104 protein-coding genes (1 of these 104 running past the window's edge) are annotated in these 114074 nt (G+C 73.3%); 55 read left to right on the plus strand and 49 right to left on the minus strand.

Annotated elements, in window-relative coordinates:
* Nucleotides 1-185: 185 nt before the first annotated feature.
* Both ACFZCF_RS25815 and ACFZCF_RS25820 read right to left on the minus strand, forming a co-directional pair.
* A complete protein-coding gene (locus ACFZCF_RS25815) occupies nt 186-359 on the minus strand; it encodes a CsbD family protein (RefSeq protein WP_388448276.1) in 174 nt (57 codons plus the stop codon).
* Between the two features lie 93 nt (nt 360-452).
* A complete protein-coding gene (locus ACFZCF_RS25820) occupies nt 453-2183 on the minus strand; it encodes a thiamine pyrophosphate-dependent enzyme (protein ID WP_388448278.1) in 1731 nt (576 codons plus the stop codon).
* 228 nt (nt 2184-2411) lie between these two features.
* On the opposite strand from ACFZCF_RS25820, the gene ACFZCF_RS25825 reads away from it, so the two are divergent.
* Together ACFZCF_RS25825 and ACFZCF_RS25830 are read left to right on the plus strand one after the other, a co-directional pair.
* A complete protein-coding gene (locus ACFZCF_RS25825) occupies nt 2412-2783 on the plus strand; it encodes a hypothetical protein (RefSeq protein ID WP_388448280.1) in 372 nt (123 codons plus the stop codon).
* A gap of 105 nt (nt 2784-2888) precedes the next feature.
* Entirely contained in the window at nt 2889-3050 is a 162-nt protein-coding gene (locus ACFZCF_RS25830) for a DUF5670 family protein (RefSeq protein ID WP_189945305.1), read from the plus strand.
* A gap of 169 nt (nt 3051-3219) precedes the next feature.
* Here ACFZCF_RS25830 and ACFZCF_RS25835 read toward each other — a convergent pair whose 3' ends face one another.
* Nucleotides 3220-3447: a DUF5133 domain-containing protein gene (locus ACFZCF_RS25835; protein ID WP_388448282.1), complete on the minus strand. Its 228-nt coding sequence runs from the start codon at nt 3445-3447 to the stop codon at nt 3220-3222.
* Between the two features lie 281 nt (nt 3448-3728).
* On the opposite strand from ACFZCF_RS25835, the gene ACFZCF_RS25840 reads away from it, so the two are divergent.
* From ACFZCF_RS25840 to ACFZCF_RS25855, 4 genes are all read left to right on the plus strand, one after another.
* Nucleotides 3729-7754, plus strand: a complete 4026-nt coding sequence (locus ACFZCF_RS25840; RefSeq protein WP_391289089.1) for a HAMP domain-containing protein — start codon at nt 3729-3731, stop codon at nt 7752-7754.
* Nucleotides 7755-7854: 100 nt separating this feature from the next.
* Nucleotides 7855-10305, plus strand: coding sequence for a SpoIIE family protein phosphatase (locus ACFZCF_RS25845; RefSeq protein ID WP_391289092.1), 2451 nt, complete (start codon nt 7855-7857; stop codon nt 10303-10305).
* A gap of 55 nt (nt 10306-10360) precedes the next feature.
* Nucleotides 10361-10729 carry an STAS domain-containing protein gene (locus tag ACFZCF_RS25850; protein ID WP_388448288.1) on the plus strand — a complete coding sequence of 123 codons (369 nt, stop codon included), beginning with the start codon at nt 10361-10363 and terminating at the stop codon, nt 10727-10729.
* Between the two features lie 61 nt (nt 10730-10790).
* Entirely contained in the window at nt 10791-11951 is a 1161-nt protein-coding gene (locus ACFZCF_RS25855; protein WP_388448289.1) for a PP2C family protein-serine/threonine phosphatase, read from the plus strand.
* A gap of 133 nt (nt 11952-12084) precedes the next feature.
* Here ACFZCF_RS25855 and ACFZCF_RS25860 read toward each other — a convergent pair whose 3' ends face one another.
* The gene (locus tag ACFZCF_RS25860; protein WP_388448291.1) at nt 12085-12597 is read right to left on the minus strand and encodes a MarR family winged helix-turn-helix transcriptional regulator; all 513 of its coding nucleotides are present in this window, start codon (nt 12595-12597) and stop codon (nt 12085-12087) included.
* Nucleotides 12598-12704: 107 nt separating this feature from the next.
* Here ACFZCF_RS25860 and ACFZCF_RS25865 point away from each other — a divergent pair, with 107 nt between their 5' ends.
* From ACFZCF_RS25865 to ACFZCF_RS25885, 5 genes are all read left to right on the plus strand, one after another.
* Complete coding sequence (locus tag ACFZCF_RS25865) at nt 12705-13916, plus strand: SpoIIE family protein phosphatase (protein ID WP_391289095.1); 1212 nt, start codon at nt 12705-12707, stop codon at nt 13914-13916.
* A 113-nt stretch (nt 13917-14029) separates the two neighbouring features.
* Nucleotides 14030-14482, plus strand: a complete 453-nt coding sequence (locus tag ACFZCF_RS25870; RefSeq protein ID WP_388448295.1) for an ATP-binding protein — start codon at nt 14030-14032, stop codon at nt 14480-14482.
* A 453-nt stretch (nt 14483-14935) separates the two neighbouring features.
* A complete protein-coding gene (locus ACFZCF_RS25875) occupies nt 14936-16630 on the plus strand; it encodes a SpoIIE family protein phosphatase (protein WP_391289098.1) in 1695 nt (564 codons plus the stop codon).
* 67 nt (nt 16631-16697) lie between these two features.
* Nucleotides 16698-17099: an STAS domain-containing protein gene (locus ACFZCF_RS25880; RefSeq protein WP_388448299.1), complete on the plus strand. Its 402-nt coding sequence runs from the start codon at nt 16698-16700 to the stop codon at nt 17097-17099.
* Between the two features lie 142 nt (nt 17100-17241).
* Nucleotides 17242-17667, plus strand: a complete 426-nt coding sequence (locus tag ACFZCF_RS25885; RefSeq protein ID WP_388448301.1) for an SsgA family sporulation/cell division regulator — start codon at nt 17242-17244, stop codon at nt 17665-17667.
* 68 nt (nt 17668-17735) lie between these two features.
* Here ACFZCF_RS25885 and ACFZCF_RS25890 read toward each other — a convergent pair whose 3' ends face one another.
* A complete protein-coding gene (locus tag ACFZCF_RS25890) occupies nt 17736-18158 on the minus strand; it encodes an ATP-binding protein (protein ID WP_388448303.1) in 423 nt (140 codons plus the stop codon).
* 170 nt (nt 18159-18328) lie between these two features.
* Here ACFZCF_RS25890 and ACFZCF_RS25895 point away from each other — a divergent pair, with 170 nt between their 5' ends.
* Nucleotides 18329-19180, plus strand: a complete 852-nt coding sequence (locus tag ACFZCF_RS25895; RefSeq protein ID WP_388448305.1) for an RNA polymerase sigma factor SigF — start codon at nt 18329-18331, stop codon at nt 19178-19180.
* Between the two features lie 72 nt (nt 19181-19252).
* Here the strand turns inward: ACFZCF_RS25895 and ppk2 are convergent, their stop codons facing one another.
* From ppk2 to ACFZCF_RS25910, 3 genes are all read right to left on the minus strand, one after another.
* Nucleotides 19253-20236, minus strand: coding sequence for a polyphosphate kinase 2 (gene ppk2 / locus ACFZCF_RS25900; protein WP_388448307.1), 984 nt, complete (start codon nt 20234-20236; stop codon nt 19253-19255).
* Nucleotides 20233-20676, minus strand: coding sequence for a hypothetical protein (locus ACFZCF_RS25905; RefSeq protein ID WP_388448309.1), 444 nt, complete (start codon nt 20674-20676; stop codon nt 20233-20235). Before ACFZCF_RS25905 ends, ppk2 begins: the two co-directional genes overlap by 4 nt.
* A gap of 135 nt (nt 20677-20811) precedes the next feature.
* The gene (locus ACFZCF_RS25910) at nt 20812-21492 is read right to left on the minus strand and encodes a DUF4230 domain-containing protein (protein ID WP_391289100.1); all 681 of its coding nucleotides are present in this window, start codon (nt 21490-21492) and stop codon (nt 20812-20814) included.
* Between the two features lie 184 nt (nt 21493-21676).
* Here ACFZCF_RS25910 and ACFZCF_RS25915 point away from each other — a divergent pair, with 184 nt between their 5' ends.
* The 4 genes from ACFZCF_RS25915 (at nt 21677) to ACFZCF_RS25930 (ending at nt 24958) form a co-directional block, all read left to right on the plus strand.
* Nucleotides 21677-22363: a VanZ family protein gene (locus ACFZCF_RS25915; protein ID WP_391289102.1), complete on the plus strand. Its 687-nt coding sequence runs from the start codon at nt 21677-21679 to the stop codon at nt 22361-22363.
* 29 nt (nt 22364-22392) lie between these two features.
* A complete protein-coding gene (locus tag ACFZCF_RS25920; RefSeq protein WP_391289103.1) occupies nt 22393-23475 on the plus strand; it encodes a YhjD/YihY/BrkB family envelope integrity protein in 1083 nt (360 codons plus the stop codon).
* Nucleotides 23476-23594: 119 nt separating this feature from the next.
* Nucleotides 23595-24428, plus strand: coding sequence for a class II glutamine amidotransferase (locus ACFZCF_RS25925; RefSeq protein WP_391289105.1), 834 nt, complete (start codon nt 23595-23597; stop codon nt 24426-24428).
* 176 nt (nt 24429-24604) lie between these two features.
* Nucleotides 24605-24958: a PRC-barrel domain containing protein gene (locus tag ACFZCF_RS25930; protein ID WP_388448318.1), complete on the plus strand. Its 354-nt coding sequence runs from the start codon at nt 24605-24607 to the stop codon at nt 24956-24958.
* A 384-nt stretch (nt 24959-25342) separates the two neighbouring features.
* Here the strand turns inward: ACFZCF_RS25930 and ACFZCF_RS25935 are convergent, their stop codons facing one another.
* From ACFZCF_RS25935 to ACFZCF_RS25985, 11 genes are all read right to left on the minus strand, one after another.
* Nucleotides 25343-25777: a hypothetical protein gene (locus ACFZCF_RS25935; protein ID WP_388448320.1), complete on the minus strand. Its 435-nt coding sequence runs from the start codon at nt 25775-25777 to the stop codon at nt 25343-25345.
* Nucleotides 25778-25878: 101 nt separating this feature from the next.
* Nucleotides 25879-26232 (minus strand): gas vesicle protein K, encoded by a 354-nt coding sequence (locus tag ACFZCF_RS25940; RefSeq protein ID WP_388448322.1) that lies wholly within the window; start codon nt 26230-26232, stop codon nt 25879-25881.
* A complete protein-coding gene (locus ACFZCF_RS25945) occupies nt 26229-26498 on the minus strand; it encodes a gas vesicle protein GvpJ (protein ID WP_391289108.1) in 270 nt (89 codons plus the stop codon). Before ACFZCF_RS25945 ends, ACFZCF_RS25940 begins: the two co-directional genes overlap by 4 nt.
* Nucleotides 26495-27529 carry a GvpL/GvpF family gas vesicle protein gene (locus ACFZCF_RS25950; protein WP_391289110.1) on the minus strand — a complete coding sequence of 345 codons (1035 nt, stop codon included), beginning with the start codon at nt 27527-27529 and terminating at the stop codon, nt 26495-26497. Before ACFZCF_RS25950 ends, ACFZCF_RS25945 begins: the two co-directional genes overlap by 4 nt.
* The gene (locus ACFZCF_RS25955) at nt 27526-27933 is read right to left on the minus strand and encodes a gas vesicle protein (RefSeq protein WP_388448327.1); all 408 of its coding nucleotides are present in this window, start codon (nt 27931-27933) and stop codon (nt 27526-27528) included. Before ACFZCF_RS25955 ends, ACFZCF_RS25950 begins: the two co-directional genes overlap by 4 nt.
* 44 nt (nt 27934-27977) lie before the next feature.
* A complete protein-coding gene (locus ACFZCF_RS25960) occupies nt 27978-28925 on the minus strand; it encodes a cyclase (protein ID WP_391289112.1) in 948 nt (315 codons plus the stop codon).
* Nucleotides 28918-29397: a hypothetical protein gene (locus tag ACFZCF_RS25965; protein WP_391289114.1), complete on the minus strand. Its 480-nt coding sequence runs from the start codon at nt 29395-29397 to the stop codon at nt 28918-28920. The genes ACFZCF_RS25960 and ACFZCF_RS25965 overlap by 8 nt, the downstream gene beginning before the upstream one ends.
* A 43-nt stretch (nt 29398-29440) precedes the next feature.
* On the minus strand, nt 29441-29695 hold the full coding sequence (locus ACFZCF_RS25970) for a gas vesicle protein GvpG (protein ID WP_388448333.1): 255 nt from the start codon (nt 29693-29695) through the stop codon (nt 29441-29443).
* A 49-nt stretch (nt 29696-29744) separates the two neighbouring features.
* Entirely contained in the window at nt 29745-30458 is a 714-nt protein-coding gene (locus ACFZCF_RS25975) for a GvpL/GvpF family gas vesicle protein (RefSeq protein ID WP_388448335.1), read from the minus strand.
* Nucleotides 30459-30460: 2 nt separating this feature from the next.
* The gene (locus ACFZCF_RS25980) at nt 30461-30898 is read right to left on the minus strand and encodes a gas vesicle structural protein GvpA (protein WP_388448337.1); all 438 of its coding nucleotides are present in this window, start codon (nt 30896-30898) and stop codon (nt 30461-30463) included.
* Between the two features lie 76 nt (nt 30899-30974).
* A complete protein-coding gene (locus ACFZCF_RS25985) occupies nt 30975-31271 on the minus strand; it encodes a gas vesicle protein (protein ID WP_388448339.1) in 297 nt (98 codons plus the stop codon).
* Nucleotides 31272-31955: 684 nt separating this feature from the next.
* Here ACFZCF_RS25985 and ACFZCF_RS25990 point away from each other — a divergent pair.
* The 7 genes from ACFZCF_RS25990 to ACFZCF_RS26020 all read left to right on the plus strand — a co-directional run bounded on the left by ACFZCF_RS25990 (nt 31956) and on the right by ACFZCF_RS26020 (nt 38478).
* Complete coding sequence (locus ACFZCF_RS25990; RefSeq protein WP_391289118.1) at nt 31956-32639, plus strand: HemK2/MTQ2 family protein methyltransferase; 684 nt, start codon at nt 31956-31958, stop codon at nt 32637-32639.
* Between the two features lie 43 nt (nt 32640-32682).
* Entirely contained in the window at nt 32683-32883 is a 201-nt protein-coding gene (locus ACFZCF_RS25995; protein WP_388448692.1) for a CDGSH iron-sulfur domain-containing protein, read from the plus strand.
* Nucleotides 32880-33908: an iron-containing redox enzyme family protein gene (locus ACFZCF_RS26000; RefSeq protein WP_391289120.1), complete on the plus strand. Its 1029-nt coding sequence runs from the start codon at nt 32880-32882 to the stop codon at nt 33906-33908. The genes ACFZCF_RS25995 and ACFZCF_RS26000 overlap by 4 nt, the downstream gene beginning before the upstream one ends.
* Before the next feature lie 170 nt (nt 33909-34078).
* Nucleotides 34079-35017 carry a short-chain dehydrogenase/reductase gene (locus ACFZCF_RS26005; protein WP_391289122.1) on the plus strand — a complete coding sequence of 313 codons (939 nt, stop codon included), beginning with the start codon at nt 34079-34081 and terminating at the stop codon, nt 35015-35017.
* 2 nt (nt 35018-35019) lie between these two features.
* The gene (locus ACFZCF_RS26010; protein WP_388448346.1) at nt 35020-35478 is read left to right on the plus strand and encodes an SRPBCC family protein; all 459 of its coding nucleotides are present in this window, start codon (nt 35020-35022) and stop codon (nt 35476-35478) included.
* Nucleotides 35479-35494: 16 nt separating this feature from the next.
* Entirely contained in the window at nt 35495-37096 is a 1602-nt protein-coding gene (locus ACFZCF_RS26015) for an FAD-dependent oxidoreductase (protein ID WP_391289124.1), read from the plus strand.
* Nucleotides 37097-37200: 104 nt separating this feature from the next.
* Nucleotides 37201-38478 (plus strand): peptide ligase PGM1-related protein, encoded by a 1278-nt coding sequence (locus tag ACFZCF_RS26020; protein WP_391289126.1) that lies wholly within the window; start codon nt 37201-37203, stop codon nt 38476-38478.
* 275 nt (nt 38479-38753) lie between these two features.
* Here ACFZCF_RS26020 and ACFZCF_RS26025 read toward each other — a convergent pair whose 3' ends face one another.
* Nucleotides 38754-39665: a UbiA family prenyltransferase gene (locus tag ACFZCF_RS26025; protein WP_391289127.1), complete on the minus strand. Its 912-nt coding sequence runs from the start codon at nt 39663-39665 to the stop codon at nt 38754-38756.
* A 78-nt stretch (nt 39666-39743) separates the two neighbouring features.
* Here ACFZCF_RS26025 and ACFZCF_RS26030 point away from each other — a divergent pair, with 78 nt between their 5' ends.
* Genes ACFZCF_RS26030 through ACFZCF_RS26040 form a run of 3 tightly spaced genes read left to right on the plus strand, consistent with a single transcriptional unit; the run spans nt 39744 to nt 42470 of the window.
* A complete protein-coding gene (locus tag ACFZCF_RS26030; protein WP_391289129.1) occupies nt 39744-40886 on the plus strand; it encodes a 3-oxoacyl-[acyl-carrier-protein] synthase III C-terminal domain-containing protein in 1143 nt (380 codons plus the stop codon).
* Nucleotides 40887-40905: 19 nt separating this feature from the next.
* Nucleotides 40906-41442, plus strand: a complete 537-nt coding sequence (locus ACFZCF_RS26035) for an isoprenylcysteine carboxylmethyltransferase family protein (RefSeq protein WP_391289375.1) — start codon at nt 40906-40908, stop codon at nt 41440-41442.
* Nucleotides 41439-42470 (plus strand): FAD-dependent monooxygenase, encoded by a 1032-nt coding sequence (locus ACFZCF_RS26040; protein ID WP_391289131.1) that lies wholly within the window; start codon nt 41439-41441, stop codon nt 42468-42470. Before ACFZCF_RS26035 ends, ACFZCF_RS26040 begins: the two co-directional genes overlap by 4 nt.
* Nucleotides 42471-42475: 5 nt before the next feature.
* On the opposite strand, the gene ACFZCF_RS26045 is transcribed toward ACFZCF_RS26040, so the two are convergent.
* Together ACFZCF_RS26045 and ACFZCF_RS26050 are read right to left on the minus strand one after the other, a co-directional pair.
* On the minus strand, nt 42476-43996 hold the full coding sequence (locus ACFZCF_RS26045) for an alpha/beta fold hydrolase (protein ID WP_391289132.1): 1521 nt from the start codon (nt 43994-43996) through the stop codon (nt 42476-42478).
* 16 nt (nt 43997-44012) lie between these two features.
* Complete coding sequence (locus ACFZCF_RS26050; protein ID WP_391289134.1) at nt 44013-44714, minus strand: hypothetical protein; 702 nt, start codon at nt 44712-44714, stop codon at nt 44013-44015.
* Between the two features lie 383 nt (nt 44715-45097).
* Between ACFZCF_RS26050 and ACFZCF_RS26055 the strand changes: the two genes are divergently transcribed.
* From ACFZCF_RS26055 to ACFZCF_RS26070, 4 genes are all read left to right on the plus strand, one after another.
* Nucleotides 45098-45904, plus strand: coding sequence for a BTAD domain-containing putative transcriptional regulator (locus ACFZCF_RS26055; protein WP_391289136.1), 807 nt, complete (start codon nt 45098-45100; stop codon nt 45902-45904).
* Nucleotides 45891-46643 carry a peptidoglycan-binding protein gene (locus ACFZCF_RS26060; protein WP_391289138.1) on the plus strand — a complete coding sequence of 251 codons (753 nt, stop codon included), beginning with the start codon at nt 45891-45893 and terminating at the stop codon, nt 46641-46643. Before ACFZCF_RS26055 ends, ACFZCF_RS26060 begins: the two co-directional genes overlap by 14 nt.
* 56 nt (nt 46644-46699) lie before the next feature.
* Nucleotides 46700-46924, plus strand: coding sequence for a hypothetical protein (locus ACFZCF_RS26065; RefSeq protein ID WP_391289140.1), 225 nt, complete (start codon nt 46700-46702; stop codon nt 46922-46924).
* 306 nt (nt 46925-47230) lie between these two features.
* Nucleotides 47231-47566, plus strand: a complete 336-nt coding sequence (locus ACFZCF_RS26070; protein WP_388448368.1) for a hypothetical protein — start codon at nt 47231-47233, stop codon at nt 47564-47566.
* 17 nt (nt 47567-47583) lie between these two features.
* On the opposite strand, the gene ACFZCF_RS26075 is transcribed toward ACFZCF_RS26070, so the two are convergent.
* The 22 genes from ACFZCF_RS26075 to ACFZCF_RS26180 form a co-directional block, all read right to left on the minus strand.
* Entirely contained in the window at nt 47584-48948 is a 1365-nt protein-coding gene (locus ACFZCF_RS26075) for a DUF6519 domain-containing protein (RefSeq protein ID WP_391289142.1), read from the minus strand.
* 74 nt (nt 48949-49022) lie between these two features.
* Complete coding sequence (locus ACFZCF_RS26080; protein WP_391289144.1) at nt 49023-51155, minus strand: hypothetical protein; 2133 nt, start codon at nt 51153-51155, stop codon at nt 49023-49025.
* Nucleotides 51152-54361 (minus strand): putative baseplate assembly protein, encoded by a 3210-nt coding sequence (locus tag ACFZCF_RS26085; protein WP_391289146.1) that lies wholly within the window; start codon nt 54359-54361, stop codon nt 51152-51154. Before ACFZCF_RS26085 ends, ACFZCF_RS26080 begins: the two co-directional genes overlap by 4 nt.
* Nucleotides 54358-57141 carry a putative baseplate assembly protein gene (locus ACFZCF_RS26090; RefSeq protein WP_391289148.1) on the minus strand — a complete coding sequence of 928 codons (2784 nt, stop codon included), beginning with the start codon at nt 57139-57141 and terminating at the stop codon, nt 54358-54360. Before ACFZCF_RS26090 ends, ACFZCF_RS26085 begins: the two co-directional genes overlap by 4 nt.
* Entirely contained in the window at nt 57138-57500 is a 363-nt protein-coding gene (locus ACFZCF_RS26095; protein ID WP_388448377.1) for a GPW/gp25 family protein, read from the minus strand. The genes ACFZCF_RS26090 and ACFZCF_RS26095 overlap by 4 nt, the downstream gene beginning before the upstream one ends.
* A gap of 5 nt (nt 57501-57505) precedes the next feature.
* Nucleotides 57506-57859, minus strand: a complete 354-nt coding sequence (locus ACFZCF_RS26100; protein ID WP_391289149.1) for a hypothetical protein — start codon at nt 57857-57859, stop codon at nt 57506-57508.
* Between the two features lie 7 nt (nt 57860-57866).
* Complete coding sequence (locus tag ACFZCF_RS26105) at nt 57867-58412, minus strand: phage baseplate assembly protein V (RefSeq protein ID WP_391289151.1); 546 nt, start codon at nt 58410-58412, stop codon at nt 57867-57869.
* Entirely contained in the window at nt 58409-59530 is a 1122-nt protein-coding gene (locus ACFZCF_RS26110; RefSeq protein WP_391289153.1) for a hypothetical protein, read from the minus strand. Before ACFZCF_RS26110 ends, ACFZCF_RS26105 begins: the two co-directional genes overlap by 4 nt.
* Nucleotides 59527-59853 carry a LysM domain-containing protein gene (locus ACFZCF_RS26115; protein ID WP_388448385.1) on the minus strand — a complete coding sequence of 109 codons (327 nt, stop codon included), beginning with the start codon at nt 59851-59853 and terminating at the stop codon, nt 59527-59529. Before ACFZCF_RS26115 ends, ACFZCF_RS26110 begins: the two co-directional genes overlap by 4 nt.
* Nucleotides 59854-59885: 32 nt before the next feature.
* Nucleotides 59886-60527, minus strand: a complete 642-nt coding sequence (locus tag ACFZCF_RS26120) for a hypothetical protein (RefSeq protein ID WP_391289156.1) — start codon at nt 60525-60527, stop codon at nt 59886-59888.
* Nucleotides 60524-60799 carry a hypothetical protein gene (locus tag ACFZCF_RS26125; RefSeq protein ID WP_391289158.1) on the minus strand — a complete coding sequence of 92 codons (276 nt, stop codon included), beginning with the start codon at nt 60797-60799 and terminating at the stop codon, nt 60524-60526. The genes ACFZCF_RS26120 and ACFZCF_RS26125 overlap by 4 nt, the downstream gene beginning before the upstream one ends.
* The gene (locus tag ACFZCF_RS26130) at nt 60796-61977 is read right to left on the minus strand and encodes a Pvc16 family protein (protein ID WP_391289160.1); all 1182 of its coding nucleotides are present in this window, start codon (nt 61975-61977) and stop codon (nt 60796-60798) included. Before ACFZCF_RS26130 ends, ACFZCF_RS26125 begins: the two co-directional genes overlap by 4 nt.
* On the minus strand, nt 61974-62150 hold the full coding sequence (locus tag ACFZCF_RS26135) for a hypothetical protein (RefSeq protein WP_391289161.1): 177 nt from the start codon (nt 62148-62150) through the stop codon (nt 61974-61976). The genes ACFZCF_RS26130 and ACFZCF_RS26135 overlap by 4 nt, the downstream gene beginning before the upstream one ends.
* A 1427-nt stretch (nt 62151-63577) precedes the next feature.
* The gene (locus ACFZCF_RS26140) at nt 63578-64315 is read right to left on the minus strand and encodes a hypothetical protein (RefSeq protein ID WP_391289163.1); all 738 of its coding nucleotides are present in this window, start codon (nt 64313-64315) and stop codon (nt 63578-63580) included.
* A gap of 4 nt (nt 64316-64319) precedes the next feature.
* On the minus strand, nt 64320-64841 hold the full coding sequence (locus ACFZCF_RS26145; RefSeq protein ID WP_388448396.1) for a phage tail protein: 522 nt from the start codon (nt 64839-64841) through the stop codon (nt 64320-64322).
* Between the two features lie 11 nt (nt 64842-64852).
* Nucleotides 64853-66685, minus strand: coding sequence for a phage tail sheath C-terminal domain-containing protein (locus tag ACFZCF_RS26150; protein WP_391289164.1), 1833 nt, complete (start codon nt 66683-66685; stop codon nt 64853-64855).
* Between the two features lie 342 nt (nt 66686-67027).
* A complete protein-coding gene (locus ACFZCF_RS26155) occupies nt 67028-67474 on the minus strand; it encodes a transcriptional repressor (protein ID WP_391289166.1) in 447 nt (148 codons plus the stop codon).
* Between the two features lie 75 nt (nt 67475-67549).
* Nucleotides 67550-68860 (minus strand): MFS transporter, encoded by a 1311-nt coding sequence (locus ACFZCF_RS26160; RefSeq protein ID WP_391289168.1) that lies wholly within the window; start codon nt 68858-68860, stop codon nt 67550-67552.
* The gene (locus ACFZCF_RS26165; protein ID WP_391289171.1) at nt 68857-69678 is read right to left on the minus strand and encodes a Rossmann-like domain-containing protein; all 822 of its coding nucleotides are present in this window, start codon (nt 69676-69678) and stop codon (nt 68857-68859) included. The genes ACFZCF_RS26160 and ACFZCF_RS26165 overlap by 4 nt, the downstream gene beginning before the upstream one ends.
* Before the next feature lie 135 nt (nt 69679-69813).
* Nucleotides 69814-70110: a phytanoyl-CoA dioxygenase family protein gene (locus tag ACFZCF_RS26170; RefSeq protein WP_391289173.1), complete on the minus strand. Its 297-nt coding sequence runs from the start codon at nt 70108-70110 to the stop codon at nt 69814-69816.
* Nucleotides 70111-70367: 257 nt separating this feature from the next.
* Nucleotides 70368-71402 carry a pyridoxal-phosphate dependent enzyme gene (locus ACFZCF_RS26175; RefSeq protein ID WP_391289175.1) on the minus strand — a complete coding sequence of 345 codons (1035 nt, stop codon included), beginning with the start codon at nt 71400-71402 and terminating at the stop codon, nt 70368-70370.
* Between the two features lie 13 nt (nt 71403-71415).
* The gene (locus ACFZCF_RS26180) at nt 71416-72186 is read right to left on the minus strand and encodes a methyltransferase (protein ID WP_391289176.1); all 771 of its coding nucleotides are present in this window, start codon (nt 72184-72186) and stop codon (nt 71416-71418) included.
* A 796-nt stretch (nt 72187-72982) separates the two neighbouring features.
* Here ACFZCF_RS26180 and ACFZCF_RS26185 point away from each other — a divergent pair.
* The 16 genes from ACFZCF_RS26185 (at nt 72983) to ACFZCF_RS26260 (ending at nt 95923) form a co-directional block, all read left to right on the plus strand.
* Complete coding sequence (locus ACFZCF_RS26185; protein WP_391289178.1) at nt 72983-73939, plus strand: methyltransferase domain-containing protein; 957 nt, start codon at nt 72983-72985, stop codon at nt 73937-73939.
* Nucleotides 73940-74068: 129 nt separating this feature from the next.
* Nucleotides 74069-75208 carry an iron chelate uptake ABC transporter family permease subunit gene (locus tag ACFZCF_RS26190; RefSeq protein ID WP_391289180.1) on the plus strand — a complete coding sequence of 380 codons (1140 nt, stop codon included), beginning with the start codon at nt 74069-74071 and terminating at the stop codon, nt 75206-75208.
* A gap of 1 nt (nt 75209) precedes the next feature.
* A complete protein-coding gene (locus tag ACFZCF_RS26195; protein ID WP_391289182.1) occupies nt 75210-75983 on the plus strand; it encodes an ATP-binding cassette domain-containing protein in 774 nt (257 codons plus the stop codon).
* A 14-nt stretch (nt 75984-75997) separates the two neighbouring features.
* Nucleotides 75998-77008 (plus strand): ABC transporter substrate-binding protein, encoded by a 1011-nt coding sequence (locus tag ACFZCF_RS26200; protein WP_391289184.1) that lies wholly within the window; start codon nt 75998-76000, stop codon nt 77006-77008.
* 720 nt (nt 77009-77728) lie between these two features.
* Nucleotides 77729-77887 carry a hypothetical protein gene (locus ACFZCF_RS26205; protein WP_391289186.1) on the plus strand — a complete coding sequence of 53 codons (159 nt, stop codon included), beginning with the start codon at nt 77729-77731 and terminating at the stop codon, nt 77885-77887.
* Nucleotides 77888-78110: 223 nt separating this feature from the next.
* Nucleotides 78111-78473 carry a hypothetical protein gene (locus ACFZCF_RS26210; protein WP_391289188.1) on the plus strand — a complete coding sequence of 121 codons (363 nt, stop codon included), beginning with the start codon at nt 78111-78113 and terminating at the stop codon, nt 78471-78473.
* Nucleotides 78470-79129, plus strand: coding sequence for a nucleotidyl transferase AbiEii/AbiGii toxin family protein (locus ACFZCF_RS26215; RefSeq protein ID WP_073759566.1), 660 nt, complete (start codon nt 78470-78472; stop codon nt 79127-79129). The genes ACFZCF_RS26210 and ACFZCF_RS26215 overlap by 4 nt, the downstream gene beginning before the upstream one ends.
* A 430-nt stretch (nt 79130-79559) precedes the next feature.
* A complete protein-coding gene (locus ACFZCF_RS26220; protein ID WP_391289190.1) occupies nt 79560-84035 on the plus strand; it encodes an NACHT domain-containing protein in 4476 nt (1491 codons plus the stop codon).
* A gap of 158 nt (nt 84036-84193) precedes the next feature.
* Nucleotides 84194-84889: a helix-turn-helix domain-containing protein gene (locus ACFZCF_RS26225; RefSeq protein ID WP_391289192.1), complete on the plus strand. Its 696-nt coding sequence runs from the start codon at nt 84194-84196 to the stop codon at nt 84887-84889.
* Between the two features lie 87 nt (nt 84890-84976).
* The gene (locus ACFZCF_RS26230; RefSeq protein ID WP_391289194.1) at nt 84977-85768 is read left to right on the plus strand and encodes a hypothetical protein; all 792 of its coding nucleotides are present in this window, start codon (nt 84977-84979) and stop codon (nt 85766-85768) included.
* 62 nt (nt 85769-85830) lie between these two features.
* The gene (locus ACFZCF_RS26235) at nt 85831-86058 is read left to right on the plus strand and encodes a hypothetical protein (RefSeq protein ID WP_391289195.1); all 228 of its coding nucleotides are present in this window, start codon (nt 85831-85833) and stop codon (nt 86056-86058) included.
* A gap of 70 nt (nt 86059-86128) precedes the next feature.
* Nucleotides 86129-86800, plus strand: a complete 672-nt coding sequence (locus tag ACFZCF_RS26240) for a hypothetical protein (RefSeq protein ID WP_391289197.1) — start codon at nt 86129-86131, stop codon at nt 86798-86800.
* The gene (locus ACFZCF_RS26245; protein ID WP_391289199.1) at nt 86797-87105 is read left to right on the plus strand and encodes a helix-turn-helix domain-containing protein; all 309 of its coding nucleotides are present in this window, start codon (nt 86797-86799) and stop codon (nt 87103-87105) included. The genes ACFZCF_RS26240 and ACFZCF_RS26245 overlap by 4 nt, the downstream gene beginning before the upstream one ends.
* Nucleotides 87102-88238 carry a hypothetical protein gene (locus tag ACFZCF_RS26250; protein ID WP_391289201.1) on the plus strand — a complete coding sequence of 379 codons (1137 nt, stop codon included), beginning with the start codon at nt 87102-87104 and terminating at the stop codon, nt 88236-88238. The genes ACFZCF_RS26245 and ACFZCF_RS26250 overlap by 4 nt, the downstream gene beginning before the upstream one ends.
* 926 nt (nt 88239-89164) lie before the next feature.
* Complete coding sequence (locus ACFZCF_RS26255) at nt 89165-90127, plus strand: Shedu anti-phage system protein SduA domain-containing protein (RefSeq protein WP_391289202.1); 963 nt, start codon at nt 89165-89167, stop codon at nt 90125-90127.
* Nucleotides 90128-90682: 555 nt separating this feature from the next.
* Complete coding sequence (locus ACFZCF_RS26260; RefSeq protein WP_391289203.1) at nt 90683-95923, plus strand: sacsin N-terminal ATP-binding-like domain-containing protein; 5241 nt, start codon at nt 90683-90685, stop codon at nt 95921-95923.
* A 557-nt stretch (nt 95924-96480) separates the two neighbouring features.
* Here the strand turns inward: ACFZCF_RS26260 and ACFZCF_RS26265 are convergent.
* A complete protein-coding gene (locus ACFZCF_RS26265; protein ID WP_391289204.1) occupies nt 96481-98160 on the minus strand; it encodes a hypothetical protein in 1680 nt (559 codons plus the stop codon).
* A gap of 1278 nt (nt 98161-99438) precedes the next feature.
* Between ACFZCF_RS26265 and panD the strand changes: the two genes are divergently transcribed.
* Nucleotides 99439-99864: an aspartate 1-decarboxylase gene (gene panD, locus ACFZCF_RS26270; RefSeq protein WP_391289206.1), complete on the plus strand. Its 426-nt coding sequence runs from the start codon at nt 99439-99441 to the stop codon at nt 99862-99864.
* A gap of 457 nt (nt 99865-100321) precedes the next feature.
* A complete protein-coding gene (locus ACFZCF_RS26275) occupies nt 100322-101878 on the plus strand; it encodes a transglycosylase family protein (RefSeq protein ID WP_391289208.1) in 1557 nt (518 codons plus the stop codon).
* Here the strand turns inward: ACFZCF_RS26275 and ACFZCF_RS26280 are convergent.
* Entirely contained in the window at nt 101759-102727 is a 969-nt protein-coding gene (locus ACFZCF_RS26280) for a DMT family transporter (protein ID WP_391289210.1), read from the minus strand. The two genes, ACFZCF_RS26275 and ACFZCF_RS26280, sit on opposite strands and share 120 nt — an antisense overlap.
* 352 nt (nt 102728-103079) lie before the next feature.
* Between ACFZCF_RS26280 and ACFZCF_RS26285 the strand changes: the two genes are divergently transcribed.
* From ACFZCF_RS26285 to ACFZCF_RS26295, 3 genes are all read left to right on the plus strand, one after another.
* A complete protein-coding gene (locus tag ACFZCF_RS26285) occupies nt 103080-103805 on the plus strand; it encodes a (2Fe-2S)-binding protein (RefSeq protein ID WP_388448458.1) in 726 nt (241 codons plus the stop codon).
* A 63-nt stretch (nt 103806-103868) separates the two neighbouring features.
* Nucleotides 103869-105344 carry an SDR family NAD(P)-dependent oxidoreductase gene (locus ACFZCF_RS26290; protein WP_391289212.1) on the plus strand — a complete coding sequence of 492 codons (1476 nt, stop codon included), beginning with the start codon at nt 103869-103871 and terminating at the stop codon, nt 105342-105344.
* Between the two features lie 283 nt (nt 105345-105627).
* The gene (locus ACFZCF_RS26295) at nt 105628-105798 is read left to right on the plus strand and encodes a hypothetical protein (RefSeq protein ID WP_388448460.1); all 171 of its coding nucleotides are present in this window, start codon (nt 105628-105630) and stop codon (nt 105796-105798) included.
* A 118-nt stretch (nt 105799-105916) separates the two neighbouring features.
* On the opposite strand, the gene ACFZCF_RS26300 is transcribed toward ACFZCF_RS26295, so the two are convergent.
* The 3 genes from ACFZCF_RS26300 to ACFZCF_RS26310 are packed head-to-tail and all read right to left on the minus strand — an operon-like array spanning nt 105917 to nt 108911.
* Nucleotides 105917-107452, minus strand: a complete 1536-nt coding sequence (locus ACFZCF_RS26300) for a lipase maturation factor family protein (protein WP_391289215.1) — start codon at nt 107450-107452, stop codon at nt 105917-105919.
* 11 nt (nt 107453-107463) lie between these two features.
* Nucleotides 107464-108006, minus strand: a complete 543-nt coding sequence (locus ACFZCF_RS26305) for a DUF1990 family protein (protein ID WP_391289217.1) — start codon at nt 108004-108006, stop codon at nt 107464-107466.
* Nucleotides 108003-108911 carry a YndJ family transporter gene (locus ACFZCF_RS26310; protein WP_391289377.1) on the minus strand — a complete coding sequence of 303 codons (909 nt, stop codon included), beginning with the start codon at nt 108909-108911 and terminating at the stop codon, nt 108003-108005. The genes ACFZCF_RS26305 and ACFZCF_RS26310 overlap by 4 nt, the downstream gene beginning before the upstream one ends.
* Nucleotides 108912-109085: 174 nt before the next feature.
* Here ACFZCF_RS26310 and ACFZCF_RS26315 point away from each other — a divergent pair, with 174 nt between their 5' ends.
* The 4 genes from ACFZCF_RS26315 to ACFZCF_RS26330 all read left to right on the plus strand — a co-directional run.
* Nucleotides 109086-110384, plus strand: coding sequence for a DUF6777 domain-containing protein (locus tag ACFZCF_RS26315; protein WP_391289219.1), 1299 nt, complete (start codon nt 109086-109088; stop codon nt 110382-110384).
* Between the two features lie 48 nt (nt 110385-110432).
* Entirely contained in the window at nt 110433-112532 is a 2100-nt protein-coding gene (locus tag ACFZCF_RS26320; RefSeq protein ID WP_391289221.1) for a SpoIIE family protein phosphatase, read from the plus strand.
* Nucleotides 112533-112604: 72 nt separating this feature from the next.
* Complete coding sequence (locus ACFZCF_RS26325; RefSeq protein ID WP_388448467.1) at nt 112605-113477, plus strand: Fpg/Nei family DNA glycosylase; 873 nt, start codon at nt 112605-112607, stop codon at nt 113475-113477.
* 10 nt (nt 113478-113487) lie between these two features.
* Nucleotides 113488-114074, plus strand: the 5' portion of a protein-coding gene (locus ACFZCF_RS26330) for a LytR/AlgR family response regulator transcription factor (protein ID WP_388448469.1). 166 nt of this gene lie beyond the right edge of the window; 587 of the gene's 753 nt are visible here — the first part of the coding sequence; its start codon is at nt 113488-113490; the stop codon falls past the right edge of the window.

Raw genomic sequence — 114074 nt, forward strand, 5'->3', positions numbered from 1 at the left:
GGGGGGGGCCCGTGCGGGGGGGGGGCGCCGGGCGGGGGGGGGCCCCCCCCCCCCCCCCCGCCCCCCCGGGCCCCCCGCCCCCCCCGGGGCCCCGGGGGGGGGGGGGGGCCCCGCGGGTGGGGGGCCCGCCCCTCTTCCGTACCGGACGACGTTCCTCGTCCGCCGGATCACTGCGTGAGGACGGATCAGTGCTTGAAGACGTCCTTCGCCTTCTCCTTCGCGCCGCGCGCGTCGCCCTTGGCCTGCTCGGCCCGGCCTTCCGCCTCGAGGCGCTCGTCGTCGGTCATCCGGCCGACCGCCTCCTTGGCCTTGCCCTTGGCCTGCTCGGTCTTGGCCTTCATCTTCTGCTCACCGGACACGAGAACTCACTCCTTCTCCGTGCGACACGTCTGACGAGAGAGCGCCTCACCGGAATCGGCGGGAACAAACCCATGGAAATCCGGCGGGACCGCTCAGCGCGCTCCGGAGGGGAGGTTCTCCTTGATCTTGGCGATGGCGAAGCCCCATCCCTGCGACACCGTCGGCTTGCCCGGCACGGCGACCTCCGCCGGATTGGTCAGCACGTCGAGGAGGACGGGGCCGGGGAGCGCGAGCGCCTCGCGCACCGCCTCGTCCAGCTCGCCCGGCGCGGTGACGCGGATGCCGGTCAGGCCGAGCGCCCGGGCCACCGCGGCGAAGTCGGGGTTGTCGAGCTCCGTACCGAATTCGGGCAGCCCGGCCTGTTCCTGCTCCAGTTTGACCATGCCGAGGCGGCGGTTGTCGAAGACGACGAGCTTCACCGGCAGCCGCTCCGAGCGGATGGTCATCAGGTCGCCGAGCAGCATGCCGAGGCCGCCGTCGCCGCAGAAGGCCACGACCTGCCGGTCCGGCGCCCACAGCTGTGCCCCGATGGCCTGGGGCATGGCGTTGGCCATGGAGCCGAGGTTGTAGGAGCCGATCAGCCGGCGGCCGCCCCGCATCCGCACGAACCGGGAGAGCCACACGGTGGCCATCCCGGTGTCCGAGGTGAAGATCGCGTCGTCGGCGGCGTGGCGGTCGACGGCCGCGGCGAGGGCCTCGGGCCGGATGTCCGCCTCCCGGTTGTCGAACATGGCCCGCACCCGCCCGAGGAGACGCCGGTCGTGGGCGGGGTCGGCGAGCCCCGCTTGGCCCTCCTGCCAGTCGGCGTACCGCTCGCGGGCCTCGTCGAGGTGGGAGCGCGAGGGGACCGGGGTCAGCAGCGGCAGCAGGGCCCGCAGCGTCGCGCCCACGTCCCCGGCGAGCCCGACGTCCACCGGGACGCGGCGGCCGAGGTGCTCCTCGCGGGTGTCGATCTGCACGACCCGGCACCCCTCCGGGTACCAGTCCCGGTAGGGGAAGTCCGTGCCGAGCATGAGCAGCGTGTCGCAGGAGTCCATGGCGTGGGCCGCGGCCGGATTGCCGATGAGGCCGGTCTGCCCGACCTCGTACGGGTTGTCGTCCTCGAAGCCCTCCTTGCCCTTCAGCGTCAGCACCATCGGCGCCGACAGCAGCTCGGCGGCGCGCAGCACCTCCTGGCGGGCGTCCCGGGCGCCGTGCCCGACCAGGAGGGTGACCCGCGAGCCGCGGGCGATCGCCTCGGCCGCCTCGGCGAGCGCCGGGTCGTCGGGACGCGTGACGGCCGGGCGCGGCAGCGCGAACCTCGTCGGCCGGTCCTCCTCGACCTCCTGGTCGCCGAGGTCGCCGGGGACGGTCAGCACCGCCACGCCCCGCCGGGTCACGGCCGCCCGCACCGCGGACTCCAGCAGCCGCGGCATCTGGGAGGGCGAGGTCACGGTGGCCCGGTAGACGGCCACGTCCCGGAAGAGGAGGTCGTTGTCCACCTCCTGGAAGTAGTCGCCGCCCATCTCCGACAGCGGCACCTGGCCGCAGATGGCCAGGACCGGCGCCCCGCTCTTGGCCGCGTCGTACAGCCCGTTCAGCAGGTGCACCGAGCCCGGCCCCACCGTGCCCATGCAGACGGCCGGTTCCCCGGAGAGCTGGGCGCGCGCGGAGGCGGCGAAGGCCGCCGCCTCCTCGTGGCGGAAGCCGGTCCAGTCGATGCCGTCCGTGGTCCGGATGGCGTCGGTCAGCGGGTTGAGCGCGTCGCCGACCACGCCGAAGACACGGTCCACTCCGAGGTCCGCGAGTCCGTCGACGATCACCTGCGCGACGGTCCGATTCATGGGGTCTCCCTTCCCTGTGTCGTCGGCCGGCGCGCCTGAGGGCGGACCGGTCCGAACGAGGTGCCTCCCCGTCGCGCCTGCCCACGGGGCCCGGACCGATGCGGCGGCGCTCCGCGAGGCGCCGAGAGCGGTGCGGGACGGCCGGGGGCGCGGCCCACCGGTCCGGAGAGGCGAGTCCGGCGCGGGGCCGCCAGGTTTAGCGTCCGGGAGTCCGGCGAGACGGAGCCCATGAGTGCTTCGGAGAACAGCGAACGCGACCAGTTCCCCTGGACCGGCCCCTACGTCGTCCCGGACTACCCCGACCTGACGCGGGTGGACGACCCCGACGTGGACGCGAGCTACGAACCGGCCGCTCTCGGGGAGCCGCGCGTCCTGCCGGCACCGTTCGCCGAGAAGGCCCGCGCGGCCGCCCTCGTGGCCCGCGGCACCGGGAGCGACCTGTGGGCCGCCGCCCGGGCCCACCGGGCCGTGGCGGCCGGGGCCGCCGTCGGCGCCGCCGCCGCACTCGCCCTCGCGTACCGGTGGGGGCGCCGCTCGGGGCGCCTGGCCGCGCGGCGCGACCTCGGCCCGATCGCCCTGTTCTTCGAGCGCCGCGGCTGAGCGGGCGGCGCTGCCCGCCGTGCCCCACGAGGCCGGCGTGCGCGGCCACGCCGCCCGGCCGCCCTTTCCTTTTTTCCTTCACCGTCCCTTCGGAGGTCGATCCGTATGGTCCCCCTGCTGCTCGTGCTGCTGCTCGCCCTGCTCCTCTTCGGCGCCGGCTTCGCCGTCAAGGCGCTGTGGTGGATAGCCGTCATCGTGCTCGTCCTGTGGCTCGTGGGCTTCGTCGCCCGGCCGAAGGGCAGCACCGGCCGCTGGTACCGCTGGTAGCCGGCGGCGCGGCGTCCGGCCCTGAACGCGGCCGAGCCCGGCACGCTCCTGACGGAGGTGCCGGGCTCGGCCGCGTTCAGGCGAGCGCCGGGCCCGGGCGTGCCCGTACGACTCTGCCCGGCACCTCCGGAAGAGGTGCCGGGCAGAGTCGCACGGCGGGGTGGGCCGCTCAGGCGGTCAGCACCGAGTCGTCCTCGGGGCGGGCGCCGGGAAGGCCATGGCGGGCCGCGATCAGCGCCGCGTCCACGTCACGCGTACCGGTGGAGACACAGAGCGTGTACGCGAGGTCGTCCATGCGCCGGCGCACTTCCTCGCTGCCGTTCTCGGCCTGGAGCACCTTGAGCGTCTCGTACTGCTCGATGAGATTGCGCAGGACCGCGGGGTGGGCCATCAGCAACGTACTGCTCCCCTCGTCGTCAGGGGCGGGGACCGCCCGGTTCGACGCGCGTGTACCCCGGACGCGGCGTCGTATGCGCCCTTCTTCGAGTGCGGTGGGGGCGGGTTCCGGCCGCGCGAACCGGCACCGGCCTCCTCCCGTCGATCACGGAGGGGTAATGTCGTCATGATTGCCGTACGGCAACGATCGCGGCAGTGGGAGCCGTCCCGGGGGAGCGGACGTCCGACGCGTGACGTGGCCCGTACGGTCCGTGTGCGAGTGGTGGGGAACGAGGATGGGGCATGTCTGAGACGACGACCAGGAGCTCCTCCGGCCGGGAGAACCCCGGACCGGCCGCGGTGGTCGAGCCTGAGCTCCGTCAGCTGCTGGCCGGGCTGACGGCGGTGCGGGACGGCGACTTCGGCACCCGTCTGCCGGACGAGGCGGACGGGCTGATGGGCGAGATCTCCCGCGTGTTCAACGGGATGGTCGACCAGCTGTCCCTGTTCACCTCCGAGGTGACGCGGGTAGCGCGCGAGGTCGGCACCGAGGGGACGCTCGGCGGCCAGGCCGCCGTACCCGGTGTCTCCGGCACCTGGGCCGACCTGACCGACTCGGTCAACGCGATGGCCGGCAACCTCACCACCCAGGTCCGTGACATCGCCCACGTGGCGACGGCCGTCGCCAAGGGAGACCTCTCCCAGAAGATCGACGTGGACGCCCGCGGTGAGATCCTGGAGCTGAAGAACACCATCAACACGATGGTCGACCAGCTCTCGGCCTTCGCCGACGAGGTCACGCGCATGGCCCGCGACGTGGGCACCGAGGGCATCCTCGGCGGACAGGCCGACGTGAAGGGCGTCTCCGGCACCTGGCGGGACCTGACCGACTCCGTCAACTCGATGGCCGGGAACCTCACCGCGCAGGTGCGGGCGATCGCCCACGTGGCCACCGCCGTCGCGGGCGGCGACCTGTCGAAGAAGGTCGACGTGGACGCCCGGGGCGAGATCCTGGAGCTGAAGACGACCATCAACACGATGGTCGACCAGCTCTCGGCCTTCGCCGACGAGGTGACCCGCGTCGCCCGCGAGGTCGGCACCGAGGGCAACCTCGGCGGCCAGGCCACCGTCCGGGGCGCCTCGGGCACCTGGAAGGACCTCACCGACAACGTCAACGTGATGGCGTCCAACCTCACCGGTCAGGTGCGCTCGATCGCCCAGGTCGCCACCGCCGTCGCCCGCGGCGACCTCTCCCGCCGGATCACCGTGGAGGCCAAGGGCGAGGTCGCCGCCCTCGCCGACACCATCAACACCATGGTGGACACCCTGTCCGCCTTCGCCGACGAGGTGACCCGCGTCGCCCGCGAGGTCGGCACCGAGGGCCGGCTCGGCGGCCAGGCCAGGGTGCCGAACGTGGCCGGCACCTGGAAGGACCTCACCGACAACGTCAACTCCATGGCGAACAACCTGACCGGACAGGTCCGGAACATCGCCCAGGTCACGACGGCCGTCGCCAACGGCGACCTGTCGAAGAAGATCGACGTCGACGCCCGGGGCGAGATCCTGGAGCTGAAGACCACCATCAACACGATGGTCGACCAGCTGTCCTCGTTCGCGGCCGAGGTGACCCGCGTGGCCCGCGAGGTCGGCAGCGAGGGCCGGCTCGGCGGCCAGGCCGAGGTCGAGGGCGTCTCCGGCACCTGGAAGCGGCTGACCGAGAACGTCAACGAGCTGGCGGGCAACCTCACCCGCCAGGTTCGCGCCATCGCCGAGGTCGCGAGCGCCGTCGCCGAGGGCGACCTCACCCGCTCCATCACCGTCGAGGCGTCGGGCGAGGTGGCCGAGCTCAAGGACAACATCAACGCCATGGTCGGCTCGCTGCGCGAGACGACGCGGGCCAACCAGGAGCAGGACTGGCTCAAGTCCAGCCTGGCCCGGATGTCCGCGCTGATGCAGGGCCACCGCGACCTGGCCGTCGTCGCCGAACTCGTCATGGACGAGCTCACCCCGCTCGTCTCCGCCCAGTACGGCGCGTTCTACCTCGCCGAGGAGGGCGCCGACGGCGTCGAGCTGGGACTCGTCGGCTCCTACGGGCGCCCCGTCGGCGACCAGGACGGCGTCCGCTTCCGGCTGGGCGAGTCGCTCGTCGGCCAAGCCGCCCGCAGCCGCCGCACCATCGCCGCCGAGAACGTCCCCGCCGACTACGTCACGATCTCCTCGGGCCTCGGCAGCACGTCCCGCGGCAGCCTCGTGGTCCTGCCCGTCGTCGTCGAGGAGCAGGTGCTGGGCGTCATCGAGCTGATGTCCTTCACCCCCTTCACCTCCGTGCACCGGGACTTCCTGGAACAGCTCATGGAGACCGTCGGCGTCAACCTGAGCACCATCGTCGCCAACGCCCGCACCGACGAACTCCTCGACGAGTCCCAGCGCCTGGCCGGTGAACTCCGCTCGCGCACCGAGGAACTCCAGGTGCGGCAGGAGGAACTCCAGCGCTCCAACGCCGAGCTGGAGGAGAAGGCGGCGCTGCTCGCCACGCAGAACCGCGACATCGAGGCCAAGAACCTCCAGATCGAGCAGGCCCGGCAGGAGCTGGAGGACCGCGCCCAGCAGCTCGCGCTGGCCTCCACGTACAAGTCGGAGTTCCTGGCCAACATGAGCCACGAACTGCGCACCCCGCTCAACAGCCTGCTGATCCTGGCCCAGTTGCTGGCGCAGAACCCGACCCGCAACCTCACGGCCAAGCAGGTCGAGTACGCCGGCATCATCCACTCCGCCGGATCGGACCTGCTCCAGCTGATCAACGACATCCTCGACCTCTCCAAGGTGGAGGCCGGGAAGATGGACCTCAACCCGGAGCGCGTGCCCCTGCGCAGGCTCCTCGACTACGTCGAGGCGACCTTCCGCCCCCTCACCTCGCAGAAGAGCCTCGCCTTCGCGGTCTCCACGGCCGCCGGCGTCCCCGTCGACCTCGTCACCGACGACACGCGGCTCCGGCAGGTGCTGCGCAACCTGCTGTCCAACGCCGTCAAGTTCACCGAGCACGGCAGCGTCGAGCTGCGCATCGAACCGGCCTCGGACGGCGAGCTGCCGGTGTCCGTGCACCGCGGCGGCCCCGTGGTCGCCTTCCGCGTCGCCGACACCGGTATCGGCATCGCCCCCGAGAACCTGGAGGCCATCTTCGGCGCCTTCCAGCAGGCCGACGGGACGACCAACCGCAAGTACGGCGGCACCGGCCTGGGCCTCTCCATCAGCCGCGAGATCGCCCATCTGCTCGGCGGCGCGCTCACCGTCACGAGCGTGCCCGGCGAGGGCAGCACGTTCACCCTCTACCTGCCCGTCACCCGCACCGACTTCATCGAGCAGCCGCACGCCGCCGTGTCGGCGGACTCCTCGGCGGTGCCCGCCGTCCAGGCCCCGGCCGGCGGTGCTCCGCTCGCCCTGACCGGCGCACCGGCCACGCGGCCGACCCGGCGCCTCCTCGTGATCGAGGAGCGCCCGCGCGGGCTCCTCGCCGTCGTCGCCGAGAACGCCGTCACCCAGCTCGCCGCCGACGCCGGGCAGACGGGCCGCTCCGACATCGAGCTCATCGCGGTCGTCGGCCCCCAGGAGGCCGCCTCGGCGCTCGCCGCCCGGCCGTTCCACTGCGTCGTGCTCGACGTCGACATGGCGGACGGCGACGCCCTGCGCTTCCTGGACGCCATGGACGGCGACGAGGCGCTGCGCACCGTCCCCGTCCTCGCCCACAACAACCGCCGGCTGCCCGCCGACGAGGAGGGCGCCCTCCAGGAACTCGCCCGCCGCCGCCCGCTGGAACTCCTCTCCAGCCTCGACGAGCTGCGCGAGCGGATCGCCCTCCACCTGTCGGCGGAGCAGCCCGGCGACGTCGTGCCGCTGGTGCGCGGCGACCACTGGGCGCCCGCGACCCAGGCCATCGACACCACCCTGCGCGGCAGGACCGTCCTCGCCGTCGACGACGACGCCCGCAACCTGTACGCCCTCAGCGGCATCCTGGAACTGCACGGCATGACCGTGCTGCACGCCGAGAACGGACGGAAGGGGATCGAGACGCTCCTGGCGAACCCCGACGTCTCCCTCGTCCTGATGGACGTGATGATGCCGGAGATGGACGGCTACACGGCGACCGCTCGGATCAGGGAGCTGCCGCAGTACGCGGACCTCCCCGTGATCGCCGTGACCGCCAAGGCGATGCCCGGCGACCGGGAGAAGAGCATCGCGTCCGGGGCGAGCGACTACGTCACCAAGCCCGTCGACGCCGACGAACTCATCGCGTGCATCAGCCGCTGGCTGGACGGCGGGGCGGCCTCGTGACCGCCCGCGCCCCCCGCCCGGCCCCGGAGCGCCCGAGCGGCGCGCTCCGGCCGCGTCCGCACGGCGGCCCCGCGGCCGCCCCGACCGAGGAGTCGTCGACGTGAGCGGCCCCCGCATCCCGGGCGGCGACCCGTCCGCCGACCTCCCCGAGGCGGACGCCGCCGTTCCCGCGGCCCCCGGCACCCCCGCCCCGACCCCCACCGACGGCCGGCTCGCCGCCACGGTGGAACGGCTCCGTGGCGAGGTGCGCGCCGCGCAGGCCGCCGCCGAGGGCCGCGCCCTCATCGAACTCGCCAAGGGCGTCATCGTCGAGCGGCTGGGCTGCGGGCCCGCCCAGGCGGCCCGCCAGCTCGCGGAGCTCGCCGAACGGGCCGGTCTGTCCCGGCTCGAACTCGCCGCGGACATCATCAACCAGGCGGCCCGGGACCGGATGGCCGAGGCGGCGGACGAGTTCGTGCGGACGGCCGTCGGCGAGCCGGCCGCCCCGGCGCCCGACCCCGCCGAGTCCGTCGCCGTGCGGCTGCGGACCGCCGAGAGCGCGGCGCTCAGCGCCGACGACACCCAGGCCGTCGCCGAGTCGCTGCTCCGGCACGCCCTCGAACCCCTCGGCGCCGTCGCCGTGGCGATCTGGACCACCGGCCCGGACGGCTCGCTGAGCCTGCGCGGCCACGCCGGCTTCGGCCTCGACGAGGCGGCGCGCTGGCACTACGTGCCGCCGGGGGTGACCACGGCGGCCCGTCAGGCGCTCATCGGGCGCCGCGCCGTCCGGTACGCCTCCCTGGCGGCAGCCGGCATCCCCTCCATCGGCCGGTCGCGCCACCCCGAGGGCGGCCGGGTCGTCGTCCCCGCCGGGACCGGCGGCCGTATCCACGGCGTCCTGGAGATCTGCTGGGGGCGCCCCCTCGACCCGCTGCCGCAGGCGGTGGAGCGCCAGCTGGAGGCCCTCGCGGAGCTCTGCGCCCACACCCTGGAGGGACTGCCCGAGGCACCCCCCGGGGGCTTCCCCGCCCCCGGCGGCCTCCCGGTCCCCGGCGGGACCGGGGCGTCGGCGCTGGCCGAGCTCTCGGACGGGCTCTACGACCCCGCTCTCGTCCTCGTCCCCCACCTGGACGAGGAGGGGCGGCTCGTCGACTTCCGCATCCGGCACGTCAACGCCCACTTCCAGGACCCGGCCGGACGGCCCCGAGGCTCCGTCGACGGGGCCCTGCTCCTGGAGGCGTACCCGGCGACGGCGGGCGGCAGCGAGCTCTTCGACCGGATCGAGCGGGTCTACGCCACCGGGGAGCCGTTCCGCGCCCGCCGGATCCGCCTCACGGCGCTGGTGGACCAGGTGTCGCTCGCCTCGCTCGCCGACATCAGCATCAACCGGTACGGCACCAGCGTCCTGCTCATCTGGCGCGTCGAGGACGAGTCGGCCCGCCTCGCCAGCCTCCTCCAGCACGCCCAGCGCCTCGGCCGGGTCGGTGCCTTCGAGGAGGACCTCGTCGCCGGGGAGATCACCTGGCACGGCCAGCTGTACGAGCTCTTCGGCCGCGGGCCGACGGAGCGGCCGGTCGCCCTGCGCGACCTCGCCGACCACGCCCATCCCGACGACGCCGGCATCATCCGCCGCTTCCTCCGGAAGGTGCTGGACCAGCGGCGGGTCGCCTCCGCGGCGTTCCGCATGCTCCGCCACGACGGCGTCACGCGGCACATCCGGGTGACCGCCGAACCCGCCCTGGGCCCCGACGGCGGCATCCAGGCCGTCCGGGGCGCCTACCAGGACATCTCGGCGCAGCACTGGACCGAGGTCGCCCTGACGGCCACCCGCGACCGGCTGGTGGCGACGGAGGAGGCCGCCGAGGAACGCAACCGGCTCACCCTCCAGCTCCAGCACGCCATCATGCCGCCGGCGAAGCCGCCGCTCGACGCGCCCGGCCTCGACGTCGCGGTCCGCTACCGCCCCGCCGAGACCGAGTCCCTCGTCGGCGGCGACTGGTACGACACGGTCGTTCTGCCGTCCAAGAAGGTGCTCCTCTGCGTCGGCGACGTCGCCGGCCACGGCGTGGAGGCGGCCACCGGGATGGTGGTGCTGCGCAACGCCCTCCGCGGCCTCGCCGTCACGGGCGCGGGCCCGGGACAGCTGCTGTCCTGGCTCAACAGCGTCGCCCACCACCTCACCGCCCAGGTCACGGCCACCGCGGTGTGCGGCATCTACGACCCGGAGAGCCGCACCCTGCGCTGGGCCCGCGCGGGCCACCTGCCGCCGGTGCTGATCCGCGGCGAGGAGGCGGACGACCTGCCGCTCCTGCAGGGGATGCTGCTGGGTGCCCTCGCGGAGGCGGAGTACGAGGAGTCGGAGGTCCGGCTCGAACCCGGCGACACGGTGCTGATGTACACCGACGGGCTCGTCGAGCGGCGGGACACGGCCGTCCACGACTCCGTCACCCAGCTGCTCACCGTCGCCCGGCAGCCGTCCGACAGCCTCGAACGCCGGCTGGACCAGCTGCTGGCGCGCAGCAAGTCGGACACGGACGACGACACCTGCGTGGTCGGCGTCCAGGTGTCCTGACCCCGTCCGTCCCCTCCCACGACCGGCCCCCCACCCCCCATCGAAAGCAGGGAACATGTTCGAGCGAGAAGCGAACCTGGAAGTCGACGTCGAGATCCGCGACGACCTCACGGCCGTGCTGACCGTGGGCGGCGAGCTGGACATGGAGACGGCCGCCGGCCTGGAGGACCGGCTGTCGGAGCAGTTCGGCCAGGGGCGGCGCCGTCTCGTCCTCGACCTGTCCGCCCTGGACTTCATGGACTCCTCGGGGCTGAACGTCCTGATCAGGGCGGTCAACGAGGTGCGGGAGAGCGGCGGCGACCTGTACCTCGCCGCGCCGACCCCGCCCGTGCGCCGCATCCTGGAGATCACCGGCGTGACGATGACGATCCCGCCGTACGACGGGGTGGCGGACGCGCTGGCCGCGGCCGCCAGTACCAGATAGCGGACGGGTGGCGCGGTCGCCGTGCGCGGGGCCGGGCCGGGAGAAGAGGACGAGGAAGACCGTGCACGAGATCGCCGAGATCGAGCAGGCGCTCCGCCGGGCGGCTCCGCACCGGCTCGTGGAGGTCGTCGAGGACGCCCTGAGGGGGCACTGCGGGGTGATGCGGGTCGAACTCCGCCTGGCCGATTACGGTTTGAGGACGCTCCAGCTCGTCGGGGACGTCGACGGGGCGGCGTCGGCCGTGCCGATCCACGACAGCGCCCAGGGGCGCGCCTTCGGCGCCCAGGAGCCGCACGTGGTGCGGGAGCCCGGGGCGCTCCGGCTCCACCTGCCCGTCACCGTCCGCGGGGACCGGCTCGGGGTGCTCACCGCCGAACTGCCGCCGGACGCCGACCTCAGGCCGCTGCTGCCCGGGCTCGCCCAGGTCTGCGAGGCGCTCGGCCACGAGATGCTGGTGGCGGAGCGCGACACGGACCTGTACGTCCTGGCGCGACGGGCGACGCGGCTCACGCTCGCGGCGGAGATGCAGTGGCAGCTGCTGCCCGGCCGCTCCTGCGTCCGTCCCGAGTTCGCCCTCGCCGCCCATCTGGAGCCCGCCTACGCCGTCTTCGGCGACAACTACGACTGGTCGGTCTCGGACGGCCGGCTGACCCTGACGGTCACCAACGGCATGGGGGAAGGCATCGAGGCCGCCCTGCTGACGAACCTCGCGATCAACGCGCTCCGCAACGCCCGCCGGGCCGGCCTTCCGCCGGCGGACCAGGCCGCGCTGGCGGACCAGGCCGTGTACGCCCAGTACCGCGGCGAGGCCTTCGTGTCGGTGCTGCTGCTCCGCTTCGACCTGGCCACCGGCGAGGTGGAGGCCGTGGACGCCGGTTCGCCCCGGTTGTGGCGGCAGCGGGGGCAGTCGGTGGAGCCGATCGGCTTCGAGGCGCAGCTGCCCCTCGGCATGTTCGAGGACACCGCGTACGTGCCCGAGCGGTTCGTGGTGCGACCGGGCGACCGGCTGCTGTTCGGGAGCGACGGGGTGTACGCCGCCGTCTCGCCCTCGGGGGAGAGGTTCGGGGACCGGGCGCTGGCCCGCGCGCTGCGGGGGACCCGGCTGCTGCCGCCGACCCAGGTGCCGCAGGCGGTGCTGCGGGAGCTCACCGCACACCACGGCGGCAGCCCGCCGGAGGACGACGCCCTGGTGGTCTGCCTCGACTGGCACGGCACCGTGTGATCATTTGCCGTCCGGCAACTGTATCCTTGAGGCAACGGTCGACGGGTGCCCGGAAGAACGCCGTCGAGGACGACCAGAGGTGGATATGAGGACAGGGGACGCGCGCCCGGACGGAGTCGGCGGCGGGCGGGGGTCAGGCCGAACTGACGTCCTTCAGCGGCGCGCGGGCGGGTGACGAGGCGGCGGCTCCGCCCCCTCCCACGGCCTCGCGGAAGCCGCTGAGCCCCCGCAGCAGCGCCTGGCGGCTCGCCGGTGACATGTCCGCGATGACCGCGAGCAGGGCCTCCTCCCGCTGGGACCTGAGGTCCCGCAGGTACGCCTTCCCGTGCGCGGTCAGGTGCAGCTCCAGCTGTCGGCGGCTCACGGGGCTGGGCAGCCGCTGGACGAAGCCCAGCGCCTCCAGGCGGTCGCACATGCGGCTCACCGAGGGCGGTGCGGAGCCCAGCAGTTCGCCCAGGGTGCGCAGGCTGATCCCCTCCTCCCGGTCCAGGCTGTACAGCACCCGCAGCTGACTCGCCGAGACGGGCGTCGACGACACCATGTCCCGGCCGCGCTCCCACAACACCTCCAGCAGCTCGATGAGCTCCCGGGCGGACTCGGCCGTCCGCTGGGGTTCCCGCGGCGGCGGGGCGGGGTTGCCGTTCATGTCTGCCGACCCTCCTCGGACGTCCGGGGCCGGGGACGGCGGCCTCGCGACGGACCGGTCATTTCCACATCTCTCCCGAAGGCGGTACGGATCCGGTGGATCGACACGTGACGGTGGAAGGCGCACTGCGCGGGGCGGCACCGCACCTCCTCCTGGACTCCCTCCGTACCAGTCTCGCGCACCTGTACGCCGCGACCTCCGCCGACCTGCTGCTCGTCGACTACGGATTCACGACCCTGCGCCCCGTGGAGCCCGTCCAGGCATCGGCCGGTAGGCCGCACACGCCCGTGGACGGGGGCCCCGCCGACCGCGTCTTTCGCACCCAGCAACCATATCTTTTCCGGGATGTCGGGCCCACGGCGACCGTTTACCTTCCCGTCACCGTGCGCGGCGACCGGCTCGGCGTCCTGATGGTCGTCCTGCCCGCGGACCGGTCCGGCCCCACGACCACCGCGAGCCTCGCCAGGGTCGCCGAGACGCTCGGCCACGCCCTGCGCGTCGCCGACCGCCACACCGACCTGTACCGCCGCACCCGCAGGACCCATCCCCTCAGCGTCGCGGGGGAGATGCAGTGGGACACCCTGCCGGGCCGCGCCTGCACCGGCCCCGGGTTCGACCTCCACGCCCACTGGGAGCCCGCCTACACCTCCGGGGGGCACCTCCTGGACTGGAGCGCCACCGAGCGGGACCTGGTGGTCGTGGTCGCCGACGGCGCGGGTCCCGGCACGCGGGCCGCCCTGGCGAGCACCCTCGCCCTCACGGCGCTCCGCAACGCCCGGCGGGCGGGGCTCGACCTGGTGGCCCAGGCCAGCCTCACGGACCAGGCGCTCTACGGCCAGTACCGCGGTGAGCACCCGCTCGCGGCCCTGCTGCTCCGACTCGATCTCACCACCGGCGAGGCCGAGGTGGTGGACGCCGGGTCGCCGACGCTCTGGCGCCTCCGCCCCACCGCGACCGAGCGCGTCGAACTGGACCGCCAGCTGCCCCTCGGCATGTTCGAGGACACCGTCTACGCCCCCCAGCGCCTGCGCCTCCGCCGCGGCGACCGGCTGGTCTTCGTCGCCCACGGCACCGGAGAGCCGACGGCCGGCGACCCGCACGAGGCGCCGGACGGCCCCGTCGCCCGCGTTCTCGCCGACGCCCGCCACCGGAACGGCGTGGACGTCCCCCGGACCGTCCTGCGGGCGCTGCGCGGACCAGCCCTTGGCGCGGCCGACGCGGTCCTCGTAGTCTGTCTCGACTGGCGCGGCGACGAGACCGGGCTCCCGGGCGAGGGACCGCGCGAGGGCCCCGCCCCGACCCCGTCGGCGGTCCCGTGACACGCTTCCGGTGGATCCGATCCGCGGTGCGCGCGGTACGGAAACCATGAAGAGGGGAAAGGCGGGTACGAGAAGCCCAGCCGCCGACCCAGGACGAGGGGAGCACCAGCGCCATGACGGACGCGATCACCGCAGAACGCGCGGTCCCGGAGCCCCTGCTGTCCGCGGGTGTCGTCTACCACGACGCCGGCCGCGGCGGGGCGATCGCCTCCGCCCGAGCCTTCACGGCCGAGTTCCTCGCGAACGCCCCGACCGTCCTGCCCGGGCCGGTCGACGTGGAGCGCGTCGAGCTCGCGCAGCTGGTGGTCAGCGAACTGGTCACCAACGCCATCCGTCACACCACCGGGCCCTGCCGGCTCCTTCTCGAACTGGGCCGCGACAGCCTGGATATCTCGGTCTTCGACCAGGAGGCCGCCGCCCCCGTGCCCCGCGGGCACGACCCCCGCCGCATCGGCCAGCACGGGGTCGAGATCGTCGTCGCCGTCTGCGAGAGCCTGACCGTGGAGCCCGCCCCTGAGGGGAAGCGCGTCCGGGCCCGCCTCTCCCTCGCGACGGACCCGGCCTGACCGACGGCCCCGCGTACGGTCGGTCGGCCGACCGCGCCGGCACCGCCCCGGAGCGCGCACCGCACCGGCCGTCAGCGCGGTCCTCGCCGCGGACCGCGGGTGACGGGTGTGACGCTCCACCACGCCATCGCCACACCGACACCGAAGACCATGAGCAGCACCAGCATGACCGGCACGACGGAATCCTTTCCGGAGCGGACCGCGTTCGAGGACCGACTGACCGCGAACACCGCGCCGAAACGCGTCGGCCCGTCATGAATCGGCGGAACGCCGCCTCATGGGGCCCGCGTCCGGTGAAGCCCCTGTGCCGAAAACGTGAGAACAGTGCGGGAAAGCCCGGGTCGCGTACCCGAAGAGGGGGGTTCGCTTGATGTGCGGCGCCCACTGCGCGAGTGTGGACGGACGAGCCGTCGTCGACCGGGAAGGTGGCGGGCCACGACGCAGGCCACGCATATGACTGTTTTCGAGGACGAGTCCAGCCGCTCCCCGGACACCACCGGAGCGGGAAGCACTTCTTGGATCGGATCGCCGCATCCGGCGGTGGTGGCGGACCGCGAGGGCGGCGTCGTGGACTTCAACGCCGCCGCGGCCGACCTCTTCCCCTCGATGGGGGTCGGCAAGTGGCTGGACGAGGTCGTCCCGGGATGGCTCGCCGAAGCCCACCGGCGGCTCGCCCGTCCGGCCCGCGGACCCGCCGCCGCGGGAACGGCGCGGGCGGGACCCGCCCCGCTGCGCGGCCACCACGGCGGCCGCCTCCTGCGGGCCCACCCCACCGAGTCCGGCCGCGGCGACGTCGCCTGGTGGCTGGTCGACGACTCCGACCTGACGGCCGCACAGGAGGCCCTGCGGACCGAACGGGAGCGCCACGCCGTCCTGACCGAGGCGTCCACCCAGCTGATCGCCTCGCTCGACCCCGACCACTGCCTGGAGCAGGCGGCCCTGCTCGCCGCCGACCACCTCGGCGACGCGGCCCTCGTGGTCTCCCCGCCCGTGCGGAACCGCCACACCGTGGTCACCGCCATGGCCGGGGGATTCCGGCGGACCCAGGTCGTCCTGGACCCGGCCCTCGTGCCGGGCCTCGCCGAGGCGCTGCAGGGTCTCCCGCCGCTGCCCGCCCGCTGGATCGACCCGGCCGAACTGCCCTCCTGGGCCGTCCCCGAGGGCTTCGGAGGGACCCCCGGGTCCGTCTCCCTCACCGCGCTCCCCGGCCACGGCGTCCCCGCCGGCGCCCTGATCCTGCTGCGGCGCGTCGGCCAGCGGGCCTTCGACGCCTCGGAGGAGCTCTTCGCCCGGCTGTTCGCCGCCCGCGCCGGTGCCGCCCTGTCGGCCGCGCGGCTCTACGCGGAGCAGGAACGCATCACCCGCGCGCTGATCGCCGAACTCCTCCCGCCGCGGCTCCACCACGTCGACGGCGTCGACTTCGCCGGGGGCTACCGCACCTCGCAGGTCACCGAGCGGATCGGCGGCGACTTCTACGACGTGCACCCCGGCACCGGCGAAGGCCAGGAGACGCTCGCCGTCCTCGGCGACGTCTGCGGCAAGGGGCTGGCCGCCGCCGTCCTCACGGGCCGCATCCGCAGCACCGTGCACGCCCTGCTGCCTCTCGCCGGAGACCACCAGGACGTCCTGCGGCTGCTCAACGGCGCCCTGCTGACCGCCCGGCACACCCGTTTCGCCACCCTGGTCCTCGCCTCGGTGCGCCGCACGGGCGGCGGGGTGCGGCTCCGCCTCACCAGCGCCGGCCACCCCCGCCCGCTCGTCGTGCGCACCACCGGGGAGGTGGAGGAGGCGGACACCGGAGGGACCCTGGTGGGCGCCCTCCCCGTCGTCACCAGCCAGTCGGCGACCGTGCAGCTCTCGCCCGGCGAGACCTGCGTGCTCTACACGGACGGCATCACGGAGGCACGGGGCGGGCCGCTCGGCTCGGCCATGTTCGGCGAGGACCGGCTGCGGTCCGCGCTCGCCGAGTGCGTGGGGCTCGCTGCCGAGGCCGTCGTCGAGCGGGTGCAGGCGGTGGCGGGGGAGTGGGTGGGCCGCGGCCCGCACGACGACATGGCGGTCGTCGCCATCACCGCCCCGCTCGCCCTGCCGATTCCGTCGCGTCCGAACGCGGTCAACGGCCGCACCCGGGGCAGGGACACCGTATGAGCCCCCCGACCACCCCCCCGACCGTCGACCCCGCCGTACCCGCCCCGCCCACCCCCGGACCCCACGCGTGAACACTCCAGGACACCCCTTCGCAGCCGAGGCCGTCGCCGCACCCGACGGGGTGCTGCACATGACGCTCGCCGGCGACCTCACCTGGGACAGCGCCGACGAGCTCCTGGACACGGCCCGGGCCCACGTCGGCCCGGCGACCGCCCCCGCGGGCCTCCGCGTCGACTGCGCCGCACTCACCCTGTGCGACTCGACGGGCCTCTCCGCCCTGCTGGCCCTCCACCGGCTCGCCGGGGCCGCCGGCGTCCCCCTGCACCTCGACCGCAGACCGCCCTTCCTCGACCGGCTCCTGGTCCTCACCGGTACGTACGAGTACCTGACCGGTCGGCCCGCGCCCCCCTGGCCGGGTGGCGGGCCCCGGGGGACCGCCACGGAGGGCCCTGATCAGGCCGGGTCCTGACGGCCCCGGGCGACCTTCACGACCTTCACGACATCCTGACACCATCGGCACATCCGCCACGGGGGCACGAGGTGTAACGGGGACGGGACGGGTCAAGCGGAAACCGCACCCGCCCGCCGCCCGCCCCCAGCCGGAGGTCCCCATGCCCCAGCACCCCGCAGCGCCGCTCCCCGCACCCCGCGTCCTCACCCGGTCCCTCGCCATGGACCTGCTCACCCCGGACGCGCCGATCCGGATCGAGACCACCGTCGCCTACGACTCCCGCGACCCCCACGCCCTGAGCATCGCCTTCCACCTGCTCGGCGAGGAAGCGGTGGTGTGGCGCTTCGACCGCGAGATGATCCTCGCCGGCGCACTGGGACCCACCGGCGACGGCGAGATCGTGCTCCGTCCCGACCCCGACGGCGGACTCCTCCTGCGGCTCGGACCGACGGGACAGCGCGCCGTCGTGCGGTGCGAGCGGGAGGAGCTCTGCCGCTTCGTGCGCGACACCTTCGTCCTGGTGCCGCAGGGCACCGAGGACCGTCACATCGACTGGGGGCCGCTGCTCGCGTCCCTCAGGCGCTGACGCGCGCCCCGCCGGAACGCCGTACGGCGTCGCCGCCCGCCCGCGCCGGACCCCCGCCCCCACGCCCCTCACTCGGGGCGTTCGGGGGCGTCCGGGCGGAAGCAGGCCGTCACGTCCTTGCCCCGGGGACAGGGGCGGGTCCGCACGTCATCGGCGAGCGCGTCGACGAGGATCAGCCCGCGCCCGCCCAGCGCGCCCTCGTCCGGGCTGCGCTGCTCGGGCACCAGCGGCGACGCGTCGTGCACCGTGACGTGCAGGCACTCCTCGTCCCACGTGAGGATCAGCTGCGCGTCGCTGTGGGCGTGCACATGGGCGTTGGTGACGAGTTCGGAGACCGCCAGCACGACCGCGTCCGCCGCTCCGGGTGCGGTACGGTCCCAGCCGAGCGCCTCCAAGTGCTCCCGCGTCCAGTCCCGGGCCGTCTTGACGCTGCTGCCCATGGGCAGCGACCGCGCCCAGCCGACGGCCCTCATCGAGGGATCCCGTGTCATGACTCTCCTTCCGGCGATGCGTCCGGGGTTCCGTCTGCCCCTCCATCGGGCAAAGGGAACCGCCCGAAAACTCGTCAGAAATCGAGGGGTGTGGATGTGAGGAGGCGGGGTAAGCGGGAAGCCTCAGGGCCATGCATCCCGATGAGAAGTACACGTGAAAGGGGAATGGTGTGACGATCACCACGATGTCGACCACGGGAGTCGAGTCCACGACAGGGGCGCTGCCTCGGATCCCGGACACGTCGGCGGTCGCGCCCAAGGACGCGAGGACCCTGTCGAAGGTGTTCTTCCAGGAGCTCGCCACGCTGGAGGAGGGGACGCACGAGTACCAGTACGCGCGCAACACCCTCATCGAGATGAACATGAGCCTGGTCCGCTACGCCGCCGGCCGGTTCCGCCACCGCGCCGACGAGATGGAGGACATCGTCCAGGTCGGCATGATCGGCCTGATCAAGGCGATCGACCGGTTCGAGCTGTCGCGCGAGGTCGAGTTCACCACCTTCGCCGTCCCCTACATCGTCGGCGAGATCAAGCGGTTCTTCCGGGACACCTCCTGGGCGGTGCACGTGCCCCGCCGGCTCCAGGAGGCGCGGGTGGAGCTCGCCAAGGCCACCGAGGAGCTCAGCACCCGCCTCGGCCGGATGCCCACGGTCAAGGAGCTCGCCGAGCTGATGAGCCTCACCGAGGCGGAGGTCACCGAGGCCCGGCTGGCCTCCAACGGCTACAACTCCTCCTCGCTGGACGCCGCCCTCAGCGGCGAGGACGAGGACGGCGACGCCTCGCTGGCCGACTTCATCGGCAGCGAGGACCCCGCCATGGCGCTGGTGGAGGACTTCCACTCGCTCGCCCCGCTCATCGCCGAGCTCGACGAGCGCGACCGCCGGATCATCCACCTGCGGTTCGTCGAGGAACTGACCCAGGCCCAGATCGGCGAGGAGCTGGGCTGCTCGCAGATGCACGTCTCGCGGCTGCTCGCGCGCACGGTCAAGCGCCTCCGCGAGGGCCTGCTCGGCACCAGCTGATCCGCACCGCCCGCACGGCTCCAGGGTTGCCGCACCGGACACGCTTCCGGTGCGGCAACCCTGGAGCCGTTCTCATGCGGGCGGGTGGTGGCCCCGGCCCACCGGAGGGCCGGCCAGCGGCGTGGGGGAGAGCGCCGACGGTTCCTCGCCGGGCTCCAGGAGGGTGTCGGCGGCGCCCACGATCAGGGGGTCGGGCCGGCCCACGGCCTCGGCGCCCTTGCTGGCGTAGTCGATCCGCCACAGCAGATAGCGCATCGCCTCCAGCCGCGCCCGGCGCTTGTCGTTGCTCTTGACCACCGTCCACGGCGCGTCGGCGGTGTCGGTCGCCCGGAACATCTCGATCTTCGCCGCGGTGTACGCGTCCCACAGGTCGAGCGAGGCCAGGTCCGTCGGCGACAGCTTCCACTGGCGGACCGGGTCCACCTGCCGGATCGCGAACCGGGTGCGCTGCTCCGCCCGGGAGACCGAGAACCAGAACTTGACCAGGATGATGCCGTCCTCGACCAGCATCGACTCGAAGGCCGGGCACTGCCGGAGGAAGAGCGCGTGCTCCTCCTCCGTGCAGAAGCCCATCACCTTCTCGACCCCCGCGCGGTTGTGCCACGAGCGGTCGAAGAACACGATCTCGCCGCGCGCCGGCAGATGCGGGACGTACCGCTGGAAGTACCACTGCCCCGCCTCCCGCTCGGTCGGCTTGTCCAGCGCGACGATCCGCGCCCCACGGGGGTTCAGCCGCTCCGTGAAGCGCTGGATCGTGCCGCCCTTGCCCGCGGCGTCCCGCCCCTCGCAGATCACCACCAGCCGGGCCCCCGTCTCCTTGACCCACCGCTGCAGCTTCAGCAGCTCGATCTGCAGGACGCGCTTGGTCCGCTCGTACTCCCGGCGGCCGACCTTCCGGTCGTAGGGGTAGTTCTCGCGCCAGGTCCGGATGGGACCGCCCTGCGCGTCGAGGAGGACGGGCTGCTCCGGCTGGCTGGTGTCCACGCTCAGCCCGGCCAGCAGGTCGTCGGCGCGGTCGTCGCCGGGGCCGTCGGTGGTGTCGTCGGCGTCGCTCATGCGTCGGCTCCTTCGGACGGGGTGTGGTCGGGGTGCCCGGGAGTGCGGCGCTCCCGCTGGAGCCGGGCCTCGAAACGGTGCTCGCGGCCGCCGGCCAGAGCGGAGACGGCGGCGCGCTCCACCTCCCGGAAGGGCTCGTAGTACGTCTCGTTGTAGGCCTCGACGATCTGATACGTCCAGTGGCCCGGGATGACGTTCCGCCCCAGGATCTCGCTCTCCACCCGGTCCGCCCAGGTGTGGTGCCCCGCCTCCCGCAGGAGCCGCACCGCCCGGTCGAGCTCGAAGTCCGCGGTGCCGGTCAGCTGGTGGAAGCCGTACAGATGGCCCCGGGCGCGCTCGGCGGTCTCCAGGGCCTTGGACAGCGAACCGAGGGCCTCGACCGTGATCGCGTCCGGGGCGCCGGGGCCGTCGCCGTCCCGGACGTCGTCATGAGTGCTCATAGAGCCCCCTTGCCCCGTCGGCGGGCGGACACGGCGTGTCGGCCGACACATCCCCCGGACGGCGCAGCCGGGACGGCGGGCCGCCGCCGTCCGGCACGTCCGCCGTCCCCGGTACGCCGCTCCCGCCGCCCGCGCTCAGCCGAAGGACACGGTGACCCGCTCGAAGCCCAGGCCCCGCAGCAGCTCCCGCAGCATCGCGGCGGTGTTCCGCTCCGCCCGGGACGTCAGGTCGGACGCCCGGGCCGCCTCCCCGATGCGCTGGGCGGCGAGGACGTGGACCGCCTGCTCGCTCGCGGGGTTGTCCGAGAAGAGGTCGCCGATCCGGTCCAGCAGACCGCGCTGCTTCGACACGGCGTACGACCGCTCCGGATCGAGCGCCGGAGCGCCCAGCCGGGCGTGCGGCAGCCGGAGGGTGGCCTCGGTCCGGTCGGCGTCGACGCTCACGGCGTCGTCCCCGAGGCCGCCGAACTCGACGTAGGCGGTGACGCCGCCGCTCGCGACGTACAGGGTGCGGGTGCCGCGGATCGCGTCCGGCAGGAACCGCGCGTCGTGCTCCAGGTCGACGACCACCTGATAGGTCCCGGCCGCCCCCTCGTACCGGCTCAGGTCCTGGACGGACTTCAGGACGGCGGGGCCCGAGCGGTCCTTCACGTCCGTCCCCAGGACGTCCAGGCCGGGGACGCGGAGCACCTGGCCGATCAGCATGAGGGCGACGGCGAGCGCGAACAGGACGACGGCGGCGAGCCGCCACCTCCCTCCGCGGCGCTTCCGCGGACGAGGGGCCGGCGCGGGTCGGTTCTCGGTCTCTTCTCCCATGGGGGCCGGATGCCCGAGTTGGCCCCTCGCACACCCAACTCCCATGTGAACGCGCCCTGTTGGGATCTCTGGGGCGGATGGGGCGCAGGGGCGGGCGTCCCCGGCCGGGCGCGACGCATGCGGCCTCCTGCCCGGGGTACCCGGGCTCCGTTCGCACGAGGACGGCCAGGGGAGGAGACGGCTCATGTTCGGTCGGAGAGCGTCGAAGGGACGAGGCGTCGCGCCCGTCCGGGAGAACGGGGGCGACCTGACGGACCCGGCGGGCGCGGACGGGACGGCGCCGCCCGGCGGAAGCCGGCGGCGGAAGGAACCCGACCCCGCACCGCCCCCGGCCGAAGCCCCGGTCCGCCGCGGCCCGGGCCGGTTCGTACGGGCGCTGGTCGCCCTCACGGCCTTCGCGGGCATGGTCGCGTTCGCCGTCGTCCTGGCCCGGCTGACGCTGGAGGCCTCGCCGGCCTCCGTGTCCCTCACCCATGACAACCTCAAGCCCGGACGCTCGATCGAGGCGTACCTCGGCCGGCCCGCCTTCGTGGACACCGTCAAGCAGCTCGGCGGCAACATCCTCCTCGGCGTCCCCTTCGGCATCCTGCTGCCGCTCCTGTCCCGCCGGGCCCGCGGCTTCGTCCGCGTCGCGCTCCTCACCGCGGCCACCATGCTGCTCGTCGAGCTGGTGCAGGGCGCGCTCGTCACGGGCCGCGCCTTCGACATCGACGACGTCCTCCTCAACACGACGGGAGCGCTGCTGGGCTACGCGCTCGTCGGCCGGCGCCTCGGCCGGGCCGTGCACCCCCGCACCCGCCCCCGCTGGTGGCACCGCCGACGTCCGGCCCGCACCCCGGCGGAGGATCCGGGAGCGCGGCCGTCGGCGTAGGACCGGCCGGGAAGGGTAACCGCCGGAGCATGGCCGAACGGAACTTCCCCGAACGACGGGCCCCGGGGACCCGGACCCCGTCCCCCGAACCTTCCGACACCGACGACCCGGGACCGGGCCCCGGCGTCGAGGAACGCGCCCCCGACTCGCCCTCCGACCTCCCCAAGGGAACCTGGCTCGCGGTCCTGAAGGGGGCGGTGCGCGAGTTCACGGACGACGAGCTCACGGACCGGGCGGCAGCGCTCACCTACTACGGCGTCCTGTCGCTCTTCCCCGGCCTGCTGGCCCTGGTCTCGCTGCTCGGGATCAGCGGGCAGCGGACCACCGACCGGGTGATGGACAGCCTGCGGGAGCTGGCGCCGGGGCCCGCCCGCGACGTCCTCGAACAGGCGCTGGCGGCCCTCAGCGGCAACACCGGCACCGGCACCGTCATGGCCGTGGTCGGACTCCTCGTGGCGCTCTGGTCCTCGTCAGGCTACGTCGGAGCCTTCATGCGCGCCGCCAACCGCGTCCACGACGTCCCCGAGGGCCGCCCCGTGTGGAAACTGCTGCCGATCCGGATCGGCATGACCGCGGCGCTCATGCTGATGGCCGCCGCGGGCGCCCTGCTGCTCGTGCTCAGCGGCGACGTGGCCCGCCGGGCCGGCGACGCGCTGGGCGTCGGCGACACCGCGCTGACGGTCTGGTCGGTGGCCAAATGGCCCGCCCTCCTCCTGCTCGCCGTGGTGATGATCGCCCTGCTGTACTGGGCGAGCCCCAACGCCGAGGGCCGCGGATGGCGCTGGATCACCCCCGGCAGCGTGCTCGCCCTGCTGATCTGGATGGCGGCCTCCGCGGGCTTCGCGGTGTACGTCTCCCACTTCTCCTCCTACAACCGCGTCTACGGCACCATGGCCGGCGTCATCGTCTTCCTGGTGTGGCTGTGGATCAGCAACCTGGCCGTGCTCCTGGGCCTGGAGGTCGACGCCGAGCTGCTGCGCCGCCGCGCGGTGGCCGGTGGCATGCCGCCGGACCGGGAACCCTACGTCCAGCCCCGCGACACGCGGGCGTGGAGCGACGAGGAGCGGCGCGAGGCGGGCCTGCCGGAGAAGCCCCACCACCACGACGGATGACCACGACCGACCGGACCCGGAGCCGCCGCCGATGTGGCGACCCGGAGCGCCGGTGCCGAGAATGGGAGCAGTCGACGGTGCGGCGGAGCGTGCCCGCCCAGGGACCCAGGTGATCGTGTATGTGTCGATGGCTCGCCTACTGGGGCACGCCGGTGCTGCTCGAAACGATCCTCTACCGGCCCGCCCACTCCCTGATCGACCAGAGCCTCCACGCCAAGATGGGCGTGGAGACGACCAACGGCGACGGCTTCGGCGTCGGCTGGTACTCCCGGCACAACGACACCCCGGCGCTGCTCCGGGAGGTCGGCCCCGCCTGGAACAACCGGAACCTGCGCGAGCTGTCGGACCACGTGCAGTCCCCGCTCTTCTTCGCGCACATCAGGGCGTCGACCGGAACGGCCGTGCAGCAGTCGAACTGCCACCCCTTCCGGCACGGCCGCTGGATGTTCATGCACAACGGCGCCATCGCCGAGTTCTCGCGGCTGCGCCGGGACCTGACCCTGCTCGTCGACCCGGCGCTCTACGCGCACATCGAGGGCACGACCGACTCCGAGGTCATGTTCTACCTGGCCCTCACCTACGGCCTCGACCAGGACCCGCCCGCCGCCGTCGCCACCATGGCCGGCGTCGTGGAGCGCGTCGGCCGTGAACACGGGGTGGAGAACCCCCTCCAGATGACGCTCGCCCTCACCGACGGCGAGCGCGTCTGGGCGTTCCGCTACTCCAGCGCCCAGGCGTCCCGGTCGCTCTTCTACAGCAGCCGGGTGGAGGCCCTGCGCCGCCTCCACCCGGACGTGGAGTTCCTGCGGGGCGTCTCGGGGGAGACCCGGCTCATCGTCTCCGAACCCCTCGGCGACCTGCCGGGCGCCTGGAACGAGGTGCCGGAGAACAGCTACGGCGTCGTGCAGCCGGGCACCGACGAACTCCACCGCTTCGCCCCCGCGGCGGCCTGAGCCCGCGCGAGGGGCGCCCGCCCGCCGGATGCCGGCCCGGGCCTTCGGCGTTCCCAGCGCGTGTGTGCGTGCGGCCTCGGGAGTGTCGGTGCCGGAGCGGCGGGCACGCGGACAGTCGACCGGCCGGGCGGAACGCATCGCGTCCGTACCGGGCACGACACCGAAGGAGCACCGTTGTGGCGGACAACCTGTGGGAGTACAGCCCGACCTGTGGGCACCGGACCGGCATGGACCTGGCCGGCTGGAGCGTGCGGGCCACCGACGGGTTCGTGGGACGCGTGGACGAACAGTCCGAGGAGGCGGGCGACGCCTGGCTGGTCCTGGACACGGGAGCGTGGATCTTCGGAAAGCTGCTGATCCCGGCGAGCGCGGTCCTCCGCTGCGAACCGGAGGAGAGGACCATCCGGCTGGCCCTCAGCCGGGCGCAGGTCGAGGACGCCCCGCAGCACCTCTCCGAGCGGGACCGCGCCGACGGCCAGTACCGGGAGGACGTGGCCGCGTACTTCGTCGAGGCCGCCCGGAGCAGGTGACGCGGCCCTCTCGCGCTCCGCGGGGGCGCCGGAGGCAGACGGCCGGAGGCCGCCCGGGCGGGGGAGCCGGGCGGCCTCTGTGGGTGGTGGAAGTGGGCGGGCGCCGGGGACCGGTGGATCCGGACGGGCGGCGCCGTGGCCGGTGGCCCGGGCGGTCTCCGCGGGCGGTGGATGTGGGCGGGCGCCGGGGCGGTAGATCCGGGCGGCGCCGGGGCGGGGGAGCCCGGGCGGTCTCAGCCGGCGGTAGCTCCCGACGGCCTCGTGGCCGGTGGATCAGGGCGGGCGCCCCGGGCGGGGCCTCTCATGCCGCCGGTCCGCTCCGACGGGTGCGGAGCGGACCGGAAGGGGTTGTCGTGCGGGCGAGGGCCCCCACGGGGGAGGCGGTCAGATCCGGCCCCCGACGAGCCGGGTGAGCGGACCGAGGGCCGGCCTGGCGGTCGCCCGGCCGGCCGCGAAGGCGACGCCCGCGACGCCGGCGAGCCCGGCCGCCGCTCCCGCCGCGACGGCCTTGCGGTTCTTGACGACGGTCCAGGCCGTGGTGGCGGCGGACGCGGCCTGCGCCGCCTTCGCCGTGACGACCTCCCGGCCCGTCTGCAGCCCGTTCGCCACCACGCCTCCCGTCGCGGTCTCCGCCGCCTCCCCGGCGGCGGACTTCGCCCCGCTCGTCGCCTCGGAGGCCTTGGAGCGGGTGCGCTCCGCCGTCGAAGCGGCCCGCTTGGAGGCCCGCGCGGTGGTCTTGCCGCGCGACGAGGTCCGCTTCGCCGACGGAGCGGCGTCGGTGTTCTGGGAACTGTCGGAACTACCGTTCGATGTGGTCATGGCATTCCTCCTTGCCTGTGTCGAGAAGATGAAACAGCGGTCGCCGGGTCGTGCGTCCGCGGTGCGGCGGACCGCTCACCGGCCCGGCCGGATCCCGGGAGTCACCGGGGATCACGGGGCAGCAGCGAGCCGAGGGGGCCGAGGTCCAGGTTCAGGTCGTCCATGGTCAGCCCGTAGCGCGCGCACAGTTCTTCCATGCGTTCCTCCAGGATCATCAGGGTCATGCCGACGCGTTCCTCCTGCTCCTCACCGAGGTCGCCCTGCTCGACCCGGTGGACGGCGGTGCGCTCCATCAGCTGGCGCAGCAACTCCACGATGGTCAGGACGAGTTTGATCAGGTCCCGCTCCACCGTGTCGGGATCCGTGGAGAGCCGCTGCGTCAGGGCTCGGCCCACGGCGTCGCCGTCCGCTTGCTCCACGCGTCCCACGAGGTCGCTCACCTGGTCCGGGCTCATACGGGCTCCTCCTCCGGCCGCTCGGGTTCGTGCGCGTACGCCCAGGGCGCCGGGTCCTCGGCGGTGATCGACCGGATGACCGCCCGCAGGTTGATGTGGACGAGGTCCACGTCGGCGATGGACAGGACGAGGTCGCCGGTCAGGACCGCGCCGCCGGTCAACAGGCGGTCCAGCAGGTCGATCAGGGCCACCGGCGGCCCGACCGACGGCTCGGTGAGCCGCTCGCCCGGCGCGTGCCGCCCGTCGGCCACGGAGGGGGGGTTCATCGGGGCGGCGCACCCCCCTCGCTTTCCTCGCCCGCCTCGGTGACGGGCGAGGCGAAGGAGTACGGTGCCCACGGCCCGGTGATCTCCACCCGGACGCCCGCCACCCCGCTCCCCGCCGCCTCCACGTCCGCCCGGAACCGCGCCTCGGCGTGCGCGGGCACCAGATAGGCGTGGTTGGCGACGTTCACACCGCTCCCGGCGGACAGCTCGCCCTGCTGCGTTCGGTGCGCGAGCACGGCCCGCGCGGTCTCCCGGCCCGCCCGCGTCACCTGCCCCGTGACCGACTCGGCGGCCCGGTAGAGGTCCTCGGTGCCGCGCCGCTGCCGTCTGCGCCGCTGGAGGTACGCCCTGCCGGGGCTCGCCGGCTCCGGCTCGGGCGCGGGGGAGGGGTGCGCGGCGGAGGACGCGGCGGCGGGGTCCACGAAGACCTTCACCCCCAGTTCGACGTGGCCGTCCAGCCACGTCAGCATCTCGATGAAGGCGTCCCGGTGCGCGAGGAGCATCCCGCTCACCCGTTCCGCGTCGGTGTACACCGTGGCCAGGCGGAGGGGGAGGACCGGTGACCGCGCGAAGGCGGCGTCGACGACGGCGTGGTGGGCGCGGGCGAGCTCTTCGAGGCCGGGGAGGTGCTCCAGCCGGCGGCGCAAGGGCTCCTCGTCGAAGGCGGCGGCCGGAACGGCCGACACCAGGGCCACGAGGCCGCCCCCCGGCACGAGCCGCACGCCATGGCCGTCCACCCCGCCACCGGCCCCCACGAGGGAGGCGAGCCTGCCGTCGTCCCGGCCGATGCCGTAGACGTACGCGCGGGTGGTTTCCTCCGGGTGCGGGAGGGGAGCGGAGGCGGTTTCGTCGGACGCGCGCTGCCGCGGGGCGGTGAGGCCGTCGGTACGAGTGCCGGAGCGCGGGGCGGTACGGCCGTCGGCAGGCGCGGCGGTACGGCCGCCGGTGCCGGTGCCGGTGCCGGTGTCGGATCCGGTACGGGTGCCGGTCCGGCCGTCGATCAGGGCGCCGTGGGGCCCGGTCGTGCTCATCCTGTTCCCTCCGTCCCTTCATCCGTGACGGCCTTCCGCTCGCCGTCCCGCAGGCGGGCGAGCTCCGCACGCAACAGCTCGTTCTCGTCCGCCAGTTGGCGCTCCCGGTGCGTCCCGCCGTCGACGGGGGCGGGCGCCCGCGCCCGGGACGAGAGCGACGGGTCGTGCTCCCACCAGTCGATCCCCATCTCCTTCGCCTTGTCGACGGAGGCGACGAGCAGGCGGAGCTTGATGGTCAGCAACTCGATGTCGAGCAGGTTGATCTGGATGTCGCCGGCGATCACGATGCCCTTGTCGAGGACGCGCTCCAAGATGTCCGCGAGGTTCGCGGACGAGCCCTGGGGGCCGCCCGGCGGTCCGGTATGGGGTGAGGCCGGCAAGCGGCCCGCGAAGGTCTCGGACACGGTGTGCTCCTGTCCTGGGGTGATGCGTCTGCTGCGGTCAGCGTTCAGCGGTCGTCGTCTTCGGGCTCCTCGTGGAGGAACTCCTCCTCGTCGAGGAACTCCTCCTCGTCCTCGTCCGGTTCTTCCTCGTAGAGGTCGTCCTCATCGGTGTCCTCCCGCGCCTCGACTTCGTCCGCGTCGACTTCGTCCGCGACGTCCCCGTCCGGCACGTCCTCGCGCCCGGCGTCCTCGTCCTCCTCCGGGCCGATCTCGTCCTCGACGTCCTCGAAGTCCCCGTCCTCGCCCCGGAGCATGAGGTGCGTGCGGTAGCGCTCCAGATCCAGGCGGGCTCGCCTGTCCGGGGCGCGCCAGACGTTCCCCAGCCTCTCCAGCAGCCCCTGGGGGACGTACTCCAGGACGAGGAGGACCCGGGTGAGGTCGTCGGCGAGCGGGTGGAAGGTGACGGCTCCGTGGACGGTGCCCTTCGCGCCTTCCGTGGTCCAGGCGATGCGCCTGTCCGGAACCCGATCGGTGTCGACGAGGTCCCGGGCGAAGCCGCTGAACTCCAGGAACCGCGTCCACTCGTCGTACGCCTCGCCCACCGGAACGCCCACGTCGACGTCCTCGGTGACCAGCACCGGCTTCGCGGTGCCGCCGCCGTCCCGTCGGCGCCCTCCGCCGACGGCCTTGAACGCCTTCTTCTTGACCGACTCCTTCACCGACTCCTTGACGGAGTCCTTGACGGCGTGCGCTCCGACGGTCAGGGCGGCCCGCAGCGGCGTCCTCCCCCGGTCGAGCGCCTGCCTTCCTCGCTCCAGGCCCTTGACGAGGGTGCCACGGCCGGAGCCCGGCTGGGCGAGCCCCGCGAGGGTCTCGCCCAGCCGGGCTCCGAGCCGGGCCGCGGCGGCCTCGAAGCGTGCCGTCGCGTACAGCAGGAGCTCTTCCTTGAGCCGGTCGACCGCCGGGCTCTCCAGCACGTCGCTCTTGAGCCTCGCCGGGGCCGGGTCACCCATCGTCCTCGCCCCCGCCCTTGCGCGTGCGGGAGCCGGTGGACTTCCGGGGCGTGCCGGTCCGCTTGCGGGAACCCTGCGAGGACCGGGCGCCGCCGGTGGCCGAGGACCGGCCGCGGGTCGAGGGGCGGCTCGTGGTCTTTCCGGCGTCCGAATCCGCCTCCGGCTGGGTGTCCCCGCCCCGGAGCGCCTTGGTGCGCTTCTGCAGCGAGTCCGCCAGGTGCGCGGTCCGCTTGCCGAGGGCATCGACCGCCGCGGTCTTGGTGGCCTCGACCACGTCCCGGCGGAACTGCTCGCCCAACTCGCTCGCCACCGGGGACGCCGCGATCAGCCGGCCGATCCGCCGGGGGTCGAGGTCCAGCTTGCGGCCGGCGAGGAACAGCCCCACGCCCATGGCCAGCCGGGCCTTCCGGGTCCTTCCCAACAGGTAGCCGCCGACCAGTGCGGCGGCCACCGAGGTGTTCTTCGGGTTCACCGGTCCGCCTCCGCCCGCCGTGTCCGTTCCTCGCGTGTCGACATCAGTTGTTCTCCGTCCTCCCTCGGTACGCCTCGATCTCGTCGAGCCGGTCGAGGAGTTCGTCCTCCAGCCGGTCGAACTCCTCGGCGTCCAACCGGCCGCTTTCCAGGTCGCTCACCAGCGCCGCGAGCCGCGCCCTGACGGGTGCCGGGTCGTAGTACTCCCGTTCAGCGGCCTGCAGCACCTGGTCGACCACCCATGCCGTGCCGCGCAGCGGGGCGAGGGGGAGCGTCAGGATGTCGCCGAGCAGGCCCATCCGTTCGCCTCCTCCGCCCCGCCGTCGCGTCCGGGTGTCCCGCGCCGGTTCATACGAAGCTGTACGGCGGGAGGGGGCCGGTCAGCGTGAAGGTGCACGCGTCGCCCCTGCGGTCGGCTTCCTCCTGCACCGCGTGCACGAACTCCTTCGAGGCCCCGGTGGGCACGAGGAAGGAGACGTTGAGGAAGTCGCCGGACCCGGGCTCGGACCGCGAGACCCGGGCGGCGACGGGTTCAAGGCGCCGCAGGGTGTCCTCGGCCTGCTCCGCGTTGCGTCCGGCGATCTCGCGGGCCACGAGCTCGCCCAGGGCGACGCGGTCCTCCTGTGCGGCGTCGCCGGACCGGGTCCGCTCGTTGAGCTGCCGGACCTCCTCCGAGTCCGCGACGATCTCGCGCAACAGGTCCTGTTCGTCCCTGGCCGCCTTGAGGTGGAACTCCAGGTGGCCGTCGAGCTCGGTGAGGCGCGTCCGGTAGGCGTCGCCGTCGTGCTCCAGCACCTCGGCCACCTTGCCGTCGTCCGGGCCGAGGAGCCCGAAGCGCATGGGCAGCGTCGCCCCGTCCGCCATGAGGGACTCGACGACCGCCTCGTGGGCCAGTACGTCCCGCCGCTTGGCCCGCAGCCCTTCCTCGGCGTCGCTCACGACCGCGGTGAGGTCCCCGGCGGAGACCGTGCGCAGCGCGGCCGGCGGTGAGCCGACTCCCTGGAGGCCTTCCAGGCGCGCCGGGTGATCGGCCGCGACGATCGCGTAGACATAGGTCGGCACTTCTACTCCTCCCGCCGGCTGGCAGACGTCCGGCCGGAGGCGGACTTGCGCGCCGGCCGCTTCCTCGGTTCCTCCTCGGATTCCTCCCGCTTGCTCTGGAGGGAATCCGTGAACGCCTCGACGGCGCCGGTCAGAGCACCCTTCGACTTGCCCTTCGCGCCGCTCTCCGTCACCTCGCCGACGATGTCCGTGAGCTGGGTCGGGGCCTTGCGCCCGGACTCCAGGTCGAGCCGGTTGCACGCCTCCGCGAAGCGGAGGTAGGTGTCCACGCTCGCGACGACCACCCGCACGTCGATCTTGAGGATCTCGATGCCCACGAGGGAGACGCGCACGAACGCGTCGATCACGAGCCCGCGGTCGAGGATGAGCTCCAGGACGTCGTAGAGGTTTCCCGAGCCGCTGCCGCCGCTCGTCGTACTGCTCTGTTGGACGAGTGTCACGCTGAACTCCTTCCGTTTCGGCGCCCGTTGCCGCCAGGGCAACGGACCTGCCAGGGGAGGGCCTTCTCCGCCGTCGTCAACGGCGGTCGATCTGGCCGCGTGCGTAGCGCCGGGTGCGCTCGTACGCGACCAGCCGGCCCTCGGGGTCGAGAGCGACGTGGTACGAAGCCATCACGCTCATCGTGTCCGGGATTTTCGCCAGCTCGACGACCTCCACGTCCGCCGCCCAGCCGTCCTCGGTCGCCCGCACGGACGACACGGATCCCGGGTCGCACCGCAGCAGCTCCGCCAACTGGGTGGAGGCGCGGTGCATGGCCGTCGCCAGGTCGATCCTTCGAGTCTTGTCGTCCTGTTCTCCGTCGGTCGTACTCATAGTCCCGTCCGTCACACAGGGAAGTTGTCCGGCCGGGTATGGCCCCCGGCCGCGGTCCGTGGCTGCTGACCGCGTGCCCGGCGCCCCGAGTTGTATGCGCGAAAGCCGCGAATCGATCCGAACATTCGTTCCTGGCAAGGTTGTTGGGCAGGGCCCGGGCGCGCGGATCCGGCACGGAGGCGCAAGGAGCTGCTCGGACGCGGTCGCGGACAGGGCTGCCGCGCTTGCGCGTTCACGGTCCGTCCGACAGCCGCCGACACGCGCCTCGGAGAAGGCCGCCGTCGGCCTGACCGCGCGGATCGCGCGGTCGGCGTTCCGGGGACTCCGACGCCCGCGCCCCACGACGTGCCGACGGCGAGACCGTGGGGTCGTGAGGCAGACGGTATGACCGCGGTCCCCGCGTATACCACGGGGCGGGCCCTCCCGCCTGGAACGGGCACCGTGCCAGGAGTCCGCCCCGGTCCACCGGCGCGCGTGACCGGGGCGGGCACCCGAGAATGGTCGGGCGAAGGAGGAACCGGCCCCGCCCCCTACCCGCGGACCTCACCGGCGGGACCCGCGCGACAACGGGTTCCGAGGCCGCATCCCCCTGATCGTCCCGACCGCGGATGATCCGGGGCGCGGCGGGTACCCGCGTGGAGCGGTCGCCCGCGTCGCGGGTCTCACCTATCACGGAGGTATGCCGTGGCCAGTACGGCCCTTACCGAGGGCACCCTGCCCTCGGGTCTCGTCGCCCTCCCGGGCGTGTACCAACCGCAGGGGGACACCTGCCTCCTCGCGCGCGCCCTCGACCAGGAGGACGTACCGCCCGGGACGGACGTGCTGGAGATCGGTACGGGCACGGGCGCCCTGGCCCTGCACGCCGCCCGCCGGGGGGCCAGGGTCACGGCGGTCGACGTCTCCTGGCGGGCCGTCCTCACCGCCCGCCTCAACGCCGCGGGCCGCAGACTGCCCCTGCGCGTCCTCCACGGCGACTTCGCCGCACGCACCGCGGGCAGCAGCTTCGACCTGGTCCTCTCCAATCCGCCCTACGTCCCGGCCCCGGGCGCCCTCCCCTCGCGCGGGCCGCGGCGCGCCTGGGACGCCGGTCCCGACGGCCGGGCGGTGATCGACCGGATCTGCGACCGCGCCCCGGCCCTGCTGCGCCCCGGCGGGGTGCTGCTCATGGTGCACTCCGGCATGTGCGGCGCCCAGGAGACCGTCGACCGGCTGAACCGGGCCGGGATGACGGCCTCGGTCGTGGCCAGGTCCACCGTGCCGTGGGGGCCGGTGCTGCGCTCCCGACGGGCCTGGCTGGAGAAGCAGGGCCTGGCCGCGGAAGCCGAGCAGTGGGAGGAACTGGTGGTCGTCCGTGCCCAGCGCCTCTGACCGCCCCGAGCGGCCGGGGCCCGACACGCCGGCCTGCCGCAGGGTGTCCCTGGACACGGCGGGGCCCGTCCTCGTGGAGGGCCCCGTCGAGGTCGAGCTGGCCGACGGCTCCCTCGCCCGCTCCGACCGGTTCATGGTCGCCCTCTGCACGTGTCGCCGCAGCCGCACGTACCCCTGGTGCGACACCAGCCATCGCCGCCGCCAAAGGGCCGACACGGGGCCCGGAGACAGGAACTCGTCATGACCACCCTCACCACGAGCGCGCCGACGGCCGCCACCGGGCCCCGCCTGGTGGAGGGACGCGGCGAGCTGTCCACGACCGTCGTCCGGGCCCTCCGGTCCGGAGACGCGCCCGACACCTCGACCGCGGCGGTCCTGCGGGCGGACCCGTTCGGCGAGGACCTGCACCTCGCGCTCTACCTGCTCTACGAATTGCACTACCGGGGCTTCGACGGCGTGCCCGACGACCGGGAATGGGATCCGTCCCTGCTGCGCCTCCGGAAGGACCTGGAAGCACGTTTCCTGGACGCCCTGCGCGCCGCCCTGCCCGACGCCCCCCGCACCGTCGAAGACGCCTTCGCGCCGCTTCTCGTCGAACCGGTGGACCTCTCCGGCAGCCTCAGCCGTCACCTGGAGAAGGAGGGCGAACTCTGGCATCTGCGGGAGTACGCCGCCCTGCGGTCCCTGTACCACCTCAAGGAGGCCGACCCGCACGCCTGGGTCATCCCGCGCCTCACCGGCCGGGCCAAGGCCGCGATGGTCGCCATCGAGTACGACGAGTTCGGCGCGGGCCGAGCCGATCGCATGCATGCCCGGCTGTTCGCGGACCTCATGGTCGACCTCGGCCTCGACCCCGCCTACGGCCGCTACCTCGAAGCGGCCCCCGCCGCGGCGCTCGCCACCGTCAACGTCATGTCGCTCTTCGGTCTCCACCGCGCGCTGCGCGGGGCGCTCGTCGGCCACTTCGCCTGCGTCGAGGTCACCTCCTCACCCGGTTCCCGCCGACTCGCCGAGGCGATGCGCCGCTGCGGGGCCGGCGCGGCGGCGGAGCACTTCTACGCCGAGCACGTGGAGGCCGACGCCGTCCACGAGCAGCTCGTGCGCCGCGAGGTCGTCGGCGGCCTCCTGGCGGACGAGCCCGCCCTGGAGGAGGACATCGCCTTCGGATGCGCGGCCACGGTGTTCCTGGAGGACCGGCTGGCCGACCACATCCGCGCGGCGTGGGCGGCGGGGGAGAGCGCCCTGCTCACGCCGCTGCCCCCGACATGACCCGCACGCCCTCCCGCCCCGCCGGAGGCCGACGCCCCCGGGCCTGCCTGGCCCCCCTCGGCCGGGGCCGGCGCACCGCAGCCCGGTGGGAGGGCCGGTGCCCACGGCCTCCCGGCCGGGCCGGAGCTCCTCGGCCGATTAGAAGGCGGCCGGACGGGCACACGCCCGCCATGACGAGTCGCGGCCGGCGTGACCACGCGGACGACCCGGGCCCCCTGGCGGGGCGCGTCGCCGTCGTCACCGGCGCGGCCCGGGGACTGGGCCGGGGGCTCGCGTACGCCCTGGCACAGCGGGGCGCCCGGGTGGCGCTGGTGGGCCTGGGAGCCGAGCGGCTCGCCCGCCTCGCCGCGGACCTGCCCGGCGAGGCCCGGTGGTGGGCCGTCGACGTGACCGACGCCGACGGGCTCGCCGTCGCCGCCCAGGCCGTCCGCCGGACCCTCGGCAGCCCCTCCGTGGTGGTGGCCAACGCGGGCGTGGCCCTCGGCGGCCCCCTGCTGGACTGCGAGACCGACGCCTGGCGCCGCGTCATCGACGTCAACGTCGTCGGGAGCGCCCTCACGGCCCGCTGCTTCCTGCCGGACCTGCTGCGCACTCGCGGCTACTTCCTCCAGGTCGCCTCCATGGCCGCCCTCGCGCCGGCGCCCCTCCTCACGGCGTACTGCGCCTCGAAAGCCGGCGCGGAGGCGTTCGCGCACGCCCTGCGCGCCGAGGTGGCGCACCGTGGCGTCGATGTCGGCGTCGCCTACCTCAACTGGGCCGACACCGCCATGATCCGGGCGGCCGACGAGACGGCCGTCTTCCGCGAGCTCCGGTCGCACCTGCCCTGGCCGACCTCCGTCGTCCACGACCCCGACCACTACGTCCGCAGCATGCTCCGCGGCATCGAGCACCGCTCCGCGCACATCTACGACCCGCCGTGGCTGCGCGGCACCCAAGCGGCACGGTCCCTCCTGCCGCTCGTCGTCGCCCGCCGCTCCCGGCGGGTCCTCGCGGCCCGGGGCGAGGCGCCCCTGCCGCCCACCGGCCTCCTCGGGCCCGGCGGAGCCGCCGCGCGCCCCGCGCCCACCGGGGGCCCCGACCCTCATCCTCAGCTCCGCCCCAGGGAGTGACCATGGCCGTACGACACCGACTCGTCCACGCGACCCCGCACCAGGTGTGGGACGTCCTCGCCGACGCCAGGCGCTACGCCGACTGGGTGGTCGGCACGAGCGAGTCGCGCCCCGCCCGCGGGCAGTGGCCCGCACTCGACTCGGCCCTGGAGTACACCGTCGCCCTCGGCCCGTGGACCGTGTCCGGCACGACGGTCGTCCGGCGGGTGGAGGCCCCCCGGGAACTCGAACTGGAAGTCGACAGCGGCCCCGTCGGGACCGCCCGGGTGGCGATCGAGGTCCGCCCCTGGGGCGAGGAGTCCCTGGTCATCGTGGACGAGCACCCGCTGCGGGGAATGGGCGGCGTCCTGCACAACGCGGCGGTGGACGCGCTGATCCAGCTGCGCCACCGCAACATGCTCAGACGCCTCGCGGCCGTCGTCGAGGACCACGCCCGCACCGGCACGCGCGCACCCGCGTGAGGGCGGGGGAGACGCGATGCCCGACGCGATCGTGATCGGAGCCGGACCCAACGGACTGGTCGCCGCCAACCTCCTCGCCGACGCCGGCTGGAGCGTGGCGGTGCTCGAAGCGCAGCCCGAACCAGGAGGCGCCGTACGCAGCGACCGCGGCGTGCACCCCGACTACGTCAGCGACGTGTTCAGCGCCTTCTATCCCCTCGCCGCCGCCTCGCCCGTCATCGCCTCCCTGCGCCTGGACCGGGAGGGCCTCGTTTGGAGCCACGCCCCGCGGGTGCTCGCGCACCCCCTGCCCGACGGCCGGTGCGCGGTCCTCGACCGGCTGCCGGGGGACACCGCCGCGGCGCTGGACGGGTTCGCGCCCGGGGACGGGGACGCGTGGCGGGACCTGTGCGGGATCTGGGACCGGCTCGGCACCGGCATCGTCCGCGGACTGTTCACGCCCTTCCCGCCGGTGGTCCCCGCCGCCCGGCTCCTGGACGGCGTCCGCCGCGCCGGCGGGCTTGCGCTCGCACGGCGGCTGCTGCTGCCCGTACGCCGGCTGGCGGAGGAGGAGTTCCGCGCCGAACCGGGCGGCCTCCTGCTCGCGGGCAACGCCCTGCACGCCGACCTGCCCCCCGAGGCGACGGGGAGCGGGGGCTACGGATGGCTCATGTCGATGCTCGGCCAGCACCACGGCTTCCCCGTCCCGGCCGGCGGCGCGGGCGAACTGACGGCCGCGCTGGTGCGGCGGCTGGAGCGACGGGGCGGCGCCGTCCACTGCGGCACGCCCGTCGCCTCGGTCGTGGTACGCGGCGGTCGCGCCGTCGGCGTACGCACCGCGGCGGGCGACCCCGTACCGGCCCGCCGTGCCGTCCTGGCCGACGTCTCCGCGCCCGCGCTCTACGGCTCCCTGGTCGGCGAGGAGCACCTGCCCGACGGCCTCCTCAGGGACCTGCGGCGCTTCCAGTGGGACTTCGCCACCTTCAAGGTGGACTGGGCGCTCGACTCCCGGGTGCCCTGGACGGCCCCGGACGCGGCGACCGCGGGCACCGTGCACCTGGCCGACGGCATGGACGGCCTGACCGCCTACGCCGCCCGGCTCGCCACGGGACTCGTCCCCGAGGACCCGTTCCTCATCTTCGGCCAGATGACCGTGGCCGACGCGACCCGCTCCCCGGCGGGAACCGAGTCCGCGTGGGCGTACACCCACCTGCCGCACCGGATCAAGGGCGACGCGGGCGGGCAGGGCCTGACGGGCCGATGGGACGGCGGCGAGAGCGAGGCGATGGCGGACCGCGTGGAGGAGGTCGTCGAACGGTACGCCCCCGGCTTCCGGTCGCGCGTCCTGCGCCGCAGGATCCTGGCCCCTCCGACCATGGAGGCGATGGACGCCAACCTGCGCGCCGGAGCCCTCAACGGCGGCACGGCCGCCCTCCACCAGCAGCTCGTCTTCCGGCCCCTCCCCGGCAACGGGCGCCCCGAGACACCCGTCAAGGGCCTCTTCCTCGCCTCCGCGTCCGCCCACCCGGGCGGCGGCGTGCACGGCGCGCCCGGCGCCAACGCGGCCCGGGCCGCCCTGCGACGCCACCTGCCCACGGTGCTGACCGTGCGCCGCCGACGCCTCCCGCGCTCGCTTTAAGGGGTCCCGGACCGCCGCGGGCGCGGGCGTCCGCGGCGGCCTACCGTAGGACGCACGCGGCTCCTTGCCGCTCCCGGACCCCGAGGCGAGCGAAAGGAACGCCGGTGGACGAGCCCGACGCGGGGCCCCTGCTGCTCTTCGCCAATTTCCTGTCGGACCTGGCGGTGGACCTGGCGGAAGGCGGGGCGCTCGCGCGCTGGGCCCAGCAGGCGCCGCGCAAGGCGTGGCTGCTGCGGACCGGCGACGCGCTGGTGACCCCCGGTTCGCTGAGCGAGGACTTCCGGCGGTACGTGAGCGGCCTCACGGGGGTCGCCCCCGAACGGACGACCGTCATCGAAGTGCCGCCGGCCGGCGCGGTCCCGCTGGCCCGCGCGGTGCGCGAGGCCGGGCTCACGGACCGGGTGGCCGCCCACGCGCGCAGGCCGGGAACGGCGCTGCTCCCCACCGCCCCCGACGCGTCCGCCGTCGCGTTCGCCCGCGAACTCGGGCTCACCGTCCACCCGTACGCGACCGCGGAGGAGGCCGCCGCCGCCCTGCCGGTGACGATGCTGCTGAACACGAAGGCCGGATTCCGCGAAGCCGCCGCGCGACTGGGCATGCGCCTTCCCGAGGGACGGGTGTGCTCCCGCCCCGAAGTCGACGGAGCCGTACGGCGGCTGCTCGAACGGCACGAGAGGGTGGTCGTCAAGCCCGACCGCTCCGCGGGGGGCCACGGGATGCTCTTCCTGTCCCGGCGGGACGTACGGGGACCGGGCCCGGCGCTCGCGCCGGTCGGCGGCCCGCGGGGGACGTGGGTGGTGGAGGAACACGTGGCCGTGGCCGAGTCGGTGAGCGTCCAGTTGGAGAACACGCCCTCCGGGACCAGGGTCCTCTTCAGCGGCGCGATGCGGACGGAACACGGCTCCTTCACGGGCTACGTGTCGCCCCTGCCGCCGTCATGCGCGCACGTGGCCGGCGAGCTGGAGGAGTGGGGGCGGAGGCTGGGCCGCCACCTGGCCGCCCACGGCCACCTCGGCCCGTTCGGACTCGACGCGCTCGTCGACACGGCCGGAGTGCCGTACGCCGGCGAGAGCAACGTCCGCAGAACCGCCACCACCACCCCCCACGCCATGGTCACCCGGCTCACGGCCCCGGCCGGAACGGCCCCGCCGGCATGGTCGGTGGCGAAGGGACGCACCCGGACGGCCCTCGGCCTGACCGAGGCCCTCGCCCGCCTGCGGGAACGCCGGCTCGCGTTCGACCCGGCACGCGGCCAGGGGGCGGTGCTCTACGCCGACGCCCCCGAGGACGGCCGCTCCTGGCGCTACGCGGTCGTCGCCCCCCACCCGGACGGGGTGGACGAGACGGAACGCGGGCTGGTCGAGGCCCTCGAGATCGAGTGACCGAACTCCGCCGGGACAGGGCGCCCCCACGAGGGGGTCCCGGGCTGCCCACGCCGGCCGGCAGGCGAGCCCCCCGCGTGAGGAGCCGGTATCCGGGACGGTCTACAGCCACCACGACGTGCACGCCGTCGACCTTCCCGCCTGGCGGGTCACCGAGCCGCCACGCCCACCCGGTAGGACGCCGGACGGCCCCGTGACAGGGAGCGCGTCCGGCCTCGGCGCGAGTCCGTCCCCCGGCCACGGCTGCTCGCCACAGTGCCGGGCTGACGCCCTGGTCACGGCGTGATTCGGCCGGCGAGGGGCGCGGCTCCGGCCAGGACCAGGAGCGCGGCGTCGACGCCGGCCATGCCCAGGACGGCGACGAACGGCGCGCGGCCGCGCAGCAGACCGGGTGGTCCGGCCACCGCCACGGCACAGAGCGCGAGCGCCACGCCGATCGGGACCGCGGAGGCCGGGGTCACCGGGCCCGCGGGGCCGACGGTCAGCGTCACGCAGGAGGCCAGGGTCAGGGCGGCGGCCGACACCAAGGACCCGCGCCGGCCCAGTCGCTGGGGGAGCCCCCGTACCCCGTTCACGAGGTCGTCGTCGAGGTCCGGCAGGACGTTCGCGAAGTGGGCCCCGGTCCCCAGGAGCGCCGCCGCGGCGGTCAGCCACAGGGGCGGCCACGGGCTGCCCGGAAGCGCCGGCGTCAGGAACGCGGGCAGCAGCCCGAAGGCGGCGGTGTAGGGAAGCCACGACAGGACCGTCCCTTTGAGCCACAGGTTGTACGCCCACCCGGCGGCGACGCCGACGAGGTGCGCGGTGCCCGCGAGGAGCCCGCAGCCGAGCGACAGCGGCACGCACAGCAGCAGCGCCGCGCAGGCCGCCGCGCCCACCGTGCCCGGCCGCACCGCGCCCGTGGCCAGCGGCTTGTCACGGCGCCCCGCGGCCCGGTCGCGCCGCAGGTCCAGCCGGTCGTTGGACCAGCCGATCGACAGCTGTCCCGCGGCGACCGCCGCCACCGCCAGGGCCGCGGAGGCGGGCTCCACCCCGAAGGCGGCGGCCAGCAGCGCCGCGAGGACCGTCACCCCCGCCGCCGGCACCGGGTGGCTCGCCCTCAGCAGACCTACGAGGAAGGAGCGTTCCGCCGGGCCGGGGACCGCCGGGGCGGCGAGGTGGTGGGGTCCTTCGTCCGTCGTGGGGCGCATCGCCCCACGCTAGGCGACGGCGCGCCCACGATCTCCGGGTTGAGGCTGTCGACGCCCCGCCGTCCCTATGTTGGAGCAATGACCCGCGTCCTCGCGGTGAGCACGGCCTTCCCGCCGCACCGCCACCCGCAGCACGAGATCACCGAAGACCTCGTCTCCGGTCTGCCGCCCGGACCCGACCGGGCCCTCGTGCGCCGGCTGCACGCCGCAACCGGCGTGGAGAGCCGTCATCTCGCTCTGCCCCTCGACCGCTACCGTGACCTCGGCACGTTCGGCGAGACCAACCGCCTCTTCGTCGAACTGGCCGTCGAGCTGGGCGCCGAGGCCGTCGAGCGGGCGCTCCAGGACGCCGGCGTACGCCCGGAGGACGTCGACCTCGTCGTCTCCACGACCGTGACCGGGATCGCGACCCCCTCCCTGGAGGCCCGCCTCGCCGGACGAATCGGTCTGCGGCCCGACGTCAGGCGCATGCCCCTGTTCGGGCTCGGTTGCGCGGCGGGTGCCGCCGGCCTGGCCCGCGTCCACGACTTCCTCGACGGCAGACCGGACGGCACCGCCCTCCTCCTCTCCACCGAACTGTGCTCGCTCACCCTGCAGCGCGCCGACACGTCGACGGCGAACCTCGTGGCGGGCGGCCTCTTCGGGGACGGAGCCGCCGCCCTCGTGGCCGTCGGCAGCGACCGTCCCGTCGACGGTGACGTTTCCCCGCCGTCCTCGGTGTCCTCGGCGTCCTCGCCGTCCTCGCTGTCCTCGTGTTCGCGTACGGCGGCACGGCCGTCCGGGCCCCCCGTGCCGAGCGTGGTGGCGGCGCGCAGCCGCCTGTACCCGGGGACCGAGCACCTGCTGGGCTGGGACGTCGGCGACTGGGGCTTCCGCATGGTCCTCGGCCCGGAGCTGCCCGCACTCGTCAGGCTCCAGGCGGCCGAGGAGGTCGAGTCCTTCCTCGCCGCGCACGACCTCAAACCCGGCGACGTGGGGGCGTGGATCTGCCACCCCGGCGGCCCGAAGATCCTGGACGCGTTCGCCGCCGGGCTCGGCCTGCCGGACTCGGCGCTCGCCGCGAGCCGCCGCGCCCTGGCCGCCCACGGCAATCTGTCCTCCGCGTCCGTGCTGCAGATCCTGAAGGACACCCAGGCCGACCGGCCGCCGCCCGGAACGATCGGCCTGGTCGTCGGTTTCGGGCCCGGCTTCTCCTCCGAACTCGTCCTGCTGGCCTGGTGAGGTTCCCGTGACAGTGACGGTGGCGCTCTACAGCGTGTTGGTCCTCCTGGTCGTCGCCGAACGCCTCGCGGAACTCGCCGTGGCGCGACGCAACGGCTACTGGAGCCGGGCCCGGGGCTCGCGCGAGCACGGCGCCGGACACTACCCGTTCATGGTCGTCCTGCACGCCGCGCTCCTCCTCGGCTGCCTCGTCGAGCCCTGGGCGGCCGACCGGCCGTTCCTGCCGGCGCTCGGCTGGGTCGCCCTCGTCCTCGCCCTGGCCGCCCAGGCCCTGCGGTGGTGGTGCATCGGCACCCTGGGGCCCCGCTGGCACACCCGGGTGCTCATCGTGCCCGGCCTGCCGCTCGTCGCCTCGGGCCCGTACCGCTTCCTCCGGCATCCCAACTACGTCGCGGTCGTCGTCGAGGGCCTCGCCCTACCCCTCGTGCACACCGCCTGGCTGACGGCCCTGGGCTTCTCGCTCCTGAACGCGGCCCTGCTCACCGTCCGCATCCGCTGCGAGAACACCGCGCTGGCACCCGCACGCGACCGCACCCCCGCCGGGGCCGCGTCGTGATCGACCTCCTCGTCGTCGGGGGCGGCCCGGCGGGCCTGGCCACCGCGATCCACGGCGCGCGACGAGGCCTCGACGTCATGGTCGCCGAGCCCCGGCCCGCGCCCGTCGACAAGGCCTGCGGAGAGGGACTGATGCCCTCGGCGGTGCGCGCCCTGGACGCCCTCGACGTGCGGGTGCCGGGGCGACCCCTGCGGGGCATCCGCTACGTCGACGCCGAGGGAGGCCGCCGCGCCGAGGCCGCGTTCCGCACGGGTCCGGGGCTCGGCGCGCGCCGGACCGTGCTGCACGAGACGCTCACCGCCCGGGCCCTCGCGCTCGGCGTCCGCGTCGAGCCGCACCGGGTCCGCCGGGTGACCCAGACCGAGGCGTACGTGACCGCCGACGGGCTCACCGCCCGTTACCTGGTGGCGGCCGACGGACTGCACTCGCCGACCCGGCACGCCCTCGGCCTGACCGTACGGCCGGCCGCCACCCGGCGACGCCCGCCCCGGTACGGGCTGCGGCGCCACTACGCCGTCGAACCGTGGACCGATCTGGTGGAGGTGCACTGGTCCGCCGACTGCGAGGCGTACGTCACCCCGATCGGACCGCGGCAGGTCGGCGTCGCCGTCCTCACCTCGAACCGCCTGCCCTTCGACGAGCAGCTGACCCGCTTCCCCGCGCTGGCCGCCCGTCTGCGGACGGCCGACGGGACCCCGGTCAGGGGCGCCGGGCCGCTGCGCCAGCAGGCCCGCACCCGCACGGCCGGCCGCGTCCTGTTCGTGGGCGACGCCGCCGGGTACGTCGACGCGCTGACCGGCGAGGGCCTCACCCTCGCCCTGACGGCGGCGGACGCCCTCGTACGCTGTCTGCGCGAGGGCCGCCCGCACGCCTACGAACAGGCCTGGTGCCGCCTGTCCCGCAACTACCGCCTCCTCACGAGGTCCTTGCTCTGGCTCCGCAACCAGCCGGCCACGGCCCCCCTCATCACCCCGGCGGCCGCCCGGTTCCCCGGCCTGTTCCAGGGCGCCGTGAACCTGCTGGCCTGACCTCCTCAGCTCCAGTCGGACACGGCGAGGCGGATCCGCGCGTCCTCGCCGAGGATCGTCGTGGTGGATTCGGGCAGGGGGATGTAGCTGATCCATCTGCCGCTCGCCGGATCGTCGTCGGCCAGTTCCAGGCCGGCCGGCCGGTAGTCGCTGATGGGACCGACGATGTCGGAGTTCCAGGTGGCGCGCAGCGCCGGAACCCCGGCGTCGCCGCTGACGTCGACGATGAGGATGTCGTCGAAGTCGGCCGTCCGCTCGATGTGGTCGCGGAAGTCCAGGAAGCCGTTGTCCCGTTCGCGCAGCGACAGCACGCGCAGGTGGAGCGCGTACCGCAGGGCACCGGCGCCGTTCGGGCTGGCCAGGTTCTCGCACAGGAAGGTGCTCACCAGCGGCACGGCCCGTTCGCCGTCCGCCCCGGGCATGGTGTCGCCGTCGAGTTGGATCGGGCACCACTGGTCGCTGGAGCGCTCGTGCATCACGATCTGCAGGCCGCGGATGGACAGCCCCACCTCCGCCTGCCACACGGTGTTCTCCTCCTCCGGCAGCCGGTAGCGGACGAGCACGGACTCCACCTTCAGACCGCCGAACAGGAACCGTCGCAGGTTCTGGTAGCCCTCCTCGGAGTTGACGAGGCCGTAGCGCCCGCTGTGACTGCGGTGGACGTAGGCGCAGAAGGCTCCGGGCACGTAGGCGTTGTCGATCTGCACCAGCCCGTCGCTGCGGGGTCCGACCGCGGCGGACGACAGGCCGTGCGCCACGTCGTAGTCGCCCGGGTTGGTGCCCACCAGGCAGAAGACCTGCCGGCGGGGGAAGGCGAAGGGCTCCCCGTCGGCGGGCATCGCCCGCGGATCCCAGTTCCCGGGCGGCTCGTCGCGCGGGGTGGCGCCCGGTGTCAGGTACTGGTACATCCGCTCGCGCCCGAAGATGTCGGCGCCGTTGATGCCGATGGCGTCCCGCAGCCGCTCCAGCATCCCGAAGCCGACGTCGAAGGAGATGCCGCCGTGCGGCGTGCCGTAGGTGAACAATTTGGCGACGCGGGCGGTCGGTTCGATGCCGCGTTCCGGCAGCAGCTTCTGGAGCAGGCAGCGGCAGATGAGGCCGCCCATGGAGTGGGCGACCAGGTGCACCCGGTCGACGTGGGCCTTGGCCCTGAGCTCGTCGATCAGTTCGAGCAGGTCCTGCGCGGCGTCCTCGACGCGGAACTCCTTGGGCGTGCCGCCCCAGGTGCTCGCGGAGGGATCGTAGAAGCGGTGGATCCAGATGGTGTGCGCGGGGACCTCCGCGTGCGTGTCGAGGTACGTCTCCTGGTTTCCCTGGACGAGGAGTTGATACCCCTCGTCCACCATCAGCCGCAGCAGCGGGCTCTCGAACTGGTAGAAGCTCGGCTTGTTGTCCGGTCCGATGCGGATGTGCGTGGAGCCGGCGTTGAATCCGAGGAACGGGTCGGCCACCGCGCTGTCGATGCCGGACTGACCGCCGGCGAAACCTCGGACGTAGATGACGGGGAGTTTCTGGGCCTGCGACATACGGACCGCCTGGGTGTCAGCACTCACCGACGCCCGGGAGCCAGGCGGCCGGATCGTCGATGAAGATGTTCGAGAGGTATCCGCCGAGGGCGGGGACGTACGACCACGCGTCGTTGACGTGACCGGCGGCGCTGACGGTGTCGCCCCTCGTCTGGCACGCGACCACCACGCGCGTGGGCCCGGGCAGCACGGCCACGACCGCGGCCCCGAGGGAGGGGGTCGCCCGCACGTTGACCTGGGTGCCCCACGTGGTGAAGGAGCCCGGTTCGACCGCGCCGCCCCCACCGCCGCCCCCGCCGTCCGGCGCCTCGCCGAAGAGCGGAAGCCGCCAGTCCTGGGCGTCGTCGCAGAGGGGATCGGCCACCACGGACAGATGGAAGTGCGCCTCGTGCGGATTGGCGCCCGTGTACGGCTCCCACTGCCACGTACGGTGGGTGGCGATGCGGCGGTTGGCGATGACGTACTTGACGCGCGGGTCGCGGCTGCCGAGCAACTGGTCGGCGACCTGCTGGATGTCGAGGCCGTGCGCCGGGTCGTGGGTGAAGTCGCGCGCGGTGACGATTCCGGGCCCGTACCACGGGTTGTGATCACTGTCGCTGCCCCGTGCCTGGTGGGCCGCGTCGCCGATGCCGCCGTCGGCGGCGAGGCTGCGTCCGGGGAAGCGTGCGTCGAGCTGGTGCCGCAGGGTTTCCAGGCTGTTCGCGACCCTCCAGGTCATCGTGGCCTCCTCGGGGATGTCCGTCGCTGTCACTCTTCGGGAGGGGCCCGGCCGTCCTCGGGGCCTGACCGGGCCGCCGTGACCGAAGGTACGGAACCGCCGTCATCCGGGCGTCACCGCGTCGTCAACGCCGCGCTTCCGCGGCGCGGCGGTCGGATCGGCACCCCGGTGACCAGCGGCGGATCGTCTCCGAGCGGTCGACGCACCCGGTTGCGCCCGCGCAGGCGGGGGACGAGACTGAGAAGGACAGGCCTCGTCCGAGGTCGTGGACCCCGAAGCCGAGTCGACGGACGTCAGTCGGCCGGGAAGCGGCACCGAAGAGGACGAGACGGTACGGCCTTCACGAGGCGCGCCGACGCGAGATCCCGGTGCGCGAGGCGGTCATGGACAGGAATCCCTCCGCTCAGTTGCGGTTGCTCGGCCGTTTCCGACTGGAATGCGGAACGCGCAGCATCGACCTGTGCCGCAACGGGCAACGGCTGCTGGCCTTCCTGAGCCTGCGCGAGAGCGTGCCCCGCACCGTCCTGGCCGGCACGCTGTGGCCCGAGGTCACCGAGGAGCACGCCAGGGGCAGCCTGCGGACCGCGTTGTGGAAACTCCCCCGGGGCGAACTCCCGCTCGTCCGCTGCTGCGGAGACGTCCTGATGGTCGCCCCGGCGCTGCGCGTGGACGTCCACGCCCTCACCCGCACGGCCCTCGGCGTCGTGGCGGGCCGGTTCCCCTCGTACCGCCCCCTCCCGCTCGCCCTCCTCACCGGCGAAGACCTCCTGCCGGGCTGGGACGAGGACTGGGTGCTGCTGGAACGCGAACGCCTGCGCCAACTGCGGCTGCACGCCCTCGACTCACTGGCGGAAACCCTGGTCGAGCAGGGCAGGACGGCCCTGGCCATGGAGGCGGCGTGGGCCGGCATACGCGCCGAGCCGCTGCGCGAGAGCGCGCACCGGGTCGTCGTGTCCGTGCACCTCGCGGAGGGCAACGTGGACGAGGCGCTCTGTCACTACGCGCTGTTCCGCACGCTGTCGAACGAGGAACTCGGGGTCGAGCCCTCGCCCCGGTTCGCCCGCCTGCTCGCCGAGCGGCTGCCGCCGCGGGTCGCGGCAGGACACCACGTACGCGCTCCCGGGGCGGCCGCGCGAAGGAGCCCCGACCGACCCGCTCCCCCTGTCGGAGGCACGCATGCCTTGGCCTGAAGCACCGGACATGGAACCCGGCGACGTCGTCAACATCCTCGGCGTCGACCACGTCTTCTACGACGACGTGATGCGCACCGGCGGCACCCTCGCCTGGAACGACCAGAACCCCGGGAACATCGTGCGCTCGGGTGAGGCGGAGAGTTACGGCGCCTACCCGGGAAAACAGAACCGCGGCTTCGCCGTCTTCCCCGACGAGGCGACGGGCTTCGAGGCCGTTCGCCGCTATCTGGCACGACGCGGGGACAGGACGATCACCTCGGTGATGCACGACTACGCCCCGGCGAAGCACGGCTCCAACGACCCCGCGGCGTACGCCCAACAGGTCGCCGCCGCCCTCGGTGTCGGAACGGAGACGCCCCTGGGCTCCCTCGACGACGGCGGACTCACCGCGTTCGCCTCCGCGATCCAGCGGATCGAGGGATGGCGCCCCGGCGGGACCCACGGTCCCGGCGCGCTGCCGGGAGACGTCGCGCAATGGCTGGCCGACCATCCCGGCCGCGCCGAACGCGTCGCCGCGGACCAGCCGTTCGCCCGGCGGGGGACCGTGGCGGAAGGGGTCAAGAACATCCAGCGGCGCCTGAACGAACTCGGCCGCACCCCGCCCCTCGACGTCGACGGCGACTTCGGCCCGCGCAGCGACGAGGCCGTGCGCTGGTTCCAGGCGAGTCAGGGCCTGACCGCGGACGGCATGGTCGGCAACAAGACGTGGCGGCGGCTCATGGAGGTCCCGGGCTGACCGCACCGAGCACGACACCCGGGCCTCGGCCCCCGGCACACGACAGGAGAAGCACCATGGCAGCCACCGCGACCATCCTCGACGCCTACTGCATCCACGCGGCCACCGGTACCGACGCGTCCGTGAACGAGGCGGTGGGCGCCCTGGCCGGCAAGATCCCCCTGAGCAGCATCGGGACCTCCCTGCAGGACTTCGTCACGTCCGTTCCCCAGGCCGTCGCCGCGATCGACGCCGCCCAGGGCGACCCCGACAACCTGTACGTCACCTACCGGGTCGACTAGACCGTGGAGGGCGGCTGGGCTTGCGAGATGTGCGGCACCGATGTGCCGCACGGGGCACAGCGGTGCCCCGTGTGCCACGCCTACGTGCCGTTGTACGACGACGGCGAGGGGCCCGAGCCGCGGCCGGCCCGGCGGAGGATCCTCCGTCCCCCGCCGCCCCCGCCCCCGCCCCCGCCTCCTCCTCCTCCTCCTCCGCCCCGGAGGGTTCCGCCGCCCCCGGTCACGCCGCCTCCCCGACCGCCCGTCCCGCCGCTCCCGGTCGGCACCCTGGCGGGCAGCGGCCTGGTCGAGGGAGTGGCGCGGAACGTGCAGATCCGCACCGAGGTGCAGGGGAGTTCCGGCAACACCAGCTCGACCGTGGTGTGCAACTTCCGCGTGGAGGTGCAGGACCGGCAGGGCCGCCCCCTGCGGCTCGTCCCCGTGGAGATGCGCGGCTACTCCTTCGAGGGCGCCGTCAACGAAGGGGACCGGGTGCGCGCCCACGGCAAGGTGAAACGCGGCACGCTGCGGGTCAAGCGGCTGCACAACCTGACGACCGGAGCGGAGGTGTCGGCCCGCACCACGCCCGTGGCCCTGGTCGTCCTGGCGTTCGCGCTCTTCGCGGCCTGGGCCGTGTACCTCTTCGCGTTCGCGGGGCGCTGAGCCGCACGCCGCGGGACCTACCGCCGCGGGGGGAACGGGACCCGGAGGTCCACCATCCGGAAGTCGTCGCCGTCCCGCGGCTCCAGGAGCGCGAGCGGGGCGTAGTGGTACCGGACGCCGTGCGGGCGGCGCTTGAGGGGCTGCCCCTGCCGACCGCGCGGCCACTCGACGTCCCCGGTGAGAACCCTGGCGGGGATCAGCCAGTAGTCTCCGCGGCGGTAGACCCGCGGCCCGTCCTGCCCGGGCTCGAACCGGATCTCGACGCCGTCCTCGAGCGGCAGCCACTCCCCCTCGCGCACCGCGACGCCCATCGGGTCCGCCGGTCCGCCGTCCCACCCGCCGGTTCCGTGGTCCCAGCGGCGCAGCAGCGGATGACGCGTCCGCACCTGTCCGGCGGACCGGTGGAACGGATCGTCGGTGACGTCGCCGTCCAGGGTGACCCGGTAGGCGTCGTGGTCGACCCTCCGGACGGTGTAGAGCCGGCCGCAGTCCGCGTCGGGCCGGTCCGAGGCCCCTCGGCAGACCACGGCGTCGTCGACGACCTCCACCACGTCGCCGACGTCCACGCCGAGCTTGTCGTCCCGGCCCAGCGTCTCCAGTTCGACCTCGGTTCCCGACACGCCCCGGACGGGCAGGACCACCGAGCCGTTCTCCCGCGACCACTTGAAGGTCGCCGTGCCCTCCCTGCCGCCCCGGTGCACCTCCACCCGGTACAGCTGGTTCTCCGGGCCCAGGTAGCCGGACGACGGGGCCGGCCCGTGCGGCGGGACGGCCGCCTCCTCGGGGCGGCGGGTCCGCGCGGCGAGCACGCCGCGCGGCTCGAAACGGCCGCTGACGCGGTCCCGCAGGAAGCGCCCGGCACTGCGCATGTCGGGCGTGCCCGAGCCCGGCTCCAACGGGAGCACGCACACCTGCCAGACGACCCGGGTGCGCGCCGTGGTGTCCGGGCCGTCGGGGCCGAGTGCCGTCTCCCGGATCCACGGCGCCTCCAGGGCGGTCACGAACCGCTCCCACACCCGCAGGTACACCAGGAAGGGGCCGGCGGGCAGTTGGTCGCGCTCCGGGTCCAGGTGCCCGTCGGGCTGGTCCCAGTAGTCGGTGCCGTCGCACTCGCACAGGATGCCGTCGACGTACATGCGCCCCGGGGCCACGGCGAAGGTGTCCCCGTCGTAGCCGTCGATCCCGAACCCGCCGATGCCGTCCGGGTCGGGCGGGTACGCCGCGGGACCGAGGACGTCGGCGGCCAGGGTGCGGACGTAGTGCAGGAGGATCGCCGTCTGCTCGTTGAAGTCGGCGTCGAGCTGGACCCGGCCCTGCTGGGACAGTACGGAGGAGAAACGCCGGGCGGGATCGAAGAGGACGCGGGAGAAGTCGCCGTGCATGCGGGTGCTTCCTGCCTGGGCCGAGGGCGGACGGTACGGGGTGGCGGGGCGGTGCCGGGCGGTCCCGGGGGGACTCAGGTGGCGAAGTAGAGCCCGGCGTCGCATCCGGCGGGCGTGTACTCGGCGAGCCTGGTGCGCAGGTTGTCCTCCCGCTGCGGCTGGAAGAGGTGGTGCAGCGCGCCGGGCTCCGAGCCGTTGTCGCCGCCGCGGCGGATCTCCGGGGCGCAGGTGTCGGCGAGCCGTACGTAGTCGGGCGAGCCGTACCGGGTGTCGGCGAAACGCGGCACCACCCGCTCCGGGTCGCCGGAGTGGTCGGGCTCGCAGTGGAAGCGGGGCGGCGTCACCGACCCCGGCGGAAGCCAGCAGAAGCGTACGGAGCCCTGGTCGCACCGGTCGATCCGCACCTCGCCGTCCAGCAGGCAGTTCTCCAGCACGTCCACGACCCGGGCGCGCACGGACCCGATGACGGTGGTGCGCCGGGCGGTGAGGACGACGTCCGCGGTGCCGCCGTCCGGGGAGCCGACCGCCGTGGCCTCGCGCAGGTTCGCGTCCAGCACGCTGTCGTACACCTCGATCCGGTGGGGCTCCCGCCCCTCGCGGCCCGCCACGGCGACGGCGCCGACGACGCTGTGCCGGATCTCGGCGCGGACCGGGCTCCCGGCGATGTCCAGGCTGGGCGCCCCCGGCGCCACCGGCCTGCCCTGGTCGCGCAGTTCCCAGCCCGGCACGAAGGTGCAGTGCCGGACGACGAGACGGTCCACGCCGCCCCGCACGCGCACGCCGCCGCCCGTCACCAGCAGCCCGTCGAGGACGACGCGCGCCGTGGCACCGGACGGCTGCCCGTCCTCCGGACCGGTGATCGTCAGCGCGGGCGGACGGTCGTCGCCGGGCCGGCCCCGCAGCCGGACGACGGGACGGACCCCGTCGGCCGCGCGCAGGGTGAGCCGGTCTCCCGGGTCGAGGCGGATGGTGCCCGGATCCGCCCAGACGTCGTTGGAGGTGATCTCCACGATCGCCTCGGCCTTGTGCGGGTGCCCCCGCTTCGCCGCCTGCCAGTGGTCGAGCGCGTCGGCGATGCTGTGGTGGTCGTCCCCGCCGGGGCCCACCCGGTAGCGCTCGACGCTGCCCGCGGGCGCGGGCTCGGGGCGGGGATACTCGCCGCCGCCGAGGTCGCCCGAGAAGGCGTGGTGGTACGTCACCCGGACACCGTCGGCGGGAGCCGTGCCCGGCGGGAGCATCAGGCGGCCGAGAACGGGGTCGACGGCCACCTCCCCGGCACCGGGGCGGTACCGCCAGCCCGACAGGTCGGCGGCGACGATCCGCCGGGGCGACACCACGGTGTCGCCGGTCCACACGCACAGGCTCTTGCCGGGCCCGTAATAGTCGTAGAGCCGCTCGGCGAGGGCCCGGCGGCCGATGGGCTCCGGGACGTTCGTCTCGTCCGCGACGTGACAGCTCGACGGCTCCGGCACGGGGGCGGTGAACAGGGGCGTGTCGATGGCGAGCACGTTGAAGGTGTAGCAGGCCCGGTCCCGGTCCAGGCAGTAGGCGGGGGCGCGTGTCACGGAGTAGGGGCGCAGCCGCCACAGGTGCAGCCCGACCGACCGGATGCCGTAGCGGCCGGGGCGGCGGGCGGAGCCGGCGCGCGGAACCTCCACCGTCCGGGCGAACTCGTCGAAGGGGCCGCCCAGCCGGTCCAGGGCCGCCGGGCTGCGCACATCGACGAGCCCCCCGCGCGCCGGTCCGCGCCGCACCGCCCCGGTCTCGGGCGCCGAGCGCCGTACCGGCTGCGTGACGCAGAGCAGACGGCGATGCTCGACGACGCGCGCCGGCCACCCGGCCACGGCCGCCGCGAGGTCCTCCAGGAGCGGCAGCGTGCCCTTGCGGCGGCGGTTGAGGACGGTGTCGGCGACATCGCGGCGGGGAACCGCGGCGGCCGGCAGGCCCGTCCCCCGGGAGCTGTCGTCGGACAGGGCGGCGGCGATCCCCGGCAGGATCTCGTACCCGACGAGGTCCCCGATGTACGGCACCACCCAGTCGTCGCAGGTCTCGATGAACCAGTTGTCGTAGAGCCGGTCGATGTCCTCCTGGAGGACCGCGACCTGTTCGGCGACGACCGTCAGCAGGGCGCGCAGCGGCCCGCCCTCCTCCGCGTCGCGCCTCCGGAGCACCGTGGGCAGCAGCGCGTACAGCTCGTCGGGGGTCACGGCATCCTCCGCAGGATCAGCGTGCCGGGCACGGCCGGGTCGAGCAGGACCAGCTGGGCGGGGCGCATCACCGGGCGCGGCGGCGGCCCGGCGGCCCGGTCGCCGGCCGGGGGCACGGCGACCGGATGGCGCAGCAGTACCGTCGGGGCCTGCGCGGCGTCGACGAGGGCGGCCGGATCCGGCGCGCCGCCCGGCGCGCCGTCGCCGGAGGTCACCGGGGCGCGGGCCATGCGCGGGCCGGCGGGCAGGGAGGGCACGCACGCGACGACGGAGGGATGTTCCGCGAACCGCACGACGGAGGCCGGGTCCGCGCCCTCGGGCACGCCCCCGAAGGCGTCGACGTCGACGAAGTCGACGCCGGGCACCGCGTGCGCGGCGGCGACGACGGCGCTCAGGTACACGGGATGGCCCAGGTGCGCCCCCGCGAATCCGAGGCGGTCGGCCAGCGCCTCGCGCACCCGCCGCTCGACCTTCTCCGGAAGGTGACCGGGGGTCGTGCGCACACCCAGCGCCACCACGAGCCGGACGCGCTCGCACGGTTCGACCCGCACCGGCAGGGCGGGGTCCCCGTACCGGCGCAGTGCCGCGCGCAGCCCGGCGATCAGGGGCGAGGCGGCGTCCAGCGGCGCGTCGTCGGCGGCGGCCACCGTGACGTGCAGGACGGGGCGGCCGCCGTCCACGCAGCGGCGGGCCACGGCCTTGCCGACGCCCGCGAAGGCGCGGGCGAAGGACTGGAAGTCGCGCACCGACACCAGCCGGTCGAGGGCGGCCGGCCGCAGGGGGATGGACCGGCGCAGCTCCGCCGGGCCGTCGGCGTCGGCCCCGCCGCTCGCGGGCAGCGGATTGGTGACGCCGCTGACGCCGAGGGGCCTGCTCACGACCTGGTTGATCCGGCCGGCCGCCGCGTTGCCGGCGCGTCCGCCGCCGACGCGGTAGCGGGCGGTGACGTTCTCCGTGCCGGAGGGCAGCCGGGCGCCGTTCCGGCCGTCCCCGAACTCCACGGCGGCCCGCCCGTCGGGCCCGGCCCGCAGGCCGAACACCCGCTCCGTGGGCCCCGCCTCGCTCAGATCGACGGTCCGCCGCCACGCCACGTCGTCGACGCGCACCGTGAGGGCCTCCTCGCCGCCGTCGGCGCTCACCGACGGCAGCCAGACGAGCGGGCCCCGCCGCAGCGGCAGCACCTGCCCGGCCCGGGTGGCGTCCCCGCTGCCGAGCACCTCGGTGACGGTCTCGCCCGCGGTCGCCGGGACGACGTTGCCGTGGACGACGACCGTGTCCCGGCGGTAGCGGTGCGCGAGCGGAGCCGTCAACAGCAGCGTGGTGCGCACCCGGTCGTCGCAGGACGTGCCGTCGAAGGCGTGCCGCACTCCCCTGAGGACCGCGAGTTCGGAGCCCGGCACGCCCGTGCGGCGGCCGGTGGTCGTACCGTCCTCCGGCACGACGTCCGTGCGCTCGCCCGAGACGGCGACGAGCCTGCCGGGGGCCAGCCCCTCGAAGACACCGTCCAGCGGCACCGTGTCGCCCGCCAGGTCGGTGGTGTCGGGCGAGGGAGCGAGCACCAGCGGTTCGCCGGCCGCCCACACGGTGGTGGCCCGCCGGACCGGGACGTCCTCGCAGTCGTCGGTCCACGGCTCGGCCAGCCGCAGCCGCGTCACCCGCAGGGCGTCCTGGTCGTTGGCGACGGACAGCCGGCCCACTTCGACCACCCGGATGACGCGGACGCGGATCCGGCCCGCCACCTGCACGGCGATCCAACTGCCCGGCTGGATTGCCTCGTGCACCGCGTCGAGCAGCAGGACGTCGTTCGCCAGCGGGCCGCCCCCCTCGGACCGGGACGCGCGCAGCAGCCGCCTCACCCGGTCGTCGTCCGGGATCGAGGCGCCCAGCGGGGTGGCGGTGACGCGGAAGTGCCGCACGCCCGGCGGTGCTGTGGCCGGAAGGGAGACGGCGGACAGCGCCCGGTACAGGGACGCGGTGAGTCCGGTGCGGTTGCCCGCCAGCAGCCGGGGCAGCGCGTCGGATCCGGCGCCCAGGGCGTCGGTGACCGCGGGAGCCTGCCGGGGCGGCGGTGCGACCGGCCCGAGCGCGTACAGCAGCGGATCCACCGCGTGCACGACCCGACCGCCGGGACCGCCGAGGTCCCGCAGCAGTGCCTCCTCACCGGCCGGGGCCGCCGGCGGGGGCTCCTCGGCCAGGCGCCGGACCGCGTCCTCGACGGTCGCGAGCCGTACGGCGGCCCGCTCGGCGAGCGCGTCCGCGTCCACGTCGTCGCCGAGACCGGAGAGACGCTCGCGCAGTCGGCGCAGCCCGCGGTCGAGCCGGGCCGCGAGGGTGTCCGGATCGCGCAGTTCCTCCGCGCGTTGCCGCACGTCCCGCACCATCTCCAGCAGATCCTCGAACGGCCCCCGGGCCGACGCGCGCTCCGCGGCCTCCTCCATGTCCTCCCGCAGCGCCTCCACCGCGTTGTCCAGCTGCCGCGGCGGGTCGGGAACCCGCAGCCGCACGGCGGTCCGCCCCCGTACGGGATCCCGCTCGACGCCCGTCACGAGCCGCGTGAGGTTCAGGCGCGCGTCCGGAAAGGTGAACAGCAGGCGGTCGCCGGGGCGCAGGGCGGACTGCGTGCCGTCCACGTCGACGGAGGCGATGACGGGGGCCACGTCAGGCGTGAGCGCGGTCGGGAGCGTGGTGCGCACGGGCAGCGTGTTCCACTCCGCTCGGGCGGCGAGGTCCACGGAGGTCTCGAACACCGCGGGCACTCCGCCGGGTTCGGGCTCTTTCCTGACCTGCGAGCCGGCCGGTACGACGCAGGACGTTCCGGGGTCCAGGGTGTAGGCGAGGTGGGCGGTCGCCGCGAGCGCCGGGCGCGGCCGGTGGCCGACCAGCCGGCCGAGCCGGGTCAGGGACTCCTGCTCGGTCGCCGTGCGCAGGAACCCCTCGTTCGCGATGCGCTCCTGGTAGAACGTGAGCACGTCGGCGACGACGGCCCAGGCGTCGAGCAGGGCGATCGAGGGGTCGTCCGGCTCCCGGGTGGTCAGCGCGGCCAGCGGCGTCCGGTCGCCGGCCGGCGACAGCCGGGCCAGCATCGCGTCGAGGAACTCCCGGTGGGTTCCCACGCGGTAGGCGAGCGCGGGCAGTCCTGGCCGGTTCCACACCCGTGCCGGGGCGCGGCCCTCGGCACCCGGCCCGTCGGTGGGCGCTCCGGTCATCGTCCGCCTCTCAGCCGCAGGGTCAGACGCCCGTTCTCCGGGCGGGTGACGTCACCGTCGAGCCGCGGGATCTCCAGCGGCCGCAGGCGCAGCTCCCCGGAGGCCGGGACGTCCGGTCCCACGGCCTCCGCTCCCGCCCCCCGGAACCTGCGCAGCAGCGTCACCTCGGCGTGCCGGACCCCCGGCACGCCCATGCAGAGCGCCACCAGGACACTGGCCCGCACCGGAGTGCCGAAGGTCAGCGCCGACGGGTCGAAGAGACCCGCCGTGCCGTCGGGCCGGCGCCCGGGCAGGAAGACGCGCTGCAGCGCTTCGCGGACATGGGCGGTGACGTAGTGCGGGTCGACGAGGACGTACAGCGCGACGTCGAGCGGGACCAGCAGCGCGGGCCGGGTGACGACGTCGTGACCGATGCGCCGGTAGGGGTGCAGCGCGGCGCGCACGTCCGCCAGCAGCGACGGCGACGGCACGGCCGTGCCGGCCGGGTCGAGGGCGACGTCGGCCTCGTACCAACTGCCGTTCCAGCGCAGGGCGGCGGCGGCGCGCTGCACCTCGGGACGGGCCGAGGCGAGCGTGGCGTAGTCCTCGGCGGTGACGGCGCGCAGCAGGCCGCGGAACGCCGAGCGGGGGGCCGCGAGCCGCACCTCCGCCACCGGCTCGGGATCGGTGCCTCCGGTCACCGGCACCGGGTTGCGCACCCGTGTGACGGACGGCAGCCCGTGGTCGCGGTGGGCGATCCGGTTGACGGCCTCACTGCCCGCGTTGCCCGACCGGCCGTTGCCGACCCGGTAGGCGAGGCGCAGCCGGGTACCCGGGTGGGGCGCCCGCCCGCACCGGCCGTCTCCGAAGCGAAGGGTGAGCACCCCCTCGTCGTCGGTCTCGCCCACGACGTGGCGGTCCAGCGGGCCGCTCCCCAGGAGATCCCGGCGGGGGTCCCACCGCGCCCCGACGCCGTCCGCCCCGTCGATCTCCGTCAGGTGCAGCACCGGCAGCGCCTCACGGGGGTCGGGGCGCAGCGCGCTGCGGGCCGGGCCGTGCAGGGCGGGGTTGTCGCGGTGCAGCGCCTCCGCCGCCTCCCGCCCCCAGGTGTGCAGGAGTTCCCAGCTCGTGTCCGCGGGATCGAGGACGTAGCCGGACCGGGCCCGGCGCACGAGCGTGTCCAGGCGGCGCAGCCTGGGTTCGATCAGCTCGTGGAAGCGGGACAGCAGCCGGGCGACGGTGTCGTGGCGGTCGCTGTCGTCGGCGAGGTCGCCGACCGCGGGCGCGCCGAACCAGGTCCGCAGGAAGTCGTGGTCGTCCTCGTCGAATCCCACCGCCCCGTGGTGCAGGTCGCGCAGCCGGTCGCGGGCCCGGCCGGGGAGGTCGAGCAGCCGGTGGGCCTGCGCGGCGGCGACGTCGGCGGGGCGCGGGTACGGCGGCGACCAGGTGACGGGCGTGCCGCGCACCGCCGCCGTGAAGGGCCGTCCTCGCGGCGCGCCGTCCGGCACCTCGACGGTCTCCTCGGCGTCCCCGCCCGGCAGCCAGGCGTGGTCCAGGCCGTGTTCCACGAGGAGGGCGTTGCCGCGTGCCACGATCGACGCGCCGGGCCGTCCGTCGGGCCCCCGGGGGTTGCGCACCGACAGCGGGAAGGCGAGGGCGTCCTCGTCGGCCCAGGCGATCTTCACGACCGGGGTACCGGAATCGGCGTCCACGTCGCGCGTGGCGCGGGTGAGGCGGACGGCCTGCCGGTGGGCGGGGTCGGGCGCGCCGCCTCCGGGGCCGTGCGTCTCCTCCAGGACGAGAAGGTCACCGGCCTTCAGCCGGAGCACCCGCTGTCCGCCGTGCCCGTCGAGGAGGGCGGCCCGCGTGGTGCCCTCCGGCAGCGGGAACGCGTCCCGCCCCCACGCCCACAGCGGTACGGCGTTGTGCTCGGGCAGCAGCTCCACCGTGCGCCGCTCCAGCGGCTGGTACACCGGATGCGGGCCGGCGGTGAGCGCTTCCCGCGAGATCGTCGGGCCGCTCGCCGGAGCGCCCGGGTCCTCCGGCAGCGCGGCGAACGCCAGGTCCTCGGACCGCACGGTCAGCGGCGTGGACGTCTCGACGCACACGACGGTGCGGGCCGCGCAGCCGTCGTGCATGGAATGGCCGACGAGGCGTGCGTGCCGCCGCACCGAGGTGCGCAGCCGGGCGGTGTCCAGGTAGGCCTCGGTGGCCACGGCGTCCTGCTGGTAGCTGAGCCGGTCGCCGACGTGGGCCAGGAGCTCGACCAGGGTGACCCAGAGGTCGGGGACGTGCCGCTCGGTCCACTGCGGCAGGGTGAGCGACAGCCGTTCCAGGAGCAGCCGGCGGAAGCCGGCGTAGTCCTTGGTCAGGTAGTCGATCGCCGGCGCCGGGCCGACGGGCGGCCCGCTCGTGGGGACGAGGCGCGGCACACCCTGCGGGGGGCGGCGCACCCCGGGATCGAACGTGAAGTCCGCCCGGTCGTGAGCGCCGTGGAAGCCGCGCCCCAGCAGCCGCAGCCGGTACGTCGAGTCGTCGCCGGGCCGGTCCAGGTCCAGCCGGAGCCGGGTGACGGCGGTGTCGTCCGGTTCCGGCCCGGCCTCGGGGGTGACCCGCACGACGCGGATCCCGCCGACGCGCCGCCCGCCCTCGATCAGGAAACTGTCGCGGTTCACGCGCCGCGGAAGGGCGCCGAAGAAGGTGACGGTCAGCGCGCGCCGGTCCGGATGCGCCCGCACCTCCGCGATGCCGGCCGGTCCCCGCGCGCGCGGGTCGTCGTCCGGGCCGTCCAGCACGGTCATGAGTGGGCTCCTCCGCTCACGGTCACGGTGCGGTGCTCGCCGGTCGCGAGGAGGACGTACGCGACGTGGACGTGGAGCGTCGCCTCCTCCGAGGTCACGGTGAGGGACTCCACGGTGAGCAGGTCGCCGAGCCAGCGCTGGAGCGCCGCCTGCGCGGCCACCTCCAGGGTCGCGGCCAGCTCGGGGCTGTTGCCGGCGAAGACCAGGTCGAGGTGGTTGCACCCGAAGTCCGGCCGGTTGACGCGCTCTCCCGGACTCGTGAACAGGACCAGTTCGACCATGTCCCGCACGTGGTCGGCGTGGCCGGCGCGCGCCGTGCGGCCCCGGGCGTCGAACCGGTAGGGGAACTCGATGTCCATCCCGGTCACATCCCCTTCACCCTGAGCTGCATCGCCTGCACCATCGGCGGGTTGGGCGGCGGTGTGCCCACGCCGACCGCCGGGGCGACGCCGACCGGCGGGGACGGCTGGAGCAGGACCGGCAGGCCGCCCACGAACACCCGGGTCGAGGTGTGCAGCCAGGTGATGGTCGTGCAGGGCGGTGCGCCGAGCGTGGCGGCCGGGAAGCCGCACCCGGCCACGAGGAACGTGTCGGCGCTGGTGGCGACCGGGTGGGAGCCCACCAGGACGCGCTGCTGGACCGGCGCGGGAAGCGTCACGAGGCCGGGCGGGTGGGCGCACATCATCAGGGCGCCGTGATGGAGCAGCAGTCCGGGCATGGCTCCCTCACAGCACCGTCAACGCGCCGTCGTTCACGGTCACCTGGGGGCCCGCCAAGCGCACGCTGGCCTGCCCGGGCCCGCACGAGATCTCGATCGACATCTCGGTGATCCTGATGAACGGACCGTTCTCCCCGCGCAGTTGGAGGGTGATTCCGCCGCCGGGGCCCGGCATGTCACTGATCACCAGGCCGTTCCCGGACGGCGTGGCCAGGACGATCTGCGGGACGCCCGGCGGCGTGGACCGGGCGGCCGGCGGGACGTCCCCGGGTCCGCCCCGGCGGAATCCGACGCACACCGCCCGTTCCGGGTCACCGTCCAGGAACCGCACCCACACCCCGGAGTCCGGTGGCGGCACCACGTACATGCCGCAGTCCGGACCGGCCAGCGGGGGCACCGGCGCGGCCCACACGGCCTCGGCGCCCAGCACCTCGGGGACGCGCACCAGGAGCCTGCCGATTCCGGTCGGGTCCACGGCCGACGCGACGACGCCCTCGTACATGCCCGGCCACTGCCTCGCCCGGGCCGTGGTCCCTGTCGTCGGGGTTGTCATGGGGTCACCGTCCGGGTGTCGGCGCCGAGTCCGTCGCGGACCAGCGTGAAGTGCTGCCTGAACGTATCGCGGGTGAGGTCGTGGGTGACGCCCGCCACGAGATAGCGCCCGTCATACGCCCGTCCGGCTCCGCGCACGCCCACCAGGCCGTGGGGGGTCAGGACGTGGCCGTAGCGCAGTACGTCGAGCGTGCCCCGGCCGGTGACGGCGTCGGTGGCCAGCCGGCCGCCGAGTCCGGCCAGCAGCGTCCTGGTCAGGGAGCGGCCGGTCTGGCCGTCGAGCGTTCCCGTGCGCAGGACCCGTGCGGGGCTCCCGGCGAGGCTCCGGCGCAGCAGACCCGGCTCGGGCGCGGTGACCTCGGAGGCGGTCGTCGCCGACGGTTCGAGGCGGTGGGTCCGGAGCTCGGAGTCGGCCAGGGCGTCGAGGGAGAAGGTCAGTTCCTCCACGTTGTCGGCGGCGCCGCAGCCGGTGGTGAGGGCCGGTTGCAGCGCCCCTGCACGGTTCTGCGGGCCCCAGTAGGCGGTGCTCACCCCCGGCGCCGGGCCGGGTTCGAGGTGGAAGACGTGTCCGACGTCCGCGGCCGTCGACCGCAGATAGGCGAGATCGGTCGACGACTGGACCGGAACGTCGATCAGCGGGTTCGGCTGGTCGGTGAGCACCGGAGCCACGGTCCGCGGCGTGATGCCGTACTGCGCGTACGAGGCGCAGACCTGGGCCGCCCGCAGGTGCGGCGGCAGCCCGGGGTACGCGCGCCTGACATGGTTCAGGTCCATGAGTGCCGACAGGTCCTCGCCGGTGACGACGAGGAACGACCGGCCCGGCTCCCGCGCGGCGTGCCACTCCTGATGGGTGATCACCCCGTCCATGAGGACGTGGCACCGGCCCGCCAGGATCACGGCGACCACGACGCGCTTCTTCGGATGCAGCGCGCCGTCCGGCATGACGGCCCGGGCCGGCTCGGATCCGGCACTGACGGCGAAGGTCAGCTGGAAGCCGCCGGTCCGGCCGCCGGCGCAGGTGAGGCGCGCGCCGTGCAGGGCGTCGACGAGCGCCGCCGGGGCCGGGGCGGGCACGACGTCCCCGACGAGCAGCATGAGGTGCAGGGCGTGGACCGTCACCGGGCCGCCCCGCCGCCGGCACCCGGCACGGAGGCCTCGGCGGGCAGGGTGATCCGCAGCCGCCGGCCGGGCACGGCGGTCAGGTCGTCCGGGCGCATCGCCCTGTTCGCGTCGGCGATCCGCCACGACTGCTCGGGATCCCCGTACCTCCGGGCCGCGATCCGGTCCAGCCGGTCCCCGGCGGCGACGACGTGCTCGCCCACGGCCGTGAGCTCCTCCGGCCGAGGCAGGAAGCGGCGGCGCAGGTGGGCGACGGTCCTGCCGTCCGGCAACGTGTACGTGGTGGTGGGCACCGCGTGGTACCTGCTGGTGGGCTCGATCATGCGCGACCTCCTCCGGCGTCGTGGTGCACGGCTCAGCTCCCCGCGTAGCCGACTGATCCGGGGCCGTAGCCGACGAGTCCGGCGAAGCGTTCCCTGCCCCGCTGGTACTGCAGGTGGAGCCCGCCCGCCCGGTGGTCGAAGCCGACGTCGTCGACGGTGAGGATCCGCACCGTGAGCGTCACCCGCGCCCGGATCGGGGTCAGTTCCCCGTCGTACGCCTCCTCCGTCACGTCGATGTCCAGCATCCGGACGGGCAGCACCCGCCGTGGGCCGAGCACCAGCACCGGCAGCGGGGCCTGCACCGGGGCGATCTCCAGGATCCCCCTGGCGGCCAGATCGTTCTGCCGGGTCAACTGCTCGACCGTGGGACTGACGGCCGTCTCCAGCGCGGACAACATCCCGAACAGCCCGGAGTCGGCGGCCGGCGCGGAACCGCCCGCCGCGTCCGGCTGGTCGGTGGCGTCGAGCTCCGCGTCGATGCGGAAGGTCTCGCGTGGCGGCCCCTGCAACCGCAGTGCCTCCAGCCGGTCCCCCGCGTCCGCGCCGATGCCCCGGGGGCGGAGCGTCCGGGTGATGCTGTCCGGGTTGTACTGGAAGGGCACGACGCGCAGTACACGTCCCTGCTCGGGATCGAGGAAGACGATGCCGCCTCTCCGGGGCGCGGGTGAGGTCATGACCTGCGCTCACCCGCCTCCGCCCGCGACCGCGCCGGCTCGCGGTCGCCCAGCTCCCGGAGGACGGCCAGGGCGATCTCCCGGCCGAGGGCGGCGACCGCGGCGTCTGCCGGCCCGGCACGGCGGCCGCTCGCCGCCCGGCCGGCGGGCGCGAGGCCGAGCCGCACGGCCAGTTCCGCCTCCACGGCCGCGCACAGCGCCGCCCGCGACGGCGGGCTGCCCGCGTCGACCTCCAGCCGGCGGATGCGCAGTTCGACGCGGTTGCTCGTCATGTGATCACCACCGCCCTGTCGGCGTCGAACAGGCCGGTGTCCCCGTCGGCCAACGGACTGTCCACCCCGTCGACGCGAAGGCGCAGCGGATACCGCCCCGGCGCGCCCGAGGCCAGCCGGAACCGCAGGGTGCCGGTCGCCCGGGTGAAGGGCTCCGCCGCCACCGGCCGGCTGCCCACGAGCAGTTCGACCCGTTGCTCCGGGTGAACGGCGGGCGCGCACCGCACCTCCAGTACCGCGGCTCCCTCCGCGTCCCGCCCGACGGTCAGCGGCAGGGGGCTCGTGACGCGCGGTGCGACCCGAAGGGTCCGGGGGCGGGTGGTCCGTTCGCCGCCGTTGGCGGCGGTGAGCACGACGACCGCCGACCAGCAGCCCGCGGCGAGGTCCTCGCCGAGAGTGGCGCGCACCGCGCCGGCCGATTCGGCGCGGGCCGCCAGCACGACCGGAGGCCCGGCGAGCAGCCCGTGCGTCAGGCGCACGCTCGGTGTTCCCCCGGCCAGCCCGCTGCCGCTGAGCACGATGTCCGACCCCGGTACGGCGACCGAGGGCCGGACGGACTCCAGCACCGGCCACGGGGGCATCGCCGTCGGCGCCGCCACGGGACCGGCCCCGGCCTCCCCGCGGCGCAGCACCGGCGGGGGCGTGCGGCCGGGTGCGGAGCTGTCGATGAGCACGACGCGGGCCTCGTAGGCCACCGACAGCCGGTAGCCGCCGCCCAGGGACCTCCACAGGCGGCACATCTCGTCGGCCGTCGGTGTCGACGGCGTGAGCTTCACCGGTTCCCGCTGCCGGTGCAGATCGCTGAAGCCCGCGGCGGCCCTGAGATCCTCCGCGCGCAGCTCGGGCCGGTCGTGCAGGGCCGACATGGCCGCTCCGATCAGCCGCTCCGGAACGGTGGAGTCGTCACCGGGCGCCACGTGCGCGGAGAGCAGGTAGTGCAGGGCGAGCGCGAGCGCCGGACGGTGGGTCTCGCCGGGGTGCGTGCCGGCGGGGTCGGTGTTCCGCCAGGCCGCGTCGACGTCGGTCCTGTACAGGAAGACGTTCAGCGCCGGTCCCGGGTGCGCGGCGTCGGGGTGACGGCTGGTCGCCTCCGCTCCGGGTACGACGCGTCGGACGGCTTCCCCCAGTACGGCCCGGAGGGTTTCCGTCACGGCGGCGATGGCGAGCGCGTCGCTCACGACCGCCTCCCCAGGTACTCGTCGAGGCCCAGCCGCGGCCGCCGCCGCGGGGCCGGCGCGTCGACGTCGGGCTCGGCCGGCCCGGTGTGCACGACCAGACGGTCGATGGTGACGCGTACGACGGTGTCCGGGGGCGGTGCGGCCGGGGAGTCGGAGGGGGCCCGCCGCGTCACGGCGGCGGAGCGACGGGTCGGCGGCGTCGCGGAACGGGCGGCCGTGGATGGGGGACTCGGAGGGGGAGGCGTACGGGTCTCGTCGGCGCCGGGCCGGGCGGCGGACGACTGCGGGGAGGGAGCGCTTCCGTCGCTGTGGGGTGCGGCGGGGCGGCCAGGCGACGCCGCTGGGGCTTCGGCGGCGTCGAGGATCCCGGGGGCCGTGCCGACCTCGGTGGCCGTGGCCACCACGGGGGGCGAGGCGGAGGTCGATGCGTGGTGTGCGGGCGCGGAGGGGTCCCCGGCGGGGCCGCGGACCGGGCTGCGGTCGGTACGGCTCACGGCGGGGACGGGGGCGGGGTCACGGCGAACCGTGGGGGCGGGGCCGCGGCGCACGCCGGGACCTCGTCCCGGAGCGCGGGGGCCCTCGGTCGCCACGCCGGGCCGCGGCTGCGGTTTCGAGTCCGGTTCCCGCGCCGCTTGGTCGAGGCGGGGTGTCGGCTCCGGCGGTGACACGTCCGGATCCGCGCGCATCTCACGTCTGGGCGGGCGGGGCGGGGGAGAGGCCGACACGTACGGCGCTGCCGACGGCGCGGCGGGCGAATCCTGCGGTCCGCCCGGGGACGGCGTGGCCGTGAGACCCACCGGATCGGTCGGGGCGGGCGTTCCGAAGGGTGCGGGAGTCCCCTCGGCGGGCGACGGGAAGGCGAAGGAGCGCGGCGCCGGGCCGGGGGCGGGCCGATCGGGGCGGTCTCGGCGGTCGCGAGGATCACGGCGATCGGGGCGGGAGGCGCGGATTCGACGGTCACGGCTCTCGGGGCGGGAGACGTCGTCGCGACGGTCGGATGGGACGGGGCGTTCGGCACGGACGGAAGCCGCGGGACCGCTCTCCGGTGGCCCGTCGGCGGAGCGGGCGCCGTCCTCGTCCGTCGGTGACGGGGCGGCCGACGCCGTGAGGTCACCGGTCACGGCGCCGGTACGGGAGGGCGCCGGTTCGCCGACGCGCGAGGGCACGGACGCCGCCCGCTCCCCGGGAGCCGCTCCCCGGCCCGTGCCGTCGCCGAAGCCCTCGTCGGGGTCACCGGCTCCGGCGGCGCTCGCAGGCCGGGCCGACGGGTCCGTCGAGGACGGTGAAGCCGAACCGGCCGCGGCGACCGCCAGCGCGGCGACCGCCGAGGCGGTATTCGCCGGGACCGGTCCGATGGGGCCCGCCGTTCCGTCGGCCGCCGTACCGGGCGGTGCCGTGTCGCCCGCCGCCTCGGTACGCGCCGCCATGGAGCTCGGCACCCTACTCCCGGCCACCGTCACCTCCTCGTCTCCGTCCCCGAGGTACGCGTCCGCCCGTTCCGCGCCGCCCGGCCCGCGGAGTGCGGGCAGGACGAAGGGGTGGGGTGCCGCCGGGCGGAGGCGCGGGCCCGGCGCTCCGAGCAGTCGGTCCACGAAGTCGGTCATCCGGCACTCGCCTCCAGATAGAACCGCCGCCGCGCCGGGCTGACCGCCAGCACGTCGGCCTCCGACCAGCCGTAGGCACGCGCCAGGGAGTGGACGTCGTGGAGGACCCCGCGCGCGTAGGCGGAGATGTCGGTCCACACGTGGTCGGCGATGTCGAGGGCGGCCTGCCAGCGGTGCTCGCACTGCGGGCAGTCCAGCGTCAGGACGGTGTCGGCCCCCGGGTCGAGCTCCGCCAGCAGCGGGGCCAGCGCGTCGAGTACCTCGTCGGGCAGGTCGTGGACGGGCGGGCTGACGCCCAGCAGGCATCGGCGCACCAGAGTCCGGCGTGCCCCGGGTGCCGTGGGGTCGACGGCGCGGACGTCCCGGCCGGTGAGGGCGCGGTAGGTGATCGTGAAGTCGCCCGTCGTCGACGTGGCGGTGGCCGGGACGGCGTGGGCCTCACCGGTCCGGCCGCCCGCCGGGGCCGGACGCAGTTCTTCCGCCGCCACGGCGACGTCGAGGCTCTCGCCGCACGACGGGCAGTCGGTCGCGCAGGGCAGCGCGTCGCCGAACATCCGGCACCGCAGGTCCAGGAGGAGGGAGTTGACGGCGCTCAACGGCAGGTCGGCGACGGCCTCTTCGTCGGGGGAGGCCGTCGCCATCGAGGCGATCAGGAGGGCCCGGGTCGCCGGGGTGCTGTCGAGTCCGCCCTCCCAGAGCGCGAGGACGTCCGCTTCCGTGGGTCGACGCGGCACGCTGTCACCCGGCGGTGTCGGTGAACTGCGACTCCTGTGGCGGGTCGGTGTGTTCCCGTACCCAGCCGTGGTGTTCCACCTTGATCCGCTCGAAGGCGACGCCGTTGGAGCCGGCGTCGAGTTCGTGGAGACCGTGGTACTCGGAGACCCAGCAGTCGTGGACGGAGTAGGACAGCACCTGCCCGCCGCCCTCGTCGAAGACGTCGATGACGAGGTCGCGCCGGAAGTCCTTGAGGGAGGTCTCCAGGCCGCCCGCCGAGTTCTTCAGGCTCCAGACCCTGTTGGCCCATTCCTCGAAGGCCGTGTCGATGGTGCATCCCCGTTCCAGGGTGATGGCCTCGTACTCGGTGCGGCCGGGGAGTTTGCGGCTGGTGCCGGGGTCTCCGCCGTCGCGGTGCCGGATGACCTCGGTCGTCCGCTTGAGCCCGCTGACCTTGCTGATTCCGGCGATGTAGGCCGTCTCCCCGCTGAACTTCACCCGGAACCGGAAGTTCTTGAAGGGATCGCGACGTGTGACTTCCGGCATCGGCCGTCCTCCTATACCTGGATCTGACCGGCGAGTTGCTGGATGTGGACGATCACGAACTCCGCGGGCTTCAGAGGGGCGAAGCCCACGTGGATGTTCACGATTCCGCGGTCGATGTCGTTCTGCGGGTTGGTGTCCTTGTCGCACTTCACCAGGTAGGCCTCCTGGGGGGTGCGGCCCTGGAACGCGCCGGCGCGGAACAGCGAGTTCATGAACGCGCCGACGTTGAGCCGGACGGAAGCCCACAGCGGTTCGTCGTTCGGCTCGAACACCACCCACTGGGTGCCCCGGAACAGGCTCTCCTCGATGAAGAGGGCCAGGCGGCGGACCGGCAGGTACTTCCATTGGTCGGCGAGCCGGTCGGCCCCGCGCAGGGTGCGGGCACCCCAGGCGACCGGACCGGCCGCGGGCAGCCGCCGCAGGCAGTTGATGCCGATCGGGTTGAGACGGCCGATCTCCAGGTCGGTCAGGGGGACTTCGAGATCGGTGACGCCGTTCAGCGAGGCGTCCGTACCGGCCGGGGCCTTCCACACCCCGCGCTGGACATCGGTGCGGGCCAGGACGCCGGCCATCACCCCGCAGGGCGGGAAGGGCCGGACGGCGCCGCCGAGCAGCGGGTCGGACGCGAGGACACGGGGGTAGTAGACCGCGGCGTTCCTGCCGCCTTCGCCCGCTTCGACGTCCGCGGCACCGTCGAAGACGGTGTCCACGGCACCGTGGCCGCTCGGTGCCGGTCTCGTCCATGTCGGGGGCGGGTCGACCAGGAGGACGGCCCTTCGCTGCAGGCACAGTTGCAGTGCCGCGGCCCGCAGGTCCTTGGCCGCGCCGGCTTTGTGCTCTTCGAGAGCGTGGGCGTCCGGCAGGCAGAGCATGTTGAAGATGTCCGTCTTCAACAGCTGGTGCAGGCCCGTCTTCTTCGACGCATCACCCAAGTAGGCGTCCAGGGGAGGCGGAAGCGTGTCCTCGTCGTCGTCGCCCGCGTCGGCGTCGAGCGGCGCGTAGTAGTACGGCACCTGCTCCCCCTGCGCGTCCGGCGGCTGGGTCGCGAAGGGATCGGAACCGGCGTCCGGCTCGGAGTTGGGCCGTGGCACCGTGTCGAGGGAGGCGCCGGGGGCGAGGCGGACGAGCCGGGAGGCCTCCAGGAGTCGGGCGAGGCCGCGCGGGCTGCCCGGCTTGACACTGACGTTGAGGTACCGCTCCTCGGCACCGGTCCCCATGTCGCGCACCGTCAGGTTGAACAGCTCGCGCGGCGCGTCGGGGTCGTCCTTCAGCACGGACGGTTCGTACTCGGAGGTTTCGTAGTCGACGCGGGCGCGCAGCCTGAGCCCCCACCGCCCCGGCGAGGCGGCGACGAGGACCGGTGCCCCGCCGGATTCCCCGCCCGGACGCCCGGAGGCGTGCCTGCCGGCGCCGCCCGGCCCGCCCCGTCCTCGGCTCTGCTCGCCGGAGGGCGCGTCGTCCCCTGCGCCGTGGGAGGTTTCCGCCCCCTCGTCGTTCTCGGCGGGCGGGGACGGCGTCCGGGCGGGCGGCCGCGCGGACGGGGGCGGCGCGAGGGGCAGACGGGCGCTCGCCTCGTCCTCCTTCACCACCCTGACGATCTCGGCCTCGCTCCCGCCGTTCAGGTAGAACTGGTAGACCGCGTAGCTCATCGGGCAGTTCGCCCGGAGACCACCGAACGTGGCCTCGTAGTCGGCCCAGCCGGTGATGTGCACCGGTCGGTCCACCGGACCGCGCGGGGCGTGGCCGACGAACGCGGCGACCGAGGTCGGAACGCCCGTGATCGTCCTGACGGAACTCTTGACCTCGTCGATGTAGACGCCCGGATAGGTGACGTTCACCGGCATGCCAGCACCTTCTCTCCGTCCGGCATGCGCCCGGCCCGGTGTCTGCGGGGAGGATGCGGGGGACGTGGCTCCGCCGGGCATCGGCCCGGCAGGACTCTGATCGTGATCCGCGATCACCATATACGGACAAATCGGACCTCGGCGCTCTGTGCGCCGGCGGGCTCCTTCGATCAGGTGACGCCCGGCCACTGGTCGGCGGCATGGCGTCCGGCGAAGAGGTGCTCGGTGTCGGTCCTCCGGGCCCACGCCCCGGGACGGTCCTGCCCAGCGGTGAGAGGCGCCCTTCGGCGCCGACCGACCCGCCACCACGTCACCACGGCGACACGCGCCTCAAGCCCACCGTCACGACCTCCTCCCGACCGGCGCCTCCCCTTCCTCACCGCTCCGGCAACCGGAGCACACCCCGGAGAGCTCCAGGGTGTGCTCGACGTCCGTGAAGCCCGACGACCGCACGACGGCGGCGACCCACTCCTCGACCGCGTCCGTGTCGAGGGGCTCGTGGCGGCGGCAGCGGCGGCACAGGAGGTAGTGGCAGTGGCCGGCCCCGGGGCGGCGGTACCGGTAGAGCCGTTCGCCGTCCCCGTCGTGGACGACGTCGGCGGCACCGGACCGCTCCAGGGCCTGGAGCGCGCGGTACACGGTGGTGAGACCGACGCGCACGTCCGACTCGTTCATCAGCCCGTGGAGCTGCTGCGCCGAGACGAACTCGGCGTGACCGGCCAGCGCCTGCTGCACGGCGGCGCGCCGGCGGGACGTGCGCCGGCTCGTCCCCGTCGGTGTGACGATCATGGCCGACCCCCTGCTGCGGGCTGTTCCGGTTCGGTGGAGCCCGCCGCGCGCCGGGCGCCCCGGCGCGCGGCGGGCTTACGGTCGGTCCCCGGTGGGGACCGGGGAGCGGGCCGCGACGCGGGCGAGGACGAGGGCGACGAGGGTCAGTCCGCCGAGGACCGCCGCCGTGCCGCCGAAGCCGCCGAGGGCCAGCCCCACCCCGCCCAGTCCGGCGCCGAGGAAGACGCCGAAGCTCATCCCGGCGGCGTTGACGCTCAGCGCCGTGCCCCGGAGGGAGCCGCAGCGCCGTACCAGCAGGGTGGTGACACAGGCCGCGACCGTCGCGTGACCGGCGCCGACCAGGGCCGTGAGGGGCAGGGCCAGCCACAGCGTGTGGGTGAAGAAGACACCGACGAGGGCGGCCAGTGCCACGATCAGCCCGAACGTCATCAGGCGCTCCGCCGGGATCGTCGCCCGCTCGGAGCTCAGCAGCCGCCCGGCGAGCAGGTTGCCGAGGAAGAAGGCGGTGCCGCTGAGCGTCCACACGATCGCGAACGGCTCGGGGGCGAGCCCGAACCGCTCGTCGTAGAACGCGGCGAGGTAGGCGAGGTAGCCCATGAACGCGGCCGTGCGCAACAGGGCGACGAGGATCAGCGGAACCACGCCCGGCAGGGCGCCCAGAAGCCGGAAGGACTCCAGGTAGCCGGGTCGCTCCGTCTGCTCGGCCGCCTCCGTCCCCGCCTTGCGCCGGCCGCGCAGGAGGAAGTACAGGGCGAGGGCGGCGCAGATCGCGGCGATGGCCCACAGGTCGCCGCGCCAGCCCCACACCAGGGCGGGCAGGGCCACGAGCGGCGCGGCGAGGAGCGCCGTCAGCGACTGGGTGGCCGTGATGAGGGTGGCGGCGCGGCCCGCGGCGGCGTCGCTGTCGAACCGGTCGGCCGCGGCGGCGGTCAGCGCGGGGTTGAGTACGGCCGTGCCGGCGCCGACCAGCAGGCAGAACGCGGCGAGCAGCAGGAACTCGCCGCTCGCGCCGAGTGCCGCCGAGACCGCGAGCACCGCCAGACCGCCCGCGGCGGCCCACTCCCGGCGTACCCGGTCGATCAGCGGCGCGAGCGCCGTGCCCACCGCGAGGGCGGCCAGACCGCCGAGCCCGCGGAGCTGGCCCAGGGCCGCGACGCCGCCGCCGGAGACCTCGGCCAGGGGGACGAGGAAGGTGCTGTAGATGGTGAAGGGCACCAGACCCACGGCGGAGGCCAGCATGAAGGGCCACAGGACGCGGGTCATCGCCAGGTCGCCGGGGACGGAAGTGGTGTCGGACGGGGTGTTCGCGTCCGTGCCGCTCGCGTTCTCCGGCTGCGTTCCGCCGGTTCGCACGGCCGCCCCCGGGTCCTTGGTCTCGCTGCTCATGCCCGCGCCGCCCGGTACCGGTACAGCGTGGTGGCGTCGGCGCTGAACTGGGAGAAGGGGAACGGTTCGGCGGACAGCGCGGTCACGCCGGCGCCCAGGAAGGTCCGCGCGACGGCGCTGCCGCTCTGGGCGTACACCACCAGCGGGAGGTCCCGCTCGCGGCAGTGCGCGACGATCCGGTCGAAGCTGCCGTTCACGAGGGTCATACCGGTGGCGACGACCGCGTCGGCCTCCGCCAGCACCTGGTCCATGTCGTCGGTCACGGGGTCGCCCCAGTGGGTCGTGCGCAGGTTGAAGTCGCACGGGAGCGGGACGCCGCCCCGCTCCCGTATCGCCGCGACCAGCGGGTTGACGACGCCGATCAGCGCGACCTTGGCCTCCGGCGCGATGTCGAGGAGCCCGGCGACGGCCGCGTCCCTCGCCTCGGCCCGCACCTCCGGCGTGCCCGTCGGCAGGGCGACCGCCTCGGCGTCCTCCGCGTCGCGGTGCGGCCGTACGCGTCCGAGGTAGGCGTCGAGCGCGGCGATGCGCACCGGAGCGGACTCGTGGCGGATCAGGGTGTCCAGGGAGTGACCGGAGGCCTCGGCGCAGAAGTCCGGGGCGAGGTCGCCGGCCTCGAAGGAGCAGGCGCCGAAGGAGTCCCCGGAACGCAGCAGCACGTACTGGTTGCGGTAGGTGACCTGGCTGCCGGCCAGGCGGGTGGTGTGGTGGACCCAGAAGGCGCTCGTGACGGTCAGCTCGCCGGGGAGCGGGCCGAAGGCCCCGTCCAGGACGGCCTGCTGGAGTTCCGGCACGGACTGCGGGGGTGTGGTGGACATGGCTGTTTCCTTCTCGGGTGCGTACGGCAGGAGGGGGGGCGGCACGGGAGGTGCCGCCCGTGGGGAAGAGCGGGACAGGGGTCAGGGAGGGTCGGAGAGGCGCTCGGCGCGGTAGGGCAGGCCGGCGAGTTCGGATCACCCGGCCGGCTGGAAGCACAGCAGCGGCGAACGGCGGTCCCGTCCGGTCCGGTTGGGGCCGGAGCGGTGTACGACGAGCCCGGGGAACAGCAGCGCCGGGCCTGCCGGGGCCTCCACGGTCACGGCACCGCGGACGTCGGTGCGCGCGGCGACGACCAGCAGACCGGTGGGTTCGGTCCGGTCCCGTGGGGCCGGCCCGGCGCGATGACTGCCCGGCACGATCTGGAGCGCGCCGTTGCCGGCCGTGACGTCGTCGAGGAAGACCATCGCGGTGGCGACGCCCCGTCCGGCCACACGGTCACGTCGGCGCTGACGTCCCGTACCGCGCGGGCCACCCGTGCGAGCACGGCTTCGGCGGCCTCGCCCAGGGCCTCCGCCCCGGCGGCTCCGAAGAGCCGCGGCAGGAGGACGGAGCCGCGTTCCACCTGCTGGTCGAGCTCGTCGGGGGAGTGAGGGGAGTCGAGGGACACGGAGCCACCTACCGTGCGTGCGCGAGCGGCGAGGACGAGGGGGACGGCGACGCTCGCCCCTTCGCCCCGTTGCCACGGACGCTAGGCCGACTCGGCCACGAGGACGGGCGCGCCCCGCAGCGGCGCGCTGTCGGACGGGGGCCAGTCCATGGCGGACCAGGGGTGCCTGAGCTCGCCCCGCGCCGCCACCTCGTGCGGCCGCATGGCACCGAGCCCCCGCGCCTCGGCGTGGTGGGCGTAGGCGCTGTCGACGTAGCGGTGCCCCGTGTCGGCGGCGAGGAAGACGTACGTGCGGTCGGCGTCCCGCTCCCGCTCCCAGAGCGTCGCCAGATACGCCGCGCCCGCGGAGAGTCCGGCGAAGATGCCGCTGACGCGCAGGAGTTCGACGGCGCCGGACATGGCGTAGTCGAAGTTGACCCAGTGGACACGGTCGTACAGGTCGTGCCGGACGTTCTGGAACGGGATGGAGCTGCCGATCCCGGCGATGATCATGTCCGGATCGGAGACGTGCTCCGCGCCGAAGGTGACGCTGCCGAACGGCTGGACGCCGACGAGGGCCACGTCGCGGCCGGCCTCGCGCAGGTAGGTGGCGATGGCGCCGGTGGACGCACCGGTGCCGACACCGCCGACGAGCGCCAGGGGGCCCTCCGGGACCTCCTTGCGGACGAGGTCGGCGACGTCGCGGTAGCCGAGGTAGTGGACGGCGTCGTGGTACTGCCGCATCCAGTGGTAGTGCGGATTCTCCTGGAGCAGTTCGCCGATCCGCTGGACGCGGAGGTTCTGGTCGAGGCGGAGGTCCTTGGAGGGGCGGACCTGTTCGAGGGTGGCGCCGAGGATCTCCAGCTGGACGCGGAGGGTGCGGTCGACCGTGGTGGAGCCGACGATGTGGCAGTTGAGGCCGTAGCGGTGGCAGGCCAGGGCGAGCGCGTGGGCGTAGATGCCGCTGGAGCTGTCGACGAGGGTGTCGCCGGGCTGGACCTGCCCGGTCTCCAGCAGGTGTCGTACCGCGCCCAGGGCCGAGTAGAGCTTCATGGTCTCGAAGCGGAGACAGATCGCACCCGGCGGGACGGTGACGACGTCCGGTTCCTTGACGGCGTCGGCTATGTGCTCGTGCATGTCGTCCTCCCGGTCAGGCGGCGTCGTGGCGGATGAGCTTGAACAGGTACGCCTGGCAGTTGTCGCCCTCCCAGGTCTGGCGGTGCAGCACGACGGGGCGGAAGCCGGCGTCGACGCCGTGGCCGACGATGCGCTTGAGCTCGGCGGTGTTGGACACGATCAGGTGGATCTCGCCGTCCGGCGCGAGCAGGTCGCGGGTGACGATCTGGTCGAAGAACCGCAGGACGATCTCGGCGCCCACGCACACGTTCCGGACCACGGTCGGGTCGTCGCTCGTCCGCGCGCTGACGGCGGGCGGGTTGAAGGTGATGACGTCGAGGCGCGCGGAGTCCGGGAACTCCTCGAAGAGGTTGGACACCAGCGGCCGGAAGACGGTGTCCGTCCGGTCCCCGACGATCCGCTCGTAGTGGGCGGCGGCGGTGGCCACGCTGTCCGGGTGGACGTCGACCGCGTAGACCTCGCGCGCGCCGAGGGTGCCGGCGATCACGGCCTCGACGCCGAGACCGACGCCCATCGCCGCGTACGAACGGCCCTTGACCGGGATCGTGCCGTCCAGGAGCCGGTCGTGGACGATGCGGCTGGTGTCGCCCGGTTTGAAGACACCCGGCGGCAGGGTGAAGGTCCAGCCGTTGTACGCGTACGTCCGCTCGGTGTGGATGTCGGACTTGGAGCCGCTGTTGATGGCCAGGATCTCGTCCCGGGGCAGGGTCTCGGGCAGGGAGTCCAGCAGCGCGCGCACGTCGTCCTGGGAAGCGGCGGTGCCGCGGGCGGTCCGGTCGGTCATGGATCCTCCATGGGTCGGATGGGAAGGGCAGGCGAGGCGGGAGAGTCGAGGGCGGGGAGCGGGGAGCGGAGGGCGGGGGAGCGGAGGTCGGTCGGAGCGGCCGGGTCGGTCACCTCCGGAGTCTGCGGGCCGGTCATCTCGGGAGCGTGCGGGCCGGTCGTCTCCGGAGCGTTCGGCTCCGCCGCTTGTACGGCCTGGCGGCCGGGAGCGGCGCGTCGCGCTCCGGTACGGCGGGGGACGACCGGCAGGGACGAGGCGCCCGATGCTCGGGAACGACGCCGCGGGGCGCGGCGACCGCGTCTGCCCGCCGAGACGCCGACGCAGGTTCCGCTGTGGCCTCCGGGGGAGGGGGAGAGAAACCTTTCGCCGTGCCGGAGCCGACAGCAGGGGGCACCGGACGACGGCCGCGTCGGGATTTCCCCGCAGCGCGCGGCCCGGTGTGGGCGGCCGGCGCTCGGCGGCTGCGAAGGACGGACATGCTGCTCCCCGATAGATCACATGAGTGGCCCCCGCACCACGGCGCCGGGCGGAGCGAAGGGTCGGGGGCCCGAGCAGCATGAGGCATCATGAAAATGATTGTCAACACCGACTGATGAGTCCTCATGGCGCGGCATTCCTGGTGGCGCCGATGGCGGCTCGGGTGCGGGGGTCGCCGCTCCTCGAACTCGCAGCGCCGTCGATGTCGACGAGGCGAGGGGGGTAGTAGTGATTATCGTTTTCATATACGCTCCTGCCGCTGTCATCGCCGCGATCGCCGTGATCGCTGTCATCCGCTGTCACCCGGACGGGAGTCCGCATGGAACCGCACGACGTGGCCGCCCGATCGGCAGGGGGCCAGGAGAACGCCGACCGACTGTTCAGCGCCTTGTGGGCGCCGATCGGCGCGGCCGCCGTCAACGCGGCGCGGCTGCGCCCCGGTTCGCACGTCCTCGACGCGTGGTGCGGCCCGGGGGCGTCCGCGATCCCGGCCGCGGAGCGCGTCGGCCCGCTCGGGGTCATCGACGCGGTGGACACGGCGGAGTCGTCGCTGGACCGGGGCCGCGCGAAGGCCGCCCTGCGAGGCCTCTCCCATCTGCGCTTCCTGCACGGTGACGTCCTCGACTGGCCCGCGCCCCGTCGTGGCTACGACGCCGTGGTGTGCGCGCTCGGCGGCGCCCGGCTCTCCGACACCCCGTCAGGGACGGAGCGCCTGCTGAGGCTGATACGGCCCGGCGGACGGATGACCGTCACCGTCTGGGCCCGGGACGCGCTCGCTCCGCTGACCGAGGTCGCGCGGCGCGCCCTCGCGCCGGAACGACCGGGCGCGGCCGTCCCACCGCCGGGTGATCCGCTCCACCACCTCGGTACTCCCCCCGCCTTGCGGGCGTGGCCCGCCGCTCGCTCGCTGTCCTTCATCGAGGTGCGGCACGTCCCGCTCGTCCTGCCCTGCGACCCGGACCTCTTGTGGCCCCTCACCGGCATCGCGTCCGGGAGCCTGCTCGACGGCTTGTCACCCGCCGCGGTGGGACGCGTCCGCCGACGGTTCTCGGAGGGTCTGCTCGGCGAGGACCGCGACGTCATCGACGCTTCCGCGCTGGTGGGCACGGGGACCGTCCTCCGCGTCGCATCGACGCGACGGAGAGCGTCGCGCAGCACGAGGTCTTCAGGGTCTTCGCCGAGAACACCCGGTGCCTACGCCGCCTCGGGCTCGACGCCGTCGGGCTGCTCCCCGACGGCGACGTCCTCCCCTCGGCCCGCGCACTCGACGGCATGACCCCGCCCCTCGACCCGCCCTGAGCCGCTCCACCCCATGGGCGGACGCCAACCGCCCCCTCAGCACATTCCGTCCCTCACCACATTCCGTCCCTCACCGCATTCCGTTCGACCTGGAAGGCCGAGTCCTATGTCACCGCCAGCGATCACCGCGCCATCGGCGAGCAGCGCCGCCGATACGCCGGCAGGCGAGGCGCCCCCCGAACCCCGGAGAGGGGTGAAGGACCGGCTCGCCTCCCGCAAGGGTCTGGCGCTCGCCTGCGCCGTCCTCCTCGTCGTCCTCCTCGTCTCGATCGTGGTGGCCATCGGTCTGGGAGCCGCCGTGATCACGCCGGGGGAGACCGCCCGGTACCTGTGGGCGGCCGTGAGCGGCGGTCGCATCGCCGCGGACGACGTGACGACCTACCAGATCATCTGGGAGATCCGTACGCCGCGGGTGCTGCTCGCCGCGCTCGTGGGGGCCGGGTTGAGCGCCATCGGCGTGGCCATCCAGGCCATGGTGCGCAACGCGCTCGCCGATCCCTTCGTACTGGGCGTCTCCTCGGGCGCCTCCGCCGGGGCCGTCGCCGTCACGGTCACCGGAGGACTGGCGGCGCTGGGCATCTACGCGGTGTCGGCCGGTGCCTTCATCGGGGCCCTGGTCGCGTCGGTCCTCGTCTACGCCGCCTCCTCCAGCCGCGGCTCGCTCTCCCCGCTGCGCCTCGTCCTGACGGGCGTCGCCATGTCGCTGGGGCTCCAAGCGGTGATGAGCCTGCTGATCTACTTCGCGCCGGACAGCGAGGCGACCAGCATGGTCCTGTACTGGACCATGGGCAGCTTCGGCGCCGCGAGCTGGGGCGCGCTCCCGGTCGTGTCCGCGGTCGTCCTGCTCGGCCTCGGCGTCCTGTACCGGTACGGCAGGGCGCTGGACGTGCTGGCACTGGGGGACGAGACCGCTGCGAGCCTGGGCATCAGCCCCGACCGGCACCGCAAGGCCCTGCTCGTCCTGGTCTCGCTCGTGACCGGAGTGATGGTCGCCGTCAGCGGCGCCATCGCCTTCGTCGGACTGGTCATGCCGCACGTGGTGCGCATGGTCGTCGGCGCCACGCACGCGCGCGTGCTGGCGGTGGCGCCCCTGGCCGGAGCGATCTTCATGGTCTGGGTCGACCTGGTGTCCCGGACCCTGGTGGCGCCGCGCGAGCTGCCCCTGGGCGTCATCACCGCCCTCGTCGGGGTCCCGGTGTTCGTCACGCTGATGCGCCGCAAGGGCTACATGTTCGGAGGTCGCTGAGATGGAACTCCGACTTGACGGGCTCTCCGTCGTCACCGACGGCAGGAGCCTGGTGCGCGACCTCTCCCTGGACGTGGGAAGCGGCCAGGTCGTGGGCCTGGTCGGGCCGAACGGAAGCGGCAAGTCCACCGCCCTCAGATGCGTGTACCGCGCGCTGCGCCCCAGCGCCGGCACCGTCTGGGTGGGCGAGGAGGACCTCTCCGGCCTGACCGTGCGCCGCTCCGCGCGGATCATCGCCGCCATGACCCAGGACGGCGCCGTCGACCTCGACTTCACGGTCGAAGAGGTCATCGCCCTCGGGCGCACCCCGCACCTCCAGGGCAACCAGGCGCTCAGCCGCCGGGAACGGGAGCTGTGCGAACGGGCCATGGACCGGCTCGACATCCGCCACCTCGCCCGGCGCGGAGTCCTGACGCTCTCGGGCGGGGAGCGTCAACGCGTCCTGCTGGCCCGGGCGCTCGTCCAGGAACCGACGATCCTGGTCCTTGACGAGCCGACCAACCACCTCGACGTGCGCCACCAGGTCGAACTGCTCTCGCTCCTGCGCGGCTCGGGACTCACCGTCCTGGTCGTGCTGCACGACCTCAACCTCGCCGCGGCCGCCTGCGACCGCCTCGGGGTCCTCCGCGACGGCCGCCTCGTCACCACCGGCACGCCCGAGGAGGTCCTCACCACGGACCTCGTCCACGACGTGTTCGGCGTGAAGGCCAGCGTCGTGTCCCACCCGCTGACGGGTGACCCGCAGTTGTTGTACTCGCTCGACCCCTCCCTGTGAAAGGCACCACAAGCATGTCCATGACTCGATCCCTCCGCCCGGTGCGGCGGAACACCGCCCTCGGCTCCGCGTTCGCGGCCGCCCTGCTGCTCAGCGGCTGTGGCGCCGACGTGGAGACGGACGCCAAGGCGCCCGCGAAGGTCACCGTCAAGCGGTGTGGTGAGCCGGTCGAATACACCGTCCCCCGGCGCGCCGTGGCGTACGAAGGAGGAAGCGCCGACAAGCTGTTCAGCCTGGGGCTGGTCGATCACGTCCACGGCTACGTGATGCCGCCGGCGAACCCGCCGGTGACGGAGTCCCCGTGGGCGAGCGACTACGCCAAGGTGAAGATGCTCAGCGACGACCTCCTCAACAAGGAGATCGTGGTCGAGGCCAAGTCCGACTTCGTCCTGGCCGGTTGGAAGTCAGGCTTCAAGGACGAGCGGGGCATCACCCCGGAGATCCTGGACAAGCTCGGCATCCAGAGCTTCATGCACAGCGAGAGCTGCTTCAACTACCCCAAGTACCCCGAGAAGCACACGCCGTTCGAAGCGCTCTACACCGACCTCGACCGACTGGGCAAGATCTTCCAGGTCGAGAAGAAGGCGGAAGAGGTCGTCGGCGAGCTGAAGAAGCGGGTGGAGGCTGTCAAGACGAAGGCCCCCAAGGGCGATCCGGCCCCGGTCTTCCTCTACGACTCGGGCACCGACCAGCCCTTCACCGCGGGCAACCAGGTCCCGCCCAACGACATCATCAAGACCGCCGGCGGCAAGAACGTCTTCGACGGCCTCGACCAGCGCTGGACACAAGTGAACTGGGAGGCCGTCGCCGAGGCGGAGCCGGAAGTCATCATGATCCTCGACTATGGGGACCTGCCCGCCCAGAAGAAGATCGACTTCCTGAAGTCGTCCCCCCACACGAAGGGCCTGCCCGCCGTCAAGAAGAACAACTTCTTCATCCTCGACTACAACGAGGGCATCAGCGGACCGCGCAACATCGACGGCCTGGAGAAGTTCGCGGAGTACGTGAACGGACTCAAGCGCTGACGAAGCCGCGGCCCCCAGCGCGGGGGAGGACCGGGCACCTTGCGGGGCACCCCGGTCCGTCCGTGACCACGCCGCCCCGGCGGCGTGGGGTGTCCGCGTGCGACCGTTCACGGTCCCCCTCGCGGGCCCGGGAGGAGCCGCACGCGGACGGCCTGACCCTAAACGCTCATGGCATCCATTTTCAATGACTCGGGCGCACTTCGGTCCACCGGGCCCGCGCCCAACGAGCGTCCACGACCGTGACCGCCGCCACCGCCCCCCTCCCTCCGGGCCGCCGAAGTGACGGTGATCACGGATCCCGTGCGCAGGGCGCTGCGTAGGCTGGTGCCGCCGTCACGACGGAGTTCAGGAGAGTGGGTGGAGGTGCCCCCGCCACCGCCTGGCGACGTTCGGAAAAGTCGGCGAGTGATCAGCGCGAGTCCTGGGAAATCCGGTGGACACTGCCGGGCAAGCGACTCGTTGTAGGGTAGGAAAACCGCCCTTGACCTGCAAAAACGCAGGCAGGGAGCCTATGTCCGGGAGTGCCTCGATGATCCGTACCATGTTCAAGTCCAAGATCTAGCGTTTGGGTGTTTCCGCAGGTCAAAGGCTTGCTGGCCCCGCTCGGGTCAGCAAACGGTCAGCATCGGGTGCGGGAGTGTCCCAGCGTGCTGACCCGGTGGCCGCCATGACGGAGGACCTGGACACAGGTTCCTGGCTCCCGCTCGGGAGGTTCGCTGCATGACTCGACAGCTCGTCCGCGGCATGGGCCCTGACCTCGCCCGCCCCGGTGTCCTTCTCGTCCACTGCGCCGACGCCATGGGCCTCGGCTTCGGCACCGCCGTCACTTCCGATACCGAGACGAAGCCGCAGCCGACTCCACCGCGGCCCTCCGCGTGACCTGCTGCCTCGTGATCACCCGCGCCCGCGAGCGGGGTCGGTTCCGGGTCGGCAGGGCAGCCGGTTGCCGCGCCACCTGGGGGGCTGCACGGGTAGGCCATGATGCGCCGAACGCCCGCTGGGTGAGATGCCCGAGGGAAGGGCGGGCGGCGCCCGGCCCGTACGTACGACAGAGGAGCCCCGTATCCGCCATGCCGCCGCCCCCAGCAGCGATACTGGATGCATGGACGCGACGATTACCGCCCCCCGCGCCGAGGTGCTGCGGGACCGCTACCGCAGCCGCCTGCCCGAGCGCTTGCGGGAGCTGACCGGCCCCGTCGAGGGCAACGTGGACCTGCCGCTCCACATCGTCTGGTCCGGGCGGACGAACTACAGCCTGGACCGTCCGAAGTCCCGCATGACGCTCTACCGGACCGTCCTCGCCGAAGGACTGCGCGAAGACCTGGTGACCCTCCTGCACCACCGACTGCTCACCGAGCAGTGGCCCGTGCTGCGGCGCCTGATCAGTCCCTACATCCGCGAAGTCTGGGAGGACGCCTTCCCCGAGTTGCTCCGCACCGCTCCGGCCGACACGACCGCCGCGTGAAGCTCACTCCGCTCCACGAGCGTCTCCTCGCCGACATCCTCGACCTCGGCTCCCCCTACCCTCTGGTCCTCACCGGCGGATACGCCGTGCAGGCCCACGGCCTGGTCGAACGCTTCAGCCGTGACCTCGACGTCGCCACCGAGAACCCCGCTCCGATGCAGGAGATCGTCGCCTCACTCACAGCGGGCCTCAGCGCGCGCGGATGGCGGACCACGCACGTCCAGACCGATCCGCTCAGCGGCCGGTTCCTCGTCACCGATCCGGACACCGGCGAGGAGTGCGAGGTCGACGTCCTCAAGGAGGCGTTCTGGGCTCCGCCCGCCCAGACCCCCTACGGCCCCGTTCTTTCCCTCGATGACGTGATCGGCACCAAGGTCCGTGCCCTCGCCGACCGCGGCACCGTCCGCGACCTCATCGACGTCCAGGCCGCCTCCCGCCACCGTTCCACCGCCGACCTCGAATCCCTGGGCCGCCGTCGCGCCCACGACGAGTTCAGCCTCGAAGACCTCCGGGACCGGCTGATCGGCGCGGACTGGTACGAGGATGAGGACTACACCGCGTACGGGCTCACCTCCCGGCAGATCGAAGAACTCAAGGCGTGGGCGCTGGAGTGGGCGGAGGATCTGGGCGCCCGGATCCACGACGAGAACGCCTGAGAGGCGGTCGTCGCGTCCATCCCCGCTACCGCCGTTGCGACGAGAGGACGCGGTGTGGCCAGCAGGTTCCAACCCGGAGCTGTCCACGGTGGGTATCTGCCCTGCACGGCGGATGTGCAGGGCAGCCGAGCGACACCGTGCAGTGGACTGACGGCGAAACCGGGCTGCGGTAGCGATCGACCACTGAGTCCCGCTCCCACTCTCTTGTCCAGTCCGGGTCCCGACGGCACAGCTCGGTAACGGCCGGCTCGAAAATTTGGTCGGAAGGCTTCCGGTTGGAATCCATTGACTACCAGTGCTGACAGCAATCGGCTCGGCCCGGTGCTGTCCCTGCGGCCGTTCAACGGCCCTTGCCGCGCCTGGCATGTGCGGTACCGTCCGCGAAGGCGCGCGGCTGACGCGGTCGCCAGGCCGACCGTAGGGAGCAGTGATGACACCGCGGCCAGGAGGCGAGACGGACAAGTTCGGCAACCGCTACGAGGGGGCCTGGACGATCAGACACGCCCTGTACGTGCTGCTGGGCATGGGAACGTCGATCACCCTGGAGCCGGGCTCTCCACTGGGGAACGGCGTCGAGTTCGTCTACCGTCATGACGGTGGAATGCAGGTACACCAGGTCAAGCGGCAGAACCGGAACGCGAACAGCTGGAACGTCGCCTCCCTCCGTGACAAGGACGTGTGGAGCAGCCTGCGGTCCCACGTCGACGCGGGCCGCGCGTTCCACTTCGTCTCTCTGGTCCCCGCCCGTGCGCTCGACGAGCTCGCCGACCGTGCTCGCCGCTCCGACACCGTTGCCGCCTTCGAGGCCGAGTGGCTCACTGACGGACTTCAAGGCTCCTTCGACGCCCTTGCTGCGCCTGACATCTTCGGCTCCGCCGCGACGACCTGGCGCATGCTGCGAGGACTGTGGGTGGAGTGGCACAACGAGCGGGACCTCGTGCACACCAATGCGGTTCTGGCCGAACAGGTCCTTGCAGGGGCCCCGGGGCGCCTGGCGGCTCTCGGACTCGGTGACCTCCTGCTGAACAGTCTCGGGACCACGCTCGATGCACCGGCCATCAGCGCCCGGCTGGGAGAGTACGGGCTGAGGCGGGTCAGCCGGACGGACAGCGCCGAGGCGACGGATGCGGTGGGCGAGGCAACGCGTCGGTGGGCATCGAGCGTCGAACGCGCTCTTTTCCGCCCGGCCATCCCCCGAGAGACAACCGATCAGCTGGTGGAACAGGTCCTGAGCGACGCGCAGCAGGTCACCGTTCTGACGGGTGCGGCCGGCGGTGGAAAGAGCGCAGTGCTGCAGCAGGCCCTGGACGCCCTCACAAAGCTGGACACCCCGGTGCTCGCCTTCCGCCTCGACCGGTTGGGGCCCTTCACCTCCACCCACGAGCTGGGTCTGCGAATCGGGCTGACCGGGTCCCCGGTCAGCGCGCTCGCAGCCGTGGCGAAAGGGCGTCGCTGTGCGCTGATCGTGGACCAGCTCGACGCGATCAGCATGGCGTCGGGCCGCATCCCGGAAACCTTCGACGCGGTGGCCGACCTGATGGACGAGGCGATGGCGTACTCGGCCATGCGCATCGTCCTGGTGTGCCGGGAGTTCGATGCCAAGGCCGATCCACGGATCCGTCGGCTCACCGCATCAGACCGCTCTGCGCACATTGCGGTTGGGCCGCTTACCGATGCCCAGGTCGATGCCGCGCTCGCGAGCATGGGCCTGGCCTCACGCGTCACACCGTCGCAGCGCGCTCTACTGCGGTCACCGTTGCATCTAGTCCTTCTGACTGAGGTCGCGGACCAGGAGACAGCCCTCTCGTTCCGCACGACTCGGCAGCTCTTCGACGCCTTCTGGGACACGAAACGAAAGGACTGCGCACGTCGCCATCCTTCCGTACGCTTCCACGAGGCCATCTCAGCGGTCGTGGCGGCCATGAGCGCGCGGCAAAGGCTCTCCGTTCCTGACAGCCTGCTCGACGCGGACGCCCTCGCGTCGAGTGCGGATGTGCTGGTGTCGGAGCACGTCCTCGTGCGCGAAGGCCGGGAACTCGCCTTCTTCCACGAGAGCTTCTTCGACTACGCCTTCGCGCGCGACTGGCACCGGCGGGACGAGAGCCTGGTCACCTTCCTCACCAGTGGGGACCAGGAGCTCTTCCGGAGGGGACAGGTACGGCAGGTCCTCGACCATCTGCGGGACCTGGACGCGGAGCGGTTCGTCGAAGAGGTCGAGGCTCTGCTCACCAGCCCCGAGATCCGCTATCACCTCAAAGACGTCACCTTGGCCGTGCTGCGCGGCCTGGAGGCCCCCACCGGCGGTGAGTGGGGGGCCGTCGCGCGTGTACTGGACACCCGTCCCCTCTTCCGGGACCAGCTCGTGAACGCGGTCAGCAACGCGGCGTGGTTCCGGCGCGCGGATGACGAGGCAGTGCTCGACGACTGGCTGGCCAGTGCCGACGAAAGGGAACACGAGTGGGCGGTACGGATGATGGCGGCCAGCGCCGATGTCTTCCCCGACCGGGTGGCCCGCCTCCTGGAGCCGCACACCGCGGATCCCCGGCTGGGATCCTGGCTGGAGCGGGTCGTCCGCTTCGCCGACCTCGCCGGCAGCAGGAGCCTTTTCGACCTGTTGCTGGACAGTGCGCGATCGGGGCTTCTCACCGGACGCGAGCACCTCGTCTGGGTCTCGGTTCGGGAACTCGCGGCTCAACGTCCCTCCTGGGTAGTCGAGTTGATCGGAGCGATGGTCTCGGATCGTCCGGACGCGATCCGGCTCGAAGACGACGGCAGGGTCGGCGTCCTGCTCACCCGGGACGACTGGGCCCTGCGTGTCGTCGAGGCCGCCGCGGTGGGTGCTCCGGAGGACTTCTGCGCTCGGGTCCTGCCGTTGCTCCTGGCCGCCATGGCGGCGACCGCGTTCCCGCCGAAGGAGGGTTGCCCGGTCTACGACAGGCACTTCACGTTCCGCTACCCCGACGACCGGCCCGGTGACTTGGGCGACGCCTTGTTCCAAGGCACGGCCAAGGCACTGCGGATCGTGGCGAGCCAGGACCCCGTCCGCGCGCGTGCTCTTGTGACAGGGCTCGCGAGCGCGCCGTACGAGGCGGCTCAATGGCTCCTCTACCAGGTCCTGACGGAGGCGGGGCCCGCTCTCGCCCCCTGGTCCGCTGAGATCCTTCTGCAGGGCCGACACCGCCTCCTGTCCGGCTATGGATCCAACATCGTGTGGGGGGCCCGCGAGGTTCTGCGCGCCGTAGGAAACGCCCTGCCTGACGACACGCTCGGGCAGATGGTCGACGCGCTCCTCCATCTCCGCCTTCCCCCGGACGACGAGCTCTCGCCCTGGCACGAGTTCACGCTGCTGACGGCGCTCCCTGAAGACCGGCTGTCCGAACGAGCGGTGCGCCGGCTCGGAGAACTCCGCAGGCGCCACGACGACATGCGGGAACCGGACGAGCCGAAGGGGGTGACCGTCGGGTCCGTCGGGCCGCCCATTCCGGCGGAAGCGGCCCGGCACATGAGCGACGACCAGTGGCTGGCCGCCATGAGGAAGCACAGCCGGGACCGCACCGACTGGGAGACCTGCACCGGAGGGGCCCGGGAACTGTCCCACGTGCTGAGGAGCATGACGGCGGCGGCGCCCGGCCGCTTCTCGCGACTCGCCGTACGGATGGACGCGGGGATGCACCCCGCCTACGGAGCATCGCTCCTTCTGGGCCTCGGAGACGCGGAGCCACATGGAGGCCCGGACACCGTCTTCGCGGCGATCCGTCACCTCTCGGGCCAGTGCAGGCCGGCCCATGACCGATGGCTCGGCTGGGCGATGCGAAAGTACCTCAGCTCCGTGCCTCTCGATCTCGTGGAGACGCTCCTGAACCGCGTGCTGGGCGTCGACGACACCGGTGCCCCGGCCGACTCCGGTGACGTGATCGGCGAGAGTGAAGGGGGCCCGGGGAGCGAACGGGACGTCGAGCGTGACCTCCTCACCGCGGGGATCAACACCGTGCGTGGCAGCGCCGTCGAGAGCCTGGGCGACCTGCTCGTCCACGCCTCCGACGGCTCCCGGGCCGCCCTGGTCCTGCCTCACCTGCGGAGAATCGCCTCCGACCCTTCGCTTCCCGTCCGGGCGTGCGCGGCTCATCTGCTGCATGCGGCGCTGCGGTACGACCGCCCCGCAGTGGCTGAGGCGTTCGACCTGCTCGTCCGGGCCCCCGACCGGCTCCTGGCTTCACGGACGGTGTTTCGCCTGCTCGTGGCCCTCTGCCACGGGGATCCGGTGAGGGGCGGACCGGTGACGGAACGGATGCTGCGTTCCCCGGTGCCGGCGGTGCGCCGGAACGGCGGGCGGGTGGCGGCGCTGGCGGCGATGGAGTGGGAGAGGACGGACCTGCTGGCGACGGTTCTCACAGGGAAGGACGCGGCTCAGCGGCAGGGGGCCGCGGACGTGTGCGCCCAGCGTCTCCTGAACACCGGGGACCAGGCCTTGGCACATCACGCGCTCGTCCAGTTCTTCCACGACCCGGAAGAAGGGGTGCGAGAAGCCGCCGCCGCTGTCGCCGTCGCATTGAGGGGCCGACGCCTGGGGCGCGTGCGCCGCACGGTGACCGCCCTGATCGATTCCGACGCCTTCGCGCCGGCCCTGCCGCAGTTGCTGATCACTCTCGAAGAGGCTCCCGACCGGGTCGACGAGCTGGTACTCGCCTGCGTGCGCCGGTTCCTCACCGTGTTCGGCGCCGCCTCGGCAGATTTGGCCACCGGTGCCGCTGCCGATGCCCACCACATCGGGGAGCTCCTGGTCCGGGCCCACGCCCAGGCCACCTCGGCTGCCCGCCGGTCCGAGATCCTCGATCTGCTGGACCGACTACTGCTCCGTGGGTCCTACGGCGTGGCCGAGGCGATCGGCAGCGCCGACCGGGCTTGAGGCACTCGCGAAGGGACCGACAGGTGCTTCAGGCATGCGCCGCTGTGCGCCCCGAAGTGCACTCGTGGCACCGGCGGTTCTGGCGGAAAACGCAGATCGCCGCACCGCGCGCGTGCTGTGCTGTGCGCATGATTCGTGGCTCGGACAGGGATGGTCGCGTGCCGTTTCTCGACACGCTGACGGAGGGGGCCCGCAAGGCCTTCGCACGGCTTGGGACGCAGTGCAGCTTCGCCGTGGGAGACGTGCTGATTCATGAGGGTGATCACGCGCGGGATCTGATGGTGCTCCACCAAGGGGTGGTGAAGGTGACCGGTGGACTGGACGGGGGCCGGCCGGCGCTCATGGACGTCAAGAACGAAGGGGACGTGGTGGGCGAGGTGGCGGCGATGGGCCTCGGGCCGAGGTCAGCGACCGTCACCGTCGACCGCGAGGTCACCGCCACCGTCGTCCCGAATCACGAACTGCTGCCCTTCCTCCGTGCTCACCCCGAAGCGGAGCTGGCCCTCAAGCGGGTGATCGGCCGCCGTCTCCATCGTTTCGAGCGCTGGCCACTGGACTACGGCAGGTATCCGGTCTCGGTCCGGCTGGCGCGCGTGCTGGTCGAGCTGGCGCAGTCGCACGGGAAGCCGGACCGGAACTCGGTGCGGATCGACGTGAGGCTGTCCCAGCCCGAACTCGCCGACCTCATCGGATCCACCAGGGACACCGTGCAGAAGGCGCTGGCTCAGCTACGGATCGACGGGCTCATCTCCGAGACAGGCCAACGACAGACCTTCGTGCGTGACATGGCTGGCCTGCGGCGGGCGGCTCGCCTCGGCCCGGCGTCACGTGGCGACCTGTCAAGGAATCCGTAAAAACGCGGGATTCTTTCCCGTGGCCGTCCTTCCGCAGACAGTTGGCGTGCAACGCACCCGACAACCACTGGAAGGTGGCGAGTCGTCATGAGCGAACGGTTCTTTCCTCTGCCCCCGGAGAGCATCCCGCGCCCCCGGCTGTGCCTGGCGGCGGACATGGAGCAGTACAGCCTCCTCGACACCCGGACCCAATCGGCCGTGCAGTCCGACCTGGTCCGAGTGCTGGACGAAGCGGCGACGCTGACCGGACTGGACCGTGAGACCTGGGCGCGTCAGCCGCAGGGCGACATGGAGTTCGCCGTCCTCCCCGAGGCCACCCCGGAAGCCGCGGTCCTGGGGCCTTTCGTCCACCACCTGGCGGACCACCTCGGCGCCCTCAACGCGCGTGCCGCCGCCCCGCGCGTCAGGCTGCGGCTGGCCGTCGACACCGGTGTCGCTCCGGACGCCGCCCTCGGCCACGCCGGCCCCGCGCCCGTCGCCGTGGCGCGCTACGTGAACGCGCCCCAGGTGAAGACCGTGCTGGCCGTCCTCGCTTCGGCGGATCTCGCCGTCATCGTGTCGGACCGGCTGTACCAGGACGTCGTACGGTTCGGACAAGCCGGCCTCGACCCAGCGCAGTACGTTCGCGCCCACGTACAGGTCAAGGAGTTCGGAGGGTACGGCTGGATCCGCGTGCCGGGCCATGAGCCGGACGACGTACGAGCGGCCGTCGACGGCGGGCACGAGCCGCTGCCGTCGCCGAACGGTCCCGTGGCGGACCGGGCGAACCTCTCCCAGCACGTTCGCCGTGGTGTGGCCGTAGGCAGGGACGTCCATGGCGGCCTCCATCTCGGCCTGCCCGCGATGCCCACGGCGGACGGCCCCGGGAACGCCCGGTGACGGCTCCCCACACAGCCGGGTTCCGGTCCGAAGGGGACAGAACCCAGTGCGTGGACTATGGGGTGAACATCGGCAACGACCTGAACGGCTTCGTCTGCATCCACCCGCCGGCCCCCGTGGCCGACCCGTCGTGGTTCCGGCCCGGAACGGCGAGCCCGGTCCCGGTCGAACGCCTCGTTGCCGTGCGGTCGGCGCTGACTGCCCTTGCGAGCGCCTGCGAGCGGGCCGCCGAGGCGTTGTCGTACCGGGGCCTGACGGGGCCGGAAAGGAGAAGTGATGAGAAGGACTGACCCCGACGGTGTGTTCGCCCTGATCGCAGCGACGCTTTTCAGGGCTCCCGGAGGTGCGCGGCGCCTCCTCGTGGCGAGTGACGGCCACCGCCCCGTACGGCTGTCCCCGGAGGACTGCAGGAACGCTCTGTACGGGCAGCGGCGCGACGAGGGCCTGCGGACGGCGATCTGGCGACAGGCCGTGATGGAGGCCCAGCAGGAGCCTCCGGGCGGCGACGCGGAGGGGAGACTGCTAGTGGTCTGGCTGGCGATGCCCGGCTTGCACCGCAACCTGCACCGGATCCTGCGCCGCTTGAGGGTCGAGCGCACCGACTTGGAGTCGGAGGCCGTACTGGCCCTCCTCATCGCCCTCGACACCGCGGATCCGGATGATCCGGACACGGGCGGACGTCTTATCAAGGAGGCGGTGAACCGGATGTGGGCTTATGCCGACCGCGTCAGGAGGGAGGTGCCCGTCGTGGACGTCGCGCGCTTCGCGGACGCCCGCATCGCCATGGCTCCGGGGGAGGAGCGGCAGCGGTCGACCGAGGAGTGGGAACTGCACCTCGCACCCCCGCCCCGTCCCGACGGCCTGTGCGCGACGCTCCGCTTCGCCGAATCCCGCACACGGCAGGAAGGGGAGCGGCTCGGGGCGCTCTCGCACTGCGCGGGCTTGCCCGACGTGGTGTTCCGGGCCCGGCGTCATAAGGACGCGGCCCTTGTCGGCACGCTCGTGCTGCGCCCCGCGGGAGCCCGGCGGTGAGCCCCCGGTCCGGCCCGCCGCTGAGCTTCGCCGAGGCGTTCGACCTGCCCCTGAGCGTCGACCTGCGGACCGCTGCCCGCGCGTTCGGGGTCTGCCCCGGTACGGCGTACAAACTGATCCGGCGCGGTGTCTTCCCCTGTCCGGTGCTGCGCGTCGGGCGGCGCTACCGCATCCCGACCGCGTATCTGTTGCGCTCGCTCGGCATCGAGGAGCGTCCCGTGTACGCCGTCGACCTGGAAGCCGGCGCCTCGTACGCGGCCAGGCTTGACGCCACTGACATCCGTGGAACGGAGGATCCCTCATGAACGCGCCGCCGACCTTCCGGCAGGATCCCGAACGGCCCCGGACGTGCTTCGTCATCGGCCCCATCGGCGATGCGTATGCAGCTCACGGCACCCCCGAGCGCGAGTCCTACGAGCACCACCTGGGGATCTTCGAGCAGGTGATCGCGCCGGCCTGCGCGAAGTACGAGATCGACGCCGTGCGTGCGGACGGCATCGCGCACGCCGGTGACATCAACGAGCAGATCTGCCGGCACGTCATCGAGTCCGACTTGGTCATCGCGGACGTCAGCGGTGGCAACCCCAACGTGATGTACGAGTTGGGGCTGCGTCACATCACCGGCAAGCCGACCATCCACATCGGAGAGGCCGGACAGCTGCCCTTCGACATCGCGTCGATCAGAACGATCCGGTATCAACGGGCACGCAGTCACCTGGCCGGCGCGCGCCGGGAGATCGAGACCGCCTTGGAAGCCGGACTCAGGGACGGGTTCGAAATTCTCACCCCGGCGCGGGTCGTAAGAGCGCTTCAACCGGTCGGAGAGCCGCCGTCCTCCACTGGGGGCACGGACGCGGAGGCCGCGGCCGACGAGGATCCCCCTGGTCTGCTGGACGACTTCGCCGCGATCGAAGGCGGGATGGACGAGATGACCGCCCACATGGTGACCATCACGAAGATCCTGGAGACGATCCGTACGCTGACCCAGCAGAGCACCAGCGAGATGCTCAACCTTACCCAGGCGAGCGCCCCCGCGAGCGCCCGTCTGGCGGCGGCGGCCCGTTACGCGGAGTCGCTGAGCGTACCTGCAGGGGAGATGAGAACCGTCGCCATGGCCTTCGCGGAGCGGATGACGACGCTGGACAGTGGGGTGAGGGCCGCGCTGAGCCTGATCGAGGTGACACCGCCCGATGACCGCGGCGAAGGAACGGACGAGTTCCTGAAACATCTCATCGACTTGGATGAGGTCGCCCGGAGGGGACTTTCACATCTTGGATTCCTCAGCACCTCCGCGAGTGACCTGGTCCGTTGGAGCCGACACCTCCGCAAACCGGTGAAGGACATCTCCAGCGCGGTGCAGGAGCTGACCTCCGCCATCACGCGCATGGGGGAGTGGGCTGGCAAGGCCCGAGATCTGGCGCGGGGCGCCGCGGGGTGAATCTGTGCGGCAGGGGTCCGGACCCCAGAAGTCCGGGTCCCTGCCTCGTCGGTTCTTGCCGTTGTGTTGGGGCAGTCGGTGAAGCCCCTGCGTGGCTTGGCGGAGAAGGTCGACAAGGCGGGCGCGGAAGCCGGACGGGACATCTCGTGGACCCATCGGGCACTGCGCCTCAGGCGGCCTGTCAGTACCTACCGGCAGCATGGAGACAGAAGCGAAATGCAGGAGGGCTCGTGAAGTACTGGCTGATGGTCACTGGGGACAAGTCGGCTCTCTCCGGGGCAGCACGCAACCCGGAGGCGTGGGACTCCTCCTTGTCCACGGTCACCGGTCGCGACGTTGAGGGGGGCGATCCCGTCTTGGTGTGGCGCGGTGGCCGCGGCGGCGGAGTGGTTGCGGTGGGTGAGATCGCCAGCACCAGCACGGTTCCCCCCAACGACTTGCTGAGCCTAGTCAGATTGAGGCGAGACGAAGACGGTTCGGTTCCATCTCTTGTGCGAGCCGTACTGCATCTTGACAAGCTCATGTTGGCCACGCCGATCTCGGCTGACAAGCTGCGCGCAGCAGGCCTCGCACGAGTGGTGCAGCGGGCGCGAGCGGCCGGAGGCGACCAGAAACTTGTGCCTCTCGAGCTTCCTGAGAGGCAGTGGCGTGAGGTACTTCGACTTGCCGAGGACGCAGAGCCCCCCACCAGTTGGCCGGCCGCGTGGAATATCTCTCCTGGTTCTGTCGTACGACGCGCAGAGCTGCATGAGGTCTACGGTGGCAACCCGAGGTGCATTGTTGGCTCCAGCGCGAAGACGCCGAACGCACTCCTCTTCGTCGACTGTAGTCGTTCGGGTGAGCTGGCTCCTCGATGGAATGGGTCCGTACTGCTGGCAGCCGGGCAGGGGCAGTGGGCCGACGGAATCTCGCTGGAGAATCGGGCGGTGCTCGCGCATCTGCAGCGTGGCGTGCCGGTACGCCTCTTCTTGGTGCGAGGAGTTGAATGTCTGTACGTCGGCGAGGTCGGCATCGATATCGAGCAGCCGATAGAGCACTGGGTAGTAACTGGCAAGCGGGAAACTCGAATTCTTGACCGCGTGATCAGTTGGGACGTTCGGACGCCGATCTTCCGGCTTTACCTCCTCAACGGCGCAAGCGCCCTCCTGGATGACACAGACCCGTTTCGACAAGCTCCTCGGATGAGTCTCGGCCTGCACCCAACGAGTGATCAGCCGGTTGTTGCCGCGCTTCGCGAGCTGCTGGCTGTAGTAGCGAGTGATCCCACCATCGCAGCTTCGTTGAGCGAGCTCAGCGAGGCGCAGATGCTCGCAGTATTAGCTCAACGCGCTAGGCGGCAGGCGGACCTGGTCGAGCTCCGTGGAGCGGCCGATGACCCCGCTACCAGCGAGGGTGACCTACAGAAGCTTGTTCAGCGCATGACTTGGATCTTCGGCGGCGAGTTCCTACCGGGGACCGCCCGTCGCAACCTCACCCTGAGGGATCAGCTTGACCTGACTCTGCTCCGTCCTGACGGTACTCTGCACGGTGTCGAGCTCAAGAAGGCCAACATCGACCGACTTGTGACCGGACAGCGCAACCATTTGATCGTGGGACACGAGATCAACAAGGCCGTGGGTCAGGCCATGAACTACCTTCGGGAACTCGACGAGAAGCGTGCCCAGCTCCTGGTCGACCTGGGCATCGACGCCCGCCGCGCCTCGATGACCGTGGTAATCGGGCACAGCGCGTTCGTTACCAATGGCGCCACTTCAGCGCAGGTCGACGAGACCCTGCGCATGTACAACTCCCACCTCACCCGGGTGAGCGTAACCACGTATGACCGTCTGATTGAGAATGCGCAGCGAACGCTTGACCTGACGGCGGCCTCCGGAGGATATCGGCTGTGACAGCGGTGACAGGCCCTCGATCGGTTTGGTGGTGCCGGCCGCGCGGAGCGCCGGCAGGGGGCCGGGGCTGGTGCGGAGGCGGTCGAGTTCGCGGGCGCCGGCGTGCGGCTCGGCGAAGTCGGTGGTGAGACCGGTGCCTCCCAGTACCTCGGTGAGACCGGGAACGGGTTGGTAGAGGACGGGCAGTCCTGGCTGGGGTGGTGAAGGACGATGTCGTGCTGGCTGGGACGGCTTGGCCAGAGGGGCTGAACAGTGTCGCGCAATCCAAGCAGCACTGGGATGTGCCGGAACGTCCGCTCACGCATCCAAGGCAGGAACCCGGACGGACGGGCCCCTTTCGGGTCCTGCTCGGTAGTCGGCTGCTGCGCTACGCCCCGCGCGCTCCTGACCCGCGGGCCAGAATGCGGAATCCTCGGATGATGTGATCGCTGATCCGGTTTGATGGCGCCATAGGGCTCACCGCCCGGCAGGCGCCGCGCGACGAGTGTGCGTAGAACGAGGGGAACGGTCATCACATCGACGTACGACACTGTCGGCAGCGCATTCCGGGACACCGTGATCGCCCTGACTCGACGGCGGATCGAGATCTACCAGCACGCCGGTGAGGAATGGCGATTCGCGGAGAGCCTGAAGTCCGTCAGCGAGGACACCGCCCAGGAGTACGAGGGCCGCACCGTACTTGAACTCGTCCAGAACGGGCACGACGCACTCGGCGGCGACCGCCCGGGACGCATCTCCGTCCTCGCGGTCCCCGAGAAGGGCGGCGGTGTCCTCTACGTCGCCAACGAGGGCGCGGCCTTCAACGAGAAGAACTTCCGCGCCATCACCGAGGTGGCTTTGTCGAGCAAGGCGGCGGGTGAGGGCATCGGCAACAAGGGGCTCGGTTTCCGCAGCGTGCTGCAGCTGACCGACTGGCCGGAGATCTACTCCAAGACCTCGGCCGGCTCCCCGGTGTTCGACGGCTACTGCTTCCGGTTCGCGCGACCCGACGACGTACACGCTCTCGTGGAGGATCCCGATCTGGCGGCCCGCGTGGTCGAGGATGTCTCCCCCCTCGCGCTGCCCGTGCCGGCCGCAGCCACGGACCCCGTACTCAAGGAACTGGCCGAGGACGGATTCTCCACCGTCGTACGGCTCCCGCTGCGGGACCAGCACGCCTGGGGACTCGCCGTGGCGCAGATGAGCGAGATGGCGAACGGCGACGCGCCGCTTCTGCTCTTCCTCGATCGGGTGGCCGCACTCCTCATAGAGGTACGCGGCGAATCCCCTGACGCGTTCACGCGGGTCCTGTCCCGTACCGAGCATGCATCGGGCCTCGTCCGCGACCGCGAGAACGACTGGGTGACGGAAGTCGATCTCGCTGACGCCGGCCGCTATCTGCTGGCGCGCCGCACTGTGGAGGCCGGCTCCCTGAGTGAGGCGATCCGACGCAGCGTACGAGCCCGGGAGATCGATGCAGCCTGGGAGAACTGGAACTCCGAGGCATGGGTGGCGGTGGCCCTGAGGCTGGACACCCCGCTCGCGCACGGCCGTATGTACACGTTCCTCCCCATGGCCGCCGCTGCCCGGTCTCCCTTCCCTGGGCATGTTCACGCCCCCTTCTTCACGAAACTGGCGCGGCTCGATATCAGCGAGTCGGTGGCCCTCAATGACCACCTCCTCGACCACGTCGCACACCTAGCGGTGGATCTGAGTCGGCGCATCCGCTCGGAATCACCGCACCTCGTGGCCGCCGATCTCGTTGTCGACCTCGTCAGCTGGGATGTACCGAACCGGCTGAACGCCGCTCTCGACGGAAAACTCGGCACCGAACCGATCGTCCCGCTACACGGCACGGAGACCTGGGGCTCGCTGCGGGACTCCTACGCGTGGCCTGAAGGAAAACGCTCCTGGCGGGTACTGACCACCGACGCCCTCGCCGATGCAGGAGCTCCGCTGTTCGCCTCATCCGTCGGTTCCGTCCGCCACGCGCGACTCGACAAGCTGTGCAGAGCCGTCCTTCCCACCTCGCTCCGCGCACCGGCACAACTGTCGGCCGAATGGGTCGAACGCGTGGCCGCGACGCTGCCCCGCGAGGACGAGACAGCGGCAGGACCCCTGTGGGGTGCCTTCTACGGTGATGTCGCGCATGCGTTCGCGAGGGATCAGGAAGCGCTGCGCGGCCGCCGCATCATCCTCGACCAGAGTCTGCGGCTGAGGAACACCCTCGGCGGCGCGGCCGAGTCGCAGCAGAACGACGAAACCGTCTTCTTCCACCCCGACGCCGCCGACGCCGACTCCATTACCCAGGTCCCCGGTGACCTGAAGGCGCTGCGCCGCCGCATCGCCTTCACCCACCCGGCGATCGTCTGGGACCCCCAGGGGCGCGACTTTCTTCAGCGCCACCGGCTCGTGCGCCCGTACGAGCTCGACCGGGTCTTCGACGCGCTGGAGGACCTGCTCGCCGGCCGCCCCACCGAGGCACTCGGCCGCGACGCCCTCGTCTTCGCCTTCCGGCAGTACCCGACGCTCACCCAGGCCCAGAGAGGCCGCCTGCCCCGCATTCCCTTCCGCGTCCCGCTGGCAACCGACGGCTGGGGCAGGGCGGCACAATGTTCCTTCTCACCCGCCTGGGGCACCGAGGGGGCACGGAGGCTGGACCGGTTCCTCGGCGAAGGTGGGGCCGGGGTGCCCGCCGCGATCGCCGCTCAGCGTGACAGCTGGATCAGCGGACCAGACGCCTGGCCCACACCCGTCCGCGACAGGTCCGCCTACGTCGAGTTCCTCTCGGCCCTGGGAGTATGCGACGGCATGCGCCCGACCCTCGTCGGCGGCAGGCTGAAACCCAGCCACGGCAACGATCTGCGGCCGGCCGGCCTCGCCGTACGCTTCGGACTCGGGGACCCGCTCGCCGCCGTCTGGACCGCGGACGTCCAGAAACGGTGGACCAGGTTCGCCCACCCGTGGACACCGTACGAGTTCACGCGAGCACCGGCCCACCTCGCGGGAGGGGCCGACGTCGCGGCACTGCCCAGAACGGCTCGGCGTGAGTTCGCCGAACTGCTCCTCCACGGGCTCCGCACCTGGGGCAGCGAGGTGTTCACCTTCACCGTGCACAGGCCCACGTACCCCTTCAAGGACGAACACGTCTGGCCGACACCGCTCGCCTCCTTCCTCCGGGGCCTGGCATGGCTCCCCGTGGAGGAAGCGGACGGCCCCTCCTTCGTCACGCCCGGCCAGGCTTGGTTCAGCACCGACGGCGAACTCCCCGCCTTCGTCCCGGCCCTGCCCTTGACGACCCGGCGGCTGCTCGCCGACAAGACCGTCGCCGACCGCCTCCTCCAACTGGGTCTGCGCAGATGGGACGACCCGCAGCACGCAGGGGCGGTCGTGCTGCAGCTCGGGGACACGCTGGACAATGGGGAGGTCCCCGAGTACCTCAGCGTCTCCTTCAAACGGCACTACGAACGGGCTTGGTCGCAGATCGCGCAGACGGGAGTCTGGCCCTGGGCCCCCGGCGAGGAGATCCGGCTGGCCGTCAGCCGCGCCAACATGCTCGGCGCCCTGACGGTGCCCGCCTCCGCCGGGGGAGTCACCGTCTACGTACGCGACCAGGAGGACCCTCTCAAGGAAGCGCTCATTGAGCTGGCGGGTCACCCCGTACTGGTCGCCCCGGCCGAGTCCGGGGCGACCATCGTCCGACTGGCCGAGGCGAACGGGATCCAGGTGGAACGCACGTCCGCCACCCATGTCCAGGTCCGGCACAGGGACGGCTCCCCGATCACCCCGGACGGAGCGGCCACCGCACTCGTCGAGCGCGGGGAATGGCTGGTCACCGTCGTCGCCCTCGCCATGGAGCTGAAGTCCGGGGCGTTCGTCCGGCGTAGCGAGCGCGGCGTCCGTGCCGCGCTCGAACGGCTCCGCACCATCCGTGTCGTGCACGCCGACGACGTGGAGATCGCCATCGCGGGCGCACCGACCGAACCTCCGTCGACGACCCGGGCGCTGCCACTGCCCGACGACAACCACCCCACCGTGGTGGTCTGGAGGAGCGAAGAAGGCTGGGACGAACTCCAGGCGGCGACGCCGGCCATCGCACAGCTCCTGAGCCGTCCATGGCTGCAAGACGCGCTCGAACTCGTCCTGGTGAAGCTGGAGCGGCTCTTCGGTGGCCACATGCCCAGCCACATCGACGACGGTTCCCTCGCCCAGGCCCTGGACACGACCGAGGCGAAGGTCACTGAGATCAGGCGCCACCTCACCGGCGACGTACAGGACGCCGTACGGCTGATCCGTCCCGTCCTGGCCTGCGTCACCACCGCCGACTGGGACGAGGAGTCGGAGAACCTCCTGGCCCGTGCGGGAAACGAGTCCGAACTCCAGGCGGTCATCGACCGGTACGCACCCGACCTGCCCGTCTCGTCGGAGGCCCTGGTGGCCCTCGCCCGCTCCTCCACAACGCCCGCCGAACTGCGTGACGAGCTGCGAATCGACTTCATGGAGTTCAACGCGGCACTCGCCACGCTCGGCCCCGGGTACTCGCCGTACTCCTACCCCGACGTTCACGAGCAGGTCTTCGGCGACTTCGTGCGTGCTCACGCCGACGCGATCCTCGACCGACTCCGCGAGCGCTACGCGGCCGCTGCCGACGAGGGCGGCGACTTCACCCCGTATGCGGCGGCCCGCGCTCTGCACGACCTACAGCCCGACCCGGACTGGCTGCCCCGCTTCATGACCCCGCCCCCGGAGGCGATGCGCGTCAGGGTGGGAAAGTGGCTGCGCGAGCACGGCGCCGACGACGACCTCGACCGGCCGGGAACCCTCCCGCCCGTTGACCTGCTGCGTGAACGCAACGCTGCTGCGATCGACACGCTGGTGAAGGTTCTGCTTCCCCTGGTGGAGGCTTGGTGCCGCAAGCAGGGCGTCGAACCTCCGAGCGGCTGGCACGGCGCTGTCCTTCTGGAGTCCAAGAGCTGCGTCGACAGGTCCGGGCTGAGCGACCTGGTGGCGTTGAGCGAGAGCCAGCTGATCGATGCAGTGGAGCGCGCGGTGAGGTGGCCCGACGGCATGCCGCGGACTGCGGATCTCGTCCAACTGGGCCTGACTCCGAACGACCTGGCGCGGACGGCGAAGCGCCTCTCTCATGGTTCCGGCGGCACCAGCGGCATCGTGCCGCGCACCATCACCATCGGGGACGCCGAAGTCAGCGTGGGACGCGACCAGCTCTCCGCCATTGCGGACATCGCGGCGCGTACGGTTGGCGAATCCTTCCTCGCTCAGAGCGGCAGGGTGCGCCTTGACGCCGTCCAAGGCGTACCCCGGCCACGTCCGGGAACGAGCTCCCCCAAGCAACGCATCGTCGTGGCGAAGATGAATCAGACCAACGAGGATCAGCGATCGGCCATCGGCCTGGTCGGAGAAGTGGCGGCTCGCGCATGGCTCCAGCGTCGGTACGCGGACGTGCACTGGAGGTCGGGATACGCCGCTGTCGTCAACGGAGACCGCGACGCGTCCGACTCGCTGGGGTACGACTTCGAGGTGAAGTGGCGCGATACCACCCGGTTCTTCGAGGTGAAGGCGCTGAGCGAACCGAGCGCCGACCGAGTCGAGTTCGAGCTCGGACCGTCCGAGGTGGACGCTGCCCGTCGCCATGCACGCGGCAGCCGCTACCGCATCCTGTTGATCACCTCCGCGCTCGCCCCGGAGGACCGCCGGGTCTTCGAGCTACCAAACCCCTTCTCCGCACAGGGGCGGGATCGGTTCAAGATCGTGAGCCGAGGGTTGCGCTACCAGTGCTCACCTCTCGGGAAGGGATAGGCCACCTGCCGAGAGACAGCTGAATCCACCCTCGCGGTCGCTCCCTCGGCAGCCTTCACCACAGCCCGGGCACGCCCAGCCTGGCGCTCGGTGAAGCGGCGGAACTCCGAGGAGAGGCGGAGATCTCCGAGAGGGTAAGCCGGTGAGGGCACTCCCTGGCAGGGCGGAGAGGCGTCCCCACGCTCGGTAGGTCGTTGTAGGACTCGAACCACAACCAATGGACGCATCGCGCACGCACGTCGGTGTTTGGCAAGCCAGTGCTGCCCTGTGCATGCAGCACGTGGAACGCTATCAGGAGCTCGCGATGAGACTGGCCAACGACAGTGATGTATGGGTGCGGCGGACCTTGGCGGAGGCCGCCGCCGACATAGCGCCGGAGCGGGCCACGTCGGCGGCCGTGATTCTGGAAGTCCTTCGCGAGGATGTGCGGCACAGCGTCCGTGCCACAGCATTTCCACGACGTTGATGGTCGGCCATCTGGCGCTCGGCTGCCTGCCCTTGCCATACCACACAAACCTCACCATGCGGCAGCTCGCACCGCTGGCGGTACGTGTTGATCAACTGCCGTGGTTTTTGGAGCATGCCCGGCACCTGGTTCGGCCGCGCCTGATGTTGGTCAAGGTCACCGCGGCTTCGGCCCCGCACGCACAGCGGCAGTGCCACCGATCGGTGGTCTGCCCGGGATAGGTCTCAAGGGGCTCGAACCCGGCTTGGCGAACCTCGACAGTGGCCTTCAAGGGATTGGTTCGGCCGCCGGCCCGGGGGCACTTCTTGCATCCCGTGGTTCCGGACCGGACGAAGGACAGACGCGTCATGACCTCGTTCCCGCAGGAACAGCGGCAGTGCCACCGGTCTGTGGTCCGCCCCGGGTAGGGCTCCCGAGGTTCGAAACCAGCCGCTCGCATCTCGTCCGCGGCTTGCTCGGCGTTCGATGTCTTGGAGGAGCAGAAGCGGCAGCGGCTCCCTCCGTTGTTGACGTTGGAGTAGGTGGGGGTGCTCTCGCGGCCGCATGTGGTGCAGAGGCAGCGCCAGGGGGTCTGACTGGTGCGGTAGGGCTCCAGCGGTTCGAACCCGGCCGCGCGCATCACTTCAACCGCCTTGGGCGCGGTCGCGGCGGCACGTTTGGCCTGCGCCGCCCTGGTCCGGCAGACGCGGCAGCCCTGGCCCCCGTTGCGTACGGCGTTGAAGGTGGGCCGGCCCTCGTGCCCGCACGTGGTGCACCGGGAGGGCCAGGTCGCGTTGGTGCGGCCCGGGTAGGGCACGAGCGGCTCGTACCCACGGGCGCGCATCTCCTCGGCGGCGGCTTCGGCGTCGAAGAGGAAGGCTGCCCGGGGCCGGGCGTCGGCCCGGGGAGCGTAGGCGTCGGGTGCGCGGCGGGTCTCTTCCTCGACCATGACCCACACCTCGTCCGCGGTAACGCGGTCGGTGGAGCAGGTCTCGCTCCACCCGTTCGGCATGACCTCCTTGGTGAGGAACGGACACAGCTTGGCGCCGCGCAGACGGTCCAGTACCGCCTGTTCGACCTCGTAGGCGGCAGCGCCGGTCATGTAGTCACGGGCTCGGTACAGCTCCCACCCCTGACGCTCGTGCTGCAGGAGGCGGGAGTTGTAGCCGGTGCAGGCGCCGATGCCGACCTTGACCGCGTCCCACTCCCGGTGGGTGATCACGTAGAGCTTCGCCGGCCCGGCCAGGTCGATGCCGTGGGTGGCGCACATCCGGCATCCCTTGCCGGTACGGACACCGGTCAGCCGAAGATGCACTTCGTGCCCCGCCGGACAGCGGCACAACCACCGCTTGTCACTGCCGGGGTAGGACTCCAGCGGCTCGAACCCGGCCGCCCGCATCTCGGCCGCGCACTCCGCAGGGTCGAGCGGCGCGCTTCCCACACAGTGCCCGCACCCGTACCCACGGCCCTTGACCCCGGAGTACAGGGGCTTCGACTCCTTCCCGCACGTCGTGCAGCGGCAATGCCAACCCACCGAAGCACCGGGATACGGCTCCAGCGGCTCGAAGCCGTGCGCCCGCATCAGGGCGGCAGCCTCAGCCGCATCGGTACGGCGGGCAGTAGCCCGCTGCTTGTATCCCTCCGCCCGGCAGACAGGACACGGGTCGTAGCCGCTGCGGACACTCGACGCCTTCACCCGTACCACCTCGCCGCACACCGCATGACGGCAGCTCCACGGTGCGGCGGCAGACAGATACGGCTCCAGCGGCTCGTACCCTGCCTCGCGCATCATGGCCTCCGCTTTTTCGGCATTGGCTTCACGCTGCCGCCGGCCGCGGGCTCTGCGATTGCACGTGGCGCAGCCCGACGCGACCCCCTCCTTGATCAGGTTCCGGACCGCGGACAGCCGTGGTGTGCCGACGGCCCCACACGCGGTGCAGCGGCAGCGCCACGGTTTCCCGCTACCGGGGTAGGGCTCCAGCGGCTCCAAACCGACCGACCGCAGGTCCGTCTCGGCCCGCTCGGCCCCATCGGCACGCTCCTGGAAAATCGCCCGGCGGCTCTCCTTCGCGCACTCCGTGCACCCGACCCGGCCGGCGCTGAGGTACGCCGGTCGAGGGGAGACGATGCTTCCGCACGCCAGGTGCCGGGATCGCCACGGCTGCCCGCTCCCGGGATAGGGCTCCAGCGGCTCATATCCGGCCGCCTGCATCGCGGCGGTGTGCTTGGCCTCAGCTGCTTGACTGCGCGGGCGCCCTGCATCTCCGCGGTCGGAGACAGGGCTGCGGGAGAACGAGCGAACCATGCGACGATTCTCGCCCTTCAGCGCGGGCAACAAGCCCTGTTTCGTGGTCCTCCTCGAGAGTCGGGTTGCGCGGGTGCCAGCTGTCGTCCGCTTCCAGGGTGGCCACGCCGGGGGAGATCTTGCTGCTCTGCGCCATCGCGTCGCGCACTGGCCGCGTGCGGATAGGTCCTGCGGATCATGGAATAGACGTTCGCATCCCAGGCGCTCAGTCCTGCTCGCTTGCAGCAACGTCGGCAGCCGAGCCCGTACACGCTTCCGCTCCCCGCGCCGAAGGCCCCGTGCGCCGTCGGCCGGGGCGGTTTCCTACCACACCTCCGGCTCGCGAGGCCGCCGGGCGGGTAGCCGTCGCTCGCGAGTTCCACGCTGCCGAGGGGCCTCGGGCGGGCGGCAGGCGGCGAGCCGACTTCCGGAGCGGTCGAGCGTCGACCGGCTGATGGCCAAAGGGGCCGTGTTCCATGAACCGGAGCAATGTCGGTGCCCGACAGATCGTTGGTGCGTGGGCGCACGTCGTCCGTGTGTGCAGAGGGACCTCCCGCATGTCTGATGGCTCATCAGGTAAGTCAGCATCCGGTCAGCATGAGTCCCCGTGCGTTTCGGGACGATCGTCTCAACAATCGCCGGTGTGAAGGGAAAGCCCAGGTGGGAAGCCGTCCAGCCCGACCGGAGCGATGTTCCTCACAAACATCGGACGGGGCGCCGGTGTAAAGTCGAGGCCGCCCTTGACCTGCACAAAGCAGGCAGGGAGCCGTCTCAGAGGAGTCCCAAGTGCTGCGTACTCTGTTCAAGTCCAAGATCCACCGCGCCACCGTCACCCAGGCCGACCTGCACTACGTCGGTTCCGTCACCGTCGACGCCGATCTGCTCGACGCGGCCGATCTGCTGCCCGGTGAGCTCGTGCACATCGTGGACATCACCAACGGCGCCCGCCTCGAGACCTATGTCATCGAGGGCGAGCGGGGGTCCGGGGTCGTCGGGATCAACGGCGCCGCCGCCCATCTGGTGCACCCCGGGGACCTGGTGATCCTCATCAGCTACGCCCAGATGGACGACGCCGAGGCCCGGGCGTACGTGCCGCGCGTCGTGCACGTCGACGGCGCGAACCGCATCGTGGAGCTGGGCGCCGACGCCTCGGCGCCCGTGCCCGGCAGCGACCAGGTGCGTCCGCCGCACGCGGTGCCCGCGTCCGCCTGATCCGCGGGGACGCGGCGCACGGCCGAGTGGCGGCAGGGGGAGCCCGCCGCCACGCCCGGTCGGTGGTGCGGCGATGTTTGGCGGTGCCACCCTGGTAAAGAAGGGAGGGTGTAGCAGGGGGGAGACGCCGTCGACCGGGAGGCCCGTCATGACCCATCCGTACCCCGACCCGTTGCCGCCCTCGCCGATCCCGCCGCCGCAGCCCGGGCCCGCTCCGGTGCCGCCGCCGAACCCCGTTCCCGTGCCGCCCGACCCGGCCCCGCCCGCGCCGCCCCAGCCCGGCGGGCCCGTGCCGCCGCCGGAGCCGCAGCCCCAGCCGGGCCCCGCCGGGCGCGGCGGGACGCCAACGGCCGGGTGACCCAAGGGAGTCGACCCCGGCGGACTTCCGCGTCCGGCTTGTCACACAGCGTGCGACCCCCGTAACTTGGACCGCTGTCGCTGTGTTCTAGGGGGGCCCATGGCCGTACGCGGACGTCACCGCCGCCACCAGCCGAGCCGGATCAACCGCGCCTCGCTCACCGTCACCGCCGGAGGGGCCGGGCTCGCCCTGCCCCTCGTCGGCGCGGGCGCCGCGCAGGCCGCCTCGCTCGACGTCTGGGAGAAGGTCGCCCGGTGCGAATCCTCCTCCAACTGGCGGATCAACACCGGGAACGGCTACTTCGGCGGCCTCCAGTTCAGCCAGTCCACCTGGGTCGCCCACGGCGGCCGCGAGTTCGCGCCGCGCGCCGACCTCGCGTCCAAGGACCAGCAGATCGCCGTCGCCGAGCGGGTCCTCAAGGGACAGGGCCCCGGCGCCTGGCCCGCCTGCGGGCCCGAGGCCGGGCTCCGGCGCGGCGGACCGGCGCCGGACGCCTCCGGAGGCCCGGACGCCTCCGGAGGCCCGGACGCCTCCGGAGGCCCGGACGCCTCCCGAGGCCCGGACGCCTCTGGCGGCGGCAACGACGTGCGGACCGCCTCGCTGCCCGCGCAGCGCGCCTTACCGCGGCAGGCCGCCGCGAAGCCCGGTCCGACGACCGTCCCCACCCTCCGCGAGATGTACACCGTCACGCCCGGCGACTCGCTCTCCGCGATCGCCCAGGAGGAACGGGTGCGCGGCGGCTGGCAGCGGCTGTACGAGATCAATCGCAAGACCGTCGGGGACGACCCCGACCTGATCCTCCCCGGCCAGCGCCTCACCCTCCGGATCGCCGCCCCGGTCCGGCCCGCGCCCGCCCCGGCCCCCGCCGCCCCGAGCGCCCGTCCGAGCTCCCCGCAGGCGCCGCCCACCCTGAAGCCGCCCGCGCCTCCGAAGCCCCCCGCCGCCGGGGCGCCCGCCTCCAGGCCGCCGGCCGCCGAGCGGCCCGTCACCCGGCCCGCCGCGCAGACGCAGACCCGTCCCGCGCCGACGCAGAAGCCGCAGGCCCGGCCGACGCCCCAGCAGCAGACCAAGCCCGCGGTCCAGGCCCCGCCCAAGCCCGAGACCAAGCCGAAGCCCACACAGCAGACCAAGCCCCAGCCGAAGCCGACCCAGCAGAGCAAGCCCCAGCCGAAGCCCACCCAGCAGACCAGGCCCCAGCCCAGGCCGCAGAGCAAGCCGAAGCCCAAGCCCCAGCCGGCCGCGCCCCGCGAGGACCGCTACTCCGCACCCGTCTCCGCCGACATCGGAACCCGCTACGGCAAGCCCGGCTCGTCCTGGTCCAGCGGCTACCACACCGGCGTCGACTTCCCGGTGCCCACGGGCACCACGGTGAAGGCCGTCTCCGACGGGAGGATCGTCTCCGCCGGGTGGGCGGGCGCGTACGGCTACCAGATCGTCGTCCGCCACGACGACGGCCGCTACAGCCAGTACGCCCACCTCTCCGCCGTCTCCGTCCGCGAGGGGCAGCGGGTCACCGGCGGCCAGCGCATCGGGCGCTCAGGATCGACCGGCAACAGTTCGGGACCGCACCTCCACTTCGAGGTGCGGACGGGTCCCGGGTACGGCTCCGACATCGACCCCCTCGCCTATCTCAGGGCGCGCGGCGTCTCCATCTGACGCCGAGGGCCCGTCCCCGCCGGGACGGGCCAGCCGGTCCAGGGTCAGCTCGACGAGCCCGCCCGCCGCGACCGCGCCGCAGACCAGCGCCGCGACCGCGCCGGCCGCCCCGTACCGGAAGCCCTCGCCGAACAGCGTCAGGCCGACGGTGGCGGCCACCACCGGGTTGACGACGGTGACCGTGGCGAGCGGGGCGGCGAGTCCGGCGCCCCGGTACGAGGCCTGGGACAGCAGCAGGCCGGTGACCGCGAGCGCCGACAGCACCAGCCCCGAGCCCCACTCGGCGAGCGGCGCGTCGGGCGACCACTCCTCGGCGACCGCCTTGGTGAAGACCGACGCCACCCCGAAGGCCACGCCGGCCGCCGCCGCCAGCGCGACCCCGCGCAGGGCCGAGCGGCCGGCCACCCGGGCCAGGACGAAGAGCGCCGCGACCGCCGCGAAGGTGGCCCCGGCGAGCAGCCAGCGTTCCCCGCCGCCGGGGGTGCGGCCCTCCCCGCCGGCCGTCACGCTCAGCAGCCCCGCCAGGCCCGCCGTCGCCATCAGCGCCCCGTGCCAGGCCCGCCGCCCCGCCGGGCGGCGGACGAACAGCGCCGCCATCGGCAGTGCGAAGACGATGGTGAGGGCGCCCAGCGGCTGCACCACGCTGAGCGGCCCGTAGGCGAGCGCGGCGACGTGGAGGGCCGCGCCCAGGCCGTTCAGCAGGACGGCGCCCCACCAGACCGGATTGCGCAGCGGTGCGTAGGTCGGCCCGGAGGCGGCCGCGGCGACCCGCTCCTGCACGATCGCCGCGCCCGCGTAGGCCACCGCGGAGACCAGTGAGAGGACGACGGACAGCGCGAGGGGACTCATACCCTCCACGATCGCTCTCCGGGGCGATTCCGTCGTCAGACCAGGGGACGCCCTCGCCGGTACCGCCGACGCAGTACGCGGCCGACCCGTACACCCCGTGGCGTACGCCATCGCAGGTCACAGCGGGTCCAACCGGGGTGAAACGGGCGCGTGAGGTGGTACCGGCGGCCCACGGCCGCCCGGGCCGCGGGCCGCATCCCGAGCCAGTCCGCGCCCCGACCGGTCCACTTTGGCCCGCAAGACGCCAGGGGTTGGTACGGGGTGCGGTTCGGCCCGCGAAGCCCCCGGCCCGAGGGAGATACGGTGGCCCCGCACCGCCGGGCCCCGCCGGCGGCGGACCCGAGGAGGAGCGGTGGATCCCGAGACGAGCGGCACCTTGCTCGGCGGCTTCTTCGCCCTGCGGACCGTCCCGCCGCCCGCCGGCGGCGACCACCGTCCGCTCGCCCGGCTCTACGACGGCGACGCCCACGCCGACGGCCCCCTCCACGCGCGCGTGGACCAGGTCGCCGCCCGGCTCCGGACGCCCGAGCGGCGGGTCGCCGCGTCGGTCGCCCACCTCGGACTCGCCGCCCGCCTCTGGTCGACCGCGCTCGGCCCCGCCGCCCTGTGCGGCCGCTTCCCGGCCCTCGACCCGGCCGAACTGCGCTGGGACCCGGCGTTGACCGCCCCGGACGACCTGTGGTGGTCCGGCGCCGACACCCGCCCCGCCACCGTCGGCGCGCTCCGCGAGGCCGTCCAGGAGGCGCACCTCGTCCCGCTGCACGCAGCCCTCGCCCGCGACGGGCGGATCTCGCCCGGGCTGCTGTGGGGCAACGCGGGCTCCGCGCTCGCCGGCGCCCTGCGCGAACTGATCCGCTGGTCCCGCGCCCACGACCGGCCCGAGGCCGCGACCCGGGCCGCCGCCCTCGTCCAAGGGCTCCTCGACCACCCGGACCTCGCCGGCACCCTGAGCGGCCCCGCCCTGCGCCGTACCACCTGCTGCCTCTACTACCGCTCCGCCTCCGGAGGCCTCTGCGGCGACTGTGTGTTCGACCACGCCCCGCGAACGGGTTTGGAGCGGCGGGCCCCGGCTCCGTAAAGTTGCCTCTTCGGAACCCCCGGCGGCACCCCGCCCGCGAGCGATCGAGGAACGACGAAGGCCATGACGGTGACTGAAGAATCCCAGGAGTACGGGCCGGGCATCGACCCCGAGCGCCTGGCCGTCTGCCTGAGCGTGCTCGACGAGCTGGAGAAGATCGACGTCGACCACCCCGACGCGATCGCCGTCCGCCGCGCCACCGCCGGGATCTACCGCATGGTCAAGCAGCGCCGCCGCCAGGAGCGCCGCGCCGCCAAGACCGCCCACGACCGGGCCGTCACCGAGGCGACCGCCACCGGCTCCGCCCAGCGCATCGACGACGAGACCGAGGGCATCCTGCCCTCCTCGGTCACCGAGGCCGGGAAGATCGCGGGCATACTCCAGCGCCCCCGGTCCTGCTACACCTGCAAGACCCGGTACGTCGAGGTCGACTACTTCTACCACCAGCTCTGCCAGGACTGCGCGGCCCTGAACCGCGCCAAGCGGGACGTCCGCGCCGACCTCACCGGCAAGCGCGCCCTGCTCACCGGCGGCCGCGCGAAGATCGGCATGTACATCGCGCTGCGGCTGCTCCGCGACGGCGCGCACACCACGATCACGACGCGATTCCCCAAGGACGCCATCCGCCGCTTCAAGGCGATGGAGGACTCGGCCGAGTGGATCCACCGCCTGGAGGTCGTCGGCATCGACCTGCGCGACCCGGGCCAGGCCGTGGCCCTCGCCGAGCAGGTCGCCGCGGCGGGCCCGCTGGACATCCTGATCAACAACGCCACGCAGACCGTGCGCCGGCTGCCGTCCGCGTACGCCGCCCTGGTCGACGGCGAGTCCGCGCCGCTGCCCGCCGGCGAGCTGCCCGCCCACCACGTCATCGGCGCCTTCAACTCCGGCGCGGTCGACGGCCTCGCGGCGCTCCCCGTCGGCACCAGCGGCCTCGACGCCCAGAAGGTCGCCGACCTCGCGCTCGTCGCGGGCAACGCCGGCCTGGAGCAGTACCAGGCGGGCACCGCCATCGACGCCGGCGGCCTGCTGCCGGACGTGGTGGAGTCCAACACCTGGGTGCAGACCATCGACCAGATCTCCCCGGTGGAGCTCCTGGAGACCCAGCTCTGCAACTACACCTCGCCGTTCATCCTGATCAGCGCGCTGCGCCCGTCGATGGCCGAGGCCGCCGCCAAGGCCGCGAGCGGCCGGGCGTACGTCGTCAACGTCTCCGCCATGGAGGGCGTCTTCTCCCGCGGCTACAAGGGCGCGGGCCATCCGAACACCAACGCGGCGAAGGCCGCCATGAACATGGTGACGCGGACCAGCGCCCAGGAGATGTTCGAGACCGACAGGATCCTCATGACCTCGGTCGACACCGGCTGGATCACCGACGAGCGCCCGCACTTCGAGAAGCTGCGGCTGGCAGAGGCGGGCTTCCACGCCCCGCTCGACCTGGTCGACGGCGCCGCCCGCGTCTACGACCCGGTGGTCCGCGGCGAGGCCGGAGAGGACCTGTACGGCGTCTTCCTGAAGGACTACTTCCCCGGCAAGTGGTAGCGGCCGGCCCCGCACCGCGGATTTCGAGAGCGCCCTCCCCCCGGGGAGGGCGCTCTTTTCGGTCTCTGTCACCCGAATGCGTCACACTTCCGAGCCCGGTAGAGCGCATGCCTGCTCATTTGGTTACTCTGATGCCCACGGACGGCCACCGGAGCGACACACCGCTCCACGACCGTCCAAGGGGACTGGCCACCCACCTCGGCCGCGGCCCCGCTCCAGACCGGCGCCACCGCGACCGAACGGTCCTCCGTCCTCGACCTGACGCGACACAAAGGAGTGCGCGGTGACACCCGAACTGACGAAGCAGGAACCCCGACCTTCGGAACCCTCCGAACGGCAGCGGCGCAAGGGCGAGCTGGGCAGCCTCGAAGTGTGGGCGCGCTCGGCCCCCATCCGCCTCGCGGGCTACGAGGACGACCTCGCCGAGCCCCACATCCTGCCGGGCATCGACTGACAGGGGTCGTCCCCCGGGCCGTACCGACACGGCCCGTGCGACTCCGGTGCCCCCGGCCCTCCCGGCCGGGGGCACCGTCGTGTCCGGCTCCGCCCCGCAGCCGGGCCGACAAGGGCCCTCAGCCGGGCCCGTCGGAGCCGGCCGGGTCGACCGGAGGGCGGAGCCGTACCGGCGGGAACATGTCCCGGACGTACGTTCGGTGCCAGCAGTCGCGGCTCTCCCGCAGCTCCGGCCAGGTCGTGAAGCGGTACCGGTACAGGCGGCAGCGGACGTAGGCGGGAGGGGCGTCCGGGAACGGGTTGTGCCGGATCAGCTTCAGCAGGTCCCTGTCGTTCAGCAGCAGCCGCAGCACGAACCCGTCGAACCACGGCGCGCCGTACGACGGCGAGAGGGCCACGAACCAGAGCAGCCAGTCGAGCCGCAGGTGCCACGGCGCGTACTGCCGCGGCCACCGGTGCGGATCGCCCGGTTTCCCCTTGAAGCCGTACTCCCGCCACACCGCGTCCGGGGCGACCTCCCGGTCGGCGCGCCTGAGGACCGGTTCGCCGGCCCTGTCGCGCTCCTTGTACGCGTCCGCCCGGCGCGCGTCCGGCCGCGGTCGGCCGGGGGCCGCGTCACCGGTGCCCTCCACGACGATCTCGTGGCGGACGCGGCCCACCGTGCCGAAGGCGCCATAGGTGTTGACCAGGTGGAAGGGGTCGTACGAGCGGTTCATGGCCTGGTCGCGGGAGAGCAGGTTGCGGACCGGGCGGTGGCTGCGGACCAGGACCAGGGCGGTGAGTGCGAGGACCAGGACCACGTACCAGAGCGGCGGGTCGGGGCGGGGGCGGTCGCCGGTGAGCGCGGAGAGGTCCAGGGCGGAGGCGGCGAGGACGATCGTCAGCCAGTTCAGCCAGGCGAAGTTGCCGGAGAGGACCAGCCACAGCTGGGTGGCGATCATCAGGCCCGCCGCGACCGAGGCCACCGGCTGCGGGGCGAAGAGGAGGAACGGCACGCCCAGTTGCACGACGTGATTGGCGGCGGCCTCGACGCGGTGCAGGGGGCGGGGGAGCCGGTGGAAGAACCAGCTCAGCGGTCCGGGCATCGGCTGCGTCTCGTGGTGGTGGTACAGGCAGGTGAGGTTCCGCCAGCAGGCGTCCCCGCGGATCTTGATCAGTCCGGCGCCGAACTCGACGCGGAAGAGCAGCCAGCGCAGCAGCAGGAGGACGAGGAGGGGCGGGGCGACGTCGTCGTTGCCGAGGAAGACCGCGAGGAACCCCGTCTCCAGGAGCAGCGACTCCCAGCCGAAGGAGTACCAGGTCTGGCCGACGTTCACGATCGACAGGTAGAGGCCCCAGAGCACCAGCCACAGCGCCATCGCGACGGCGAGCGGCACCGCGTCCCCCGCCCCGGCGGCCATCGCCGCCGCGAGCCCGGCCCCCGACCACGCGACCGTGGCGAAGAGCCGGTCCGAGTAGCGCCAGTGGAAGAGCGAGGGGGCGCGGAGCGGGGTGGTGCGGCGCAGGTACGCCGGTACGGGGAGCATGCCGCGCTCGCCGATGAGCGCCCGGAACTGGAGGGCGGCCGACAGGAAGGCCACGCAGTACAGGACGGCCAGGCCGCGTTGGAAGACGGTCCGGCCCATCCACAGTTCCGGCGCGGTGAACCACTCCATCGCCTCCAGTATCAGCCCGCGGCCACGAGCCGGCCGAGGGCGCGGCCGAGCCGGCGGGCGTAGGCGCGCTGGAGCGGGGGGACGAGCGGGCCGGCGAGCCGGGTGTACCAGGCGGCGGGCCGGCTGAAGGCGGTCACCGTGAAGCGGACCGTGCCGTCGGGTTCGAGCTCCACGAGGAAGGCCTCCTCGCCGCTCTCCGGATGGCCGGTGAGGGTGCCGTAGGCGAAGCCGGCCCGGCGCTCCTCCTCGGGGAGCCAGATCACCTCGCAGGGGACGGCACAGGCGAGCGGGCCGATCCCGAGGGCGACCTCCAGGGTGACGCCGGGGGCGGCCCGGCCGGCCGTGGCGCGAACGCGGGCGCCGGTGGCGCGGTGCATCCGCCAGGTGGTGACGGCCTCGGCGGCAACCAGGAAGTCGTCGGCACCGTGGCCGACGGCCGCGCTGTGGCGCAGATGGTGGTAGCCGGCGGGGAGGGCGCCGGGGGTGCGGGTGGCGCCGACCTCCGGGTAACTGAGGACGCGGCGAGGGGTGAGGTCGCCGAGGATGCGGCTCATGCGGGGAGCTCCGTTCGCGGGAGAGGGGCGGGGTGGCGGGGGCCGGCGGGGCGCAGCCGGCGGTGGGCGAGCAGGGCGCAGACGGCGAAGCCGAGCGCGTTGCCCAGGCCGTGGGTGGCGGCCATCCAGGTCAGGGTGGGGTGCGGAAGCCCGGTCGCCTCGCCCAGCGCCCACCACAGGGCGAGCGCCATGGTGGCGGTCAGGACGAGGGCCGAGACGCCGAGCAGGGTCCGGGTCGCGGGGTCGGCGGCGAGGCCGCGCCGCTCCCGCAGGGTCAGCACGGAGACGGCGGCCATGCCGGCGGTGAGGACGACCGCACCCGCCAGCTCGGCCCAGTCGTCGACGAAGTACCCGACCAGGACGAGCAGGGTGCCGGCGGGCACGCTGAGCGCGGCGGTGGTCGCGAGGGGCCCGCCGCCGGACGTACGGCAGAGCAGCCCGGCGACCAGGGCGGCGGCGAAGCCCGCGAAGTGGAAGTGCGGCACGGTCAGCGCCAGGAGGTCGAGGTCGAAGCCGAAGAGCGGGTACGAGGCCCGCTCGGCGACGAGCGCGAGGCCGGCGACGGACGGCGAGACGAGGGCCGTGAGCACCGCGACCTCGGCGGGGCGGAGCGGATGCGGCGCGGGGGCGGGCCCGCCGGCCGGGGAGCGGCGGAGGGCGAGGGCGAGCCGGGCCGGCGCCTGGAGCGCCAGCGCCAGGGTGGCGAGGGCGTAGCAGGCGGCGAGGGCGGTCGCCGCGCCGGAGCGGGGGAGCCAGAGCGAGAGCGCGCCGGGCAGGGCCAGCAGCGGCCAGGCCCGGCGCAGTGGTTCCCAGCCGGGCGGCTGGGGCCCTTCGACGAGGCCGAGCCCGGTCGGCACGACCCAGAGCATCCCGACCGTCACGACCGGGACCACGAAGGCCGACAGTGTGTCCATGACGCCCATCCCCCTGACTTGAACGCGTTCAATCGTCTCGCGCCGAGCGTAGGTCTTTCCTTGAACGTGTTCAAGTCCGCAGGGGGGGGTGCCCGAGCCGCCCGGTCGGACGCGCTCCGCTTGCCCGCCGTCACGGAGTGCGACAGAACGGGAGGGACCCCATCCGTGACGACCGGGAGAAGCAACGTGCGCCCCACCCAGCGCCGGACGCGGAGCCACCCCGCCGTCCGCCCCGCCCCAGGAGCCGCCCGCCGCCAGGGCCGCACCGTTCTCGCCGCGACGCTCGGCGCCGCCCTCCTCCTCGCCGGGTGCTCCACCGAAGGACCCGGCGGCGCCGCCGGCCGCGCCGCCCTCGGCGCCGCCCACGAGGTACACCTCCAGCCGGTCGCCGCCCAGGGCCCCGACCCCTTCACCTCCTCCACCGCGCGCGGCGCCGGACTGCGCGCCCCCCAGGAGAAGGGTGGCGCCGGGGCCCGGCCCGCCGGCGCCCCCGGGATCCGCGAGGTCACCGGCTCCACCCCCGGCCTCTACGGCGGCACCCGGGCCGAGTCCAGCTGCGACGTCGAACAGCAGGTCGCCTACCTCGCCGCCGAACCCGCCAAGCTCCGGGCCTTCGCCGAGGCCGCCGGCATCCCCGAGGCCGGCGTCGCCGACTGGCTCCGCGAGCTCACCCCCGTCCTGCTGCGCGCCGACACCCGGGTCACCAACCACGGCTTCCGCGACGGCCGCGCCGCCGCCTTCCAGTCCGTCCTCCAGGCCGGCACCGCCGTCCTCGTCGACCCCTACGGGGCCCCGCGCGTCCGCTGCGCCTGCGGCAACCCGCTCCGCTCGCCGGTCTCCGTCTCCGGGGCCGTCCACCAGGGCGACCCCTGGTCCGGCTTCGACCCCGACCGCGTGATCATCGTCAAACCGACCACCGCCGTCGTCACCAGCCTCGTCATCGTCAACGTCTCCGACGACAGCTGGATCGAGCGGAAGGCGGGCAGCGACGGCGACCAGGACCGCAAGCCCGACACGGCCCCCGACTGCGACCCCGACACCTGCGTCCTCAGCGACCCCGTCACCCCGGACACCGACCCCGGCGCCGGGACCGGCGACCCCGACGCGCCCGCGGCCCCGAAGACCCCCACCGAGCGCCCCGCCTCTCCGAAGACCCCCGCCACCCCCGCCGTCCCGGAGACCCCGAACGCGCCCGCCACCCCCGCCGTACCGGACCCGCCCGCGGACCCCGACCCGACGGTCCCGGACGCGCCCTCGGAGTCGCACCCCGAGCCGGACGCGCCGCACGACCCGTACGCCCCGGCCGACCCGTACGACCCGTACGAGGAGCCGCCGACGGACCCGTACGCGGACCCCTACACGGACCCGCACCAGGACCCGTACACCGACCCGTACGCGGACCCCTACGCCGACCCGGACGGTCAGGTCCCCGGCGCGCCCGAACCCACCACCTTCGCCGGATGAAAGATCTTCGTGGTGCGCGAGGAACCCGCCGGGCCTAGCGTGGCCCCCATGAGCGCGGGCAGCGGGGGAGCGGACACGGCGGGCCGGCCGGGCGCGGGCCCGGAGGCGGTGGCGGACCGGGCCGCCGTGTCCGCGGCGCCCATCCTCAGCACCTTCGGGGCCGCCTTCCGCATGGGCGGCTTCGACTGGGACCTGCTCACCGGCACCATGGAGATGGACGAGGCCGCGCTCGACGTCTTCGACTTCGACCCCGGCGAGTACGACGGCCGCCCCGAGACCCTCGGCAGCCGTGTCCTGCCCGACGAGGGCCGCCGCCTCGACACCCTCGTCACCCAGGCCCTCAAGGACGGCAGCGACCAGTACGGGGCGTACTTCCGCATCCGCCGCCGCGACGGCTCCCACCAGTGGACCCACACCCAGGGGATCGTCCACCGCGACCCCGGAGGCCGCCCCGTACGGATCATCGGCGTCCTCCGGGACGCCACCCACGAACTCACCGAGTCCGCCGCCCGCCTCGGCCTCGACGAGGGCCGCAGACGGCGCGCCGGGGTCGTGGAGGGCACCACCGCCGCCCTCGCCCACGCCCGCACCGTCCAGGACGTCATCGACATCCTCAACGACTCGCACGCCCTGGAGCACTTCGGCGCCGCCAGCCTCGTCATGGGCCTCCTGGAGGCCGGCCGCATCCACCTCGTCGCCGAAGGACCCGCGGGCGCGTTCGTCCCCGGCACCCGCTTCACCCGGGTGGACGAGCCCTACCCGATGAGCGAGGTGATCCGCACCCTGCGGCCCCGCTTCATCGACACCGCCGAGGACTTCGCGGTCTCCTTCCCCGTCCTCTGGCCGCACATCAGCGGCCTCGGCATCACCGCCGCCGCCTACCTCCCGCTCATCGCCCAGGCCCGCCCCATCGGCGCCCTCGGCCTGCTCTACAGCGACCGCACCGGCTTCAGCGAGGACGAGCGGACGCTCCTCGTCGCCCTCGGCAGCAGCATCGCCCAGAGCCTCCAGCGGGCCATGCTGTACGAGCAGGAGCACGACCTCGCCGAAGGGCTCCAGCAGGCGATGCTGCCCCGCCGGATCCCCGACGTCCCCGGCACGCAGATAGCCGTCCGCTACCGCTCCGCCCGGCTCGGCCGGGACATCGGCGGCGACTGGTACGACGTCATCCCGCTCCCCGGCGGCCGGGTCGGCGCCGTCATCGGCGACGTGCAGGGCCACGACACCCACGCCGCCGCCGTCATGGGCCAGCTGCGGATCGTGCTGCGCGCCTACGCAGCCGAGGGCCACACCCCCGCCACGGTCATGGCCCGCGCCTCCGTCTTCCTCCACGAACTCGACACCGAACGCTTCGCCACCTGCACCTACGCCGAGGCCGACCTCGGCACCGGCGTCGTCCAGGTCGTCCGCGCCGGGCACGTCGACCCGCTGGTCCGCGAGGCCGACGGCAGCTGCCGCCGGGTCCCCGTCGAGGGCGGGCTCCCCCTCGGCCTCTCCGCGGAGTTCGGCCGGCTCGACTACCCCGTCACCACCCTGGAACTCGACCCCGGCCAGACCCTGATGCTCTACACCGACGGGCTCGTCGAGAAGCCGGGCGCCGACCTCGACGAGGGCCTCGAATGGCTCTCCTCCCTCGTCCGGCGCGGCCCCGCCGACCTCCCGCACCTCGCCGACCTGCTCTGCGACGTCGTCGCCGAGCGCGGCGGCGAGGACGACGTCGCCCTCCTGCTGCTGCGCCGCCTCGGCGCGTACGCGCCCGGTGGCGGACGCTTCCGCCAGCACGTCGCCCAGAGCGACCCCGAGGCGCTCAGCGCCGCCCGCCACATGATCCGGGCCGCCGTCCGGGCCTGGGGAGCCGGCTCCCGCGCCGACGAGATCGAACTCGTCGCCGACGAGCTGATCACCAACGCGCTCATGCACACCGACGGCGGCGCCATCGTCACCCTGCGGATCCTGCCCGGCGCCGAACGCCGCCTGCGCGTCGAGGTCGAGGACCGCTCCAGCGCCCTCCCCCGCCGCCGGGAGGCCGGCGAGGCGGGCGTCTCCGGCCGCGGCCTCCTCCTCGTCGAACAGCTCTCCGACAACTGGGGGGTGGAGTCCCGGGGCGGCGGCAAATGCGTCTGGTGCGACTTCGTGGTGACGGCTTGACCACCGCGCGCCCGTCCCGCCCGGCGTCCCTCCCGGCGCGCGCACGACGGGCGCCTGCGGCAGGGTGGTGGCATGCCGGAACTGCCCGAAGTGGAAGCGCTGCGCGAGTTTCTCGGTGAGCACCTGGTCGGGAAGGAGTTCGCCCGGGTGCTGCCGGTCGCGATCAGCGTCCTGAAGACCTACGACCCGCCGCTCGGCGTCCTCGACGGTGCCCGGGTGACCGGGGTCGGCCGGTACGGCAAGTGGCTGGACATCACCGCCGCCACCGACGCGGGACCGCTCCACCTCGTCGTCCACCTCGCCCGGGCCGGCTGGCTGCGCTGGCAGGACCCGCTGCCTTCGGGGCCGCCGAAGCCCGGGAAGGGGCCGCTCGCCCTGCGGGCCGCGCTCACCGGCGGTGACGGCTTCGACCTCACCGAGGCCGGCACGACCAAGCGCCTCGCCGTCCACCTCGTCCGCGACCCGCACGAGGTCCCCGGCGTCGCACGGCTCGGCCCCGACCCGCTCGCCGAGGACTTCGGCCCCGAGGACCTCGCCGCCCTTCTCACCGGCGAGCGGCGCCAGATCAAGGGCGCCCTGCGCGACCAGAGCCTGATCGCCGGCATCGGCAACGCCTACAGCGACGAGATCCTGCACGCCGCGAGGATGTCACCCTTCAAGCCCACCGCCACCCTCGCCCCCGACGACGTCGCCACCCTCTACGAGGCCCTGCGGACCACCCTCCACGACGCCGTCGCCCGCTCCCGCGGCCTCGCCGCCGGCAGGCTGAAGGCCGAGAAGAAGAGCGGCCTGCGCGTCCACGGCCGCACCGGCGAGCCCTGCCCCGTCTGCGGCGACACCATCCGCGAGGTCAGCTTCGCCGACTCCTCCCTCCAGTACTGCCCCACCTGCCAGACCGGCGGGAAGGTCCTCGCCGACCGCCGCATGTCCAGGCTGCTCAAGTAGGCTCCCGCGCATGCTGCGCGTACTGGCCGTCGACGACGAGGAACCCGCCCTGGGGGAGCTGCTCTACCTGCTGCGCGCCGACCCCCGGGTCAGGACCGCCGAGGGCGCGGGGGACGCCACGGCGGCGCTGCGGCGGATCGGGCGCGCGCTCGACTCCGGGCCGGACGGCGAGGAGACGATCGACGTCGTCTTCCTCGACATCCACATGCCGGGCCTCACCGGCCTCGACGTGGCCCGGCTCCTCGCCGGCTTCGCCCGCCCGCCGCTCGTCGTCTTCGTCACCGCCCACGAGGGCTTCGCGCTCCAGGCCTTCGACCTCAAGGCCGTCGACTACGTGCTCAAGCCGGTCCGGCGCGAGCGGCTCGCGGAGGCCGTGCGACGGGTCCACGAGCTCGTCCACGCCGGCGCCGCGCCCGCCCCGGCCCCGGCGCCCGAGCAGATCCCGGTCGAACTCGGCGGCGTCACCCGCTTCGTGTCCGTCGACGACATCGCCTACGTCGAGGCCCACGGCGACTACGCCCGCCTCCACACCGACCACGGCAGCCACCTCGTCCGCATCCCGCTGTCCACCCTGGAGGAGCGCTGGGCCGACCGCGG

Source organism: Streptomyces sp. NPDC007945 (assembly GCF_042958885.1).
In the GTDB taxonomy this organism is placed as follows: domain Bacteria; phylum Actinomycetota; class Actinomycetes; order Streptomycetales; family Streptomycetaceae; genus Streptomyces.

Coding starts and splice junctions, on each gene's coding strand:
- ACFZCF_RS25820 (WP_388448278.1), bottom strand. CDS start 2,183: ATGAATCGGACCGTCGCGCAGGTGATCGTCGACGGACTCGCGGACCTC.
- ACFZCF_RS25825 (WP_388448280.1), top strand. CDS start 2,412: ATGAGTGCTTCGGAGAACAGCGAACGCGACCAGTTCCCCTGGACCGGC.
- ACFZCF_RS25830 (WP_189945305.1), top strand. CDS start 2,889: ATGGTCCCCCTGCTGCTCGTGCTGCTGCTCGCCCTGCTCCTCTTCGGC.
- ACFZCF_RS25840 (WP_391289089.1), top strand. CDS start 3,729: ATGTCTGAGACGACGACCAGGAGCTCCTCCGGCCGGGAGAACCCCGGA.
- ACFZCF_RS25850 (WP_388448288.1), top strand. CDS start 10,361: ATGTTCGAGCGAGAAGCGAACCTGGAAGTCGACGTCGAGATCCGCGAC.
- ACFZCF_RS25860 (WP_388448291.1), bottom strand. CDS start 12,597: ATGAACGGCAACCCCGCCCCGCCGCCGCGGGAACCCCAGCGGACGGCC.
- ACFZCF_RS25870 (WP_388448295.1), top strand. CDS start 14,030: ATGACGGACGCGATCACCGCAGAACGCGCGGTCCCGGAGCCCCTGCTG.
- ACFZCF_RS25875 (WP_391289098.1), top strand. CDS start 14,936: ATGACTGTTTTCGAGGACGAGTCCAGCCGCTCCCCGGACACCACCGGA.
- ACFZCF_RS25885 (WP_388448301.1), top strand. CDS start 17,242: ATGCCCCAGCACCCCGCAGCGCCGCTCCCCGCACCCCGCGTCCTCACC.
- ACFZCF_RS25890 (WP_388448303.1), bottom strand. CDS start 18,158: ATGACACGGGATCCCTCGATGAGGGCCGTCGGCTGGGCGCGGTCGCTG.
- ppk2 (WP_388448307.1), bottom strand. CDS start 20,236: ATGAGCGACGCCGACGACACCACCGACGGCCCCGGCGACGACCGCGCC.
- ACFZCF_RS25905 (WP_388448309.1), bottom strand. CDS start 20,676: ATGAGCACTCATGACGACGTCCGGGACGGCGACGGCCCCGGCGCCCCG.
- ACFZCF_RS25910 (WP_391289100.1), bottom strand. CDS start 21,492: ATGGGAGAAGAGACCGAGAACCGACCCGCGCCGGCCCCTCGTCCGCGG.
- ACFZCF_RS25915 (WP_391289102.1), top strand. CDS start 21,677: ATGTTCGGTCGGAGAGCGTCGAAGGGACGAGGCGTCGCGCCCGTCCGG.
- ACFZCF_RS25920 (WP_391289103.1), top strand. CDS start 22,393: ATGGCCGAACGGAACTTCCCCGAACGACGGGCCCCGGGGACCCGGACC.
- ACFZCF_RS25925 (WP_391289105.1), top strand. CDS start 23,595: ATGTGTCGATGGCTCGCCTACTGGGGCACGCCGGTGCTGCTCGAAACG.
- ACFZCF_RS25935 (WP_388448320.1), bottom strand. CDS start 25,777: ATGACCACATCGAACGGTAGTTCCGACAGTTCCCAGAACACCGACGCC.
- ACFZCF_RS25940 (WP_388448322.1), bottom strand. CDS start 26,232: ATGAGCCCGGACCAGGTGAGCGACCTCGTGGGACGCGTGGAGCAAGCG.
- ACFZCF_RS25945 (WP_391289108.1), bottom strand. CDS start 26,498: ATGAACCCCCCCTCCGTGGCCGACGGGCGGCACGCGCCGGGCGAGCGG.
- ACFZCF_RS25950 (WP_391289110.1), bottom strand. CDS start 27,529: ATGAGCACGACCGGGCCCCACGGCGCCCTGATCGACGGCCGGACCGGC.
- ACFZCF_RS25960 (WP_391289112.1), bottom strand. CDS start 28,925: ATGGGTGACCCGGCCCCGGCGAGGCTCAAGAGCGACGTGCTGGAGAGC.
- ACFZCF_RS25970 (WP_388448333.1), bottom strand. CDS start 29,695: ATGGGCCTGCTCGGCGACATCCTGACGCTCCCCCTCGCCCCGCTGCGC.
- ACFZCF_RS25985 (WP_388448339.1), bottom strand. CDS start 31,271: ATGAGTACGACCGACGGAGAACAGGACGACAAGACTCGAAGGATCGAC.
- ACFZCF_RS26000 (WP_391289120.1), top strand. CDS start 32,880: ATGACCACCCTCACCACGAGCGCGCCGACGGCCGCCACCGGGCCCCGC.
- ACFZCF_RS26005 (WP_391289122.1), top strand. CDS start 34,079: ATGACGAGTCGCGGCCGGCGTGACCACGCGGACGACCCGGGCCCCCTG.
- ACFZCF_RS26010 (WP_388448346.1), top strand. CDS start 35,020: ATGGCCGTACGACACCGACTCGTCCACGCGACCCCGCACCAGGTGTGG.
- ACFZCF_RS26015 (WP_391289124.1), top strand. CDS start 35,495: ATGCCCGACGCGATCGTGATCGGAGCCGGACCCAACGGACTGGTCGCC.
- ACFZCF_RS26025 (WP_391289127.1), bottom strand. CDS start 39,665: ATGCGCCCCACGACGGACGAAGGACCCCACCACCTCGCCGCCCCGGCG.
- ACFZCF_RS26030 (WP_391289129.1), top strand. CDS start 39,744: ATGACCCGCGTCCTCGCGGTGAGCACGGCCTTCCCGCCGCACCGCCAC.
- ACFZCF_RS26045 (WP_391289132.1), bottom strand. CDS start 43,996: ATGTCGCAGGCCCAGAAACTCCCCGTCATCTACGTCCGAGGTTTCGCC.
- ACFZCF_RS26050 (WP_391289134.1), bottom strand. CDS start 44,714: ATGACCTGGAGGGTCGCGAACAGCCTGGAAACCCTGCGGCACCAGCTC.
- ACFZCF_RS26055 (WP_391289136.1), top strand. CDS start 45,098: ATGGACAGGAATCCCTCCGCTCAGTTGCGGTTGCTCGGCCGTTTCCGA.
- ACFZCF_RS26060 (WP_391289138.1), top strand. CDS start 45,891: ATGCCTTGGCCTGAAGCACCGGACATGGAACCCGGCGACGTCGTCAAC.
- ACFZCF_RS26065 (WP_391289140.1), top strand. CDS start 46,700: ATGGCAGCCACCGCGACCATCCTCGACGCCTACTGCATCCACGCGGCC.
- ACFZCF_RS26075 (WP_391289142.1), bottom strand. CDS start 48,948: ATGCACGGCGACTTCTCCCGCGTCCTCTTCGATCCCGCCCGGCGTTTC.
- ACFZCF_RS26085 (WP_391289146.1), bottom strand. CDS start 54,361: ATGACCGGAGCGCCCACCGACGGGCCGGGTGCCGAGGGCCGCGCCCCG.
- ACFZCF_RS26090 (WP_391289148.1), bottom strand. CDS start 57,141: ATGACCGTGCTGGACGGCCCGGACGACGACCCGCGCGCGCGGGGACCG.
- ACFZCF_RS26095 (WP_388448377.1), bottom strand. CDS start 57,500: ATGGACATCGAGTTCCCCTACCGGTTCGACGCCCGGGGCCGCACGGCG.
- ACFZCF_RS26100 (WP_391289149.1), bottom strand. CDS start 57,859: ATGCCCGGACTGCTGCTCCATCACGGCGCCCTGATGATGTGCGCCCAC.
- ACFZCF_RS26105 (WP_391289151.1), bottom strand. CDS start 58,412: ATGACAACCCCGACGACAGGGACCACGGCCCGGGCGAGGCAGTGGCCG.
- ACFZCF_RS26115 (WP_388448385.1), bottom strand. CDS start 59,853: ATGATCGAGCCCACCAGCAGGTACCACGCGGTGCCCACCACCACGTAC.
- ACFZCF_RS26120 (WP_391289156.1), bottom strand. CDS start 60,527: ATGACCTCACCCGCGCCCCGGAGAGGCGGCATCGTCTTCCTCGATCCC.
- ACFZCF_RS26125 (WP_391289158.1), bottom strand. CDS start 60,799: ATGACGAGCAACCGCGTCGAACTGCGCATCCGCCGGCTGGAGGTCGAC.
- ACFZCF_RS26145 (WP_388448396.1), bottom strand. CDS start 64,841: ATGCCGGAAGTCACACGTCGCGATCCCTTCAAGAACTTCCGGTTCCGG.
- ACFZCF_RS26150 (WP_391289164.1), bottom strand. CDS start 66,685: ATGCCGGTGAACGTCACCTATCCGGGCGTCTACATCGACGAGGTCAAG.
- ACFZCF_RS26155 (WP_391289166.1), bottom strand. CDS start 67,474: ATGATCGTCACACCGACGGGGACGAGCCGGCGCACGTCCCGCCGGCGC.
- ACFZCF_RS26160 (WP_391289168.1), bottom strand. CDS start 68,860: ATGAGCAGCGAGACCAAGGACCCGGGGGCGGCCGTGCGAACCGGCGGA.
- ACFZCF_RS26165 (WP_391289171.1), bottom strand. CDS start 69,678: ATGTCCACCACACCCCCGCAGTCCGTGCCGGAACTCCAGCAGGCCGTC.
- ACFZCF_RS26175 (WP_391289175.1), bottom strand. CDS start 71,402: ATGCACGAGCACATAGCCGACGCCGTCAAGGAACCGGACGTCGTCACC.
- ACFZCF_RS26180 (WP_391289176.1), bottom strand. CDS start 72,186: ATGACCGACCGGACCGCCCGCGGCACCGCCGCTTCCCAGGACGACGTG.
- ACFZCF_RS26185 (WP_391289178.1), top strand. CDS start 72,983: ATGGAACCGCACGACGTGGCCGCCCGATCGGCAGGGGGCCAGGAGAAC.
- ACFZCF_RS26190 (WP_391289180.1), top strand. CDS start 74,069: ATGTCACCGCCAGCGATCACCGCGCCATCGGCGAGCAGCGCCGCCGAT.
- ACFZCF_RS26195 (WP_391289182.1), top strand. CDS start 75,210: ATGGAACTCCGACTTGACGGGCTCTCCGTCGTCACCGACGGCAGGAGC.
- ACFZCF_RS26200 (WP_391289184.1), top strand. CDS start 75,998: ATGTCCATGACTCGATCCCTCCGCCCGGTGCGGCGGAACACCGCCCTC.
- ACFZCF_RS26205 (WP_391289186.1), top strand. CDS start 77,729: ATGACTCGACAGCTCGTCCGCGGCATGGGCCCTGACCTCGCCCGCCCC.
- ACFZCF_RS26210 (WP_391289188.1), top strand. CDS start 78,111: ATGGACGCGACGATTACCGCCCCCCGCGCCGAGGTGCTGCGGGACCGC.
- ACFZCF_RS26220 (WP_391289190.1), top strand. CDS start 79,560: ATGACACCGCGGCCAGGAGGCGAGACGGACAAGTTCGGCAACCGCTAC.
- ACFZCF_RS26230 (WP_391289194.1), top strand. CDS start 84,977: ATGAGCGAACGGTTCTTTCCTCTGCCCCCGGAGAGCATCCCGCGCCCC.
- ACFZCF_RS26250 (WP_391289201.1), top strand. CDS start 87,102: ATGAACGCGCCGCCGACCTTCCGGCAGGATCCCGAACGGCCCCGGACG.
- ACFZCF_RS26265 (WP_391289204.1), bottom strand. CDS start 98,160: ATGATGCGCGAGGCAGGGTACGAGCCGCTGGAGCCGTATCTGTCTGCC.
- ACFZCF_RS26275 (WP_391289208.1), top strand. CDS start 100,322: ATGGCCGTACGCGGACGTCACCGCCGCCACCAGCCGAGCCGGATCAAC.
- ACFZCF_RS26280 (WP_391289210.1), bottom strand. CDS start 102,727: ATGAGTCCCCTCGCGCTGTCCGTCGTCCTCTCACTGGTCTCCGCGGTG.
- ACFZCF_RS26290 (WP_391289212.1), top strand. CDS start 103,869: ATGACGGTGACTGAAGAATCCCAGGAGTACGGGCCGGGCATCGACCCC.
- ACFZCF_RS26300 (WP_391289215.1), bottom strand. CDS start 107,452: ATGGAGTGGTTCACCGCGCCGGAACTGTGGATGGGCCGGACCGTCTTC.
- ACFZCF_RS26305 (WP_391289217.1), bottom strand. CDS start 108,006: ATGAGCCGCATCCTCGGCGACCTCACCCCTCGCCGCGTCCTCAGTTAC.
- ACFZCF_RS26320 (WP_391289221.1), top strand. CDS start 110,433: ATGAGCGCGGGCAGCGGGGGAGCGGACACGGCGGGCCGGCCGGGCGCG.
- ACFZCF_RS26325 (WP_388448467.1), top strand. CDS start 112,605: ATGCCGGAACTGCCCGAAGTGGAAGCGCTGCGCGAGTTTCTCGGTGAG.